Source organism: Mesorhizobium sp. Z1-4 (assembly GCF_004000235.1).
In the GTDB taxonomy this organism is placed as follows: domain Bacteria; phylum Pseudomonadota; class Alphaproteobacteria; order Rhizobiales; family Rhizobiaceae; genus RCIO01.
In genome coordinates this window covers 110,664-224,733 of the sequence record NZ_RCIO01000005.1, presented here as the reverse complement: position 1 = coordinate 224,733, position 114,070 = coordinate 110,664, and the positions used below count along the sequence as shown (strand labels likewise).

Below are 114,070 nucleotides of genomic sequence, written 5' to 3'. Positions count from 1 at the left end.
TGGTGGCCGCCGCTCACCCGCTCGCAGCACAGGCTGGCGTCGAAATCTTGCGTGCCGGCGGCAGCGCCGCGGATGCATTGGTGGCGGTGCAGACGGTACTTGGACTTGTCGAGCCGCAATCCTCCGGGCTTGGCGGCGGTGCGTTTCTCGTCTGGTATGACGCCGCATACGGCACCGTGACCACTATCGACGGGCGCGAAACGGCGCCTGCCGCGGCTACGCCGGAGCTTTTTCTGGGCGCGAATGGCGAACCACTGAAGTTCTTCGATGCCGTGGTCGGCGGACGCTCGGTCGGTACGCCTGGCGTGGTTGCACTGATGGCGAAGATACATGACAGCCACGGCAAGCTTGCATGGGCCGAGGTACTTCAACCGGCCATCGAACTTGCCCGCCGCGGTTTCGCCGTCACGCCGCGCCTCAATGCGCTGATCGCCGGCGACCGTGAGCGGATCGTCGGCCAGGCGGCAGCCCGCGACTATTTTCTCGATGACGCCGGCGCTCCGCCGGCCGTGGGCGCGATCCTGAGCAACCCGGACTATGCGGAGACGCTTGCCGCGCTGGCGAGCGGTGGAGCCAAAGCTTTTTACGAGGGGCCGATCGCCGACCAGATCGTGGCGGCGGTTGCGGCACACCCGGCGAACCCTGGACTGCTCGCAGCGCCCGACCTTTCAGCCTACGAAGCGAAGGAGCGCTCAGCCGTCTGTCCGCCATATCGCGGTTACGAAGTCTGCGGCATGGGACCGCCCTCCTCCGGTGCGCTCACAATCGGCCAGATACTCGGCATGGTGTCGCATTTCGACATCGCAACGCTTGGACCGGACGATCCGGAAAGCTGGCGCATCATCGCAGACGCGACCCGCCTCGCTTTTGCCGACCGTGGCCGCTACATGGCCGACAGCGATTTCGTCGATCTGCCTGAAGGACTTCTCGATCCGGCGTATCTGAAGGACCGCGCAGCGCTGGTGCGGCGCCCTGATGCCCTGCACGGCGACGCAGTCGGCGCCGGCGAACCGCCATGGAAGAAAGCGGAACTCAGGATCGACGGGTTCAGCTTCGAAATGCTGTCGACATCGCATTTCACGATCATGGACAGCGCCGGCAACATTGCGTCCATGACAAGCTCGATCGAAAACGCGTTCGGCTCGCGCCAGATGGCGGCGGGCTTCCTGCTCAACAACCAGCTCACCGACTTCTCGTTCCGCCCGCAGTCGGACGGTGCGGATGTCGCGAACCGCGTCGAGCCCGGCAAACGGCCACGCTCGTCCATGTCACCGACCATCGTCCTGAAAGACGGCAAGCCGATATTTGCACTGGGGTCGCCCGGCGGCAGCGCCATCATCCCCTATGTCGCCAGGACCATCATCGCGCTGATCGACTGGAACATGGATATGCAGCAGGCGATTTCGCTGCCGCATCTGGCCAACCGTTTCGGCCGCTACGACATCGAGGCGGGCACACCCGCCGAAGCACTGGCGCCCGAACTCGAAGCGCTTGGGTATGAAGTCAGCATTCGAGACATGAACTCGGGCCTGCACGGTATCGCTATCACCGCAGACGGACTCGAGGGCGGCGCGGACCCGCGCCGCGAAGGCGTGGTGCTCGGCGACTAAGCGCGAGGGACGCTTTCACGCCTCAAAAATCAGATCGCGCCGAGCCACATCGCCATGATGAGCACAAAACCGCCGATGGACAAAAGGGAAGCCGCGTCCTGGATAAAATCGTCCATAACATCCTCCAAATCCTGTTATGTACGTATTTTGTTCTATTATTGTTCACTCGTCAAGCCACAAGCCGCCAGCGCACCGCGGCACGGTTTCGTTGGTAAACCGGACATTAACAGGCATCGAGTGGGCGGCCAGAGTCCCGCTGGCGGCATCCCTTCGGCAGCGACCCGACCTAGTGCGGTCAGGCTGGTTTGATCTTGCCCTCGGCGATTGTCACGCGGCGGTCCATGCGGGCAGCAAGATCGTAATTGTGGGTGACGATCAAGGCGGAAAGACCCGACTGCTGAACCAGCGCTTCCAGCGCATCGAACACGTAACCGGCGGTCTGCGGATCGAGATTGCCGGTCGGTTCGTCGGCCAGAAGCAGCAGAGGCGCATTCGCCACCGCGCGCGCAATCGCCACACGCTGCTGTTCGCCGCCTGACAATTCCGGCGGCCGATGATCGGCGCGGTGGCCGATCTTCATATAGTCCAGAAGCTGCGTCGCGCGTTCGGTTGCTTCGGCCTCGGTGAGGCCGCGCACCAGCTGGGGGATCATGATGTTTTCGAGCGCGGAGAATTCCGGCAGCAGGTGATGGAACTGGTAGACGAATCCGATCTGGTTGCGGCGGATCGCCGTTCGCTCATCATCCGAAAGGCGGCCGCAGGCTGTACCGCCGACGAAAACATCGCCGCCGTCAGGCTGTTCGAGCAGACCGGCCAGATGCAGCAGCGTCGATTTACCGGCGCCTGAGGGCGCTACCAGCGCCACCATCTCGCCTGGTTCGATGGCCAGATTGGCGTCGTCGAGCACGGCGAGCGTGCGCGCCCCCTGATGATAGTGGCGCTTTACGTCGCGAAGCTCCAGCGCGTGATTGGCGCTCATTCGTACCTCAGCGCGTCGACCGGATCGAGTTTCGCTGCCCGCCATGCCGGAAAGACGGTCGCGGCGAATGAAAGAAGCAGGGCCATCAGGATGACCATGACGGTCTCCGTTGAGTCCATTTTCGCCGGCAGCTGCGACAGGAAATAGAGCTCGGGGTTGAACAGCGTAGTGTCCGACAGCCAGGACAGAAACTGGCGGATGGATTCCACATTAAGGCACACAACCACACCAAGGATCACGCCGGCGATCGTGCCGGTGACACCGATCGCCGCCCCGGTCATCAGGAAAATGCGCAGAACCGAGCCGCTTGTGGCACCCATGGTGCGCAGGATCGCGATGTCGCGGCCCTTGTCCTTCACCAGCATGATCATGCCCGAAATGATGTTGAGCGCGGCCACCAGAACGATCAGCGTCAGGATCATGAACATCACATTGCGTTCCACCTGGAGCGCGGAGAAGAAGGTCTGGTTGCGCTGGCGCCAGTCAATTGAGAAGAGCTGACGCTGCGCGGCATCCGTGATCGTCGGTTGCAGGTCGGCGATGTCGTCAGGGTCGTCCACGAAAACCTCGATCGACTGCGCCACGCCCTCCTGATTGAAATAGAGCTGGGCCTCCTCAAACGGCATAAAGACGACCGAGCTGTCATATTCCGACATACCGATCTCGAAGATAGCGGTGACGGGATAAGACTTGACGCGCGGCGTGGTGCCGAATGGGGTTATGTCGCCGTCGGGCGTTACGATTGTGAGCGGGTCGCCAACGGTTAGGCCGAGATTGTCCGCCATGCGGGTGCCGATCGCCACACCCCCGCCCGCCGCGAAACCGACGAGTTCGCCGTGACGCACATTGTTCCAGACGAGCGTGATCTTTTCCAGGTCCTCCGCACGCACACCGCGCACCAGCGCACCGGTGCCGGGCCCTGTGCGCCCGGAAGCAAGCGCCTGACCTTCGATCAGCGGGATCGCGTAGCTCACGCCCTCGACCCCTTCGATACGTTTCGCGACCTCGGCATAGTCGTCCAGCGGCCGGTCGATCGGCTGCAGGATGAGATGGCCGTTGATGCCCAGGATGCGGGTCAGAAGTTCGGTCCGGAAACCGTTCATCACCGCCATGACGATGATCAGCGTTGCGACGCCGAGCATGATGCCGACAAAGGAGATCGAGGCGATAACCGAAATCACCGCCTCCTTGCGGCGCGAGCGCAGATAGCGCCAGGCCATCATGCGCTCGAAAGCCGAAAACGGCCCGGCGCCGGCTGCGGTTGCGGTTTCGCTCATCCGGCGTTCAGCCTTGCCACGACATTGGCGGCGGGCACGGTATCGCGCTCGCCGGTCGCCCGGTTCTTGATCTCGACCTCACCGGCCGCGGCACTGCGCGGCCCGACGATCACCTGCCACGGCAGGCCGATCAGGTCGGCGGTGGCAAATTTGCCGCCAGCGCGCTGGTCGGTGTCGTCGTAGAGCACGTCCATGCCCACGGCCTGAAGCGCGGCTTCCACCTCACCCGCAACGCGGTCGCAATCCGCGTCGCCCGGTTTCATATTGATGAGCGCCACGTCGAATGGGGCCACAGATGCCGGCCAGATAATGCCGTTGTCGTCATGGCTCGCCTCGATGATCGCAGCCACGAGCCGGCTCGGGCCGATGCCGTAGGAGCCCATGGAAACGAAATGTTCCTTGCCGTCGGGGCCGGTCACGCTCGCCTTCATCGGCTTGGAGTATTTGTCGCCGAAGTGAAAGATGTGGCCAACCTCGATGCCGCGCGCGGCGAGCCTGTCGCCGTCGGCGACTTTCGACCAGGCTTCCTCGTCATGCATTTCATCGGTGGCCGCATAGGGCGCGGTCCAGTCGCTGACGATCTTCGCAATCGTCGCGTCATCGCCGAAATTCACGTCCGCGCCCGGCACAGCGATATCCAGATAGTCGCGATGGCAGAAGACGGCGCTTTCGCCGGTGTCGGCAAGGATGATGAACTCGTGGCTGAGATCGCCGCCGATCGGGCCGGTCTCCGCACGCATCGGAATGGCTTTCATGCCGACGCGTTCGAAAGTGCGCAGATAGGCCACGAACATGCGGTTGTAGGCCGCCCTTGCGCCCTCGTAGTCGAGGTCGAAAGAATAGGCGTCCTTCATCAGGAATTCGCGGCTGCGCATGACGCCGAAGCGGGGGCGCACCTCGTCGCGGAACTTCCACTGGATGTGGTAGAGGTTGAGCGGCAAGTCGCGATACGATTTTACATAGGCACGGAAGATATCCGTCACCATCTCCTCGTTGGTCGGACCGTACAGCATATCGCGCTCGTGGCGGTCGGTGATGCGCAGCATCTCCTTGCCGTAGTCGTCGTAGCGATCGCTCTCGCGCCAAAGGTCGGCGGACTGGATCGTCGGCATCAGGATTTCCTGAGCGCCCGAACGGTCCTGCTCCTCGCGAATGATGCGGCACACCTTGTCGAGCACGCGCTTTCCAAGCGGCAGCCAGGAAAATGAACCTGCTGCCTGCTGGCGGATCATGCCGGCGCGCAGCATCAGCCGATGCGAAACGATTTCGGCCTCACGCGGAGTTTCTTTCAGGATGGGCAGGAAGTAGCGCGACAGTCGCATCGAATGTCCATGTGTGTGAAATTTCAGGCTCGAGAATCGCAGCAGGCGCGATCCAGGTGCATGCGCTTCATAGCTATTTCATGGCAGCATGGGAACCCGAACCCTTGCACGCACGAAGTGCCCGAACAGGAAGCAGAGATTGGAGAATAATTGTGCATTGCAGCACAGAAAGCTCATTCTGAAAGCAACATTTTTCGTGACTTTAGAAACGCTGTTGGTCTAGTGTTCCGCGCATAACGAGAGGGCGGAAAATCAATTCCGTTCCCATACGCGGTCAAAGTCTTGGGAGGATGCGATCCAGGCGCGATAACTCGCAGCCGCCATAAATGGAGAAGGATCGGACGCGTTTAACTGCAAGGCTTTATGCCTTGCATTTTTTTTGTGCAGTTGAAAGTTCGGTCCTGCAGCGCTCAGCGGGTCGGCGCGATACGCGGCAGGCTATCCAGCCCAAAATCGAATACGACGACCGCGACATAAAACAGCGCAAAAATCAGAGCCGAAACGATGGTGGTTCTGAGCAGAGCACGGGCGACATGCGGGCCGCGCGGTGCGCTCGGCACAGTCCCCAACGTGACGTCATGATCCTCGTCCTGCGTTTGCAAGCCGAAGGGCAGCGCCACGAAGAGCACCACCCACCAGATGATGAAATAGATGGCCACAGCCGAAATCCAGCTCATATCTGTTCAAGCTCCACCAGCGTGCCCTGAAAATCCTTCGGGTGCAGAAACAGAACCGGCTTGCCATGCGCACCGGTCTTCGGCTCGCCGTCGCCCAGCACACGGGCGCCTCCGGCCCTGAGCTGGTCGCGCGCCGCGATAATGTCATCCACTTCGTAGCAGATGTGGTGCATGCCGCCGGCAGAGTTGCGCTCCAGGAACGCAGCTATCGGCGAGCCCTCGCCCAGAGGCTCCAGCAGTTCGACCTTGGTGTTGGCGAGTTCCACGAACACCACCGTCACGCCATGTTCGGGCAAGGCCTGCGGGGCCGATACCGCTGCGCCAAGCCGATCGCGGTACGAGGCGACGGCAGCTTCGAGATCGGGGACGGCGATAGCGACGTGGTTGAGGCGTCCAAGCATGGTTGCTCCGGTTGAGCAGTGAGTGGTCAACAGTGAATGGTGAGCAGCAAGTCACCGAAGGCCCGACCGGCGGCCCCCGCGTCGTTTATGGCGCTATGCAGTGCACTGAACATCCATTCACAATTCACCGCGTAACAAAAACGGTTGCAATCGGCTTTTTGCCCCAGGCGTCATCGGAGGCATTGCGCACCGCGCGGCGAACCGCTTCGGCCACAAGATCGAGGTCCTTGCGCCTCGCACGCGGTATGCTGTTCACCGCGCTTTCCGCCGCTTCGATCATGATATCTTCAAGGTCGACCCCCGCCTCATCCGCCTTGGCGACGCCGATTGCCACGAGATCCGGTTCGTCGGCGAGTTCATAACGGTCGTCGAGAATGACATTCACCGATACATGACCTGCGAACGAAAGCTTGCGCCTTTCGCGCACGCCCATCGCCTCTTCCGATCCGATCAGGTCGCCGTCCTTGTAAATGCGGCCGAATGGGACCTGGTCGATGATCTCGGGCGCGCCCGGCGCCAGCCGCAGCATATCTCCGTTGCGCACCTGCGCGACATTGGGGACACCGCTGGTCGCAGCCAGCGAACCCTGTGCGACCAGATGGGCCGCCTCGCCATGCACGGGGACGACGATATCCGGCCGCGTCCATTCATACATACGTTTGAGTTCATTCCGGCGCGGATGGCCGGACACATGCACCAGCGCATCGTCATCCTCGATAACGCGGATGCCCATCTCGATCAGCCCGTTCTTGACCGCCAGGATCGCCTTTTCGTTTCCCGGGATCACACGCGATGAATAGATCACCGTGTCGCCCGCGGTCAGCGCCAGATCGCGCATCTCCTCACGTGCGAGCTTGGCGAGGGCGGCGCGCGACTCGCCCTGGCTGCCCGTGCAAATGATCGTCATCTCATCGCGCGGGATGTAACCGTAATCCTCCTCCGACACGAATGGCGGCAGACCATCGAGGTAACCCAGTTCGCCGGCGACATCGATGACACGTTTCATCGAACGGCCCAGAACCAGCACCTTGCGGCCGGCATCGCGCGCAGCTTCCGCGATTGAACGAATGCGACCGACATTGGAAGAGAAAGTGGTGATCGCAACGCGACCCTCGGCTTCCTCAATCAGCTTGCGCAAGGAACGGCCGACTGCTTCTTCCGAGGGCGATTCACCGTCGCGCATGGCGTTGGTGGAATCGCACATCAGCGCCAGCACGCCCGCATCGCCGAGCTGCTTGAAGCGATGCTCGTCGATAAGCGGACCTATCTCGGGCTCCGGATCGATCTTCCAGTCGCCAGTATGGATCACCGTGCCCAGCGGCGAGGTGATGGCCAGCGAAACCGGTTCGGGGATGGAATGCGTAACCGCGACCGCTTCGACCTGGAACGGACCGACCTGGAAGGTTTCGCCCGCATTGTAGATCTTCACCGGAATATCGGGCGCGCCGCGCTCACCCTGGCGTTTGGCCTCCAGCAGGCCGGCCGTGAAGGGCGTCATCCAGGTTTCGACCTTGAGGCGCGGCCAAAGCGCCAGCAGCGCGCCGTAATGATCTTCATGCGCGTGCGTGATCACCATGCCGCGCAGATTCTCCAGCTCTTCCTCGATGAAGCGGATGTCGGGAAGCACCAGATCGACGCCCGGCAGCGTGGCATCGGGAAACGTCACACCGCAATCGACGATGATCCATTCGCGCTTGTTTGGCGGGCCGAATCCATAAAGGGCGAAGTTCATGCCGATTTCGCCGACGCCGCCGAGCGGACAAAAGACCAGTTCTGCTTCTTTGTTCTTGCCTGCCATGATCCCGCTTTAACCTGCCGCGCCTGCCGAAGCCACCGCGCCGAAATGAACATCGCCTGCCGCAATGCGGTGGGTCCGCCCTGCCCGGTCGCGCACAACGAGCCGGCACTCATTGTCGATAGTCTCGAATGTGCCGCGAAGTATGTCGCCATGCAATCGCACCGCGACTTCCGAGCCTACACCTGCCGCCCTTTTCAGCCAGCGATCCCGGATCACCTGCAGGCCGCGGCCCGAATTCCAGCCGCGCATATTGTCGACCCAGGCATCCGACAAAGCCAGAAAAAGCTCTGCGGCGGTGCTGCGTCCGCCCAGTTCCGAAATCGAGGTCGCCGGATATGGTGTGTCGGAGGGATGGCCCACCACATTGACACCTATACCGATCGCGAGAGCGTAGCGGCCATCGGACAACCGGCCGGATTCCAGCAGGATACCCGCCATCTTGGCGCCTTTTGCCAACACGTCGTTGGGCCATTTCAGCTCGAAGCGCGGGCTGCGTGCACCTCCCGTGCCGCCGGCCCCGTCAATACCTATGGCAACATCGGCTTCGGGCGCGACCGCGTCCAGCGCATCGCCCAATGCCAGGCCGGCCACAAAACCCAGTGTGGAAGACATACTCAGATCTTCGATACCGGTGAGAAGCAGCGTTGCGGCGAGATTGCCCTTGGGCGTCGCCCAGGCCCGGCCGCGCCTGCCGCGACCGCTCTCCTGACAGTCGGATACTAGCCAGAGTTTGCCAGCGTCGCCTTCTGCGGCGCGTTCCAGCGCAAGCGCATTGGTTGAGCCGACCGTTTCAAAAGCCTCCAGGCGGTAGCCCTCAGCTTCGGCGGTTGGCGCGAGCCTGAAATCCATCAGCTAGAAATAGGTCGCCGCGGCAGCTTCCGCCATCTGCGCGATCGGTGCACCGATGAAGACGTAGAACAGGACGAAGGCACCGGAAGCCGCCAGCACCAGGCGCAGTTCGCCCGCCATCGGCACAAAGCCACCCACCGGCTCGTCGAACCACATCAGCTTGATGATGCGCAGGTAGTAGAACGCCCCCACGACCGAAGCCAGAACGCCGATGACGGCAAGCGCATAAAGGCCGGAGTCGATGGCAGCCAGGAAGACGTACCATTTCGCCCAGAATCCGGCGAGCGGCGGAATGCCGGCCAGCGAAAACATCAGCACCGTCAGCACCGTCGCCATCACCGGATTGGTGCTCGATAGGCCTGCCAGATCTTCGATATCCTCGACCATGCCTTCCTTGCGGCGCATGGCGAGGATGAAGGCAAAGGTGCCGAGCGTCATGATCATGTAGATCAGCATGTAGATGACGACGCCGCGCACGCCTGCCTCGGAATTGGCGGCAAGGCCGACCAGCGCGAAGCCCATGTGGCCGATCGAGGAGTAGGCCATCAGCCGCTTGATGTTACGCTGGCCGATGGCCGCAAATGCGCCCAGCAGCATCGAGGCGATCGAAACGAATACGATGATCTGCTGCCAGTCGGCGGAAATAGGCTCGAACGCGCCCATGACAACGCGCACCAGCAGCGCCATCGCGGCCATTTTGGGCGCGGCTGCGAAGAAGGCCGTCACAGGCGTCGGCGCGCCTTCGTAAACATCCGGCGTCCACATATGGAACGGCACGGCCGAAATCTTGAAGGCAAGTCCGGCCAGTACGAAGACGAGGCCGAAGACCAGACCGAGCTGGCGCTCGCCGCCTGCGAGCTGCCCCGCTATCGCATCGAACCCGGTCGCTCCGGTGTAGCCGTAGACCAAGGAAACGCCGTAGAGCAGCATGCCCGACGACAACGCGCCCAGAACAAAGTACTTCAGCCCGGCTTCGGTAGAGCGGACATTGTCCCGGTTGATCGCCGCCACGACATAGAGGGCCAGAGACTGCAGCTCGAGGCCGAGATAAAGCGCGATCATGTCGTTGGCCGAAATCATCAGCATCATGCCCAGCGTCGCCAGCATGATCAGGATCGGGTACTCGAAACGGTCGAACTTTTCCTCGCGTGCGAACCCGACCGACATGGCAAGCGTGACCAGCGAGCCGATCAGCGTGACGATCTTCATGAACCGCGCGAAGGGATCGTTCACGAACGCACCGCCGAATGCCTCGCCATCGGCGGGGAAAAACAGCATCCAGGCACCGATCGCGGCTAGAAGTGCGACGGTAAGACCTGTCACCGTGTTGTTGGCGCGCTCACCGGAAAAAACGCCGATCATAAGCAGCGCCATGGCGCCGACGGCCAGAATGAGCTCCGGCGTTGCGAGTGTGAGGCTGGCGGAAAGTTCGGGCGTCATAACCGTTGTGAGCCTTCCTAATGGCCGGCTGGCGCCGCCGCATCAGCGACGTCGAGCGACAATGTGAGACTGTTGACCAGCGCGTCCACGGAAGCCGCGGTCGCGTCGAGGATCGGCGCGGGATAAACGCCGAAGAAGATGACCAGTACGACCAGCGGGTAGATCACGGCACGCTCGCGCGGGTTGAGGTCGAGCAGGTTCTTCAGGCTGTCCTTGGTGAGTGCGCCGAAGACCACGCGCCGGTAAAGCCAAAGCGCATAGGCGGCGGACAATATGACGCCGGTGGTTGCAAACAGCGCGACCCAGGTGTTGACCTTGAACACCGCCAGCAGCGTCAGGAACTCACCGACGAAGCCGCTCGTGCCCGGCAAGCCGACATTGGCCATCGTGAAGATCAGGAACACGACGGCGTATTTCGGCATGTTGTTGACGAGCCCGCCATAGGCCGCGATCTCGCGGGTGTGCATACGGTCGTAGATAACTCCGACACACAGGAACAGGGCGCCGGAAACCAGCCCGTGCGACAGCATCTGGTAGATGCCGCCCTGGATGCCTTCGATGTTCATCGCGAAGATGCCCATCGTTACGTAGCCCATATGGGCGACAGAGGAATAGGCGATCAGCTTCTTGATGTCTTCCTGCATCAGCGCCACCAGCGAGGTGTAGATGATGGCGATAATGGAAAGCGCGAACACCAGCGGCTGGAAATAAAGCGAGGCGTCCGGGAACATCGGCAGCGAGAACCGCAGGAAGCCGTAACCACCCATCTTCAGCAGGATGCCGGCCAGGATGACCGAGCCCGCCGTCGGCGCCTCGACATGCGCGTCCGGCAGCCAGGTGTGAACCGGCCACATAGGCATCTTCACCGCAAACGAGGCGAAGAAGGCAAGCCAGAGCCATTGCTGCATGCCGGCCGGGAAGTCGTGTCCCAGAAGTGTCGGGATATCCATCGTGCCGGCCTGCCAGTACATCGCCATGATGGCGAGCAGCATCAGGACCGAGCCGAGCAGCGTGTAGAGGAAGAACTTGAAGCTGGCATAAATGCGCCGCTTGCCGCCCCAGACACCGATGATGAGGAACATCGGGATCAGCCCGGCTTCGAAGAAGACGTAGAACAGCACCAGGTCGAGCGCGCAGAACACGCCGATCATCAGCGTTTCCAGGATCAGAAACGCAATCATGTATTCCTTGACGCGTTTCTCCACCGATTCCCACGACGCCAGGATGCAGAGCGGCATCAGGAAGGTCGTGAGGATGACGAACAGCATGGAAATGCCGTCGACGCCCATATGGTAGGAGATGCCGCTGTCGAGCCATTCCACCCGTTCCACAAACTGGAAACCGGGGTCGGAATTGTCGAAACCGATCCAGATGAAGAGCGACAGAACGAAGGTGAAGACCGTCGTGAGCAGCGCGACGTTGCGAATGTTGCGCCGCGCCGACCGGCCGTCGTCCCGGATCAGAAGGATCAGGAACGCACCGACAAGCGGCAGAAAGGTGACAGTGGAAAGGAAGGGCCAGCCGGACATTAGTTGGCGCCTCCAAGCATCATCCAGGTCACGAGGGCTGCCACACCGATCAGCATGGCGAATGCGTAATGATAAAGATATCCGCTCTGCAGCTTCACGACGCGCTGGGTGACGTCGATCACGCGGGAGGAAACCCCGTCAGGGCCGAAGCCGTCGATCAGCCAGCCATCGCCCTTCTTCCATAGGAAGTGGCCAAGGCGTTTCGCGGGCCGCACAAACAGGAAGTCGTAGAGCTCGTCGAAATACCACTTGTTGAGCAAGAAGAGGTAAAGGCCGCGGTGACGCTCTGCCAGTGCCTTGGGCGTGTTGGGCGAGCGGATGTAGAAATGCCAGGCTGTGAAGAAGCCGAGCAGCATCGCAACAAGCGGCGACAGCTTCACCCACATCGGTACTTCATGGAACTCGTGCAGGATATGATTGTCGGGCAACGTGAACAGCGCGCCTTTCCAGAAGTGGTCGTATTCGTGGCCGATGAACCAGTCGTGGAACAGGAAACCGGCAGCCAGCGCACCAACGGCGAGCACGAACAGCGGCACCAGCATCACCGGAGGCGATTCATGCACGTGGTGCATCACGTCCGCGGTGGCACGCGGCTTGCCGTGGAAGGTCATGAAGATCAGGCGCCAGGAGTAGAAGCTGGTGAACACCGCAGCTATCACCAGCGCCGCGAAGGCAAAGCCCGCCAGTGCATTGTGACCCACGAACGCCCCCTCGATGATCGCGTCCTTGGAGAAAAAGCCGGCGGTGCCGATCACGGTTGCGGGGATACCCACCCCGGTCAGTGCGATCGTGCCTATGACCATCATCCAGTAGGTGGTCGGGATGAGCTTGCGCAGCCCACCCATCTTGCGCATGTCCTGCTCGTCGGAGACGGCATGGATCACCGAACCCGAACCGAGGAACAGCAGCGCCTTGAAGAAGGCATGCGTGAACAGATGGAAGATCGCGGCGGAATAGAAGCCGAGGCCGATCGCCACGAACATGTAACCCAGCTGCGAGCAGGTCGAATAGGCGATCACGCGCTTGATGTCGTTCTGAACCAAACCGACGGTCGCGGCGAAAAATGCCGTCAGCGCGCCGATGAATGTCACCACCAGAAGTGCCACATGCGCCAGCTCGAACAGCGGCGAAAGACGCGCCAGCATGAACACGCCGGCGGTCACCATCGTCGCGGCGTGGATCAGGGCAGAGACCGGTGTCGGGCCTTCCATCGCGTCCGGCAGCCAGGTGTGCAGCGGCACCTGTGCCGACTTGCCCATCGCCCCCATGAAGAGCAGCAGGCACACGATGTTGAGCGCCGCATGCGGGTCGAGCGCGTAGCCGAGGAAGTTGAGGGCGACATCGCCGTGGTCGGCACCCTCGACCGGCAGGAATGTCGCCGCATTGGCGAACACCGTATCGAGGTTGATCGAGCCGAACAGCACGAAGACACCGAAAATGCCGAGCGCGAAACCGAAATCGCCGACCCGGTTGACCACGAAGGCCTTGATCGCCGCCGCGTTGGCCGAAGGTTTCTTGTACCAGAAACCGATCAGCAGATAGGAGGCGAGGCCGACGCCCTCCCAGCCGAAGAACATCTGGACCAAATTGTTCGACGTCACCAGCATCAGCATGGCGAAGGTGAACAACGACAGATAGGCGAAGAAGCGCGGCCGGTGCGGGTCGTGGTGCATGTAGCCGATAGAATAGACGTGGACCAGCGCCGAAACGGTGTTGACGACGACGAGCATAACGACCGTCAGCGTGTCGATCCTGAGCGACCAGTCGGACTGGAGCGCGCCGGATTCGATGAAGCGCAGCATCGGGACCGTGAAGGCTTCGCCATCGCCCATCGCGACCGCAAAAAAGGCGATCCAGGACAATACCGCCGAGACGATCAGCAGGCCGGTGGTGACATATTCCGACGCCTTTGCGCCGATCGAGCGGCCGAACAGGCCGGCAATCAGAAAGCCGACAAGCGGCAGGAAGACGATGGCTTGATACATAAGGTCCGCCCGCTCAGCCCTTCATCATGTTGACGTCTTCGACCGCGATCGAGCCGCGGTTGCGGAAGAACACGACCAGAATGGCCAGGCCGATTGCTGCTTCGGCCGCCGCAACGGTAAGCACGAACAGCGCAAAGACCTGCCCTACCAGATCGCCCAGCACGGCCGAGAAGGCCACGAAGTTTATGTTGACCGCGAGCAGGATCAGCTCGATCGACATCAGGATGACGATGACGTTTTTCCGGTTCAGGAAGATGCCGAACACGCCCAGCGTGAACAGCACGGCTGACAGCGTGAGATAGTGGCCGATGCCGACTTCCATCGTCATATCCCCTTGTCCGATTCGACCTTGCGGATCTCGATCGCAGTGGCCGGTGTGCGCGCCACCTGCGCCGGGATCGACTGGCGCTTGACGCCTTCCTTGTGGCGCAGCGTCAGCACGATGGCGCCAATCATGGCCACCAGCAGCACCAGGCCCGCGATCTGGAAGAAGTAAATGTATTCCGTATAGAGAATGTCGCCCAGCGCTGCCGTGTTGTGCCTGTCGGCCAGATCCGGCGTCGGTTGCGCGATAACGGTGCCGAGTTCAGGCGAAAACACATAGCCGCCGGCAACGATGATCAGCTCCGCAGCAAGCACGATGCCGACCAAAGCGCCAATCGGCGCATAGTGCAGCGCGCCGCTTTTCAGCTCGGCGAAATCGACATCCAGCATCATCACGACGAACAGGAACAGCACCGCGACCGCGCCGACATAGACAACGAGCATGATCATCGCCAGGAACTCGGCGCCCGTCAGCAGGAACAGCGCAGCAGCGTTGAAGAAGGTCAGGATGAGATAAAGCACCGAATGCACGGGATTGCGCGCGGCAATCACCATGAATGCCGACGCCACCGCCACAAAGGCGAACAGGTAGAAGAAGATCGCTTCCAGTCCTGTCAGCATGGGTACCCCGTTCTCCTTTGAAGGGTCTCTGCCCCTCAGGCTGCCTGAAGCCGCGTGTCTCTTAGACGAGCGACTTTTGCCCGTCCACTTTCAATTCGTCCCCGTCCCCGCCTTAGCGGTACGGCGCGTCGAGCGCGATGTTGCGCGCCAGTTCGCGCTCCCAGCGATCGCCGTTCGCCAAGAGCTTGTCCTTGTCGTAATAGAGTTCTTCGCGGGTCTCCGCGGCGAACTCGAAATTCGGGCCTTCGACGATCGCGTCGACCGGACAGGCTTCCTGGCAGAAGCCGCAATAAATGCACTTCACCATGTCGATGTCGTAGCGCACCGTGCGGCGCGTGCCGTCATTGCGCCGCGGCCCGGCCTCGATGGTGATCGACTGGGCGGGGCAGATCGCCTCGCACAGCTTGCAGGCGATGCAGCGCTCCTCGCCGTTGGGATAACGGCGCAGCGCATGCTCGCCGCGAAAGCGCGGGCTCACCGGCCCCTTCTCGAAGGGATAGTTCACGGTATGCTTGGGCGCGAAAAACTGGCGCATCGAGAGGAAGAACGCGCCAACGAACTCCTTCAGGATGAGCGATTTTGCAGCTTGGGCGATAGCAGACATCGTTCAGCCTCCAAAATCCTGATTTACGGTCCAGCGCATCATGCGGCTCCCACAAGCTTGAGCACGGCTGCCGTCGCGACGACCATGAACAGCGAGAGCGGCAGGAAAACCTTCCAGCCAAGGCGCATCAGCTGGTCATAGCGGTAGCGCGGCACAAACGCCTTCACCATGGAGATCATGAAGAAGACGGCGGTCACTTTGAGCACGAACCAGACGACGCCCGGCACCCAGTTCAGGAACCAGACATCCACCGGCGGCAGCCAGCCGCCAAGGAACAGGATCGTCGTCAGCGCACACATCAGCAGAATCGCGATGTATTCGCCCAGCATGTAGAGCATGTAAGGCGTGGACGAATACTCGATCATATGGCCGGCGACGAGTTCGGACTCCGCCTCCACAAGATCGAAGGGCGGGCGGTTGGTCTCGGCAAGCGCGGATATGAAGAACACCACGAACATCGGGAACAGCGCCAGCCAATGCCAGTCGAGGAACGAGTTCGGCAGGCCCATCATGGTGCCCAGGCCATCGCCCTGCGCGAGCACGATGTCGGTCAGGTTGAGCGAACCGACCGCAAGCAGAACAGTCACGATAACGAAGCCGATTGACACCTCGTAGGAGACCATCTGCGCAGCCGAGCGCAGCGCGCCCAGGAACGGGTATTTCGAGTTGGAGGCCCAGCCGCCCATGATGACGCCGTAGACCTCAAGCGAGGCGATGGCGAAGATGAACAGGATGCCGACATTGATGTCGGCAATCGCCCAGCCCTCGGCGACCGGAATCACGGCCCAGGTTGCCAGCGCCAGCAGCGCCGAAACCATCGGAGCAAGCAGGAACACGCCCTTGTTGGCGCCGGATGGTATGACCGGCTCCTTGAAGACGAATTTGAGCAGGTCGGCGAAGGACTGCAGCAACCCCCAGGGACCGACAACATTGGGCCCGCGGCGCAGTTGCACCGCCGCCCAGACCTTGCGGTCGGCATAGAGAATGAACGCCGTGAAAACGAGCAGCACGACCAGCAGCAGCAACGACTGCCCAACGACGATGATGAGCGGCAGCAGATAGGTGGTGAAGAAGTCCATCGTCCGGTCCTATTCCGCCGCTTGCTTGAACCCGCCGCGCGCCAGTGCGGAGCACTCCGCCATTACGGCGGAAGCGCGTGCGATCGGGTTTGTCATGTAGAAGTCCGTCACCGCCGAAACGAATGGCGCCTTGTTGAGCCGGCCGCCCTGTTTCGCCAACGCGGAAATCGCGCTTGCATCGCCCGGTTCGATCTCGTCGAGCCGCGCAAGATGCGGGTACTCGCCATAAAGTGCGGCCCGCAATTGCTGCAGCGAATCGAATGGCAGCTTATGGCCGAGAACATCGGACAGCGCCCTGAGGATCGCCCAGTCTTCCTTGCCCTCGCCCGGCGCGAAACCGGCGCGATTGGTCATCTGCACGCGGCCTTCCGTATTGACGTAAGTGCCTGACTTTTCGGTGTAAGTCGCGCCCGGCAGGATTACGTCTGCACGGTGTGCTCCGGCATCGCCATGGCTGCCGACATAGACGGTGAATGCGTCGCCGATCTTGCCCATGTCGAATTCGTCTGCACCGAGCAGGAAGAGCACGTCGAGCGCACCCATCATGGCCGAAGCATCCTTGCCGCCGGCGCCGGGAACAAAGCCGATGTCGAGGCCGCCAACGCGCGCTGCCGCCGTATGCAGAACGCCAAAGCCGTTCCAGTCGCCCTTTACCGTGCCTGTTGCTTCCGCCAGCTTCGCGGCGAGGCCGAGAATCGCGGCACCGTCGGTGCGGGCCAGCGCCCCCTGCCCGACGATGATCATCGGGCGCTTGGCGCGCTTCAGAACGGAGGCGAATTTGTGCTTGCCGTCGGCAAGTTCCTTCAGCGTTTCCGTGCCGGCGCCCAACACTTCATGGTCGTAGCGCAGGTCGCCCATGTCGCCGATCACGCCGACCGGGAAATCGCCCATGCGCCAGCGCTTGCGGATGCGGGCATTCAGCACGGACGCTTCGAAGCGCGGATTTGCGCCCACGATCAGCAGCGCATCGGCATCTTCGATGCCGTCGATCGTCGGGTTGAAGATGTAACTTGCCCGCCCGGCCGACGGATCAAGTGCCGCGCCATCCTGGCGGCAGTCGATATTGGCCGACCCAAGCGACTCCATCAGCTGCTTGAGCGCGAACATCTCCTCGACGGTCGCCATGTCGCCAGCGATAGCGCCAATCTTGTCGCCGCTGGTCTTGGCAACCGCGTCCCTGATCGCGGCAAAGGCTTCAGGCCAGCTAGCAGGCACCAGCTTGCCGCGGCGGCGGATATAAGGCCGGTCGAGGCGCTGCGTGCGCAGGCCATCCCAGATGAAACGCGTCTTGTCGGAGATCCACTCCTCGTTCACCTGCTCGTTGATACGCGGCAGAATGCGCATCACTTCGCGGCCGCGCGTGTCGACGCGGATCGAGGAGCCGACAGCGTCCATCACGTCGATCGATTCGGTCTTCGACAGCTCCCACGGGCGTGCCTGGAAGGCATAAGGACGCGAGGTCAGCGCGCCGACCGGGCAAAGGTCGATGACATTGCCCTGCAGCTCCGAGGTCATCGCCTGTTCGAGATAGGTGGTGATCTCGGCGTCCTCGCCGCGGCCGATCAGGCCGAGTTCGGAAATGCCGGCAACTTCGGTGGTGAAGCGGACGCAGCGGGTGCAGTGGATGCAGCGCGTCATGATCGTCTTGACCAGCGGACCGATATATTTGTCTTCCACCGCGCGCTTGTTTTCCTGGTAGCGTGAGGCATCGACGCCGAAGGCCATTGCCTGGTCCTGGAGATCGCACTCGCCGCCCTGATCGCAGATCGGGCAATCCAGCGGATGGTTGATCAGCAGGAACTCCATCACGCCTTCGCGGGCCTTCTTGACCATCGGCGTGTTGGTGAAAACCTCCGGCGGCTCGCCATTGGGTCCGGGGCGCAGATCGCGCACGCCCATGGCGCAGGAGGCCGCAGGCTTGGGCGGGCCGCCCTTCACTTCGACCAGACACATGCGGCAGTTGCCGGCGATCGACAGCCGCTCGTGGAAACAGAAACGCGGCACCTCCGCGCCCGCCTCCTCCGCCGCCTGCAGCAGCGTGTAGTGGTCGGGTACTTCGATCTCTTTGCCGTCGACCTTGAGCTTAGCCATTCCTGCTTATCCCCGTGCGCCGTGCGATGTCTCGCGCAGCGCGCCTATCAAATAATTCCCGGTCATGACGCATCCGAACCGCCGGTGAACTTCGCGGCCTGGCCCAGCCAGTCGTCGCGCGTGATGCGGCCCTTGAACGACAGATAGTCCTCGATCCAGTCGATCTCGGCTGAAGAAAGGTCCGCGACGCGCCGATAGGTCCAGATTCCGAGGCTGTTCAGAACCTGCTCGAGCTTGGGGCCCACGCCGGTGATCAGCTTCAAATCGTCGGGTTTGTCCGGCCGCGCTTCGGCTTTCGGTTGAGCCGATACCGCGTCGCCGACCTTCTCGGCCACCGCCGGCCTGGCATTTTCAGCCGTGACATTCCGCGCGGGCTGTCTGGCCGCCGGGCGCGATACTTCTTCCGCCAGCGACTTCGCATCGGCAATGAGCGTCTCGGTCGCCTCGCGCACGCGCTTGGCGGCTTCGTTGTCCAGCTTGTCGTTGCCAGCCAGCGGCGCGGAGGCCAGGCGATGCCAGTTTTCCGCTGCGCCCGCCCATGCGCCGAGCCACAGCCCGGTTGCCTGGCTCGTAGCGCCGAGACCGAGCGCGGCAGAGGCACTCATCATCGCAGCCGGATGCGCCAACAGATTGAACGCACCGACCATCTCCTGCGGCATGATGGCGGCAAGGCTTTTGCCCGCGCGCACCCACTGCTGCTCGGCCGCCTGCATGTGCCGGATCATCTCTTCGGTATGGCGTAAGTCTGCCATCGCGCTACTCCGCCGCCACCAGAGCGGGTTCGGCCCGGTGCGCATTGCGAGTGAATTCGTCGATGCGGCGCTCGATCTCGGGACGGAAATGCCGAATCAGCCCCTGGATCGGCCATGCAGCTGCATCGCCCAACGCACAGATCGTGTGGCCTTCGACCTGCTTGGTCACGTCGAGCAGCATATCGATCTCGTGCTTGTGTGCCTCGCCGCGCACCAGACGCTCCATCACGCGCCACATCCAGCCGGTGCCTTCACGGCACGGCGTGCACTGGCCGCAGCTTTCGTGCTTGTAGAAATAGGAGAGCCGCGCGATCGCCTTCACGATGTCGGTGGACTTGTCCATGACGATTACGGCGGCGGTGCCAAGACCGGATTTCAGGTCGCGCAGGCCGTCGAAGTCCATCGGCGCATCGATGATCTCATGCGCGGGCACCAGCGGCACTGACGCGCCGCCCGGAATAACGGCCAGAAGATTGTCCCAGCCGCCGCGAATGCCGCCGCAATGCGTCTCGATCAGCTCACGGAAGGAGATCGACATCGCCTCCTCCACCGTGCACGGCGTTTCGACATGGCCGGAAATACAGAAGAGCTTGGTGCCCTTGTTGTTGTCGCGGCCGAACGAGGCAAACCAGCCCGCACCACGACGCAAAATGGTCGGCGCGACGGCGATCGATTCGACATTGTTCACGGTCGTCGGGCAGCCATAGAGGCCAACATTGGCCGGGAATGGCGGTTTCAGGCGCGGCTGGCCCTTCTTGCCCTCCAGGCTTTCCAGAAGTGCCGTTTCCTCGCCGCAGATATAGGCGCCGGCTCCGTGGTGGACGATGATCTCGAAGTCGTAGCCGTTCTTGTTGTTCTTGCCGATCAGCTTGGCTTCATAGGCCTCGTCGACAGCGCGCTGCAGCGCCTCGCGCTCGCGGATGAACTCGCCGCGCACATAGATGTAAGCGGCTTCCGCGCCCATTGCGAAACCGGCGACAAGGCAGCCTTCGACCAGCGTGTGCGGGTCGTGGCGCATGATGTCGCGGTCCTTGCAGGTGCCTGGCTCGGACTCGTCCGCATTGACGACCAGATAACAAGGGCGGTCGGCCTGCTTGGGCATGAACGACCATTTGAGACCGGTCGGGAAGCCGGCGCCGCCACGGCCACGCAGGCCCGACGCCTTCATCTCGTTGATGATCCAGTCGCGGCCCTTGCCGAGCAGCGCTTTGGTGTTGTCCCAGTGGCCGCGCTTCATCGCGCCGGCCAGCGAGCGGTCGAACTGGCCGTAGATATTGTTGAAGATGCGGTCCTTGTCCTGAAGCATCCCCACCTCCTATCGCGGCTTCTTGCCGAAGACGCGGACATATTCGGCCTCACCGCCCTTGGCGAGCGCCTTGGCCTGTTTGACCCAGTCATCGCGTTCGATGCGGCCATGGAATTTCAGATAGCCGTCCACCCATTCGCGCTCGGCTTTCTTCCATTTCGCAACTTGCGCGAAGGTGTAGATGCCGAGTTCGTGCAGAATGCCCTCGATCTTGGGACCGACACCCGAGATCAGCTTTAGATCGTCAGGCTTCGCGGGTTTCTTGATGCCGGCCGGGCGGTTCTTGTCCTCAAGTGCCGCAGCTTTCGCCGGTGCGGCGGCTTTCGTTGACGGAGCGGCCTTGCCGGCGCTCGCCTTCCTGGCCGCAGGCGACTTGATTGCCGGCGCCGTTTCGATCGCCGCCGTCTTCGGCTTGGCTGCGTTGGACGGCGGTACCTTGGCGGCTTTCGACTTCGCTGCGGCTGTCTTCTTGGGCGCGGCAGCGGCGCGCGCACGGCCGGCCTTGGTGAGCGCCTTTTCGTCGGTGAGCGAGGTCAGGCCGCCTTCAGGCGCCGAATAAATACGGTTGACCTGCGGTCCGGGCGTCACTTTGGCGCCTTTGCCGGCCTCGAACGCATCGATGATCTCCTCGAGGCGTTCGGGCGTCAGATCCTCGTAAGTGTCCTTGAACACCATCACCATCGGCGCGTTCACACAGGCACCGAGACACTCGACCTCTTCCCATGACAGCGTGCCGGCCTCGTTGGTATGGAACTGCTCGGGATGGATCTTGCTGCGGCACACATCCATCAGCGCTTCGGAGCCACGCAACATGCACGGCGTCGTGCCGCAGACCTGAATATGCGCCTTCGTTCCGACCGGGTTCAGCTGGTACTGGGTGTAGAAAGTCGCGACTTCCAGCACCCGGATGAGCGGCATCTCAAGCATATCGGCGACATGCTCTATTGCGGCCTGGGTAACCCAGCCGTCCTGCTCCTGCGCCCGCATCAGAAGCGGGATCACAGCCGATTGCTGGCGACCCTTGGGGTACTTGTTGATCGTCTTTTTGGCCCAGGCCGCGTTCGCCCTGGAAAAGGCGAAACTGGCTGGCTGAAGGGCTGGCTCTGCGAGGCGGCGTACTGACATGGTCTAACGATCTACCTCACCGAAGACGATATCCAGGGATCCGAGGATGGCGGTCACGTCCGCCAGCATGTGCTTGCGGCACAGGAAGTCCATCGCCTGCAGATGCGCGAAACCGGGCGCGCGTAGCTTGCAGCGATAGGGTTTGTTGGTACCGTCGGAAACGAGATAGACGCCGAATTCGCCTTTCGGCGCTTCGACGGCGGCATAAACCTCGCCTTCGGGAACATGATAGCCCTCGGTATAGAGCTTGAAGTGGTGGATGAGCGCTTCCATGGAGCGTTTCATCTCGCCGCGCTTGGGCGGCACAACCTTGCCGTCGGCGTTGGAGACCGGGCCCGTCCGCTCCTTGCCGAGCAGACGCTCCACGCACTGGCGCATGATCGAGGCCGACTGTCGCATCTCTTCCATGCGTATGAGATAACGGTCGTAACAATCGCCGTTCTTGCCGATCGGAATATCGAATTCCATCTCGCGGTAGCACTCGTAGGGCTGCGACTTGCGCAGGTCCCAGGCAGCACCCGAACCGCGCACCATGACGCCCGAAAAGCCCCAGGCCCAGGCATCGTCCAGCGACACGACACCGATATCGGCGTTGCGCTGCTTGAAGATGCGGTTGCCGGTGAGAAGATTGTCGAGGTCTTCTACGGTCTGAAGGAACGGGTCGATCCAGTTGCCGATGTCTTCGACGAGTTGGTCCGGCAGATCCTGATGCACTCCGCCCGGCCGGAAATAGGCCGCATGCATGCGTGCGCCGCAGGCCCGCTCGTAAAACACCATCAGCTTTTCGCGCTCCTCGAAACCCCACAGCGGCGGGGTGAGCGCGCCGACGTCGAGCGCCTGCGTGGTGATGTTGAGCAGATGGTTCAGGATGCGGCCGATTTCGGAATAAAGTACCCGGATCAGCTGGCCGCGGATCGGCACGTCGATGCCGAGCAAACGCTCGACGGCGAGAGCGAAAGCATGCTCCTGATTCATCGGTGCGACATAGTCGAGCCGATCGAAATAGGGCACCGCCTGCAGATAGGTCTTGGCCTCGATCAGCTTTTCGGTACCGCGGTGAAGCAGCCCGATATGCGGATCGACACGCTCGACAACTTCGCCGTCCAGCTCCAGAACCAGGCGCAACACGCCATGCGCCGCAGGATGTTGCGGCCCGAAATTGATATTGAAGTTGCGGACGTTGTGTTCGGTCACTGCTTCGCCTTCTCGTCGCCCGGAAGTACGTAATCCGTGCCCTCCCAGGGGGAGAGGAAATCGAAATTGCGGAACTCCTGCTTCAGTTCCACCGGCTCGTAGACAACGCGCTTCAGCTCGTCGTCGTAGCGAACCTCGACAAAACCGGTGAGCGGGAAATCCTTGCGCAGCGGATGCCCCTCGAAGCCGTAGTCGGTCAGAATACGGCGCAGGTCAGGGTGGCCGGTGAACAGAATGCCGTACATGTCGTAAGCCTCGCGCTCGAACCAATCGGCGCCGGGAAACACACCCGTTGCTGACGGCACGGGCGTATCCTCGTCCGTCATCACCCGCACGCGGATGCGCTGGTTCTGGCGTGGCGACAACAGGTGATAGACGACATCGAAGCGGCGCGCGCGGGACGGGTAATCCGCACCCGACAGGTCAACGAACGAAATGAACTGGCACTGCACGTCGTCGCGCAGGAAGCCAAGAACCTCGATGATATCGCCGCTTTCCACTTCGAGCGTGAGCTCGCCATAGGCGATCGCCGTGTCCTGAACCTTGGAGTCCAGTTTTTCGCCGATGTAAGAGGCCAGGTCTTTGAGTGCTTCGTCAGACATGCGCACCTACCGCTCGATCGTGCCGGTACGGCGTATTTTCTTCTGCAAAAGCAGCACGCCATAAAGCAACGCTTCGGCAGTCGGCGGGCAGCCAGGCACGTAAATGTCCACCGGCACAACGCGGTCGCAGCCGCGTACCACCGAATAGGAATAGTGGTAGTAGCCGCCGCCGTTAGCGCAGGAGCCCATCGAGATAACGTAACGCGGCTCCGGCATCTGGTCGTAGACCTTGCGCAAAGCCGGCGCCATCTTGTTGGTCAGCGTGCCGGCAACGATCATCACATCCGACTGGCGCGGCGAAGCGCGCGGCGCGAAGCCGAAACGTTCGGCGTCGTAGCGCGGCATCGACATGTGCATCATCTCAACGGCGCAGCACGCAAGGCCGAATGTCATCCACATCAGCGAGCCGGTGCGCGCCCAGGTGACCAGCGCTTCCGAAGAGGTAACGATGAAACCCTTGTCGGAGAGCTCGTTGTTGAACTCCGCAAAGAAGACGTCGTCCTCACCCACGGGCCGCCCGGTGTTGGGGTCGATAATTCCCTTGGGCCGGGGCGCTACGAGCGTCGCAGAAGGATCGTTCAATCCCATTCCAGCGCTCCCTTCTTCCACTCATAAATAAAGCCGATCGTCAGCACGCCGAGAAACACCATCATGGACCAGAAGCCGAGCCAGCCGATATCGCCGAACGAGACGGCCCACGGGAACAGAAAGGCCACTTCCAGATCGAAGATGATGAACAGGATGGCAACGAGGTAAAAGCGGATGTCGAACTTCATGCGCGCATCGTCGAATGCGTTGAAGCCGCATTCGTAAGCCGACAGCTTTTCCGGATCGGGATTGCTGTAGGCGACGATGAAAGGCGCAATCACCAGCGCGGCAACGATGGCGAGCGCGACACCGATGAAGATCACAATCGGCAGATAAGACTGAAGAAGTTCACTCATGAATCGTCATTCCGGGGCTTTGGGCCGAACGGAAGCATAACATCACGAACCAGGCTCTTGCCGCGACTTAAATTTCCCGGCAAGCGCGCCCCGCCGAGGCCATGCTGCGTTGCGGCGAGGGTTAACGCAGCCGCCTGCGCGAAGCAAGTCAAACCTTGATGCGTCGACGCGCACCTCACAGCGCATGTCGCGATGCGACCACGGCGGGTGCACTGGCTGCGACAGACCACATCTGTGAGGAAAGAAATGGCGCGAGTGACGGGGCTCGAACCCGCGACCTCCGGCGTGACAGGCCGGCACTCTAACCGACTGAGCTACACCCGCGCATCAGGCGAAACCGGAAACCGGCCCGCTGAATGTCGCGGTGAATTAGGCGCTTCACCCGGCACTGTCAAGCGGCGCCTGCGCGCGAATTTCCGGTCTTTGGACAAGCACCCGCATATTGTGCCGCCTGCGACTGACTCGGAGCGTCAACACGTTTGCCGTGCGGAGTGATTTTCGCTTGCGGCAATGACGCGAAACGCCTAAACGGCTGGCTCACGGCGGGCGATTAGCTCAGTTGGTAGAGCGCTTCGTTTACACCGAAGATGTCGGCAGTTCGAGCCTGTCATCGCCCACCATTCCCCCGCCCGCGCAGTTCTTACCCGGCTGCCACCCCCGCAGATCCCGATCTGGCGCGAGACATCGCGCGCGGGACACGCTATTGCGCAACGGACGTTGCAGCATGCCGGCAGCCCGCCGGCGGGAGAGATCGAATCGATGACAGATTTTTCGGCCACGCGCTCGCTGTTCGAGATACCGGACGGCTTGGTCTACCTGGACGGCAATTCTCTCGGCCCCCTGCCCCGCAAAGCGACACAACGCGTGAGCCAGGCAATGGAGCGGGAATGGGGCTCGATGCTGATCACTGCGTGGAACAAGGCGCGTTGGATGGAAATGCCGTCGCGGCTGGGAGATCGAATTGCGCGGCTGATCGGCGCTTCCGCAGGTACGGTGGTGACAGGCGACACACTCTCAATCAAGGTTTATCAGGCGCTTGCGGCCGGCCTCGAACTCAATCCAGACCGCCGGGTCGTGCTTTCCGACACCGGGAACTTCCCGACCGACCTGTACATGGCGGAGGGACTGCTCAGGCAGCTGGGCGACGGCTACCGGCTGAAAACCGTCGAGCCCGATCAGGTCGCACACCACATCGATGACAGCGTTGCAGTTCTGATGCTGACCGAGGTCGATTATCGCACCGGCCGCAAGCATGACATGGCCGCACTGACCGCTGCGGCGCACACAAATGGCGTCATTGCGATGTGGGATCTCGCTCACAGCGCCGGCGCACTGCCGGTCGATCTCACTGGCGCAGATGCCGATTTCGCGGTCGGCTGCACTTACAAGTTCCTGAATGGCGGCCCGGGCGCGCCGGCATTCATCTATGTCGCGCCGAGATATGCGGACCGCGTACGCCCCGCGCTCTCCGGCTGGCTCGGACATGAGGCGCCCTTTGCGTTCGACCTCGACTACCGCCCGGGCGAAGGTATCGAGCGCATGCGTGTCGGCACACCGCCGATCCTGCAGATGGTCGCGCTCGATGCCGCACTGGACGCCTGGGATGGTGTCGATCTCGCCGACCTGAGGGCGTGCTCCATCGAACTCGGCCAGCGCTTTGTCGCAGGCGTGGAGGCGAATTGTCCGCAGCTGCGCCTGGTCAGTCCGCGCGATCCGCAGCAGCGCGGCTCACAGATTTCGTTTGCCTTCGAGCATGGCTATGCAGCTATGCAGGCACTTATCGCCGACGATGTCATCGGCGACTTCCGTGCTCCGGACATAATGAGGTTCGGCATAACACCACTCTATCTGAACGAAAGCGACATCGACGAGGCGGTGAGCCGCCTCACAAGGATCATGTCGCAGAAGCTCTGGGACCAGCCGGACTTCCATCGCCGCGCCGCGGTAACCTAGAGCCTTCCCGAACCCAAAAAAGAAGCCGGGCAATGCCCGGCTTCAAAAGGGTCTATGACCAAGGAAACCTTAGTTCACCGCGTCCTTGAGGCCCTTGCCGGCCGAGAACTTGGGGACCGTGCGGGCGGGAATGTTCACAGCCGCACCGGTCTGGGGGTTGCGGCCGACAGTTGCGGCGCGCTTGGAAACCGAGAAATTGCCGAAACCGACAAGGCGCACATCGCCGCCTTTTTTCAGCTGACCAGTAATAACGGAAAATACCGCGTCGACAGCGGACTGGGCGTCTGCCTTGGACAGATTGGCCTCGTCGGCGACGGCGGCTACGAGTTCGTTCTTGTTCATAAAGGAATCCTTCCCTGTGAAGATCGGGTTTTTTTACGACTCACCCAATAGGCGCGAACTCTATGGGATGGACGCTTGCCGACCAAGCACAAAACCTCGGGAAACCCACGTTTTCCGCCGTTTCTAAAGTTAGAATGGTAGAAATGATGAAGGCCGGGCTAACAACCCGGCCTTCGAACCAGCAAATCGGACGCTGCTAGTGCGCCAGCGGCGACTGAACTGATTCTTCAATCTTGTCCGACGACGCCGGCTGATTGTCCTTTTCGGTCCATTCGATGGCTTCCGGCATACGCGTCAGTGCGTGGCTCAGCACTTCGCCGACGCGGCTTACCGGGATGATTTCGAGACCGTTTTTCACGCTTTCGGGGATTTCAGCGAGGTCTTTCGCATTTTCCTCCGGAATCAACACCTTCTTGATACCGCCGCGCAGGGCCGCGAGCAGCTTTTCCTTCAGACCACCGATCGGCAGCACGCGTCCCCGCAGCGTGATCTCACCCGTCATCGCAACATCCTTGCGGACCGGAATGCCGGTGAGGACCGAAACGATCGCCGTCGCCATCGCGGTGCCGGCCGAAGGGCCGTCCTTGGGCGTTGCGCCTTCGGGCACGTGCACGTGGATGTCGCGCTTGTCGAACAGCGGCGGCTCGATGCCGAAATCGACGGCCCGGCTGCGCACGTAAGATGCCGCGGCGGAAATCGACTCCTTCATCACATCGCGCAGGTTGCCGGTGACGGTCATCTTGCCCTTGCCCGGCATCATCACGCCTTCGATGGTCAGCAACTCGCCGCCGACCTCGGTCCAGGCAAGCCCGGTCACGACGCCGACATTGTCTTCGCCTTCGACCTGGCCGTAGCGGAACCGCGGAACACCGAGATACTCGTCGATGTTCTTCGGCGTGATCTTCACCGATTTGGTCTTCGTGCGCACAATTTCGGTAACAGCCTTGCGGGCCAGCTTCATCAGCTCGCGCTCAAGGCTGCGCACGCCCGCCTCGCGGGTATAGACGCGGATGATCTCGCGGACAGCGTCGTCCGAGACCGAGAACTCCTTCGGCTGCAGGGCGTGCTCGCGCACGGCCTTGGGCAAAAGATGCCGCTTGGCGATCTCGACCTTCTCATCCTCGGTGTAACCGGCGATGCGAATGATCTCCATGCGGTCCATCAGAGCCGGCGGGATGTTCAGCGTGTTGGCCGTCGTCACGAACATCACGTTCGAGAGGTCGTACTCGACCTCGAGATAGTGGTCCATGAAGGTCGAGTTCTGCTCCGGATCGAGAACCTCAAGCAGTGCCGATGACGGGTCGCCGCGAAAGTCCATGCCCATCTTGTCGATCTCGTCGAGCAGGAAGAGCGGGTTCGACTTCTTGGCCTTCTTCATCGACTGCACGATCTTGCCGGGCATGGAGCCGATATAGGTCCGCCTGTGGCCGCGGATTTCGGCCTCGTCGCGCACGCCGCCGAGCGCCATGCGTACGAACTCGCGTCCGGTCGCACGCGCGATCGACTTGCCGAGCGAGGTCTTGCCAACACCGGGAGGTCCGACAAGGCACAGGATTGGGCCTTTCAGCTTCTTCTGTCGGCTCTGGACGGCAAGATACTCGACGATGCGATCCTTGACCTTGTCCAGGCCGTAATGGTCCGTGTCCAGCACGTCCTGCGCGAAGTGCAGGTCGTGGCGAACGCGCGAATTCTTGCCCCACGGGATGGAAAGCATCCAGTCGAGATAGTTGCGCACGACGGTCGATTCCGCCGACATCGGCGACATGTTGCGCAGCTTCTTCAGCTCCGCATTTGCCTTCTCGCGCGCTTCCTTGGTGAGCTTGGTCTTCTTGATCCGCTCTTCGAGCTCGGCCACCTCGTCGCGGCCGTCTTCACCCTCGCCGAGCTCCTTCTGGATCGCCTTCATCTGCTCGTTGAGGTAATATTCGCGCTGCGTCTTCTCCATCTGGCGCTTGACGCGCGAGCGGATGCGCTTTTCCACCTGCAGCACGGAAATCTCGGCTTCCATGAAGCCCATGGCCTTCTCCAGCCGCTCGCGCACGGGCAGCGTGGCCAACATTTCCTGCTTCTCGGGGATCTTGATCGCCAGATGCGAGGCGACCGTGTCGGCGAGCTTGGAATAGTCGTCGATCTGGCTCGTGGCGCCCACGACCTCAGGCGAGATCTTCTTGTTGAGCTTCACGTAGTTTTCGAAGTCGGCGACGACCGAGCGGGCCAGCGCCTCGACCTCGACCTCGTCTTCCTCGGGCTCACTCAGCACCTCGGCCGAGCCCTCGTGAAAGTCGGTGCGATCGGTAAAGCCGGTGATGCGCGCACGTGCGGTGCCTTCCACCAACACCTTGACAGTGCCGTCGGGCAGCTTCAGCAGCTGCAGCACGTTGGCGAGCGTACCGATGTCGTAAATCTCGTCGCTTGCCGGATCGTCGTCGGCAGCGTTTTTCTGCGTAGCAAGCAGTATCTGCTTGTCAGCGCCCATGACATCTTCCAGTGCCTTGATCGATTTTTCACGGCCGACGAAGAGCGGCACGATCATGTGCGGAAACACGACGATGTCGCGCAGCGGCAGCACTGGATGGATATCGCCCGATATGCGGGGGGAATTCGTCATTGCTCAGCCTTTCATGGCGCAGCCGCAAGCAGCCGGCTGCGAATCCTTATTGTAGCGATTGCAGGGCGATCCGCCTATGGCAGCAAAAGCCGCACGCAAGCACGTATCCCTGCCCGAGGGTTGTTACGGTTAGTTGGAGTGCCTCAATACAAAGATCAAGGGCAACGGACCCGCGCTTTTGGGTAGTCCCCGGAAACGGAAACGGCGCCCGAAGGCGCCGCATGTTTCGGTCTCCTGCCAAGGTCAGGCCGAGACGTTGCCCTTTTCCTTCTCGCGCTCGGCGTAGATGTAGAGCGGGCGCGCATTGCCCTGCACCACCTCGTCGGAAATAACCACTTCCTGCACGCCTTCCAGCGCGGGAAGTTCGAACATCGTGTCGAGCAGGATCGCTTCCATGATGGAGCGCAGGCCGCGCGCGCCGGTCTTGCGCTCGATCGCCTTCTTGGCAATCGCCGAAAGAGCGCCTTCGTGGAAGGTGAGTTCAACATTCTCCATCTCGAACAGCCGCTGGTACTGCTTGACCAGCGCGTTCTTCGGCGCGGTCAGGATCTGCACCAGCGCCTCTTCGCTCAAATCCTCGAGCGTGGCCAGCACCGGCAGACGGCCGACAAATTCGGGGATGAGGCCGAATTTGAGCAGGTCTTCGGGCTCGACGAGGCGGAAAAGATCGCCGGTACGGCGGTCTTCAGGCGAAGACACCGTGGCGCCGAAGCCGATCGAGGTCTTGCGGCCGCGATCGGAGATGATCTTGTCGAGGCCGGCGAAAGCGCCGCCGCATATGAAAAGGATATTGGCCGTGTCCACCTGCAGGAATTCCTGCTGCGGGTGCTTGCGCCCGCCCTGCGGCGGCACGGAAGCGACAGTGCCTTCCATGATCTTGAGCAGCGCCTGCTGGACGCCCTCGCCCGAAACGTCGCGGGTGATCGAAGGATTGTCCGACTTGCGGCTGATCTTGTCGATTTCGTCGATATAGACGATGCCGCGCTGCGCGCGCTCGACGTTGTAGTCGGCGGACTGCAGCAGCTTCAGAATGATGTTCTCGACGTCCTCGCCGACATAACCGGCTTCGGTCAGCGTCGTCGCATCGGCCATGGTGAACGGCACGTCGATGATGCGCGCCAGCGTCTGCGCCAGCAGCGTCTTGCCGCAGCCGGTCGGGCCGATCAGCAGGATGTTCGACTTCGCCAGCTCGACATCGTTGCCCTTGGTGGCGTGCGCAAGCCGCTTGTAGTGGTTGTGGACCGCAACGGAGAGCACCCGCTTGGCGTGCGACTGGCCGATCACATAATCGTCGAGGACTGCGAGAATTTCCTGCGGGGTCGGAACGCCTTCGCGCGACTTCACCATCGAGGATTTGTTTTCCTCGCGGATGATGTCCATGCAAAGCTCCACGCACTCATCGCAGATGAATACGGTCGGACCCGCGATCAGCTTGCGGACCTCGTGCTGGCTCTTGCCGCAGAACGAACAGTACAGCGTGTTCTTGGAGTCGCCACCACCGCTGTTACTGATTTTGCTCATAATTCCGTCCTCTCAGTACCAGACCCGCGCATCGCGGCTGCGCTTTTGCGGGATATTTCCCGACGGCTCCATCAAAGCGCATTCCCAACGAAACACAAATCGGAAGTCGCGGCAACGAGTCGGTTTCCCCAAACGAAGCTAAGCCGCCGAAAATCAATATAGGCTTAACGTGGCCGGGCGTCGTGCACAGCTAATTCAACGATTCGGGCCGTTTTGCAGCGGAAAGCTCATTTCCGCGCCAGCAGAGAAACCGGTTACTCCGACTTGCCGCTGCTGTCTGATTCGGTCGCTTCGCGTGACGTCAAGACCCGGTCGATGATGCCGAATTCCTTGGCCTCGTCCGCGGAAAGGAAATTGTCGCGCTCGAGCGCGGCCTCCACCTTCTCATAGTCCTGGCCGGTGTGGTGGACATAAATCTCGTTGAGGCGGCGCTTCAGCTTCTCGGTGAAGCGGGCATGGATCATGATGTCCGTCGCCTGGCCCTGATAGCCGCCGGACGGCTGGTGCACCATGATATTGGCGTTAGGCAAAGCAAAACGCGCATCCTTGGCGCCGGCGGCCAGGAGCAGCGAGCCCATCGACATCGCCTGGCCGGTACACAGCGTCGACACCGGCGGCCTGATGAACTGCATCGTGTCGTAGATCGCCAGACCCGACGTCACTACGCCGCCGGGGGAGTTGATGTAGAGCGAGATTTCCTTTTTCGGGTTCTCCGCTTCCAGGAACAGCAGCTGTGCGCAGACCAGCGACGCCATGCCGTCCTCGACGGGCCCGGTGATGAAGATGATGCGCTCCTTGAGCAGACGCGAAAAAATGTCGAATGCCCGCTCGCCGCGGTTGGTCTGCTCGACCACCATCGGCACGAGGTTCATGTAGGTCTCGACGGGATCTTTCATGGGAAGCGTCCTTGGATAGCGCGGCGGTCGTCACGAGAATCGCGTATTGTCAGCGCTAGATAGGATGGTCGCTCCGGCTTGCGCAAGGCTGGTGCGGCCAAGCTGGCCATAAGGGCAGGCATTAACCATCGGCCTTCACATTCGTTAACAAACCTTTGCTGCCGGGCACTTCCCGGCTAAGCTCCGGCTGTGCGGCATATGACAATGCGGGTTTGGAGTGAGTACCATGCGTAGGCAACTGACAAGCGCCCTTGTGGCCGGTGTCGCACTTTCGGCAATGATCACGCAGACGGCAGCCGGCGGATACGCGGCAGCCTGTTATGAACGCGTGCACCAGCCGCCGGTCTACAAGACCGTTTATGAAAAGGTCCTGGTTTCACCGGGCAAGAAATATGTCGAGCATGTGCCGGCCGTCTACGGAACGCAGCGGCGGCATGTTCAGGTCAGGCCTGCACAGGTGAGCTATTCGGTCATTCCGGCTCAGTATGGCTGGGAAAAACACAAGGTGCTCATCGAGCCCGCGCGCACGATCGCCCGGCAAATTCCCGCGGTCACCAAGACCGTGCATCGCAAGGTGCTCGTCCATGAAGGCGGCTACGCGTGGGAATGGCAGTGGATCAACGGACGCAAGGTGTTGTGCAAGGTAAAGCGTTCGGCGGTCTACAAGACCATCGCCGAAACGGTGGTGGTTCAGCACGCCAGAACCGTGCACGAGACAGTACCCGCCCGTTACGGCTATGAAAAGCGCCAGGTGCTGATCAGCGCTGCGCGGAAGCAGAAGCATGTGATCCCGGCGGAATACGGTTATGTCAGCGAACGCGTGCTCATCCAGCCCGCGCAAAAGCGCGTCCACCATTCAGCACCCGTCTACGAAACCGTCGCCCGACAGGTTCAGGTTAGCCAGGGACACAGCGGCTGGCGCAAGGTACGCGTCGGCGGCCACTGCGGCTAGCGCGGGTATTTCCTGCGCGCAGCCACATCTAGTCGTGTAGTAGGCTGCGCCGCCTACGCTGCTTCAGCGCGCAGCCAGCGCGCGAGGCGGTCGTTGTCTCCGCTCTCGACCGCATCGGCAACGCGGCGGCCGACCGCGGCGCCGAATTTGTAGCCATGGCCTGAACAGGCCGACACGATGAGTGCCTTGTTCGCCGGCCTGCAGTAGAACGTCTCGTCGGGTGTGAAGGTGTAGGCGCAAGTGACAACGTCCAGCACCCGGTATTCATCCAGACGCGTCATCGGCGGCGCGAAGAGGTCGCGAACCTGTTCGCCCTCGCCTGCCCGCGGGTTGCGTCCGGCATCGGCGTCCGGCCACTTTTCCTTGTGCAGGCCGGAGCCGAACTTCAGTCCGCCGGTCCCGGACGGAGGCAGGATGTACCCATCGATCTTGCCGCCGACATCGACGATAACCGGCGCGGCCTCCCAGGCCGCCTTCAGATCCCGGGGCGGCTCGAGATAAACCACAGCCGTGCGGTAGGTCGTGACGTCTTTCGTCAGTTCGGGAAACAGCCGCGCGACCCAGGCGCCCGCAGTGACGACAATACGGTCGGCAGCGATCTCTTCGCCGGTGTCGAGGCGCACCACAGCCGCCGCGGGGTCGACGGCGGCCACCCTGGTCTCCGTGAGCAGGTTCACCCCGCTGCCGCGCAGCCAGCCGGCCATGTCCGAAGCGATCAGTTTGCAATGCAGCGCACCGCCATCCTTGGAGCTGAAGCCAAAGCGCACGGATTGGGCTTCGAGAAAGGGGTACCGGCGCGCGGCCTCTGCGCCATCGAACATCTCGACCGGGTAGCCGCCGGCTTTCATGCCCTCCAGATAGGTCTCGGCTTCGTCGCCCTCCTCGCGCGAAACACAGAGAAAGCCGCGCGGATCGAGATGGCTGCGGCCGAGATCGTCCCAGAGCTCGTCCCAGGCGTCATAGGCCTCAGTGATCGTGTTGGCATAGCCGGTCGCCGCTCCATAGGCGCGGCGGATGATGCGGTGGTGATCGCCGGAGGCCGAGAGCGGATTGGGGATAGTCCCCTGCTCGATCAGCGTAACCTGATGGCCGCGCTTGGCCAGCGCCCAGGCGGAGGACAGGCCCGAAATGCCGGCGCCGACAACAACGATATGCATGCAACGAAACTCCAAGAAACGGCGGCACATTAAGGGCTGGCGCTTGAACCGCAAGTCACGCTAGGGAGCACTATGACAGTCGCCCAGCCCGCCTATCTTCAGTTCGATCCGCAAACGCGGACCGCCAGCATCAACCCGCGCGAGCCGGAATTCGTGCAGGACCCCTACCCCGCATACGCCTTCCTGCATGGAGCGTCGCCGGCCTTCTTCTGGAAGGAGTACGGGTTCTGGTGTTTTGCCGGGTATGACGATGTGAACCGGCTGTTGCGCGACCGGCGGCTCGGACGCGAAAACCGTTGGGGCCCGCCCGGCATTCGCGGCGAAAACCGCGCTCATCTGGACGCCTTCGACCGCGTCGAGGCAGCCTCGCTGCTGGAGCTCGAACCGCCTGCACACACGCGGCTTCGGGCTCTGGTGAACCGCGCCTTCGTCTCACGCCAGGTGGAGCGGCTGCGCCCACGGATCACGGAACTGGTGCATCAGCTTGTCGACCGCGTCGAGGCCGATCGGGGTGCCGATCTTCTGCCCGCCCTCGCCACGCCGGTGCCGATCACCGTCATCGCCGAGATGCTCGGCGTACCTGTCGAAATGGGTCCGCAGTTGCTCGACTGGTCGCACCGCATGGTCGAGATGTATATGCACCGCGCCACTCGCGAGACCGAGGACAGCGCCAACAGCGCAGCGCTCGAGTTTGGCGATTTCATTCGCCGCCACGCCGAGGAGCGCCGACGCAATCCCGGCGACGACCTTCTCAGCCTCCTGATCGCTGCACGCGAGGAAGGCCAGAAACTCTCGGAAGACGAGCTGGTTTCGTCCACTATCCTGCTTCTTAATGCCGGCCATGAAGCGACGGTTCACCAGACCGGAAACGCGGTCCGCTCAATTTTGATGCAAGGCGGAGACCCGCGCCGCTTCTTCGGCTCGCCCGAAACGACCGCTGCCACCGTCGAAGAGTGCCTGCGCTTCGACGCACCGCTGCACATGTTCACGCGCTTCGCCTATGAAGAACTTGAGCTTGCCGACGGCGTGGCGGTGAAGCCGGGCGAGCAGATCGGGCTTCTGCTGGGTGCGGCCAACCGCGACCCGGCCGCCTTCGGGAAGCCGGCGGAATTCGCGCCTGGCCGCGCAGATCAGAAAAATGTGTCGTTCGGCGCCGGCATCCATTTCTGCATCGGCGCGCCGCTGGCACGGATCGAACTGCAGGAAAGCCTGCGGGTTTTGTTCGAGCGCCTGCCAGACATCAAACTCGACGGCGCGCCCATCTATCGCGACAGCTACCACTTTCATGGGCTCGAGGCTTTACGGGCGCATTGGTGAGTGCGCTCCGCATCCTGCTGCCACCACAGTGGCAGCAGCCATCGGTTAGAAGTCAGCTCCCCTAAGACCTCTAGCCAAAAGGTGCCACATGCCGAACCGAGTGTTGGAACTTGTCAGTTTCCAGCTTGTCGCAAACGCCGACGAAGAAACGTTCCTGAAGGCCAGCCAAGCGGTGGACACCTTCTGCCGCACGCAGCCCGGCTTTATTTCCCGCCGCCTGGCAAAGAGCGAGGAAGGCGGATGGGTCGACTGTATCGAGTGGCTGGACATGGAGTGTGCGCAAAGCGCGGCGAAAGCGATGCCCAAGGCGGACGGCGTCGGGCCCGTATTGAGCGCAATAGACATGCCTACCGTCTCGTTGCGCCATCTTGACGTGATGACGTCGCACCAGGCGGACTGAAGAGCACACCGCCGGTTGGTTCGGTCAGTAACGGAACCCCCACGGCGCCTGCGTTTCGGCGCTACTGCCGCACCTGTTCTTGCCGGTCGTGGTCGACCGCGACCGGCAGTCTTCGGAATGCCGCCGGCTTTCGTTTCCATGGCTGGAGCCTCTGCCGGTGAAACGGTGAGGCCCGCATTCGGCGAAGACGCCGAAATGTGGTAGGATGTTGCCCTCACTGATTGAGGGAGGTTGCGATGATCAATCGCCCGTTGGCAGTGCTTTTCACAATTGTGCTTCTCGCCATAGGAACGCTTGCCCATGGCGGAGAGAGAGACGGCCCAGAGCCGGTCATGATGACGTTTGCCACGCCGCAGCTCGCACCCGAGATGTTCCAGGGCCGTGACAATGTAATACGAACCTCATCGTTTTGCGGGGCGTGCACCACAAGCGATGACTGCGGCAGCGGCTGGGTGTGCTGCTCGCATGGATGCTCTGACGATCTGAAAAAATGCTACAACGTCGTCAGCTGCGACAAGGTTGGTGACGAGACCGCGCCGTTGCGGTTTTTCGCGTCGAAGTAGCGGGGAATACCGCGCCAAAAACAAGGAAAGCACTGAGATCGCTCTCAGTGCCTCCCTGTCTGGTCCGGTTGCTTCACTCTGACTGCGGCCCGAAGGCGCAACCAAACTGAAACCCCGAACTCTGACGGTGCCGGTGGTTCGAATTCCGCTGCGTCGCGCCGCATTGGCATCCGCCCTTTCCAGGCAGTCCCGATCAACCCGAAAGCTCATCGGAACACCATCGAAGAACTTCCGGTTCTTCATGGCAGCATCGGCCATCACATCCGTTTCGAACCGTCGCGATGGTTCCGCGGGACTTCCCTTCACTGCACCTTGCAGCGGCTTGCACCCCTACCCGGCCGTTCCAGCGCGGTTCCAGCTTCGCCTTCCAGTTGATCCCGCTGTCCGGGCGGGCTTTTCGGCGTCTGGAATAAGCTGACCCTAGGGTACGGTTTGGCGTGGCGCAATGTCGCACCACCTGTGGAAATCAAGGAATACGGGGATTATAGGAGTGTTTTTTGCAACTCACCTCAACGAGACTGACCTGCCCATGAAAATCGTCGACGCAATGGCCGCCATGATGGCGATGGATGAGCGCACCTGGCGTCGCCACGCCAATCCGCTTTCGGTCTGGACGCGGCTCCCGATCATTGCCGTGCTTGTCGCCATCCTGTTTTACCGCGACCTGCTTGGGTGGTGGATGTGGCCTCTGCTGGCGGCCGCCATCGTGTGGACGTTCTTCAACCCTCGTGCCTTCCCAGAACCTGCCTCGACCGACAATTGGGCTTCAAAGGGGGTCATGGGCGAGCGGGTATGGCTGAACCGAAAAGCCGTCGCCATTCCACCGCATCATGCGGCATGGGCGCAGGGACTGGTGATTGCCAGCAGCGTCGGCATGATCCCGCTGATCTGGGGCCTCGTCGTGCAGGATTTCTGGCTGACCGCCTTCGGCACGCTCCTGGTTTTCGTCAGCAAGCTTTGGTTCGTCGATCGAATGGCCTGGCTCTTTGAAGACATGAGCCGCACCACCGGCGAATATGCACAATGGCTGCGCTAGGCTGAAGGCCCGCCGAAGCGGGCCCCTATTGCTCATTCAGACCCGTTCAGACCTGTGCCAGAGCCTGATCGAGGTCGGCGATGATGTCGTTCACATCCTCGATGCCGATCGAGAGCCGCACGACGTCCGGGCCGGCGCCGGCTGCTGTCTTCTGTTCGTCGGAGAGCTGGCGATGGGTGGTCGATGCCGGGTGGATGATCAGCGATTTGGTGTCGCCGATATTGGCCAGATGCGAGAAGAGCTCGACGCCTTCGACCACCTTGACGCCAGCCTCGTAGCCGCCCTTCAAACCAAAGGTGAACACAGCGCCAGCGCCCAGCGGCGAATATTTCTTCATCAGCGCATTGTTCGGATCCGCCGGCAGGCCCGGATACGACACCCAGTCCACCTTCGGGTGGCGTGTCAGCCAGGAGGCGACCGTCAGCGCATTTTCGCAGTGTTTGCCCATGCGCAGCGGCAGAGTTTCCAGACCGGTCAGGATCAAGAACGCGTTGAAAGGCGAAATCGACGGACCGAAATCGCGCAAGCCGAGCACGCGGCAGGCAATCGCAAAGGCGAAATTGCCGAAGGTTTCGTGCAGCACGATGCCGCCATATTCGGGCCGTGGCTCCGAAAGCATCGGGTAATTGCCGGACTTCGACCAATCGAAGGTGCCGCCGTCTACGATAACGCCGCCCATGGAATTGCCGTGACCGCCAATGAACTTCGTCAGCGAATGGACAACGATGTCGGCGCCGTGCTCGATCGGCCGCAACAGGTATGGCGAGGCCATCGTGTTGTCGACAATCAGCGGCAGGCCGTGCTTGCGGGCAATGTTGGCGATCTTCTCGATGTCGACGAAGATACCGCCCGGATTGGCAAGGCTCTCGATAAAGATGGCGCGCGTGTTTTCATCGATCTGGCGTTCGACCTCGTCGAAATCCGCCATGTCGGCCCAGCGTACTTCCCAACCGAAATTCTTGAAGGCATGGCCGAACTGGTTGATCGAACCGCCGTAAAGCTTGCGCGCAGCGACGAAGTTTTCGCCTGATTTCATGAGCGTGTGGAAAATCAGGAGCTGCGCGGCATGGCCCGACGCGGTTGCCAGAGCCGCAGTGCCGCCTTCAAGAGCCGCCAGCCGCTCCTCCAGAACCGCCTGCGTCGGGTTCATGATACGCGTGTATATGTTACCGAATGCCTTGAGGCCGAACAGCGATGCAGCGTGCTCCACGTCATCGAAAACGTAGGATGACGTCTGGTAGATGGGCGTTGCGCGTGCCCCCGTCGCGGGATCCGGTTTTGCACCGGCATGAACGGCTAGAGTGCTGAATCCGGGGGTACGCTGAACCATCTAACTTTCTCCGTGAACGAAAATGCGCGCCCTACATGGCAAAGGCCAAGGCAATTGGCAAAGCGGAAATTCGTTCCGGCGAGTTTCGGGCCCGCGATCACGCGACAGCGGGCCCGCTCCGGTCACTTCAGCGACCGCGGTTTCTCGGCGCTTTGGTAGAGCCCCAGGCCAAAGCCATCAGGGTCCAGAAAGTCGGCACTCCAGCCTCCGGGCGCCTCCTCAACCGGGGTGACGATGGTGACGCCCTTCTCGGCCAGGGCTGCCACGATATCGTCGATACCGCCTTCCGTCAGATCGAAGACAATTGCGGGCGTGCTGCCGCGCTCAGCCGGCATCTGGAAAAAGACGAGTTCGAGACCACCATCGAGGGTCGCCTGCAGCCAGAAGGGTTCGGCCCCTTCCTGGCGGCTGAGTTCCAGACCCAAGACATCCCCGTAGAAAGCTTCGGTGCGCGCAATGTCGGCGACATAATACACGATCGAGGCGCGATGCGGTTTCGGCAACATGTTGATTGTTCCTTATATTGGAGTGGATACGCCCTTCGTTGCCGCGGCTAGGTGGTTTGTGAGCTTCTGATGACAAAAAAGTGCCCGTCCGGATCATGGCTGGCGAAGGTGCCGCGCTGCTGCGCGAGATAAGGTCGAAGTCCCTGGCGAATGCGCCCGTATGGCACTTCCAGATTGAGGCCCGGCAGGCCTTCGGGAATGCCGCCTTCATGCCGCCGCAGCGCTTTCTTGAGCGCGGCAATACGCTGCCGGACCGCAGTGTCTTCAATGTTGAGCAGGCAGGCGATCTCGCGCCGGCTGTGGCCCGAGAATGCGAGCGCGGCGACAACCCGCAGCGACTTCGGCAATTCCGTCAGGATCGACGTATAGGCGTCACGATCGTCGGCCGCGGGTTCGCCTGCCGGCGGTTGCCAGCGCGTTTCCCGCCCCCGGCGTCTTACGGCGCTGCGCGCATCGAAGGCGGCGCGTTTGCGAATGGCTCCGGCAATCCACTGCCGGTTTTCGGGTTGCGACATGTCGAGACGGCCTGCCGCCACAGCCGCCAGAAGAACCTCCTGAACGATATCTTCTGCTTCGTCCTGACGTCGCGCACATCGTCGCGCGCTGCGCAGCAGCGATTTGTACTGACTGGCAAGCATCAATGCCGGTGCCTCGGTTGCGCGAACGAATTCGTCTCCGTCCACTGCGCCTGATACTGGCTATTTCCGAACAATTCCAAAACTCTGGTAGCCGCCACGCATTTTCGGCTTTTTCGACGAAATAACCCGGCTGTTGACGCCGTTCCAGCCGATCTCGCCCGAGAGCCGGGCGTATTCGATCTTCGGGCAACGATCCATGACAATCCTGATGCCGGCGGCCTCGGCCCGCGCCGCCGCCTCGTCATGGCGGACGGTGAGTTGCATCCACACCACTTTCGGCAGCGGATCAAGCGCCAGAACTTCGTCGATGATTGCCGGCACAGCAGCGCTGGCGCGGAAAATATCGACCATGTCGATCGCTTCAGGAACGTCGGCGAGCGAGGCATAGGTCATGCGGCCCAGTATCTGCTTGCCGGCCTGCCCCGGATTGACCGGAAAAACATCGTAGCCCTTGTCGATCAGATATTTGGCGACGAAGAAGCTTGGCCGCACGTCATTGGCCGAGGCACCGACGATGGCAACGGTTTTCACCTCGTTGAGGATGCCGGAAATATAGCCGTTTTCATAACTGTCGTGGTTCATGCGGCCTTCCCGGCGACCCCGCTGTTAAGCATATGATAACCATATTCTTGCGGCCGAACCGGCCCGGTAGTACCTTTTCCCGATCAGAAGCCGGATTTGTATTGAGATGTCAAAGCGACATTCGTACCGGCATATGCGCAGCGCGTCTGCTTTCGCTTTATCACTAGCAGGTGCTGCATTCGCCTTGGCCGTATCACTGGGCGATGCCGGAGCAGTCGAACGCTACAATGCCGACCGCATGACCTGCGCCAGCCTCAAGGCGGCGCTCGACGTGTCGGGCTCGGCAATCATACGCTACAGTTCGCGCGGCATCCTGAACCTGCCGCTGTTCGATCTTTTCGTGGACAGCCAGGCGCAATGCAAGCCGGGAGAGACAGTTCGCTCCAAGCGGATTACCGCGTCGGACGGGGCGTGCTCGCTGCTGGTCTGCGAACGGATCCAGGCGGAGTATGAGCCGCCGCCCGCGCCGGCACCCGCGCCGACGCCCACTCCACAACCCCAGTCTGAACCAGAACCAGAACCAGAACCCGAGCCCGAGCCCGAGCCGGAAGGCGAAGGGCCGCCGCCCTAGCCGTAGTCAGGAAACGGCTTGCCTGCCGATCAGGCACGGCGTGTTTCTATTCGCCGGTCCAGTTCGGATCGCGTTTTTCGATAAAGGCGCCGATCCCTTCCTCAGCGTCACGCGAGAGCATGTTTTCAACCATGACACGACTGGCGTAGTCATAGGCGTGCGAAAGGCTCATCTCGGCCTGCTCGTAAAATGCTTCCTTGCCAACCTTGAGCGTCAAAGGCGATTTGGAAGCAATGGTTTGGGTGTATTTGCCGACAATCTGATTCAGGTATTCGGGCGGGACAACGCGGTTCACCAATCCGAAATCGCGCGCCTGTGCCGCGTCGATCATCTCGCCGGTCAGCAACATTTCCATCGCATGCTTTCGCGACAGGTTGCGTGACAGCGCAACCATGGGTGTCGAGCAGAAGAGGCCGATGTTCACGCCGGGCGTTGCAAACGATGCCCTGTCCGATGCAATCGCCAGGTCACAGCTCGCAACAAGCTGGCAACCCGCTGCGGATGCGACGCCATCGACTTCGGCGATCACCGGTTTCGGATGGCGCACGATCGTCTGCATCAGCGTCGCGCATTCCTTCATCGTCGTCTCGTAGAAAGCCCTGCCCCGATCAGCATCCTTCCTGTGCGCCGTCATTTCCTTGAGGTCGTGGCCTGCGCAAAAGACTTTGCCGGGCGCCGCGGCCAGCACGATCACGCGCACGCCGGCATCATCCCGCGCGGCATCGAACGCGGCCTGCAACGCTGCGATCATAGCAAGCGACAGCGCGTTCGCCGGCGGATTTGCCAGCTCGATGCGGCGCACCCCATCCGTGTCCGAAACCAGAAGCAGATCGCGCCCCGTTACCATTGCCATCTCGTTCATTACGCGCCTCCGCATACCGAAATCGGAAACTATCACGGGAGTGCTTGAAGATCAGCCGCAATGTGGCCAATCTGCATCTCACCTTTACGTCCACGGAAGAAGGCGGAGAAGTAATGGCCAAGGTGCTTCTGGAGAAGGATGGCCGCATCGCGCGGATCATTCTCAACCGCCCCGACGTGATGAACGCGATCGACGACGACGTTCCCGCGGAACTCGAAGACGCGGTCGAGCGCGCCAATGCCGACCCTGGCATTCATGTCATCGTGCTATCGGGCGCAGGCAAGGCCTTCTGCGCCGGCTACGACCTCGCCCATTACGCGCAGGCATCCGGCGGCGCCGGACACGAAGCCACGCAGGAGATGCCCTGGGACCCGATGAAGGATTATGCCTTCATGATGCGCAACACGCAGCGCTTCATGTCTTTATGGCGTTCGCATCGGCCGGTAATCGCGAAAGTGCATGGCTTCGCCGTGGCCGGCGGGTCCGATATCGCGCTGTGCTGCGATCTCGTCGTGATGGCAGAGGATGCGCAGATCGGGTACATGCCCGCCCGCGTCTGGGGCTGCCCGACGACCGCGATGTGGGTTTACCGGCTCGGGGCGGAGAAGGCGAAACGCATGCTGTTCACCGGCGACAAGATTTCGGGCGCGGAGGCGGAGCGCATCGGCCTCGTGCACAAGGCGGCGCCCTCGGCTGCCCTCGATGACGAGGTGGAACGGCTGGCCGAACGTATCGCCACCGTACCCACCAACCAGTTGATGATGCAAAAGCTCGTCATCAATCAGGCGATCGAGGCGATGGGGCTTGCCCAGACCCAGATGTTCGCAACCGTCTTCGACGGCATCACCCGCCATTCGCCGGAGGGCATCAACTTCAAACATCGCGCCGAGGAGCGCGGCTGGAAAGAGGCAGTGCGCGAACGCGATCTTGGCACATTCGACTGGACCGCAAACCGGCCGGTCAACTCGCCTCGCGGCTGACTTCACGGATTAGGAAACCGCCAATGAACGCACGCCCTCTCGTACCGCAGATGGATGCCCAGCAGGTCAACGACCTGATGGGCAAGGTGTACCCGCAGCTCAACGAGGCGTTTCGAGCCTTCTATGCGACAGATGTTTTCCCCGGCGGCTGCGTCGTGCGGCTCGATGCCGACGAGCGGCACCTGCGCCCGGGCAATACGGTCTCGGGCCCGTCGCTTTTCACCCTCGCCGACATTGGCGGCTATGTGTGCGTCCTCACCCATGCGGGGCCGGATGCACTTTCGGTGACCACCAATCTCAACATCAACTTCATGCGAAAGGCCGAGGCCGGGCCCATCGACGGCCATTGTCGTATCCTCAAGCTCGGCAAATCGCTGATGGTTTTCGAAATCGACATGCGCGCCGGGCCGGACCAGCACACGGTGGCACACGCCACGGGCACCTACTCCATTCCGCCGACAAAATGAACTGGCCACATAGATTCTACGGTATTTTATTACCTCAAATCTAACATGTTGTTTTTGCAGACTTTTATGGAGAACGTACGCCAAATTCGTTATTGACGCAGCCCTCCGCCTCCCCTATAAGCCCGCATCAAGCAGCGGCCCTCACCGGCCGCCGTTTGTTTTTTGCGGTTATGCCGCAATCCAAGCAACAAGAAACGCCTTCCATTCGCTTGCGGATCGAAGGTCATGAACGGAAGACAAGTGATGAAAACCTTCTCGCAGAAGCCTGCGGAGGTGACGAAAAAGTGGGTACTGATCGACGCTGAAAATCTCGTCGTCGGGCGCCTCGCCACCATCGTCGCCAACCGCCTGCGCGGCAAACACAAGCCGACCTTCACCCCGCATGTCGATGACGGCGACAATGTCATTGTCATCAATGCCGACAAGGTGAAGTTCACCGGCAAGAAATACACCGACAAGATGTACTACTGGCACACCGGCCATCCCGGCGGCATCAAGGAGCGCACCGCGCGCCAGCTGCTCGAAGGCCGTTTCCCGGAGCGCGTCGTCGAAAAGGCAGTCGAGCGCATGATCCCGCGCGGCCCGCTTGGCCGTCGCCAGATGAAGAATCTGCGCGTCTATGCCGGTACCGAACATCCCCATGAGGCACAGCAGCCGGAACAGCTGGATGTAGCCGCCATGAACAAGAAAAACATAAAGGTCCAGAAATATGGCTGATCTCGAAGCCCTCGCCGAACTGGGCACCGCAGTGCAGGGATCCGACGCCGAGCAGGCACCGGTCCATGTTCAGAAGCTCGACCAGCAAGGCCGCGCCTACGCCACCGGCAAGCGCAAGGACGCTATCGCCCGTGTGTGGGTGAAGCCCGGCAGCGGACGCATTACGGTCAACAAAAAAGACTTCTCCGCATATTTCGCGCGTCCGGTTCTGCAGATGATCCTGCAGCAGCCTATCGTGGCGGCAAACCGCAACGGCCAGTACGACATCGTGGCCACCGTCGCTGGCGGCGGTCTCTCCGGCCAGGCGGGCGCTGTGCGTCATGGCATTTCCAAAGCCCTCACCTACTATGAGCCCGAGCTGCGCTCGGTGCTCAAGAAGGGCGGCTTCCTGACGCGCGACAGCCGCGTTGTGGAGCGAAAGAAATACGGCAAGGCGAAGGCCCGCCGGAGCTTCCAGTTCTCGAAGCGCTAAGCTTCGACGACAATCGGAACACCGGAAAAGCGGGCCTTCGGGCCCGCTTTTTTTATTGCCTATCGAATGCTGTAGTAGCTGAATGACAGCCACGGAGACCGCAATGCCCTCGAAATCGATCGATCACGCATTTACCGCCCGGCAAAGCCTGGGTGCGGCGAGTGACCCGACCCATGCGGGTGCGCTGTCTTTCATGCGCCGCAGGTTCACCAAGAAGGTCGCCGGGGCGGATGTCGTTGTGTGGGGCATTCCGTTCGATGCCGCCGTATCCAACCGGCCTGGCGCCCGCTTCGGCCCACAGGCGATCCGGCGCGCATCAGCGATCTTCGACAATGACCCGCAATATCCTTTCGGCGCGGATCTGTTCGAAAATCTGTCGGTGGTCGACTATGGCGACTGCCTGCTCGACTACGGCAATCACCAGAAAACGCCGGGTATCATCGAGCGGGAAGCCAAAAAGCTGCTCAAGTCAGACGCTTTCCTGCTGTCGCTCGGCGGCGATCATTTCGTGACCTGGCCGCTACTCAAGGCACATGCGGAGAAGCACGGCCCGCTGGCACTGGTGCAGTTCGACGCGCATCAGGACACCTGGCCCTACGAGAAAGGCCGCATCGACCATGGCGCGTTCGTCGGCCAGGCGGCCGATGAAGGCGTCATCGACGTCGCAAAGTCGATCCAGATCGGCATCCGCACCCATGCACCGCGCGACTGCGGCATCAGGATGCTTTTCGGCCACGAAGTGGAAGAGATGCGGGCGAGCGACATCGCCGCGGCGATCCTCGAACATACACAGGACGCCAAGGCCTACGTCACTTTCGACATTGACTGCCTCGACCCGGCATTTGCGCCCGGCACCGGCACGCCGGTCTCCGGAGGTCCATCGAGCGCCAAGATGCTTTCGGTACTGAGAGCGCTCGGGGCGCTCGATATTGTGGGCGCGGATGTGGTAGAAGTGTCGCCGTCATACGATCACGCGGACATTACGGCGATCGCCGGAGCAACCATAGCGATGTACTATCTCGGGCTTCTTTCGGAACGGCGCATGCGACGAGGCAGTTGATATTTCGATTCAATGGCTTGCCGGATTGAGTCCGGCATGCATTTCAACTCCTTGATTTCAAAACGAAAGACAGACCGATGAAACCGAAGATTTTCATTGACGGCGAACATGGCACGACAGGCCTGCAGATCAGGACGCGGCTTGCCGGCCGGACCGATCTCGACATTCTCTCCATTCCCGAAGCGGAACGGCGCAACAACACCATGCGGGCCGAAAGACTGCATGAGGCCGACCTTGCGATCCTCTGCCTGCCGGACGACGGAGCGAGACAGGCCCTGGAGTTGCTCGACGGATCCAATTCCACGCGGGTGATCGACACCTCGACCGCCAACCGGATCAACCCGGAATGGGCATACGGCTTCGCCGAGATGACCGCCGGGCAGGCCGACAGGATCGCCAGTGCGCGGCTTGTCGCCAATCCGGGCTGCTATCCGACGGGCGCCATCGCACTGATCAGACCGCTGGTCGAAGCGGGCATTTTGCCGAAGGACTATCCGGTCACCGTCAACGCCGTCTCAGGCTACACCGGCGGCGGCAAGGCGATGATTGCGCAGATGGAAAATCCGGGCGATCCGGACCCCATCAACGCGCCGCATTTCCTCTACGGTCTGACGCTCACGCATAAGCATGTGCCGGAGATGCAGCTGCACGGGCTTCTTGACCGCGCGCCGCTGTTCGCGCCCTCGGTCGGGCGGTTCGCGCAAGGCATGATCGTTCAGGTGCCGCTGCACCTTGCCGACCTGACCAAAGCGCCCTCGCCTGACGATATCCATTTCGCCCTTGCCGGGCATTTTGCCGGGCAGGACATCGTTGAGGTGGTTTCGTTGGCAGAAGGCGCAGAGCTGTCGCGCATTGACCCCACAGAATTGGTCGGCCAGGACACGATGAAGCTCTACGTGTTTGCCAATGCGAAGACCGGCCTCGTCAATCTGGTCGCCGTGCTCGACAATCTCGGCAAGGGTGCTTCGGGTGCCGCCGTTCAGAATATGGACCTGATGCTGGGCACACGGCACTAGCTCTGCCAGCAAAATGCGGAAGGTCAGGCGACGGCCTGCCTTCCCGCCAATGCGCGCTCACCGGGAAGCGGATAGCTTCCCTTCGCCGCCTGCCAATGCGCGGTTGCAAAGCCCAGCACGACGATTGCAAAGGCATGGTGGGCGAGCGCCCAGCCGAGCGGCACGACCAGAACCAGCGTCATGATGCCGATCACCGCCTGCATGACGACCAGCAGCACCAGGAGCGCAGCGCGGCGCGCATGCGTCGTTCCCGGCTCGGCGCGCCAGGTGTCCACGGCGTGCCAGACCGACAGAAGCAGCAGCACGTAAGCAGCCATCCGGTGCACGAACTGCACGGTCTTCGGGTTTTCGAAGAAATTGCGCCAGGCGGGCTCGATCGCAAGCAGGCCATCGGGCCAGAAGCGGCCGTCAATGCGCGGCCAGCTGTTGTAGCTCATACCGGCGTCGAGGCCGGCCACAAGCGCGCCCAGGAAAATCTGAAAGAGTACGAAGACGACCATCCAGCCGGCGAAACTGCGGGTTTCGCGTTTCGCGGGCCCGGCTGAGTACGGCGCCAGACTGCGCGCCAGGGCAAGCGTTGCGACAAAGATGATGCAGGCCATCACCAAATGCGTTGCCAGCCGGTACTGGCTCACGCTCACACGCTCCGACAGCCCGGACGCAACCATCCACCAGCCGATCGCGCCCTGCAGTGCGCCGAGCAGGAACAGCCCCACCAGCTTGGGTTTCATGTGACGCTCTAGTCGGCCTGTCACCCAGAAGAACACAAGCGGGATGACGACCAGAAAGCCGACGCCGCGAGCAATGAAGCGGTGCGCCCACTCCCACCAGAAGATGGTCTTGAACTCCGCTAGAGTCATATCAGCATTCAGTTGCTCGAATTGCGGGATCTGCTGATATTTGGCGAATTCTTCCTGCCACTCAGCTGCCGACAGCGGCGGGATGACACCGTGGATCGGCTTCCATTCGGTAATCGACAGGCCCGAGTCGGTAAGCCGCGTTGCGCCGCCGACGATGAAGAGCGCGAACAGGGTGAGCGCGACCGCATAAAGCCACCAGCGCACCTGCCCACGATGCCGCTCTTCCAGCGCCATGGTTGCGGTGTTCCCGCTCGGATCGAAGTCCTGATACATTGCGACCAGCAGCCCGTTTCGTTGCCGCGATAGGTGGCCCATCGCGGCTGCAGTGGCAACCCGCAAGCCCGCGCGACAAGGGGTCGCGCGCCGCTTGTGCGAGAGGTGCGAACACGCTACCTCAGCCGCCGAAAGGGACTTTCATGCCGCCTCGCCTGCGCAATTTCATCGGAACGCTGCTGCTGATAGCACTCGTTGTCATCTATGCGCTGGTGGCAACCACGGTCGCCGTCGCGCAGCTTCAGGAATCGAGCTGGCTTGTCCACCTCGGATTCTTCGCCCTGTCGGGGCTGCTGTGGATCATTCCGGCAATGTTCATCATCTCGTGGATGGCACGGGGCGGGAAAAAGCGCAGCGGCTGACGGCTGGCGCCCTATGTGGTCACCAGCGTCTTGCCGCGGTTCGCCAGCGGTGTTGTGATACCGGTGAGCATCGTGCGCATATGCGCCAGCCGCTGGTAGCGGCCATTGACCGAAATTCGCGGCAGTGCCTGCATGTGTGCGGCGTGCTCCGGCAGCAGAACGCCGTGACGTGTCGTAACGGCCGTCCTGAAGCCCGCGGCAGCGGCAAGCGCGACCTCCCGATCGCCGACCGCGCGTTCATACCCGTAGGGGTAAGCCATGTGCTGCGGTTTGACGCCCGTTTCCACCTCTATGATGCGCCCGGCATCGACAATTTCCTGCCACGCGTTCTGATCGCTCAGGCGCCGCAAATTGTAGTGGCAGGTGGTGTGTGCCCCGATGGTGACCAGAGGATGTGCGCCCGCCTGTCTGACCTCATCCCAGGTCATCAGCGTTTCGCGGCCGGGCTGGCTGTGGTCGACACCGGCGAGGCGCGCCATGTCCCGCAGCAGAGGCTGGCGGTCCTCCTCGCGGATTTCTTCGGTCAGATAGTTGTGAAGCGTGCGGTTGGCCTCGTCCTTGCGCGCAGCCGTGGAACAATCGACATACATGCGCCCCTGTGCGGTGGTGAGGTAAATCTCGTCCCGCGCCGTCACCACATCCTCAAGGACGTCCCACCACAGGTCGACGTCGCCGCTGGTCAGCCCCGGCGAGACGTAGATGGTGATGGGTGCCTCATGCTTCTCAAGGACCGGCAGCGCCTCGATGAGATTGTCGCGGTAGGCGTCGTCCGCCGTTAACGAGATGAAGCGCTCGCCGCACTTGCCGGCGACGATGCGGTCCGCTGTTTCGTCCATGCTGACGAAACGGTAGCCCATCGACCGCAGGTCGGTGAGCAATGCGTCCAGGAATTCGGGTGTAATCGCGAGGTGGCGGTTGATGCCCAGCCGTTTGCGTGGAGCGGCTGTCACCCGGTGCAGCATCAGGATCGCACCGATGCCGCCATATCGCGAACGCAGCAACGGAGCGAGGCCGGTGTACCGGGCGCCGTTCAGAACCAGCCTGCGGACCACCTCGCCCCAGTCGATCATTCATTCACCTTTTATCGCTACCTTCGCCCCACTGGCCGCAAGGTCATCGCCATCAAGTAGGGCACAAGGATTGAGTTATGGTTGACGCGGCAGAGATTTTCGACGCCCGAGCCACAGACAGTACTGCTCGGTTGCCGGTGACCGGTCGCGTTTTACCTTTTGACGCCGAAACACGCGGCGCCTATTCGCGATTTTGCAGCGATAAGCTCCACTCGACGCCCCAGAAACCGGCTTTCGTGGAAGCATGGGCGGATGATGGCGGCTCGGAGTTGATTGTCGTCGAACTCGTACGAAGCGGCGATCCGCTAATGATGCTCGTGCTGGAGGTCGTGAAGGAGGGCGTGACGACGATTGCCCGGTTCCCCGGCGGCAGACACGCCAATGGCAGCTTTGTACCCTCCCATGAAGAAAGCGCGGGCATCGGCGACATCCTGCGCGAGACGATCACGCAGGCACGTCCGGACATCGATCTGGTGCTGCTGGAGCGCAACGAACCCGCACGCCGCGGCCTGGCCAATCCGCTGCGCACCGAATCCTGCCAGCAAAGCCCCAATGTCGCGCTTGCCGTCGATCTGGCGGGCGGCTTCGATGCGGTTCTGGAACGCAACAGCGGCAAACGGAAGCGCAAGAAGTACCGGTCCCAGACACGGAAGTTCGAGGCCGCCGGCGGCCACCGCCGCTTCGCAGCATCGACACCTCAGGACGTCGACCGCCTGCTTTCGGCATTTTACGAGATGAAGGCGGCGCGCTTCCGGCAAATGGGCGTGACCGATGTTTTCGCGCCGGACACGGTGAAGCGCTCGTTCCGGCACATGTTTGCCGGTGCGCTGGGATCGGCAAAGCCTGAGTTCGTGCTGCACGGGCTGGAAGTCGGCGGCGTGCTGCGCGCGATTACCGGATCCAGCATTTCAGGTGACCGGCTGACCTGCGAATTCTCTGCCTTCGCGGACGACGAATTGTCGGGCGCGAGCCCAGGCGACTTCCTGTTTTTCGAGAATATCCGCGAGGCCTGCGAGATGGGTCTCGATATCTACGATTTCGGCGTCGGAGACGAACTTTACAAGCGACAGTGGTGCGACATCGAAACGAAGCACTTCGATTTCCATCTGCCGCTCACGTCGCGTGGTTATGCCGTTTCGGCGATCGGCAGGATGTCCGGTGCCGTCAAACGCACAATCAAGGAAAACCAGCTTGTGTGGTCGCTTCTGAAGCGCGCGCGGCGGTCGCGCTCAGGCGGGTCAGCCGCAGACGATAGCTCCGGCTGACCTCACGCCGCTCAAGCGGCCGAACGCCCCGGACGGACATCGCCGATCCGTGCCGGCCTGACGATCATCGGTTCACCGAGACCGGCCTCGGCGAGATGTTCGGCCAATTCGCCGACGTCGTCATTCGGCCACAGACAGGATACGACGGCGCGTGTGTCTTCGCCCATCAGCCTGCCGACCGATTCGGCGCTGCCCGGCCCGCCGTCGATGATCACTATGTCATAGGCGGTATTGAGCGAATCCAGCACAATCGGCAAGCGATCGACCGCGCGCATGGCGCGGGGCAGATTGGCGGTACCGATCGGCATCACATGCAGCGGCGAGAAATGATCTGGGTGGATCACATCCGCGAACTGCGCCTCGCCGACAAGCAGGTCTGTCACGCCGCGCATGAACCGGCTCTCCACCGTCGCGCGCGACGCCGCGCCTGATGCAGTCAGGTCGAGCAGCAGCGTGCGAAGCCCCGACTCCGCGATTTCCCGTGCGACCAGCACGGCGGCCGCAGCACCGTCGTCGACGCCCACCGACACGAACACCGCGCGTGCCGTGCCTTCGGAGATGAGCTGGGCGGCTGCTTCGTCGACATCGATTTCGCCGAACCGGTTCTCGGGCTCCTGCGGCGGCATCTCCTGCCGTGCACGCAAGCGCCGGACCGGAGCAGCCGGCATTTCGGCTTCGTCTTCGACATCCGGCTCCGTTTCGGCAACTTCGTGGGTTCGCGCGGCAGCGCGCGCGGCCTCGGCCGGCGTAAGCGCCGATGTCGCACGGCGCGGCGGCATCTCCACATCTTCCACTTCAGGTATGTCGGCACGTGCCGCCGGACGCATCGCGCGGCCGCTGAAGAGTTCGCGCAGCAAGGTCGCGATCACCATAAGAAGCAATGTCGCGGCGAAAGCAGCACCGATAATCGGCACCTTCTTCGGGAAATAGGGTTCGGCCGGAACCACGGCGCGGGAGAAGATGCGCGCGTCCGCCGGCAGATAGTTGCGTTCGCCGCGCGACGAGGCTTCGCGGTAGCGGGTCAGATAGGACTCCAGCAATTCACGCTGAGCCGCAGCTTCGCGCTCCAGCGCCCGCAGTTCGACGCCCTCTTCATCGGCGCGTGCGGATTCGGCTTTCAGACGATTGACGTCGGCCAGCAGCGCCTCCTCGCGCGCTCGCGCCGTCCGCGCCTCGTTCTGCAGACCCGTCAGCACCTTTCGTGCTTCCGAACGTATCTGCAGCTGCAGGTCGTTGACCTGCGAATTGAGCGCCTTGATGCGGGGATGATTGGACAGGAGGGTCGTCGACAGCTCGGCGATCTGCGCACGCAGCTCCAGTTCGTTTTCGCGCAGCCGCTGGATGAGCGGCGATGCGAGAACGTCGGGCACCGTATCCAGCGACACGCCTCCCTCAAGCGCGGCCTGCATGGTGGACACCTTGGCTTCGGCGGCGGACCGATTGGCCCGCACGCGCGAAAGCTCGGTGCTGAGCTGCGACAGCTGCTGGGTGGCGAGTACGGAGTTGTTTTCGCCGATGAACAGGTCGGATTTGCCGCGGAACTCAGCAACCCGCTGCTCCGCTTCCTTCACCTTCTCGCGCAGCTCGGCGATCTCAGGCTCCAGCCACTGCGTCGCGTCGGCGTTCGATTCCAGCTTCGCCGCCCGCTGAACCGCGATGTAGGCATCGGCCATCGCATTCGGAATTGCAGCCGCCAGCTTGGGGTCTTCGGACGAAAATTCGACCACGATGACGCGGGAATTCTCGACCCGGTAAACTTCCAGCTTCTCGCGAAACGCCTTGAGCACCCTCTCCTCGGGCGCGAGATTGTTGCCGTCGGTGGCCAGCCCGGCCATCGCCAGAAGGTTTGCCAATCCCGAAGGCTTGGCGTCAAACTCGTCGACATTGGCGAGATCGAGCTGAGCGGCAACCTTCTTGATGATGTCGGTGGAGGCGATCACCTCGACCTGGCTGGCCACGCCCTCTTCGTCGAGAATCGGCGCGGAGCGCACCGAATTGGTGTCGACGCGCGTGAATTCGGATTCACGCGTTTCGATCAGGATGCGCGTCTCGCCCTTGTATTTGGGTGTCAGCACAGAAGCGAGCGCGAATGCGGCTGCGGTCACGACAAGGGCTATGACGAGAATCCTGCGCCAGTCCCGCGCTATGCTGGCGAACAGCGTGCCCAGATCCACATCGACATCATTTGCACTGTTGTGGTTCGACGCCATGAGAGCGACTCCGCTTGCAATTGCGAACCGAACCTAAACAGGCATGGTAACTGCGAGGTTAAGAAATCGCCCACCCGCAGCCAACCGCCGAAACGCGGCTTTACCGGGCATTAACCCTAACGGACCGATAACAGCATCGAGATTACGGGTGCGCCCTCTTGGCGAACCACAAAAGGTGCCTGTGCCGTGAAGATAAGATTAGTCGCGTCCGCCATCTGCATTCTGACAATACTGTCGGGCTGCTCGGGATATCGTCCTGCGCCGTCGGCGTTCCACGAAGCCGTCATGCGCCCTTACCTGCTGGATTCGGGCGACAGGCTGAGGGTCACGGTATTCGAGCAGGAAGGACTGACGAACGTCTACAGCGTCGACCAGGCAGGCTATATTTCATTTCCGCTTGTCGGCGCGGTGCCGGCGCGAGGCCATACGACCGGGCAACTGGAAGGCGCGATCGCAGAGCGCTTGCGGGCCGGTTATCTGCGCGACCCTGACGTTTCCGTCGAAGTGGAACGCTACCGGCCGATCTTCATCATGGGCGAAGTGGGTAGCGCCGGACAGTATACCTATGTACCCGGCATGACCGTTCACAAGGCAATCGCCTCGGCCGGCGGGTTTTCCCCGCGCGCGCAGCAGGCGGATGTCGACGTGACCCGTGTCATCAACGGCAAGGTCATGACCGGACGCGTCCTCACATCCGATCCGCTGCTGCCGGGCGACACAATCTACGTTCGCGAACGACTTTTCTAACTTGATCGACCACGCGGCCGGCAACAGCGCGGACCCACCTCAGGCAGGTACCCTTTGAGCAGAAAGCTGCGCATAGTTCACTGCTTCCGCTCGCCGGTGGGTGGACTGTTCCGCCATGTGCGAGACCTGGCCCATGCCCAGCTCGCGGCCGGACATGATGTCGGCATCGTCTGCGATTCCACGACTGGCGGCGCCTATGAGGACAAACTCTTCGCGGACATCGAAAAAATACTGACGCTGGGTGTGAAGCGCACGCCCATGCAGCGCCATGTCGGGCCCGGCGACCTCGCCGCCGCCTGGCGCACCTATCGCATCATTTCAGAATTGAAACCGGACATCCTGCATGGCCACGGCGCCAAAGGCGGCGCCTATGCCAGGCTGTTCGGTTCACTGTCTCGGGCATCCAGGTCTCGCGTAGCCCGAATCTACACGCCGCATGGCGGCAGCCTGCATTATGACGTCGACACGTTGACCGGTAAGGCCTTTTTTGCGGCCGAACGGTTGCTGGGCCGGGCTACCGACCAGTTTCTCTTCGTGTCCGATTATGAGCGCAGAACCTACGAAACGAAGGTCGGCGTGCCGCGGGCACCTTATCGCCTTGTCTATAACGGACTGCGGGCTGAGGAGTTCGCCGCCGTGCGCGACAGCAAAAGCGCAACCGACCTGCTCTATGTCGGCATGATGCGCGACCTCAAAGGCCCTGACCTTCTGCTTGAGGCTGCCGCAGACGCGGCCGGCACAATCGGCCGGCGGCTGACGATGACGATGGTCGGCGACGGCGACGACAAACCCCGCTACCAAAGCCGGGCGGAAGCCTTACGCGACCGGCTCGACGTCCAGCTCCTTCCCGCCATGCCTGCCCGAGACGCCTTCAAGCTCGGCCGCGTCATGGTGGTGCCTTCGCGTGCGGAAGCCATGCCTTACATCGTTCTTGAGGCGCTGGCGGCGCGAAAACCGATGATAGCCAGCGCTGTCGGCGGTATTCCGGAAATATTCGGCAGCGGCTCTGCGGCCCTCGTTCAGCCGGAGGTCGACGACCTTGCCGGAAAGATCACCACGGCATTGTCGGACGAAAAGACGTATCGGGCGCTGATGCCGGCACAGGCCGAGCTCAGGAAGCGCTTCAGCGCCGACGAAATGGCGCGCCAGATCGAAGCCGCCTACATGGCGACACTCGAGCGGCTGGCCTAGTACCGGCGCGGCTCTTCCGCGCTACCCGGCATTTTCTCACCCCGGGCAAGGGTTTCTTAGTGTGTCGGCGCTAGCATTTGGCGCTGTGTGACCATTGTCTTTGTTCGGTCGAGTGTGAGTAAGGTGAGTACGTCGCATCCATTTACCCTGGAGTCCGTCCGGAATTTCAACGACGGCCCCACCGATCACCGCCAGGCGGAGCTGAATGCTGTCGCGTCGCAGGTCGCCGCGCAGTATCGCGCCGACGCGATGTCGCCAGTGCTCGTCAGCGGCTATCTGCGGTTCGCCGAATTTGCGCTGCTGGCCCTTTCCGGCGTGGTTATCTACGCCCTCTATGTGGGTTTCGGCACGCATCTGGTGTGGGAGTATCCGGCGGCGGTGCTGACCGGGTCGCTTGTTGCGGTCATCCTGTTCGAGATCACCGATCTCTACCAGATATCGGCTCTGCGCCGGCCATGGTCGCATCTGAAGAACATTCTGATCGTCTGGTCGGGTGTCTTCGCGCTGATGGCGCTTGCCGGCTTTATCTTCAAGGTCTCGGAAGAATTTTCGCGTGTCTGGTTCGGCAGCTGGTTCGTCGTCGGGCTTGCGCTTCTGCTGACGGCGCGTCTCGCTCTTGCACGGCTTGTGCGGCGCTGGGCGCGCAACGGCAGAATGGAACGGCGCGCGGTCATCGTCGGCGGCGGTGGAGGTGCGGAAACGCTGATCCGCTCGATCGAAAAGCAGCCGCATAACGACATACGCATTTGCGGGATCTTCGACGACCGCGACAACCGGCGCTCGCCGCCCATCGTGGCCGGATACCCGAAACTCGGCACCATTGACGAACTGATCAGCTTCGCCCGCATCGCGCATATCGACATGCTTATCGTATCGCTGCCGATCACTGCCGAAAAGCGTGTGCTCTCGATGCTCAAGAAGCTTTGGGTGCTGCCCGTGGATGTACGGCTTTCCGCACATTCCCACGAGCTGAAGTTCAGGCCGCGCTCCTATTCCTTCATCGGCTCGGTGCCGATGCTCGATGTTTTCGACAAACCCATCAACGACTGGGACTCGGTCGCCAAGCGGGCATTCGACATCGTCTTTTCGCTGGCCGGCATTATTGCGTTTTCGCCGGTGATGATCGCCACCGCCATAGCGATAAAACTCGACAGCAAAGGGCCGGTCTTCTTCAAGCAGAAGCGCCATGGCTTCAACAATGAAGAAATCGACGTCTACAAATTCCGGTCGATGTATACCGACCAGTGCGATCCGAGCGCCGTCAAGGCTGTTACCAAGAACGATCCGCGCGTCACCCGGGTCGGCCGCTTCATCCGCAAGACCTCGATCGACGAACTGCCGCAGTTCTTCAATGCCCTGTTCGGCTCACTTTCGCTGGTCGGACCGCGTCCGCACGCCGTTGCCGCAAAAACGCACAGCGTGCTCTATACGGAAGTCGTCGATGGCTATTTCGCCCGCCACAGGGTCAAACCCGGCGTTACCGGCTGGGCCCAGATCAACGGCTGGCGCGGCGAGGTCGATTCCGACGAGAAGATCCGCAAGCGCACTGAATTCGATCTCTATTACATCGAGAACTGGTCGCTGCTGTTCGACCTCAAAATCCTGTTTCTGACGCCGATCCGGCTGCTCAGCTCAGAGAACGCGTATTGAGTGCGGGGGCCGCATCTGCCGCGCTGCCGCGTGAGGCGGTCAACGCCAAGCTGATTGCGCTCATTGTCTCGGCCTCGATCGCGTTCGGCATATTCCTGACCGGCTTCGTCGTACGCGAACCGGCGCCTTATGAGTTGTTCATGGCACTGGTCATGCCGATCTGGGCCCTGTTCGGGCTGAGGATATCGCGCACCGTTGCTCCGATGGCGCTGCTTCTGGTGCTGTTCGTGATCGGCGGCATGATCTCAATGAACCAGATGGACGATGTCGGCGAGATCCCGCTCTATCTGTCCGTGTCGCTGTTTCTGGCGCTGACAGCCGTCTTTTTCGCCGCCGTGCTGGAAAACCGCCCCGATCTCTACAAGCTGATCTTCTGGTCCTGGACAGCGGCGGCGGTCGCGACGTCGGCTCTCGGCATGATGGGCTATTTCGGCCTTACGCCCGGCGAGATGTTCACGCTCTACGGGCGCGCAGCCGGTGCATTCAAAGACCCCAACGTGTTCGGCCCGTTCCTGGTGCTGCCGGCGGTATTCATGCTGCAGCTGATCCTGACAGGCCGGGCGACTTCTCTGCCGCTCCATGCCGTAATCCTGGTTTTCCTGACGGCCGGCATATTCCTGTCGTTCTCACGCGGTGCCTGGGGTCTGTTTCTGTTTTCGGCCATGATGTTGACCGGCAGTCTTTACCTGCGCAGCAACAGCAATCTCTTTCGCCTGCGCATCCTCCTGATGGGCTTTTTCGCTTTCGTGCTTCTGGCTGTCGCGCTGATCGTGGCGCTGCAGATCCCGGCTGTCGCCGACATTTTTTCGGAGCGGGCGCAACTTGCACAATCCTACGATACGGGCCGGCTCGGACGCTTCGCCCGGTTTGTCATCGGTTTTCAGATGGCGATGGAACATCCACTCGGGATCGGACCGCTGGAGTTTGGCCTGACGCTTGGCGAAGACACGCACAACATCTGGCTGAAGACACTGCTAGATTATTCGTGGCTCGGTTTTGCAGCCTATCTCACGCTGATCGTATGGACGCTTGCCGGCGGCTTTCGCATCTTGTTCAGGGACCGTCCCTGGCAGCCGTATCTGCTCACCGCCTACGTGGTCTTCGTCGGCCATGTGTTGCTGGGCACGGTCATCGACACCAACCACTGGCGCCATTTCTACCTGCTGCTGGGGATGGTCTGGGCCGCGATGGCGCTGGAAGCACGCTGGCAGATGCGATTGCGCGCAAATGAGAGCGGCCGAACGGCGGCCATGCTTCAGCCAGCCTGATCCCGCGCGCGCAGCTGTAGTTCACGTCGCTTTACCGAATGCGCCGACACCTAGGCGCCGGACACCGGCTCGTGGACGGTGCGCCGGCTTCGCGGGGCGAACTTTGTCTGTGCCCAGGGCTCACCTGCGGGCCTTTTTCACTTGCGCACAGGGCGTTGTTTCTCTAGGGCTGCCTGCGGTTCGGAGCGTAGCGCAGCCCGGTAGCGCACTTGACTGGGGGTCAAGGGGTCGTGGGTTCGAATCCCGCCGCTCCGACCATTTTTCCTATCCCTGAGAATGACCGGATTTGTGACTGCGCGGAAACCGTTGGACGCTCTCCAACGATCGCTAACCCACAACGCTTTGCCCGCGCGCCTCAGCCGCCGTCGACGATGAAGACGGTGCTTTTCGCGTTGGCGTGGCGGATCTTGGCCACTTCGGTGTATTCGGGCGAATGCGCGAATGCCTTGGCGCTTGCCATATCCGGAAACTCGATGATGACGACACGGGTCGGCGACCAGAGCTCGGTGTCGATGACATCGAGGGCGCCGCCGCGGGCGCGGTATTGGCCGCCATAGGTCTCGGCGATCGCCTTGGCCTGCTTCTTGTAGTCCTCGTAGACGTCTGCGTTTTCGATTTTCGTATCGGCAATGATGAAGGCGGCCATCGCACTTCCTTTCGAGCTATTGGCGAACCTGGTCGAGCAGTCGCTTGCATTCCAGGAGGTCGAAAAGCGCCTCCTGCAAAAGCGCGCGGTTGTCGCGGGTGAGCTTGCCCTCGCCCGGCTGCACAGGGCCATCCTCCTCGCCCTTGCCCATGCCGAAGAAACGGCGGCTGGGTTTCGCCTTGGGCTCGCCGACCAGCATGCCGTCATCCGGTCTGGCGCCGGCCATTTTCAGCGCCGCCTCGGTTTCGGCCTGCTTGCGCTGGGCGATCGCCTCAACCGCGGCCAGGTCGCCCGCGCCGATAGCGATTACGAACTGGATACCGTTGTCCTTGAGCAGCTTTTGAACACCCTTGATGGTGTATCCCTGATCGTAGAGCATGAAGCGGATGCCCTTGATCAGCTCGACGTCCTGCGGACGGTAGTAGCGGCGGCCCCCACCCCGCTTCATCGGCTTGATCTGCGAAAAACGCGTTTCCCAGAACCTCAGAACATGCTGCGGCAAATCCAGATCGTCTGCCACTTCACTGATGGTGCGGAAAGCATCCGGGGACTTATCCATGAGCACTCCTCAACGAGACGCTACGAATCGTCGGCGATTGCAACTGCTGGCGCCAGGAAATTCAAGTACTGTCTTAAGAAAGTTGCGCAAACGGCTCGCAAATCATGCGTCTTCCCGCTTGCCCTTCTTGTCCTTGTGCAGCCTGAGGATGCGATTTTTCAGGACGTTGGACGCTTTGAAGGTCATGACCCGGCGTGGCAGGATCGGCACTTCCTCGCCGGTCTTCGGATTGCGGCCGATGCGCTCGTTTTTCGAGCGGACGTGAAAAGTAGCAAAGGAGGAGAGCTTCACGGACTCGCCGCGAACAATGGCATTGCAGACTTCCTCAAGCACCATCTCGACGAGTTGTGAGGATTCGGTACGCGATAGACCGACCTTCCGATACACCGCTTCAGCGAGATCGGCGCGCGTGATTGTCTTCCCCCCCATCGCCGCTCTGTTCGTTCCCGGTAATTGTTTTTTTAGATATACAGAAACGTTAGGGAATTGCCTCCGGCAGGTCAAGAACTGTTCACTGCTTCATGGCAAATCGATCGTTACCAGCGCACCAGCGCGGCACCCCATGTGAAGCCGCCGCCCATTGCTTCCAGCAGCACCAGGTCGCCTTTTTTGATGCGCCCGTCAGCTACGGCGGTTGCCAAAGCGAGCGGCACCGAGGCGGCGGAAGTATTGCCATGGCGATCGACCGTTATGACGACCTTTTCCTCCGCAATACCAAGTTTGCGCGCCGAAGCATCGATGATGCGTTTGTTCGCCTGATGGGGCACGAACCAGTCGATATCCTCGGCCGTCACACCGGCATCGCCGAGTGCCGCCTCCACGACGTCGGTAATCATGCCGACCGCGTGTTTGAAAACTTCGCGGCCTTCCATACGTAACTTGCCGACCGTACCGGAGGTGGAGGGCCCGCCGTCGACGTAGAGTTTTTCCTTGTGCGCCCCATCGGAGCGCAGGCTGGCGGTCAGGATGCCCCGGTCGGAAACACCGCCCTCGCCTTCCTGCGCCTCAAGCACCAGCGCGCCGGCACCATCGCCGAACAGCACGCATGTGGTGCGGTCCGTCCAGTCGAGAATGCGCGAGAAGGTTTCCGCGCCGATCACCAGGACGCGTTTGGCGCTGCCGCCGCGAATGTAGAGATCCGCCGTTGTGAGTGCGTAGAGGAAACCGGAGCACACGGCCTGCAAGTCGAACGCAAATCCGTGCTGCATGCCCAGCCGTTGCTGGATCTCAACCGCCGTCGCCGGGAAGGTGTTGTTCGGCGTCGATGTCGCCAGAACGATGAGGTCGATATCGGCCGGCGTGAGCCCGGACGCAGCCAGCGCCTTGCGCGCTGCCGCCTCGCCCAGCGACGCCGTGGTTTCGTCATCGGAAGCGATGTGCCGCTGACGAATGCCTGTGCGCTGTGTGATCCATTCATCCGAGGTATCGACCAGGCCGGCGAAGTCGTCATTGCTCATTATGCGGCGAGGCGTCTCGGCGCCCACTCCCCGAACAACGGATCGGATCATTCAGGATTTTCCTTCGTCAGGTCGCGACACCGTCAGCGGCAGCCGCTTCGGGCTTCGGCTGACGGTCGTGAAAATGTTCCAGCTGTTCGCGAATCGTGTCGATCAGCCGGCGGCGCGCCATGTCGTAGCCGAGATCGACCGCTGCGGCGAAGCCTTCTTCGTCGGCGCCGCCGTGGCTTTTTACGACAATGCCGTTGAGGCCAAGAAACACGCCGCCGTTTATCTTGCGCACATCCAGCTTCTCGCGGAGGCGGCGGAACGCGCTCCTGGCGAAAACATAACCGATGCGCGCGAGTAACGTCCGGCTCATCGCCTCACGCAGATACTCGCCGATCTGGCGCGCGGTGCCTTCGGCGGTCTTAAGCGCGATATTGCCGGAAAAACCTTCGGTGACGACAACGTCGACCGTGCCTTTCGCGATATCGTCGCCCTCCACGAAACCGCGATAATCCATCGACGGAAGGGCCGCTTCGCGCAGCATGCGCCCGGCCTCCCTGACGTCCTCCTGGCCCTTGATCTCCTCGACGCCAACATTGAGGAGACCGACCGCGGGGCGGTCGAGCTGGAAGATCGAATGGGCCATCGCAGCGCCCAGAATGGCATGGTCGACAAGTTGCTGCGGGTCCGCGCCGATATTGGCCCCAACGTCGAGGACAACGCATTCGGAACGCATCGTCGGCCATATCGCCGCGATCGCGGGCCGCTCTATGTTCGCCATCGGACGCAGGCAGAATTTCGACATTGCCATCAGCGCGCCGGTGTTGCCGGCGGATATGCAAACATCGGCGTCGCCGTTCTTCACCGCCTCGATCGCGCGCCACATTGACGACTTCCAGCGCCCGTGGCGCAGCGCCTGGCTCGGTTTGTCGTCCATCCGCACCGAGACTTCGCAATGATGGAACTCGCTCAGCGCCGCCAGCCGCGGCAGCTTGGCCAGAACCGGCTCTACCTCCTCGGCGAGGCCGAACAGAAGAAAGGTCACATCAGGCCGGCGTTCGATCACCTTCATCAGACCTGGCAGCACGACTGCCGGTCCGTGATCTCCCCCCATGGCGTCAATGGATATTCTTATCAAGCGACAGCGTTCTCATCATTCCCCGGGGCACACACGGGGAGTGGGCCAAAGTGGGGCGAAAATAGCGGTTTTGCTCGGCGGCACAACCTCAATTCGCCCCGGCAAAGCCGGATTTCATGACTTGCGCACAAGCGAACCGAGCTTCGCAAAAGGCGCCTCAGCCCGCGCTTCGGCATCGATTTGCGGCGCTGTTTCAGGCAGTTCTGCGTGGTCAGCGCGTGGATATGGATCGATTGCCAGCTCGAAAAACTCTTCCGCCAGAGCACCGACATCTATGCGGCTGTGCGCGAAGGTTTCAGGCGCATCGTCGCCTTCGGAATCGAGCAACAATTCGCCGCCTTCGATGTCCATTCGGGCAAGACGCGACGATTCGGGAACGAAAACCGCGGAAATCTCTTCCCTGATGTGCACCTGAAGCGGTTCGAGCGTAACAACACACAGCTGGGTAATGTCGGCATTGACCTCACCGGCAACGCGCGCGCCTTCCCGCTTCCAAGGGTCGACCTTCGCCGTGAACCGGAAGTCGGCTACCTTCTCAAGGCCATGCACTGCCGCAAGAGCCTGCCGCTGGCGCTCATCGGCCTCGAATTTCACAGTCACACCTTTCGCCGGCAGACGCGTTACGTCGACCGTCATGGATACCGGGCTGGTTTCGTCCTTCATGCGGCTTCTCCTGCACGTGGGGCGGCATCGGGAAAGGCTATGACGCCCCTGGTCAGTGCGTCCAGCGGCTGCGACGCCAGCGATTGCGCAATCTCGGCGGCGTAACTCGCCAGCTGCTGCGCCTGCGGCCATTCGGCTTCAGCCGGACGCACGTTGCGCCTCAGTGCATCGGCAAGTGCTTCTTCGTCGCCCTCGTCGAGCGCGGATCCATAGGAGGCGGTGCGGCCGTAGAACATGCGCGCGAGTTTCTTCATTCGCTTCGGCACACCGGCATCGCCGATTCCGAGTTCGCGTATCGAATGCTCGACTTCCTTGAAGAAGGTATCGACTAGGTCTTGTCCGATGGCCTTGGCCGGCCCTGCCTCGCCTCTCAGGCGGCGCAGCACCAGAAAGAGTGTCATCGAGATCATCTCGAAGCGGCCGAGCGGCGTGTCCGGGACGTGCCAGTCGGCATAGAGCGCCGGCTGCCGCGCTGCCGCCACGATTTGTTCATAGAGCTCATCCACCACGTTCCGGTTCGGATTCGGCTCAATTCCGAGCAACCGTTTGAACATTAAGGAAATACTCCAAATGGGGCGATATGGTGGGGGTCAGGTTGCATCGCCGGCGAAGCTGGTTTACCGCTTTTCGCCGCCGCCGCAAACGGCAGCGCGATGCGGCATTTGCCGCAGCTAGGATGAGGTAGAGCAGTTGTCTCGGGCAGTCGATTTCAAATTTCAGCCTTCGAAGCGCGCCTTCGGCATTGCCGGTGCGGTCGTCCTCTGCGCTGCCCTCGCCGGCTGCAACGCCACCGAAACGCTGCAGGCTTCCCAGACCATCAACAAGGGCTATGTCATCGATCAGGAATCGCTGGCACTGGTACCGGTCGGCTCCAGCCGCGAGCAAGTGGTGCTCACGCTGGGAACACCGTCAACGTCGGCTACGTTCGACAACGAGGTTTTCTACTACATCTCGCAGAAGCGCGTGCGCAACGCGGCCTTCATGAAGGCCAAGGTCGTCGACCAGCGCGTTCTGGCAGTCTATTTCGGCGACGACGGGCGGGTGAGCAACATCGCCAATTACGGCCTGCAGGACGGCAAGCTGTTCGACTTCATCTCGCGCACCACGCCGACGGCCGGCAAGGATCAGAACTTCCTGATGCAGCTGATTTCGGGCCTTGCGGGCGGAGGTGGCGGCGGTTCGCGCTTCCCCGGCCTCTAGCGTACGGGCGCAGGCCCGCCTGGCTGCTGCAACCCGGCCTAACAGCCGATCGGGCGCCTCCATTCCGGCAGACCAGCACAGTCGGAATTTCGTTCATCGTGGACGGCCTCTGCGCACGTTGCCTTGAGTTCTTTCGGCAGGCTGTCGAGCTGACCGGAATTTTGCGACCGGAAAATCCCTGAACTCTGCCAGCCATCGCACCGAAATCAGGGTCGGGATGGCGCAGCGGCTCGGGCCGGCAAGCCCGGCAAAGACCGCGTCCCAATTCAGATCATCCTTGGCCAAAAAGAAAGACCCGCGGGCGTCACCGCCCGCGGGTCCGTATTTTCGCTTCTCTGCCGCCGTTTAGTGCGCGAGCACGGCCAGCAGCAAGAGCGCCATGATGTTGGTGATCTTGATGGCCGGGTTCACGGCCGGGCCAGCTGTATCCTTGTAAGGATCGCCGACTGTATCACCCGTTACGGAGGCCTTGTGCGCCTCGGAGCCCTTCTCGTGCTTCACACCGTCCTTGTCGGTGAAGCCGTCCTCGAAGCTCTTCTTGGCGTTGTCCCAGGCGCCACCGCCCGAGGTCATGGAGATCGCGACGAACAGGCCGTTCACGATCACGCCAAGAAGCGAAGCGCCGAGAGCCGCGAAGGCCGAAGCCTTCGAGCCGGAGATCAGCAGCACGCCAAAATAGACGACGAGCGGCGCCAGAACCGGCAGCAGCGACGGGATAATCATTTCCCGGATCGCGGCCTTGGTCAGCAGATCCACTGCACGGGCGTAGTCCGGCTTGTCCTTGCCTTCCATGATGCCCGGCTTCTCGCGGAACTGCTTGCGCACTTCCTCCACGATCGAGCCAGCGGCGCGGCCGACCGCCGTCATGGCGATACCACCGAAGAGGTATGGGATCAGGCCGCCGAAGATCAGGCCCGCAACCACATAAGGGTTGGAGAGCGAGAAGGAGACGCTGCCCATATCGGCGAAGTACGGGAACTGGTCGCTGTTGGCGGCGAAATACTCCAGATCGTAGGAGTAAGCGGCAAACAGAACCAGTGCGCCGAGACCGGCCGAACCGATGGCGTAGCCCTTGGTGACGGCCTTCGTGGTGTTGCCCACGGCGTCGAGCGCGTCGGTCGACTGGCGCACTTCCGGCGGAAGACCCGACATTTCGGCGATGCCGCCGGCATTGTCGGTCACGGGGCCGAAGGCGTCGAGCGCCACGATCATGCCGGCCAGGCCGAGCATGGTGGTGACCGCGATCGCGGTGCCGAACAGACCAGCGAGCTGGAAGGTGGCGATGATGCCCGCCACGATGACGATTGCCGGCATCGCGGTGGCTTCGAGCGAAACTGCCAGACCCTGGATCACGTTGGTGCCGTGGCCGGTCACCGATGCCTGGGCAATCGAGTTCACCGGACGCTTGTCGGTGCCGGTATAATACTCGGTGATCACCACGATCAGACCCGTCACGACGAGACCGATGAGGCCGCAGATGAACAGGTTGGTGCCGGTGATTTCCATGCCGGCAACGGTGCCGATCGCTTCCCAGCCGATGGTCAGCGAGGTCGCGCCGCCGACGCCGATGATGGTCAGCAGGCCGGTGACGATGAGGCCCTTGTAGAGGGCGCCCATGATCGAGCCGTTGGAACCGAGGCGCACGAAGAAGGTGCCGATGATGGAGGTGATGATGCAGGCGCCGCAAAGCGCGAGCGGGTAGAGCATCACCTGACCGAGAATTTCAGAACCGGCGAAGAAGATCGCGCCCAGAACCATGGTCGCGACAACGGTCACGGCATAGGTCTCGAACAGGTCGGCGGCCATGCCGGCGCAGTCGCCGACATTGTCGCCGACATTGTCGGCGATGGTTGCGGGATTGCGCGGATCATCCTCCGGGATACCGGCTTCCACCTTGCCGACCAGGTCACCACCCACGTCGGCGCCCTTGGTGAAGATGCCGCCGCCGAGACGGGCGAAGATCGAGATCAGCGAAGCGCCGAAACCAAGCGACACCAGAGCGTCGATCACCGCGCGGTCAGCCGCGCCATAACCCATCGGGCCGATCAGGACCCAGTAATAAACAGCAACGCCAAGCAGTGCGAGACCCGCCACCAGCATGCCGGTGATGGCGCCCGACTTGAATGCAATGTCGAGGCCCGCGGCCAGGCTGTTGGATGCGGCCTGTGCGGTGCGCACATTGGCGCGTACCGAGACGTGCATGCCGATGAAGCCCGCGACGCCCGAAAGCACGGCACCGATCAGGAAGCCGACCGCCGCCGTAACGGACAGCAGCCACCAGGCGAGCAGAAACACCACCACGCCGACGATGGCGATGGTTGTGTACTGGCGGGAAAGGTAGGCCTGCGCACCCTCGCGGATGGCGCCGGCGATTTCCTGCATGCGTGCGTTGCCCTGGTCGGCCGCGAGGACCGACTGCGTCGCCCAGATGGCGTAAAGGACAGAAAGCAGGCCGCAGGCGATGACGACGTAAAGCATGGTCATTGCCAGAATTTTCCTTTGGGTTTGGCCCGCAAGAAACCCCTCCCCGGGCCGTTGACGGCGTCAAGGCGCAAAAAACGCCTGACCCTTCAGCGCGCGCTTATGCGCAAGCGACCGCTCAACGTCAAGCTATTGACCGGTTTTTGCCCCGAAATCGCCGCTTCAAGCGCGGTCAGAACCGTATCGCCGACAGTCGAGCAGATCAGGCAGGCTGCGGTTTTCTGGAGATAGCAGCCAGCGCGCCCAGCGCCACCAGGCACAGCACAGTGACCGGGAATATGATCCAGTTCAGCATGTCCCAGCCCCAGACATTGTAGACCTGTCCCGACATCAGCGAAGCGAAGGCGACCGACGAAAAGAGAACGAAGTCGTGGAAACCCTGCACTTTGTTCTTCTCTGCGGGTGAATATGTTTCGGCCACCATCGCAGTCGAGCCGATGAAGCCGAAATTCCATCCCAGCCCAAGCAGGATCAGCGCCGTCCAGAACTGCCACAGCTGAATGCCCGAAAGCGCGACGATGCCGCAGCCAATCAGTAGAATGAGGCCAGCCGCGACGACCTTCTCCTTGCCGAACCGGGCAATGAGGCGGCCGGTGAAGAAACTCGGGCCGAACATGGCAAGCACATGCCACGAGATGCCGAGTGTCGCCTCGTCGGTACTGAAACCGCAACCGACCATCGCCAGCGGTGCGCCTGTCATGACAAAGCTCATCAGGGCATAGCTGCCGACCGCGCAAAAGAGCGCGACGGCAAAACGCGGGCTGGCGACGATTTCTTTCAATGGCCGCGCCGGCCCCGCATCCACGCCATCGTCGACCGGCTGGTCCTTGCGCAGACGCAGGAACGACAGGATGACCAGACCGGCAAGCGCCAATCCGATCACCGATACGAACGAGCCGGCAAACATGACCGGCGCCAGCGTCTCGCGGGTGAAAATCACGATCTGCGGGCCGAGGATTGCGGTAATGACGCCGCCTGCAAGCACCCATGAGATTGCGCGCGCCTTGAACTCGGGCGGCGCGTTGTCGGCAGCGGCAAAACGGAACTGCTGAACAAAGGCACCGCCGGCTCCGATCACCAGCAGTCCGGCAACGAAGAGCCAGAAACTCGACTGGAACAGTGCCAGCGCGGCAACTGCGCCACCCAGGCCGGTGATCAGCGAGCCGGTCATGAAACCGCCGCGCTGACCGAGAGCACGGATGGCAAAAGCAGCAGGTATGGCGCCTGCGGCGACCCCGACCGTAAATGCGGTTACAGGTGCCGTTGCCAGTGACTTGTCGGGCCCCAGCAGGTAGTCCCCCGCAAGGCCGCCCAGGGAAATCGAGATTGGCGCGGCCGATCCGATGATTGCCTGCGAGGCCGCAAGAATGAGCGTCGTGCGCGTTGCGTCCCGCGCCATCTGCGGGCCGCTCACGCTTTCGCTCCTCCGCGGCCCTCGCCCCGCTTCTCACGCGCCACGCGGTCCAGAACCGCGTTTACAAGCCGCGGCTCCTCTTCCTCGTAGAACGCGTTGGCGATGTCGACATATTCGGACACGATAACCGCTACCGGCACGTCCCGGCGTTCGATCAGCTCATAGGTGCCGGCGCGCAGTATCGCACGCAGGGTGGAATCCAGCCGCGAAAGCGGCCAGTCGTCGGTCAACGCGGCACGAATGACCGGGTCGATCGTCTTCTGGCCTTCGACGACGCCGGACAAGATGGCGCGAAACCACTGCGGATCGGCCTCGCGGTAGACCGAACCGTCGACTTCCTTGCCGAGACGGTAGGCCTCGTATTCGGCCGCCGTCTCCAGCACGCCGCTGCCTGCGACATCCATCTGATAAAGCGCCTGCACCGCCGCCAGGCGGGCCGCACCGCGCTTGTTGGCCGGCCTCGCGCCCTGTCCCTCCGGCGATGACTTGGCAACGCTCACGATTCGAACCCCGCCTTCACCGAGATCATGGACAGTGCCGCATTGGCCGCGAAACCGCCCTTGTCGCCCTCGTTCTGGCGCGCACGGGCCCAGGCCTGCGCCTCGTTCTCGACGGTCAGGATGCCGTTGCCGATCGGCGCGCCGGCGACCGACAGGTTCATCAGGGCGCGGCTCGATTCATTGGCGACAATATCGAAGTGATAGGTCTCGCCGCGGATCACGCACCCCAATGCCACGTAGCCGTCATACTTTTTTGCGCCCGCATTGATGGCAAAGGAGATTGCCGCCGGCACCTCAAGCGCCCCGGGAACGGTAACCACGTCATATGTCGCGCCGGCGCGCTTAAGCGCCGTCTTCGCGCCCGAAAGAAGGGCGTCCGAAAGCTCTTCGTAATATCGCGCTTCGACGATGAGGATATGCGGCATGCGTCTGTGATCTTTCAGGCTCGAGGGGTTGCCGGTCACTTAGGCCTAACGGCAAGCGACGGCAAGCGCTTCGTGCCGTGCTCCTCCAATGATCGGCTGTACCAGTGCCGTCAGCGCGGTGCTTCCGCCAGCCGCGCGGCATAACGCGCCATGGTGTCGACTTCGAGGTTTACGCGGTCGCCGACCGCGCGGTCCGCCCAGGTTGTCACCGCCAGGGAATGGTGGATCAGAAGCACATCGAAACGCACGCCGTCGACGCCGTTCACCGTCAGAGACGTGCCGTCGAGCGCGACGGAACCCTTGGGCGCAATGAAGCGCGCCATTTCCAGCGGCGCCTCAAGTGTAAACCGGACGGCATCGCCCTCATCCTCGCGTGCAACAATCTGCGCCGTGCCGTCGACATGGCCGGACACGATATGGCCGCCGAGTTCGTCGCCCACCTTCAGCGCACGCTCCAGATTGATGCGCGTGCCCGTGTCCCAATCGGAGGCCGTGGTCAGCCGCAGTGCCTCTTCCCACGCCTCCACCTCGAACCAGCGCGCGTTTGAGCCTGACTCAGGCAATGCAACGACGGTCAGGCACACACCCGAGCAGGAAATAGACGCGCCGATATCGATCGTGGCCGGATCGTAGGCTGTCTCGATCCGCAGGCGCCGGCCTTCGGCGAGCGGCGAAACGGCGGCAACCTTGCCGATATCGGTGACAATTCCCGTGAACATCAGCCTGTCCTCATCCATTCCGCAAATCTGTCGCCGCCAAACTTGCCGTCGCGGACGAGCCTGAACCCGGACGGTACGGTGTCCGGCGTGACAGGCGAAACAATACCGCCCGGCCCGACGTCGCCCTCACCGGAAAACAAAACAAGACGGTCGACCAGGCGTTCGCGCAGGAACTGTTCGGCCACCGCGGCGCCGCCTTCGACCATCAAGGTCGAGACCCCGCGGCCCGCAAGATCTTCCAGCATCTCGGGCAGCGCAATGCGGCCGTCGGCGATATCGGCGCCGAGAAACTGCACACCCAGTGCCGCGAGCTCCGCCTTGCGCGCGGAATCGGCCTCGGGTGCGGCTGCGACGATGACCGGCGTCTCGCGCGCGCTCGCCGCAAGGCGAGACGCGGCCGGCAGCCGCGCGTCGCAATCGAGCACGATGCGGATGGGCGAGCGCTGCACCAGCCCCGGCAAACGGCAGGTAAGTTCGGGATCGTCCGCGATCGCGGTGCCGATGCCGACGAGAATCGCGTCGGCCTCGGCGCGCATCGCATGCACCTGCGCCCGGGCAAGATCACCGGTAATGGCGACCTGACCTTCGCCTTTTCGGCCGATCATCCCGTCGGCGGAAACAGCAAGTTTCAGAATTACTTCCGGCCGCTTGCTGACTGATCGAATCAGGTAACCCGCCATCAGCTCGGCGGCATCGTCGGCCAACACTGCCTCCACCACCTCGATACCCGCATCGCGCAATATCGCGTAGCCGCGACCGGACACACGCGGGTCCGGGTCGCTCGCCGCTCCCACCACGCGCACGATGCCAGCCGTCACCAGCGTCTCCGCGCAGGGCGGCGTGCGGCCATGGTGCGCACAAGGCTCCAGCGTGACATAGGCGGTGGCACCGCGGGCCAGTTCGCCGGCTTCGTCCAGCGCCTGCGGCTCGGCATGGGGCCTGCCCCCGATCGCCGTGACGCCACGCCCGACGATGCGCGGGCTTCCGCCATCGTTGCGCACGATCAGCGTGCCGACAGACGGGTTGGTGCCGGTTAATCCAAGGTGATGCCGCGACATGCGGATCGCGGCCGCCATGAAGCGGCGATCGGTTTCGCTCGGCGTGGCGGATGAGGGCGAGCTGCCAGCCATCGCCTACTCCGCCTCGTCCCCGTCCTTCAGCTGGCCGAGAATTTCCTGGAAGTCGCGCGCCTCGCGGAAATTGCGGTAAACCGAAGCGAACCGCACATAAGCGACATCGTCGAGCGACTTGAGGGCTTCCATCACCAGTTCGCCGATGCTGTCAGATGAGATTTCCGTTTCGCCGGAACTTTCCAGCTGACGGACAATACCCGATACGGCACGTTCGATACGCTCAGGTTCGACATTGCGTTTTCTGAGCGCGATATCGAAGGAGCGCATCAGCTTGTCGCGGTCGAAGGGCACCTTGCGGCCCGATTTCTTGGCTACCACAAGGTCGCGCAGCTGCACGCGCTCGAAAGTGGTGAAGCGGCCGCCGCAATCGGGGCAGACGCGTCGGCGGCGGATGGCGTTGCCGTCTTCCGCCGGGCGGGAGTCTTTCACCTGGGTGTCGAGCGACTGGCAGTATGGGCAGCGCATGGCGGGTCCGTGACGCGTTGAGTCGGATGCGCCGAAGGAGTTAGAGCTTTTCGGCTCCGATTCAAAGCCCGCCGGCCCGGCGCATCCTGGCCGGGCCAAAGCGGATCAGGCGTCAGCCAAGAAACTCGTAGAGCGGGAAGCGGTTGCACAGCGCCACCACCTTTTCTTTCACCGCTGCCTCTACGGCGGCATTTCCCTCATCCGAATTCGCGGTCTTGAGCCCGTCGAGCACCTCGGCAATCAGGGTGCCGATTTCGCGGAACTCGGCCTGACCGAAACCGCGTGTGGTGCCAGCCGGCGTTCCGAGCCGGATGCCGGAGGTGACAAACGGCTTTTCGGGATCGAACGGGATGCCGTTCTTGTTGCAGGTGATGTTGGCGCGGCCGAGTGCTGCCTCGGCACGTTTGCCTGTGGCGTTCTTGGGCCGCAGATCCACCAGCATCAGGTGGTTGTCGGTACCGCCTGACACGATGTCGAGCCCGGTTTCCTGAAGGCTCGCGGCGAGCGCCTTGGCATTTGTCGCCACATCCTGCGCATAGGCCTTGAAGGATGGCCGCAGCGCCTCACCAAGAGCAACTGCCTTCGCGGCAATCACGTGCATCAGCGGGCCGCCCTGAAGGCCCGGAAACACCGCGGAATTGAACTTCTTCGCCAGCGCCTCGTCATTGCACAGGATCATGCCGCCGCGCGGGCCGCGCAGCGATTTGTGGGTCGTGGTGGTCACGACATGCGCATGAGGCAGCGGCGACGGGTGAACACCGCCAGCGACCAGACCGGCAATATGCGCCATGTCGACCATCAGCCAGGCGCCGATTTCATCGGCGATGTCGCGGAAAGCCTTCCAGTCCCAGATGCGCGAATAGGCCGTGCCGCCGGCCAGGATCAGCTTCGGCTTGTGTTCATGCGCAAGGCGGCGCACCTCATCCATGTCGAGCAGGTGGTCGTCCTCGCGCACCCCGTAGGAGACCACGTTGAACCACTTGCCGGACATGTTGACGGGCGAACCGTGGGTCAGATGGCCGCCGGAATTCAGATCCAGGCCCATGAAGGTGTCGCCCGGCTGCAAAAGCGCCAGGAAAATCGCCTGGTTCATCTGGCTGCCGGAATTCGGCTGCACATTCGCGAACTCGCAGCCGAACAGCTTCTTGGCGCGCTCGATCGCCAGTTCCTCGACGATATCGACATACTGGCAGCCGCCATAATAGCGCTTGCCGGGGTAGCCTTCGGCATATTTGTTGGTCAGCACCGTGCCTTGCGCCTCCATCACGGCGCGGCTGACGATGTTTTCGGACGCGATCAGCTCGATCTCATGGCGCTGACGGCCCAGTTCGGAGCGAATCGACCGGAAAATCTCCGGATCCACCTCCTCGAGCGGAGCCGTGAAAAAATCTTCGGCCTGCGCCGAGTGAGCAGTCGCTGTTGCCATTGCGAATGACCTTCAGTTCGATTTGACGTGGATGCGCGCCGGGCGCTTAACACGAAACCGGCAGGTCTTCCACTCGTGCGAAACGAACTTCGCCGTTCCGTTCGCGACAGCCAAGAAAAAGGCCGCCCGCGGCGGCCCTCTTCGGTAGAATAATGCTGCCGGTTAGAGCGAACTGGTGAGCTGCAGTTCCTCGATGCCGTCCTGACCGTAGATATCGTCGCGGAAATGAACCACGGCATCGCTTGTCGACCATGCCGACACATAGGTGAAATAGACCGGCACCGCCGCCCGCAGCGCGACAGGCGTGCTTTCGCCCGTCTTGATGGCCTGCTCGAAGCGACGGCGGTCCCAGCCGTCAGTATCGCGCAGCAGCCAGGTGACGAGATCGCGCACATTCTGCACGCGCACGCAGCCGGACGAGAAGAACCGGTCGATATCGTTGAACAGGCTCTGCTGCGGCGTGTCGTGCATATAAACGGCATGCGGGTTCGGGAAGTTGATCTTCACCGAGGCCATCGCGTTGATCTTGCCCGGATCCTGGCGGAAGCGCAGCTTCGCGGCCTCGTCGGTCGACCAGTCCACCGTCATCGGATCAACCTCGTCGCCGCTCGAGTTGATCAGACGAATGTTGTTGTCCGTCAGATAGTTGGGGTCATTACGCATAAGCGGAATGATATCCTTGCGGATGATCGATTCGGGCGCATTCCAGAACGGATTGATGATCACTTCGTTGATCTTGGAATTCAGGATCGGCGTCTGGCGGTCCACCTTTCCCACGATTGCGGTGTGGCGCAGGATTACACGGCCGTTCTCGACTGCCTCGATCTGAGCGGCAGGAATGTTGACCATGACGAAACGCTGCCCGAGCTCGCCGGACATCGACCGCAGGCGTTCCAGATTGGTCTTCAGCTGAGCCAGCCTGATCGGCGCCGAAACATTCATGGCCGCGTAGCTGTGCGGCCCCATGACGCCGTCGCTCGGCAGACCGTGGCGCGCCTGGAAGCGCTTCACAGCTGCATCGACATAAGTGTCGAAGGACTGGCTCATGCCGGCGCCGGTCGACAGGTCGCCCGAGATCATCAGGCGGCGGCGCAGCATTTCGACTTCCGGCTCGATTACGCCGAGTTTCAGGCGCTTCGTTGCCGGAACCGTGTTCCAGCCGCCGTTCTGCACCAGCATTTCATAGTGAGCGATCGCCTGCTCGACATAAAACACCGTCTCGGCACTGAAAATCGGAAGGTTCGAGGCAACTTTCTCGCCAGCGCCTGCGCCGGTATCGAAACGGTCGTTCCAGCCGCCGCGGCGCGGCGTTTTCAAAATCTCATCAATCACCGACTGGGCGAACGCGCCGGATGTCAGCGCCGTGGCCGTCATCGCGCCAATTCCACCTAGAAACGTTCGGCGTTTGAGGGACATTGAGGCCTCCGGTCTTATGCTGAATTGGGAGCCGGATACTCGGCTCGGCTTAAAATGTCGTCAAGGCATGGGCCTGCCCATGACAAACCGCTCGTACAGAAGCGCTTAGCATACGCCAAGCCACCGGAATATGGCCGCAGCGTGGCCAAGTCCACACAAGCGCGTGAAACAAGAAAAACCGGCGCCCTGGGGCGCCGGCTCCGCACATTTGCCATTTCCCGCCAGGTCCCACTCGCGGGACGGCAGCGGAGAGAAAAAGGAATTACATGCGATATGCGATGGTATCGTTCCAGAACCGGTCGAGGCGCTGCAGCGAACGGTTCATCTGCTGGAATTCATCGCTGTTGATGCCGCCCACCTGCTCGATCGAACCGATGTGGCGGTCATAAAGCCTGGCGACGACCTCGGCCACGTCCTGGCCCTTGTCGGTGAGGCTGATGCGAACCGAGCGGCGGTCGACACGCGAACGCTGGTGATTGATGAAGCCGAGTTCGACGAGCTTCTTCAGATTGTAGGAAACGTTGGATCCCAGATAATAACCGCGGGTACGCAGTTCGCCTGCCGTCAGTTCCGAATTGCCGATATTGAACAGCAGCAGCGCCTGGATGGCGTTGATGTCGCTGCGGCCATTGCGGTCGAATTCGTCCTTGATCACATCGAGCAGGCGGCGATGCAGCCGCTCAACGAGCTGAAGGGATTCAAGATAGAGCGAGCGGATGTGCTCGCGCGGGTCGTTGTTTTCGGTTTCGGCATGCGCTGCCGGCTGACGCGAAGTCATCATTGTTCTGCCTCTCGTTTGACGCCTGGTGAATTGTTTTTTGTTCTTCACCTTGGCCGCCACCATAACGAAGGCGTCTAAAATTCGACTTAAACCGCAAGCTTAATGGGAGGTTAGGATCAACCTCCGGCAAAGTTGCTGAATCCTTTGTAAATTCAATCGGTAAGCTTGGATCGATTCAGGCGCTGGATGCACGTTTGTAGTGCTCCCAGGCGAGCAGGACGCGCCACACCGCGAACACTGCCAAAGCCGCGATGTGGAAGGCGACAAGCGCCGGGCGCGCACCGAACAGCTCCGGGAACCCCGCATACATGACAATCTCGCCAACAGCCGCGATCACCCAGATGACGGGCCCCCACGAAACGGTCATCCACAATCCGGTCGCGGCGATGGGAAACAGGACCGACAGTACCGTACAGGCGACCTGCCAATGCAGCGGCATCAGGTCGAAACGCCATAACGCTCCGTCATAAATGCCGATCAACCTGACCCAGTACGCAAGGCCGATGGCCATGCAGGTCAGCGCCAGCGCGCGGCACAGCCAGTCGTAACCAAGCTCGGTCGCGCTGATGCGCGGCAGTCTGACCCTCGAGTTGCGCGTTGCCTCGCTCACAGGCCGAGTTCCTTTTCGCCAAGCGGTGCGAAATAGGCGTTCACGGCTTCGTCCGAAACCTCTTCCAGCATCGAAGGCTGCCAGACCGGCGCGTTGTCCTTGTCTATGACAGCCGCGCGAATGCCTTCATAGAAATCGCGGCCGGCGAGCATCCGGTTGAGGATGCGGAATTCCATGTTCATGCAGTCACGCATGGAAAGCGCCCTGCCCTCTGTGATTTCGCGGAACGCGACCTTGACCGAGGTTGGCGAGCGCTTGGCGATCGTTGCGGCAAGTCCCGCTTCAAATTCCGCATCGGCCTCTGCGAGGCTTTGCATAACGCCACCGAGCGTTGGCTGGGCGAAATGCCGGTCGATCGCCTCCCAGTGATCCGCAGGCGTCTCAGATGCCGCCGTTTGAGCGAACATCGCCAGCGTTGCCTCGATGTCGCCGCCAGCCGTGAGCTGCCGTGTGAGTTCGTCGAGGGCTTCGGCCTTCACCGCATGTGTGGCAAAACCGGACTGCAGCTGATCGCCCCAGCGGGCGCGATTTCCGGTCAGGCCGAAATACATGCCCGCCGCGCCCCTGAGCCGCGGCAGGAAATGCGAGCCGCCGACATCGGGGAAAAAGCCGATGCCAACCTCCGGCATGGCGAAAACCGCATTTTCGGTCACCACGCGATGCGAACCATGCGCGGAGATGCCGACACCGCCGCCCATGACGATGCCGTCGATCAGCGCAACATAAGGTTTCGGGTAAGCCTCGATCGCCGCGTTGAGGCGGTACTCGTCGGCAAAGAAGTCGACCAGCAGCCTGCCCTCAAGGCCGGCTTTGTAAACATCGACGATATCGCCGCCGGCGCAAAACGCCCTGCCTTCGGCGCGTACGATCACCAGCTCGACGGCCGGGTCTTTGCGCCAGGCTTCAAGTGCGGCTGCCAGCGCATTGACCATACGTTGCGTCAGCGCGTTCAGCGCCTTCGGCCGTGTCAGCGTGACCACGCCGGCCCGGCCCTGCCGATCAAACCCTATCTCGTCGGCGCCGCCGAAATCCCCACTCACGCCAGCCGTCTCCCTGTGTCCCCCCTGCGTGCTTAGGAAGCGATGCGCGGTGCGTCAATGAGGCATCGGAGTAAAGACGCGCCGCATAGCGAATAGCGGTTTTGCGTGATAGAAGGCGCGCCAAGGAGCGCTGCCATGAAAACATCGGTTGAAAAGCTTGTCGCGGGCGGCCGCGACGTCGACGAAATCACCGGCAGCAGACGCCAGCGGCGCATGCGCAAGGCCGACTGGTCGCGCCGGCTGGTGCAGGAAAACCGGCTCACCGTGGACGACCTGATCTGGCCCGTCTTCATTATCGACGGCGAAAACCGCCGCGAAGACATTCCGGCGATGCCCGGCGTGCAGCGCATGACCGTCGACCTTCTCGTCCGCGAGGCCGAGCGCGCGGCGAAACTCGGCATTCCGGCAATCGCGACTTTTCCGAATGTCGACCTCTCGCTGCGCGACGAAACCGGCTCCGCCGTGCTCGACCCCGACAATCTGATCAACCGCGCCACGCGCGCGCTGAAGGCCGAAGTGCCTGAGATCGGCGTCATCACCGATGTCGCGCTCGACCCGTTCACCAGCCACGGCCATGACGGCATTTTGCGCGACGGCATCATCGTCAATGACGAGACAGTGGAGCAGATCGCTGCTGCCGCGGTGTACCAGGCTGCCGCCGGCGCCGACATCATCGCGCCGTCGGACATGATGGATGGCCGTATCGGCGCCATTCGCGACGCGCTCGACGCAAACGGCTTCTCCGATGTCGCCATCATGTCCTATGCGACGAAATTCGCCTCGGCCTTCTATGGCCCCTACCGCGAGGCAATCGGCACGCAGGGCCTGCTCAAGGGCGACAAGAAGACCTATTACATCGATCCTGCCAACACAGAAGAAGCGCTGCGGGAGACCGAGCAGGACATCGCCGAAGGCGCCGACATGGTGATGGTGAAACCCGGCCTGCCCTATCTCGATATCGTGTGGCGGCTGAAGGATACCTTCCAGCTGCCGACATTCGCCTACCAGGTGTCGGGCGAATATTCGATGATCAGGGCGGCAGCCGCAAATGGCTGGATCGACGGCGAACGCGCGATGATGGAATCTCTGCTCGCATTCAAGCGCGCCGGCTGCGACGGCATCCTTACCTATTTCGCGCCGGAAGTCGCCGAGCGCCTGCAGGGCTGAGCGTCTTTACATAACTTTACGTTCGCGCTGTAGGGGCGAAACGTTGGCTCACTACCTTCAACTCATCGCAGCAATGAAGCTGCCGAGCTGAAGGAGCCCAGGACAATGACCACCGAGAACAACACCCCCGAAACCGAAGCAACGCCAGAAACCAAGCCCGCCGCAGCAAATGGCTGGGGCAAGTGGGTCGCAGTCGGTGCGGTCGCGGCCATGCTGGTCGGCGGCGCAGGCGTCGCCAGCGCAATCAGCGACGACAGCGGCCGCAACTTCAAGCGCCTCGGCTTCGAGCACAGCGAAAGCATGGGCGGACGCGACGGCGGCATGATGCAGGCCCGCTGGGGCGGCGGCGGCGACCACGGCCGCGGAATGGGCCGTGTTCTTCAGCAGCTCGACCTCACTGACGAGCAGGAAGACAAGATCTTTGAAATCATGGATGGCGTGCGTGGCGAAGTGCGTCCCCTGATGCGGGAGTTCCGCGATACGCGCGAAAACCTCGTCGAAATCCTGTCGGCCGAGACAATCGACCGGCAAGCGATTGAGACGCTGCGCACCGAACGGCTGGCGTCGGTCGACGAAGCCTCGAAGACGATGAGCGAAGCGCTCCTGAACGCGGCGGAAGTCCTCACGCCCGAACAGCGCGCCGAACTCGCCAAACTTATCGAGGATCACGGGATGGGCGGAAGGCACGGTCGCTGGTAAGACCGGCTGAAGCGCATCGAACGGAGCGTAGCAGACCATGGCGGATACGGTACTGATCGTCGACGACGATACGCGCCTCTCCGCCATGGTCAGCGACTATCTGGCCGAGAACGGGTTCAAGGTCGCCACAGCACCGACAGCTACCGAAGGGCTAAAGGCTCTCAATAGCCGCGCACCCGACGCCGTCATCCTCGACATCATGCTGCCCGACATAGACGGCTTCGAAACCTGCCGGCGCATCCGCGCCGTTTCCGACGTTCCAGTGCTGATGCTGACCGCTAAGGGCGACGAGATGGACCGCATCGTCGGGCTGGAGATCGGCGCCGACGACTATCTGCCCAAACCATTCAACCCACGCGAACTGCTGGCCAGGCTGAAAGCCATACTGCGGCGGCGCAGCGGCAATGCCGCAAGTGCTGAGCGCGTGCTTCGCTTTGGAAGGCTCGAAATCGAGCCCTCGTCGCGCATCGCGCGTCTCGACGGGAACAACTGCACCCTCACCAGCTATCAATTCGATCTTCTGGTCGCTCTTGCCGAAAACGCCGGACGCACGCTTTCGCGCGAGCAGCTCATGGACAAGGTCAAGGGCGCCGAGCTCGAGGCCTTCGACCGGTCGATCGATGTTCATATCTCTCGCATTCGCGCTGCGATCGAGGACGACCCGAAACATCCGAAGCGAATCGTGACCGTGCGCGGCGCGGGCTATGTTTTCGCGCGCTATCAGGATCGGGAAAGCTGAGCGATGTTGAAACGCCTGCGCAGCAGCCTGTTTTTCAAGATCTACGTCACGCTCCTCGCCTGTCTGGCGGCAGTGGCGATCATGAGTGCCGTGTTCGTGCGCGCCGGCCAGGACCAGGAAGACCGAAGCTGGCAGGGCCGCCTCGACGCGTTCCTGACCGCGACGCTGCCCGAAACGGCGAGCCGCGACGATCTGCAGGCGCGCCTCGACTGGCTTTCCGACGCATTCGACACCGACATCGGCCTTTACGCCCAAAATGGCAGACCGATCGCGTCTGCCGGCAACCCGCCGCTGCCGGAACACACACCCTTCTGGCGTAATCGCCGCAACGATGACGACCGGCGCGGTTTTGCCTTCCGGCTTGAGGACGGGCGTATCGTTACGGCCAACATCGCCGGGCACCTGAGACCTGGCGTGCGCAGTCCCCTTCTTTATATGGCGCTGATCGCGGCGGTGATCGGCCTTGCCTCATATCCTGTGGTGCGCCACCTCACCCGCCGGCTGGAGCGCCTGCGCCAGGGCGTGGAAACATGGGGCGACGGCGCCAAACTTGCGCGTGTCGAGCTGCCGGGCACCGACGAAGTGGCTGCGGTCGCGATCAGCTTCAATGCAGCAGCCGACCGCATCGAAGCGCTGATTGCCTCACACCGCGCGCTGCTGGCCAATGCCAGCCATGAACTGCGTTCGCCGCTGGCACGATTGCGCATGGCGATCGACATTTACGAAAGCGCGCCAAGCGAGGCGGTGAAGCGCGAGATCGTGCAGAACCTTGCCGAGCTCGACGATCTGGTGGGCGAAATATTGCTGGCAAGCCGGCTTGATCATGTCGAGGATCTCGACAGTCGCGAGGAGTTCGATCTTCTGGCGCTGACGAGCGAGGAAGCGGCACGGCATGACATCAAAGTCGACGGCGAGGCGGCGGCGGTGAATGGCGACCCGAAGCTTTTGACGCGGCTCATCCGCAATCTGATCCTGAACGCCAAACGGCATGGCTCGGAGCCAGTGACGGTGAGCCTGTCGATACACGGCCCTATGGCGGTACTCGCGGTCACGGACAGCGGCACAGGCATTGCCGAGACAGACCGGGCACGCATCTTCGAACCATTCTACCGTCCGCGCGGCTATGGCGAACAGGCCGGCGGCTGGGGGCTCGGCCTGTCGCTGGTGCGGCAGATCGCAGAACATCATGGCGGCAGCGTTCGATACGACGCACCGGCCGGCGGCGGGTCCAGATTCACGGTTCTTCTTCCGCTTTCGGGCGGCGTAAAGCCACAAATGGCTTGAAAACGCAGGAGAAATCCCCATCTCCAAGACGACCGATCAAAAGGAAAGAAATATGACCGCCAAGGTTCTCGACGGTGAGATCATTTCCGACAAGTTGGATGACGCGCGTTTTTATGACGGCGTGCGTACCAGGCGCATCTTCGCCTTCCTGCTCGATTACGTGCTGGTCGCGCTTTTGATGATCCCATTTGGTGCGATCGTTGCGCTGCTCGGCGTGGTGACACTCGGCCTCGGCTGGCTTTTGTTCGGCATTCTGTTTCCGCTGGTCGCGCTCATCTATATCTGGATGACGCTTGGCGGGCCGGAACAGGCTACGGTGGGCATGCGCATGATGGGCATTCGCCTCGAGCGCCTCGACGGGCGGCCTGTCGACGGCATGCTGGCAGTGGTTCATTCGGTGCTTTTCTGGGCCGCGAATGCAATTCTGACGCCGCTGGTACTGCTCGTCACGCTGTTCACCGACCGCAAGCGCACCCTGCACGATCTGCTGCTCGGCACGGTTGTTGCGCGCTCCGAGCGGGTGCGCTGACCAGCCCCTCAAAAGCATGATCCAGAATTTTTGATCGTTGGCGCCCTTCGCGGCGCCATTCGGCGGTTGACGTTTTCCTCAGTGCGGCCAAGCTATGGTAAGCTGAGTTTCCGTTGAATCCGGCCAGATGACGCAACATACGACCCAAACACCGCAGTTCTTCCTGACCGCGCCGTCGCCCTGCCCCTATATCGAGGGACAGCTGGAGCGGAAGGTGTTTACGCATCTGGTCGGCAACCGCGCCCCGGAACTCAACGACCTTCTGACCCAGGGCGGTTTCCGCCGCTCGCAGAACATTGCCTACCGGCCGGCCTGCGAAACCTGCCGCGCCTGTGTGTCGGTGCGTATCCTGGCGCAGGAGTTCGAGCCGACGAAGAACATGCGCCGCGTTGCGCAGCGCAATGACGACCTGATCGGCCACCAGCACGACGCCGAACCAACCACCGAGCAGTATTCGCTTTTCCGCACCTATCTCGATTCGCGCCACCGCAAGGGCGGCATGTCGGACATGACGGTGCTCGACTATGCGATGATGGTGGAAGACAGCCATGTCGACACCAAGGTGATCGAATACCGCAAGCGCGGGCCGGACAGCTTCATCACCGGCAGGGGCGAAGGGCCGCTGGCGGCGGTCGCCCTGACCGACCGCATGGCCGACGGGCTGTCGATGGTCTACTCCTTTTTCGACCCCGACCTTGCCGACCGCTCGCTCGGCACCTTCATGATCCTCGACCATATCGAACGGGCCCGCGCGCTCGGGCTGCCGCATGTCTATCTCGGCTACTGGGTGCACGGCTCGCGCAAGATGGCCTACAAGGTACGCTTCCAGCCGCAGGAACATCTCGGACCCAAGGGCTGGGAACGCAGCAGCCCCTAGGCCGGCACGGCAACCGCGGCAGGCAATCAGCGCGGGGCGAGTTGTCCGATCAGATCGTTTGCGAACGCGGCGATTGCCCCCGACGCGGCGAAATCGAACTTGTTGATCGCCACGAAGACCCCGACGCCGCGCGCAGGCGCGAATGCATGATAGACGAACATGCCCTGCAGGCCGCCTGCCTTCTGCATGATCAGGGGGCGATCTCCGTCTGGCTGCATGATGACCCAGCCGAGGCCCATGGCGTCCATATGACCGGATTCGTCGAGCGCATAGACGGGATCGAGGCCGTCGCGCTGCAGATAGGCCGCGTGGTTCACCAGCCGCATCTCATCGTCCCGGGAGGGACTGCGGTCGAGATGCCATTGCAGCCATTTCAGCATGTCGTTGGCGCTCGAATAGAGGCCGCTCGCACCGCCCATGGCCGGCGTGTTGGGCACATCCGGCAGCGGGGTGCCCTCGAAGCCGTGGCCCTGCATCAGGCGAGCGCGGTCCGCCGGTGCGACCGAGAGGCCGGTGTCGTTGAGCCCCATCGGTTCGAGCACACGCTCCGACAGAAGCGCCTCATAAGACTTGCCGGCGGCATCGGCGAGGCCGAGCGCAAGCATGTCGAAGCCGAAATTGGAATAGAGTGCGCCGCTACCGGCGGCAAAGAACTGCGGGTCGCCGGCAAGCGCCGCGCGGTAGGCGTCCACCGTCAGCGTGGCGAAGGGATTGTCGTCGGGGCCGGGCTCGCGATCGAGCTCGCGCGGCAGGCCGGAGGAATGGGTCGCCATGTCGATCAGGCGGATCGGCCGTCCGCCGGCCTGCGGCAGCTGCCAGTCGATATGTTTCGACAGCGTATCGCTGAGCTTGACCGTGCCGTCGGCAGCCATGCCGGCCAGAACAGCGCCGGTGAAGACCTTGCTGACGGAACCGACGCGCATCAGCGTATCGCCGTCCGGCGCCTGGCCCGAACCCGGCTGGAACTCGCCGAACCCGGAAACGGCGGTTTCGCCGTCACGCACCGCGCCGATGACTAGACCAGGCACGCCGGTTTCCAGAAACAGCACCGCACCGGTGAATTCCACCGTGTCGGCCAGCAGCCCCTCCTCGGCGGCGATGGCACGGCCGGCAAAGCCCGTCATGGCGATCATGGCGGCGGCGGCAAAGATGGCGTGGCGGCGGCGTGGTCCGATCATCGGCAATTCTCCTCGTATGGCATTCGAAGCGGACGGCGAAGCACCCGCTCACCGCTCTTGCCAAAGAAGACGCCTGGCCGAAAGCCCGGTCCGGAGAAAAACGCCCGGTGCGCCGGAAGGCCGCGCCAACCCCGCCCCGGACAACAAAAAAAGGGCCGGCGTCCCGACCCTTTTCCATCAGCGCAAAGTCCGTGCCAGTACATCCGTGGTCACGGACAGTGGCGGCCGGACCGCCGCGCGCCTCGAAGGCGCGTCATGGCGATCCTTTCGCGAGCCCCGGCCCGAAGACCGGGCGCCGCTTACACCGCCTGCAGGTTCTCTGCCGCGCTCTTGCCCGAACGCTGGTCGCGAACGACTTCGTAGGAGATCTTCTGACCTTCCACGATGCTGCTCATGCCGGAGCGCTCGACGGCGGAAATGTGGACGAAAACGTCCTGGCCGCCATCATCGGGCTGAATGAAACCAAAACCCTTGGTTGCGTTGAACCACTTAACGGTACCTGTGCTCATGACGATATCCTTCTTCGGTCGTCGTTGGATGCCCGCCCGGCAAGAACCTGCCGGCGATGCCCGATCGATTTGAAGAGGAAGATCGTAGAGTGCGCCTGCCAAAGCGCGGGTAACAAAGTTCAACAGCAGATCGATGGACGTCATGTACGCCCTCATTGGGGTTTATTCAAGGCGTTCAATTTCGCTCACGCGCTATTCGCCGCTATGCGACGGCGCTCCGCGGGGCGGGCCATAAGGCCCGAACATTTCCCTTTTGCGTGCTCAGCTTCGCTGCGCATCGCGGCGCTTCGTCCCTGCGACCTGCGGTCGACCGCGCCGACACCGAAGGGCGGGTCAGTGCGCGGACGCGCGATCGCGCGTCCATTTGTAGAAGAACACCAGCATGTCGACGGCGCTCGCTTCGGCGCGGGCGGAGAGCCGGCCGGTGCAATCGGGATTGCCGGAACGGTCCTGCACGGCGTGGCAGCGGCCGGTGCGGCGGCAGGCCTTGCGTGTGCAGCGCGCGGGCGCGCCGTCGGTCTTCGCGGCGATGCGCATCGCCGTGGTCAGGGCGGTGAGGACAAGCGGCGGGAGGGTGATGGGGGTGGGCATGGGAGTTCCTTTCTGACGGGGAGTTGGGCGGCGGTGGCCGGGTTCCGGAATGGGTCCCGGATCAAGTCCGGGATGACGCAGCGGAGGTGGCGGTGCATGGTGCCAAACGCTGGCTCGGTTGCGCCGTTCAGGCATGGATCCCGCATACGCATTTCAGAAGGCACACCTCATCGTTCCCGCGCCGCGATGGCCGGGGTGTGAAACGCGCCGTTCCGCGACGATCACTACGTGATCGCGCTGGGCGCTCTCGCGACGATCGCTGTGCGATCGCGCGGTGGGAAGCGGACGCATGACAGACGTCTCTGGCTTCTATTTTTGTGACGCCTGTCACGNACAGACGTCTCTGGCTTCTATTTTTGTGACGCCTGTCACGCGCCCGTCCGGTGTTCTTGCCCCGAGTACCTCCGAAGAGGTCACCCGGCATTCGCGCCGGGATATTGCCATTCAGTGCGCCTTCGATCTTGTTGAAGACGCCGGGCTCGCCACGCGATCAAGAGGCGAAGACACAGCTACCCGTGGGCCCGGAGCTGGGGGCTCATCGCCCAGCAGCGCCACCGTAGCGCTGCCGATCCGGCACCGTCCCTGCCACGCTCATCCGGTTCATGACCCGTGTTCCCGCGCAGGAGATGGACCAAGGGTAAGGGAGGACTGGGCGGCGTGGATAAGTTCGAGCCGGATTGGCGGAAAGCAAAGAGTTCGGCCTCAATTTATCCACGGCCATGCCAAAGGGTTGTTTGCCTGTGGGCCCGGGCCCTCCGCTATGGCTCCGGGCGTTCGTTCACTCGCAAAGCCAAATCGTTGGCTTTGCGTTCGCTTCGCGAACCGTTCCTCACGGAGGCTCATCGCCCAGCGGCGTTCTCGAGACGCCACCGATCCGGCACCGACCGCTGCCGCTCCCCGCTCGGAGTGCACACCCGTTTCCCGCGCAGCGGTATTTGCACGGAGGATGGTAAGGGAGGTGGAGAAGGCGGGGATAGATTTTGGGGAGATGGCAGCAGACGATTCGCGGATTTCAGCCCTTCCCGTGTGCGCCGCGCGCCAGAACATCCACGCGGAGTCGAGCCTCAATCCGCAGTGACGCCGCCTACCGTGCCCCTTACGAACTCATAGGCCGCAAGCGCGCCGGCGATGAGAACCGCCGCGAAGGCGAATGCGCTCCACTTCACCTCGCCGGGTGAACTGTATGGCGATCAGTGGCAGCAGAACATGCAACCGCCAACACCCCAGCGCTGCACCTGCGAGCCCGTGGTCGTGTGATTGGACCTCTTATGGCCAAGCGTGTGATGGGGGAAACCGGGAGGGAATGGGGCATTTGCGGGGGCCACGCAGGAGGGCCGATGCGGGTAGCCCACGACGGGTCGAAGTCTTCTCGGGAGCATATTTGTGAAGAGGGTCCGATGAGGTCTCAACAACAGCTCGGTGGCTATTTCCTGTTCATTAATCCGATTGCACATTGCGGAAGAGGAGGAACAGAACAGATCATCGAGCTACGTCAAGACAAGTCAAAAGCAGCTGCGCTATGGGCGACATCTATCAAAAGGTAATTCGCGTCTTTATTGCGTCTCCCGGGGGGCTAGGCGATGAACGCGAGGCCGTCAGAGTCGCGATTGATGATGTTAATCGACAGAACAGCGCTTACTGGGGAATCCGGTTCGAAGCCGTTGGATGGGAAGAGACAATCGGGGGGAACCGGCGCGCGCAATCCCTTATCAACAAAGACTTGGAGTCGTGCGACTACTTCTTTGGGATCTTGTATGACAGATGGGGCTCTCCACCTCAGGGCGACGGCGAGGGCACCGAATTCACATCTGGATTCGATGAGGAATATCATATTGCTGAATCGCTACATAAGAAAGGAGAAATGAATGATTTATTCCTCTTCTTTAAGGCTATTCCCGAAGAACGTCTCCGTGATCCTGGGGAAGAGCTGAAGCGTGTATTAGAGTTTCGCAAGCAGCGCACCGAGGCTCGTAGACCTCTATACTTCGAATTTCCAGATAGAGAACAGTTCAAGACAAAAATTCGCGACTACCTTGCAAACATTGGATGGAGCCTTTTTACCGAACACTCCGAGGGCGACGGCGAGCAGCGGAGGCCCGACGTACAAGCTCCACCGGCCCAGGAAGCAAAGAAGGAAGGCAGGACAAGAGCGACATCGCTTTTTGGGGGCGACACCGAAGCATTTCTCCGCAGACTGCTGGCGATGGAATACAAGTACGACGCTGTAAACCCGCTTGACGTGGCGCGGCTACGATTGATTGCAGCAAGCCTCCATCGCTCCAGCAACGATATTGTTCAGATAGGCGCACATGACGCGAACTTGCTTTTTCGTGCTCGAAATGAAATCTCTCCTTCCAATCGAGAGGTTGAAGCGCTTGTCAACGCTGGCTTGGCAAGTCTTGGAGCTGAGAATATCCCCCTTTGGTTCTGGGTGAACGCTGGGGCCAAAGCGATCGAACCTCTAGCCCCGATACAGGATAGGATGTTTTTCGGTCGTGACCCTGGACGGCGCTATACGCTCAGATTGGCACGATATCTTGGCTTAGCGCCGCCAACGTTTGACGATTTCATCACTCGGGCGAGGGTTATTGAGAGCTGGTTTGACGAAGAAGCTTCCCCGGACACCCGTTCGGAGGCGATGACATATTTGCGGGAGATGGGTCTGGATGAGGACTGCGTCACTCTCGACTCGATAAAAACGACGTATCCAAAAATCGATTCGGCAGAACTCGACGAAACAATCATCGCAATTCGCATGCGCGAGTCGTTGAACGTCGGTTTGGATGAACTCGCGGTTCGCGATCCGGAAAAAGTCTCTGAACCGATCCGAATGCTGATCACCGGATCGTTGGTCAACATTGAGACGGCGCGCCTAACCTCAATGCTGAAACTGAAGGCCTCCGACATCCGACTCCTAGCCGCTGAAGAACTCCGACGACGAGGCGGTCTCGATGCTGACCTCGCAGAGGAACTGAGTGGGGATAGTTCGGCAGCAATACGTTATGAAGCGATCATCGCACTGGTCGATCACGGGAAATCGATTTCGACCGAGCGAGCTCGATCTGCTTTGGAAAGCAAGCAGCCACGAAGGAGTTTACTTTCGTTCAATCGCAACAACAAAGAAGATACACTTTTCGCACAATTTCAGAGGTATGTTCTAAGAAGTTATAATCTAAAGAAACTTTTAGAACTCGCGGAAGATGAATCGCCACATTCGGCCGACGTTTTCTTTACGGCGTGTGAGAAATACCCACGACAAATGCTCACCGAGCTCAGAACCGAACTGCGTTCTGGCTTCCGGCGATTGTTCGACACCAAAGTTGAGAAACTTAAGCAACAGTTCGGCTCAACTTCTCCTGAGTTAATATCTAAGACAGTTGAGCTTGCTCCATTTTCCTGCCTCCAGCATCTGAATGAAGGCATCGGAACACTAGCCCTCCGAATGAACCGAGCCGACATAGGGCTCATGCGACTTGTGCTAGATAGTTGGGAGATCACAGCAAATAAGCCTCTACTTAAATACATGGGTCGATTCGGAGGCTGGGAGGACGTGGGGCGCATCAAAAAACTGAAATTGGCTGGCTACTTTTCGCGTCCAAGTGTTCACGAGGACCGCAATGCAAACATTGATGATGTTGGGCGCACCTTACGTGCACTGGCGCGTCGGCGGTTTACAGACCTCCTTGCCGAGATTACGGACCCCTCCGTCAAGGCAGCAGTATATTGCAGCGCATCAATACAGGAGATCGCGCAGCGCAGCGATGAACACCTATTGGAAGATCTAAATAGCGAATCCGAAAAGCTAAGAAAGACGGTAGCTTTACGATGCGTCCAATCCATTAGTAAGTCTCGCGTAGCAAAGCTGTTGAAAAAGTACATTGATCACGAGTCTTACCGATATTACAATGTAATACATTGGCTTGACCTCGGCGAATCTATGCCTACTGAGGTAAGCAAAGCACTTGTATCTAAAGAGCTAGAGACTTGAAATCCCATAGGGTGGGAAATGCGGCAAGCTCTCTACCCGAACTTCCCCGTCCTTGGAAATCCCTTGGGCACCATGCGGCCCGCACTTGCCCGTGCGCCCTTCCACTCCGTCAGTTCTTCCGCCGGTTTGACGAAGGTGCGGTCGGCCGAGTCCACCCATGACAGGCCAGAGGCCAGCGTGAAGGTCTTGGCGTCCTTGACGCCGCCATCCTTGTATTTCTGCAGGCGCACGCCCTTGCCGCGGGTCATTTCGGGAATGTCGGCCAGCGGGAAGACCAGAAGTTTCCTGTTTTCGCCGACAATGGCGACCTGATCGGCGCCCTCTTCCACGCGCATGCAAAGGGCTGCCTCGTCCGGCGCCTTCACGTTCATCACCTGCCTGCCCTTGCGCGTGTTGGCGACCATCTCGGCCTCAGGCGCCACGAAACCGTTGCCGGCATGGCTGACCAGAAGCAGCTTCTTCGCCGGGTCATGCGCGAAGGCGGTGACGATCGCCTGGTCGTTGTCCATGTCGACCATGATGCGGATCGGCTCGCCATGGCCGCGGCCGCCGGGCAGCCGGTCGACGCCGATGGTGAAGAACTTGCCGCCCGTGGTGAAAACCAGCACCTTGTCGGTGGTCTGGGCGTGGAAGGCGAGCTTGAGGGCGTCGCCCTCCTTGAAGGTGAGCGCGGCGAAATCGGCCAGATGGCCCTTCATGGCGCGCAGCCAGCCCTTTTCCGACACGACGACGGTGACCGGCTCCTTTTCCACCATCGCCTGGTGGATGTCGGTGAGGTCATGCTCGGGCGCGACCGAGAAGGTGGTGCGCCGGGCGCCAAGCTCGGTGTCCTTGGCGTATTTGCGGGCCACCTCGCCCACCTGCCAGCGCACGGTGGCCCATTGTTTGGTCTCCGACGCCAGCAGCGCCTCGATGCCGGCTTTCTCCTCGCTGAGACCGTCGAATTCCTTCTTGATCTCGAACTCTTCGAGCTTGCGCAAGGCGCGCAGCCGCATGTTGAGGATGGCCTCGGCCTGGGTGTCGGTGAGCTCGAAGCGGGCCATCATGACCTTTTTCGGCTCATCCTCCTCGCGGATGATGCGGATGACCTCGTCGATGTTGAGATAGGCGATGAGGTAGCCCGAGAGGATCTCCAGCCGGCGCTCGATTTCGCCGAGGCGGTGGCGCGAGCGGCGCAGAAGCACGTCGCGCCGGTGGGCGAGCCATTCGGCAAGAACCTGCCTGAGCGACAGCACGCCCGGCACCTTGCCTCTGCTGAGCACGTTCATGTTGAGCGGAAAGCGCGATTCCAGGTCGGTCAGGCGGAAGAGCGATTCCATCATCAGAGCGGGGTCGACCGCGCGGGACTTCGGCACCAGCACGAGGCGGATATCCTCCGCGCTTTCGTCGCGCACGTCTTCCAGCAGCGGCAGTTTGCGGGCGATGACGAGCTCGGCGATCTTTTCGATCAGCCGCGACTTCTGTACGCCATAGGGGATCTCGGTGACGATCGCCGTCCAGGTGCCCCTGCCCTGATCCTCGGTCTCCCAGCGGGCGCGCACACGGAAGGAGCCGCGGCCGGTCTCGTAGGCTTCGGCGATCGCGGCGCGGTCGTCGACGATGATGCCGCCAGTCGGGAAATCCGGGCCCTCGACATGACGCATCAGGTCGGCGACGGAGGCGGCCGGGTTGTCGATCAGGTCAATCGCCGCGGCGCACAGCTCGGCGGCGTTGTGCGGCGGGATGGAGGTCGCCATGCCGACGGCAATGCCGCTGGAACCGTTGGCGAGCAGGTTCGGGAAGGCGCCCGGCAGAACGACGGGCTCCTCGTCCTCCTCGTTGTAGGTCAGGCGGAAATCGACGGCGTCCTCGTTGATGCCTTCGAGGATCTCGGCGGCGGCCTCGGTCATGCGCGCTTCGGTGTAGCGCATGGCGGCGGCGCCATCGCCGTCGATATTGCCGAAATTGCCCTGGCCGTCGACCAGCGGGTAACGCATGGAGAAGGACTGCGCGAGGCGCACCAGCGCGTCGTAGATCGACTGGTCGCCATGCGGGTGGAACTTGCCCATCACGTCGCCGACGATGGCCGCGCACTTCGAGAACCGCGTGCCGGGCTCGAGCCGCGCGAGCCGCATGGCATGCAGGATGCGGCGGTGAACGGGCTTCAGGCCGTCGCGCAGGTCGGGCAGCGCGCGGTGCATGATGGTCGACAGCGCATAAGCGAGGTAACGCTCCTCGAGCGCCTTTTTCAGGTCGACCGGTTCGATATTGTCGCCGCCGTCGCTGCCGGGCGGCAAAAGGCTCTTTCCCATCAGTTGCGGTTAGCGGAGGGGATGATTCGGGGCAAGGGGCGCTGGGCGCCGGCAACGCCGCGTTCACCAGCTTTGGCGGGCGTTTCTTGCCAGGCGAGGCGAAAAACAGGCATTGTGGCGCGCCGCCGTCATGCTGACGTTTTCGGCGGCCAGATTAGCGGCACACAACAGGCAACTCAGGGAACGCGCAATGATCAGACACGGCTTGGCAATGACGGCGGCACTTGGCGCGCTGCTGGTATTCTCGGCTCCGGCTTCGGCACTCGACACCGACGCGTTTCTGGACCGGCTGCAGGCGGTGATGGCCGAACAGGGCACCAATGTCGGCTGGGCCGAGGTCGACCAGTACGACAACGATGCCGGCCAGCCCGTGATCGGGCTCGTCAACGTCAATGTCGAAGTGAACGGCGAAGGCGCGACGCTGCCGCTGGTGGAGCTGATCGACGTGACCGAACAGGGCGGCGGCTGGCGCATCGGCACGCTTTATGTGCCCGAATACAGCAAGCAGGACGGCGCCGACGCGGTTTATCTGAGCGAGATGGCGGTCGACGGCATGACGCTGGAGCCGCAAGGCCAGGAAAACGCCTATGGCGGGGCGATGTTCTACGAAGCTGTGAGCCTCGGCGAACTGGCGGTGACGGTGAAGGGCGAAGACGTCTTCACCATGTCGGACATGGCGATCGAGGTCGGGCTGCCGCAGGGCACGGAGCCCATGACCTTCACCGGCGCCGCGGCAGCCTTCACCGCGAAACCAGGTGCGGCGGAAGACCCGAAGACGCGGGCCGCGGCGGCAGCGCTCGGTTACTCCGACATCTCCGGCAGCTTCGTCATCGACGGCGACTGGGACCCGGCCAGCGGGCTCTTGAGGATGACGCGATACGACATCACCGTGGACGACGCCGGCACAATCGGCATCAGCCTGGAAATCGGCGGTTATACGCCGGACTTCATCAAATCGCTGCGCGAGACGCAGGCTTCGATGCTGGCTAATCCGGGCGACAATTCGGCCTCCGGCATGGCGATGCTGGGGCTGATGCAGCAGCTCACCTTCCACTCCGCGCGCATCCATTTCTCCGACGACACGCTGACCGGCAAGGTGCTGGAGTTCGCAGCGCAGCAGCAGGGCGGGCGGGCGCGCGACGTCGCCAACCAGGCCAAGGCGATGGTGCCGTTCATGATGATGCAGATCGGCGACCAGCAGCTGACCGCGCAGGCGACGACCGCCGTGTCGGCGTTTCTCGACAATCCGGGCAATCTGGTGGTGAGCGCCAAGCCGCCGGCACCTGTGCCCTTCGCGTTGCTGATGGCAGGCGCCATGGGCGCACCGCAGACCCTGCCGCAGACGCTGGGCGTGACGATTACGGCGAACGAATAGGCGGATGGACGAAGCGTGGCGGCTATCGCGCCGCCGCGCGCACCGACCGCCAATCCCCGGCGCAGGTTTCCGCAATCAACCGCGCGCCGGCGACGAGATCCTCGAGGCTCATTGCATTTTCAGGGGCACCCTCGCCCGTCAGCGGCGGCACATGCACGAAGCCGCTGACCGGCGGCATGTAGGCGCCGAAATGCGGGCTGCGCGACAGATAGAAAATGTAGTTGCAGAGATAACCGCCGGCATTGTCCGACCATGAATGCGGCAGGCCGGCGCGGGACAGTGCCGCCGCGATCTCTTCCAGCGGCAGCGTGGAAGGATGATCCTCACCGTTTTCGACAATGCAGGCGGCCTGAGGCTGCGCACCCGAATTGTCCGGCCGGCCGGCGGCGATCTCGTTGCGGGCAAGCCGTTCCAGCGTGAAACCCTCAGCACGGGCCGACAGCCCGAAATGGATTGCGATGTCTGGCGCGAACCCGGCCGCGATGCCGGCAAGGCGCTCCGGCACCTTGTCATATTCAACGGCCAGAATTTCGGTGCGTATTTCACCCAAGCCATCCAGCGCCGCAGGGTCGGCTGCCAGCGCCTCCATCATCGCGGCAGTCGGGTTCACCGGCGCGCCCGGAAACGGACCGAAGCCGGTGATCAGGATGCGGGGGCCGGCCGCCATCAGCCCTGACGCGACACCAGCGGGCGGGCCATTGTGGTGGCGAAACTGAAGCCGAACAGACGGCTGAACGGCCCCGTGCTGTGGCGGCCGCCGGCAATGAAGCCCTTGCGCTCATAAAGCGATTTCGCACGCCGATTGCTGTCGATCACGTCGAGCCGAACCTCTTTCATGCCGCGTTTTTCGGCCTCATCGACGATCGCGTCAAGCAGTGCGCTGCCGATGCCCATGCCGCGCGCCTCGCTCGTCACAGCGATGCCGTCCATCAGCAGTTGCCCCTCGGCAAGGTCGCGTTCCAGAACCGAAAGCAACAACCCGCGCCAGATGGCACCCACCCAGCCATAAACCGCCGCCATGTCGCGCAACGTCCCGCCGACCATGGCGCCGTCGACGGTCTTGAAACCGGCGATGCCGAGAAGCCGGGTTTCGTCTGCGCTGACGGCACAAATGGCGAAACGCGGGTCGATGACGCCCTCCACGAAGCGCAGGCCGCGCCCGTCACGCCCGAGGATGCCACCAATCTTGCCTTCGAAAGCCTGGAAATAGATTTCGGCCGCCTGCCGGCGCAAAGCCACCGGAAAACCGCCGCGTATGATGAAGCCGGGTTTGCTCATGATGCGCATATGGGGACACCCGCGAACGACGCCAAGAGTGTGGCCAACGGTTACCTCGGTCGGAAGGCAAGCCCGTATCTGCAGTGGCAGCAGATCCTCGGGACAAGCCCGAGGGTGACGGCCTACTCCGCCTTCTTCGACGGCGCCAGACGCAGATTGAGCTCGCGCAGCTGCTGCGGGGTCGCATCCGACGGGGCGCCCATCAGCAGATCCTGCGCCTGCTGGTTCATCGGGAACATGGTGATCTCACGCAGGTTCACCGCGCCCAGAAGCAGCATCACGATGCGGTCGATGCCGGCCGCCATGCCGCCATGCGGCGGTGCGCCATACTGGAAGGCACGGTAGAGGCCGCCGAAGCGCTCTTCCACAGTCTTGCGGTCGAGACCGGCGATCTCGAACGCCTTGACCATCGTCTCCGGCAGATGGTTGCGGATGCCGCCAGAGGCAATCTCGAAACCGTTGCAGACCATGTCGTACTGGAATGCCTTGATCGACAGCGGCTCGGCCTTTTCCAGCGCTTCCATGCCACCCTGCGGCATGGAAAACGGGTTGTGGCCGAACTCGACCTTCTTCTCGTCCTCATCCCACTCGTAGAACGGGAAATCGACGATCCAGCAGAGCTCGAAACGGTCGCGGTCGACGAGGTCGAGTTCCTCACCGGCGCGCGTGCGGGCATTACCGGCAAAGCCTGCGAATTTCCTCGGATCACCGGCGGCAAAGAAACAGGCGTCGCCGTCCTCCAACCCAAGCTGGGTGCGGATCGCTTCGGTGCGCTCCTCGCCGATGTTCTTGGCAATCGGTCCGGCGCCTTCGAGCTTGTCGCCCTCCTTACGCCAGAAGATGTAGCCGAGGCCCGGCTGGCCCTCGCCCTGCGCCCATGAATTCATGCGGTCGCAGAAGGCTCTGGAGCCGCCGGTCTTTGCCGGGATCGCCCAGACCTCGGCCTTTTCATCATTGGCCAGAATGTTGGCGAAGACCTTGAAGCCGGAACCGCGGAAATGCTCCGACACGTCTTCCATGACGATCGGGTTGCGCAGGTCCGGCTTGTCGGAGCCGTATTTGCGGATCGCCTCATCATAAGGGATACGGCGGAATTCCTGCGTCACCGGCTTGCCGTCCGCGAAGGTCTCGAACACGGAGCGCAGCACCGGCTCCATGGTGGCCAGAACGTCTTCCTGCTCGACAAAGCTCATTTCGAGATCGAGCTGGTAGAACTCGCCCGGCAGCCGGTCGGCGCGCGGATCCTCGTCGCGGAAACAGGGCGCAATCTGGAAATAGCGGTCGAAGCCCGACACCATGATGAGCTGCTTGTAGACCTGCGGAGCCTGCGGCAGCGCGTAGAATTTGCCTTCGTGAATGCGGCTCGGCACCAGAAAGTCGCGCGCGCCTTCCGGCGACGAGGCCGTGAGGATGGGCGTCGAATATTCGGTGAAGCCGGCCCCGGCCATGCGGGCGCGCATTTCCGCGATGATCTTGGTGCGCATCACGATGTTCTTGTGCAGCGTGTCGCGGCGCAGATCGAGAAACCGGTATTTGAGGCGGATATCCTCCGGGTACTCCGGCTCGCCGAAGACCGGCAGCGGCAGCTCCTTCGCGGCCGACAGCACTTCCATGTCGCGCGCGAACACTTCCACTGCGCCTGTAGGCAGGTTGGCGTTTACAGTCTCGGCCGAACGCGCCTTAACCTCGCCATCGACACGAATAACCCATTCGCCGCGCACGGTCTCGGCCGTCTTGAAGCAGGGCGAATCCGGATCGGCCACGATCTGGGTGATGCCGTAATGATCGCGCAGGTCGATGAAGAGCAGGCCGCCATGGTCGCGCACGCGGTGAACCCAGCCCGACAGGCGGACGGTGGCGCCGACATCGGCTTCTCTCAGTTGAACGCAGGAATGGCTGCGGTAGCGGTGCATGTGGTCTGTTCCGGATCAAGAAAGGTTGTTGCGGCGCCAGCACGAAGCGGTGCCCGAAAATCGGCGCGAAAAGCGCATGGAGGGGCCGGTTTGTCAAGGCAAGCCGCACAGGCCCGGACGACAGCTTGCCGGGACCGGGCGGCATGGTGCAGCCTGAGTGCCAAACGGGGCGGCGACCGGGAGAGTTCCGCTATGCCACAAACCGAACGGCAGAAGATGGCTGCGGGCGACTGGTATTCCTGCATCGACCCCGAACTGGAGGCGCTGCGAAACGCCGCGCGCACGGCGGTTCACCAGCACAACACGCTGCCGCCGGCGGAGCGCGGCGCGATGGCGCCGGCGCTCCGGGCGCTGTTTGCCGGCGTCGGTCAGGATGTGCTGATCGAAGCGCCGTTCCACTGCGCTTACGGCATGAACATTCGGCTGGGCGACGGCGTTTATTTCAACTCCGGCTGCACGATCCTGGATACGGCGCCTGTGACGGTCGGCGCGCGCGCAATGCTCGGTCCCGGCGTGCATATCTACTGCGCGGAACATCACAAGGACCCGGCTCTGCGATCGCGAGGGCTGGAGATCGCCAGGCCGGTGACGATCGGCGCCGATGTGTGGATCGGCGGCGGCGCAATCATCCTTGCCGGTGTCTCTATCGGCGACCGGGCGATCGTGGGCGCCGGCGCAGTGGTGACGCGGGACGTTGTGCCCGATACGGTCGTGACCGGCAATCCCGCACGGGCGCGCTAATTCCGCCGATACCTATCCCACCGTGCAGGTGCCCATGCACCAATTTCGCGGTATAAGACGGACCGAACAAAAGAAGGGGAAACAGAGTGCGCCAGTTAGGTATTGCTGCGATTGTTGCTGTTCTGGGTTCGACCGCTGCTTTGGCGGCCGACCATTCCGTCGAGATCAAGGGCATGAAATTCAGCCCGGCATCGCTTTCCGTGGCGCCGGGAGACACGGTCACCTTCACCAATATGGACGGCGCACCGCATACGGCCACCGCCGATGACAGCAGCTTCGACACCGGAAGGCTGAACAAGGGTCAGAGCGCGACGGTGACCGTGGAGGCCGGCGAACACACGTACAAATGCGTGTTTCACCCCTCCATGAAGGGCAGCGTGAGCGCCGAGTAAGTACCAGACACAAGTAAAACCAAGACGCCGGCGGAAACCTCCGTCGGCGTGTTTGCCGTTGTACGCCTGCAAGGCTGCCTGCCGGGACGTTTTGCGACCAACCCCACCCGATCGGGTAGTGGCAGGCATAGCCCGGCCACGCGAAGTTCCGTGACGTAAGACCACATACGCCGAGCCGAATACGGACGGTGTTGTTCGGGGAGATGTCATGCGTATTCGGGGGCTGCCGGCGACGGTGCAGATGCTGTTTGCCGGCCTTTTTCTAGTTCTGAGTTCAGTCGTTTTCAGCGTTGCACCGGCGCATGCAATCTCGGCAAGCTGTACCGCGCTGAAGGGCATGACCTTCAGCTATACGGGTGGGACTCCGCTCACCAATCCGTTCGATATGAACCTGAACGGTGGTGCGGTCTATACGCTCAATGCCGGTGAGAAGATCAGCTTCAACGTGACCGTTCCCGCCGGTTCGATCGTGACAATCAGCTTTGCAGGCGAAAGCGTTACGGTGGACAACACCGCGGGGGGCACGCCGCTCAATCAAACGGTGACGATCACCGTGCCTAACACCGGCCCGACCGCTTCCGGAACCATCCGCTTCCAGGGCCATGTTACGGGCACCAATACGCTCAGCGTATCGATCGACTGTACTGACGCTGCGGCAGCGTCTTCCTCGAACGTCAACGCGCAGCAGAAAGCCGGCGTGGTCGACAATGCGATCCGCGGTGTGGTGCCGGGCGCAAACCTGCTCGACGATTTCGGCGTGCCGGATTTCGGGTTCAACCCGCTCGGCATTCCGAACGTTCCCTGCGGGCTGCTGATTGCATCGCTGAACGAAGACCTGAGGCGGGCGCTCGCCGAAATCGCCGCTCTCGATGGCGACTTTAGGACGGCTCAAACAGGCCGCGATGACCACAACCGAATGATCCGCCTCGGCAGGAGCATGAAGGAAGTTGTTTCCGATCTCGCCGACTGCCTTGTACGATTCGGCAACGGGAATGCTGTTGGAGCGGCGCTCGGCGGCGGCACCAGCTGCGCGGCTGAACAAGCGGCCGTGCTGCGGGCGCAAATGGGGCTCGCGCGCGACATGGCGGATCATCTGATCGCAGTCACCAAGCTGCAGATCGCCGTGCGGCTGGCAGAGTCCGCCCGCTTCGGGGCACTGCTGGCCGACGACCGGTTCGGCGATGCCAAGCGCGCCGCCAGATCGGCGGACAGGGACGACGCCATTTTCCGCATCGCGACTAGGAATTTCTCGAGGACGAACCCCATCGATCGCGCCTTTCTGGAGAAGCTGGCCGCGGAGGCGGAGAGCGATGCAGCGGAAGCTGCGATCGAGCCGGCCGCAGCTGAGGTGACGCGCACACAGGCCCGAGTAAACGCCTCGCAGGCTCTCCTAAACCGGGCCGAAGCGGCGCTGGCCGCATGCCAGGCGCAAAACGGCGCGGGCTTTTTCCCGGTTCACAACAGCACTGTGCCGCCCGCCGTTGCTGCGACTGCACGGCTCGCAGCCGCCCATGCGCCAGCTCAGGCGCCGGGAATGCCGGGCGCACTCGGCTACCAACCTGGCCTGCCGGTCGCAATGGCCGCCTCAGACAACAGCTTTTCCTTCGCCTACGACCTGGCGTCGATGCGGCTCAAGATGCAGCGCGCATATGGCGCTGCAGGCGCGCCCGACGGCATTCTGGGCGATCCGCGTTTCAATATGTGGGTGAATGGCAGCGTGACCTTCCACATCGACCCGACCGGACTTGCCCAGCGCGGAACGACCGCCGCGGTGGCGGCCGGCGCGAGCTACCGCCTCACGCCATGGATCAACGCCGGCGTGGCGGCACGTTATGCGCACTCGAACCGCTTCGGCACGACCGGAAACGCGACCGCCTCGGCATGGTCGGTGGCCGCATTCGCGCAGGCGCGGATTGCAGGTCAGCTGCTGCTTGAGACCATCGTCGCCTATTCGGGCGCGACGGCGAATGCCACGTTCGCCTCCGGCGCGACCGGCACTGCGGTCGGCCGCTCGCTGGCGGGACAGGCGAAACTCTCGCGCAGCTTTGCGCTCGGCGGGTGGACCGCCACCCCTGCCCTCGGCATCTCGGTGGTGAACGTGCAGCGCGACGCCTTCACCGCTTCAGACGGCACCGTGGTCGCGGCATCGAACACGACCCAAACCACGCTGACCTTCGGCCCGAGCTTCCAGCCGTCGCGCGGTTTCGCGGTTGGGAACAGCGGCGCCACCGTGACGCCAAGCTTCGGGCTCGACTTCTTCGCCAATCTCGGACGGTTCGACCCGATCATCGGCGCCGGCGGAACCACCGTTGCCTCGTCGGACAGTTTCGGCGTCGCGGCACGCGCCGGGCTGGCAGTAGCCTTCGCAGGCGGCGCCAGTGCGTCGGTCAACACCAGCTATGCCGGGATCGGCGGCACCAGCCAGTCGATTTCAATCGCCGGCAATCTGCGCATTCCGATCGGCGGACGCTGAGGCTTGGGTGGACTGAACCCGTCGAGCGGTTAATGTATTGCCCATGCAGAATGTGGATCGGCTGATCGAGGGACTAGCAGCGTGTACAACAGCGGCTGAAATCGTCGAGCTGTTTTCAGGGACGATAAAAGCCATCGGCTATCACGGATTCGATGCCTATTCGTTTGCTGTCGAAACCATCAACAATGTCGACCAGAACGGCAATTTCGTGGTGTGCGATTACGACATGAAATTGATCGGCGACTATGTCCGCGACGGCTGGATGCAAATGTGCCCCACGATCGACGAAACCGCCGCGGGAAAGGTGCCGTTCGACTATGTGGCCTTTCTGCACCGGTGTCCGCAAAACGCCTCGGTGCGCTGGCAGAAATTCATGCTCAAGGCATTCGACGTGCGGCATGCCTGGCTGGTGCCCTTGAGCACGGTATCGGTGAACAAGGGTGTTACGGTCTATCTGCGCGGCAGAGGCGCGAAGACGGCAGAGTTCTTCGCCTCGACCCGGCACGAAATCCATTTGCTTGCTTCGTATCTGATGCAAGCCCTTGATGGCGCGCACGGCATTTCAGGCGGCAACGGACATGAACGGCAACTACGCCCGGACATCAGTTCCCGCGAGATCGACTGCCTTCACTGGGCGGCAAGGGGCAAGAGCAACCGGGAAATCGGCGACATTCTCGGCGTGTCCGAGAACACGGTCCGTTTTCACCTCAAGAACGCCTTCCGCAAGCTGGACGTAACGAGCCGGTCGCAGGCAGTGAGCGAAGCCCTTCGCGCGGGGCTGATCAGCGGCTGACACCTCGACGGCGGGCGTCAGCTTCTGGTCTAGGCCGGGCGGACAATTGGGGCATGACATTGCCGCCTCGTTCGCGCATAGAAGCAGCAGGTTCCACGGTAGATCCGATGTCATCGCTGCGCCCGCTCATCCCGCTACTCATCGCGGCAGCCATCCTTTTGGGCGGCAACGGGGTGCAAGGCACCCTGATCGCACTGCGCGGGGCGCAGGAGGGTTTCACTCCGGCCTCGATCGGCCTGATGGGAACGGCCTATTTCGCCGGATTTCTGATCGGCTGCGTGTTTGTGGTGCGCATATTGCACGCCGTCGGCCATATCCGCGCCTTTGCCGCGCTCGCCGCGATGGCGGCCTCGGGAACATTGCTTCTGGCGGTGCTGATCGACCCTTGGAGCTGGACTGCGATCCGTTTCGTTTCAGGTTTCTGTTTTTCGGGACTGTTCACGGTCATAGAGAGCTGGATCAATTCAGGCGTCGAAAACCGCGACAGGGCGCGCGTGCTTGCGATCTACCGCATACTCGATCTCGGCGCCGTGACCGGTTCGCAATTTCTCATTCCGGCTGTCGGCGCCGGCGGCTTCGCGATTTTCGCCGTCATGACGATCATGATCACGCTGTCGCTGGTGCCCGTCTCGCTGGGCGACCGCTCCAACCCCAAGCCGCCGGACAATGTGAAATTCGACCTCGGCCGCGCCTGGATGATCTCCCCGCTCGGCGCCATCGGCTGTATTTCGGTCGGCGTCACCAACAGCGCATTCCGTATGCTGAGCCCGATCTACGCCCAGCAGATCGGGCTTTCGGTCGCCGACGTTGCCGCATTCGTTTCGGTATCGATCGTCGGCGGCGCACTGATCCAGTATCCGCTCGGATACATTTCCGACAAATGGGACCGCCGCAAGGTGCTGATCGCCACCTCGATTGCGGCACTGGCGTCGGCTCTGGCGCTGGCTCTTTTCGCCGGTTCAAGCCGGCCGGCCAACTTCGCAGTCGTTTTCGTGTTCGGCGCGTTCGCGATGCCGCTTTATTCGCTTTCCGCAGCGCATGCCAACGACCGCGCCCGACCTGACGAATACGTCATGCTCAATGCCGGTCTGATGCTGTTCTATTCGATCGGCGCCATATTCGGACCCTTCACCGCGTCCTTCGTCATGGTGGCGTTCGGACCGCATGCGCTGTTTCTTTTCATCTCAGCGATCTATGCAATCTTCATCCTCATCATCCTTTACCGGATGGGGGTTCGCTCGTCGGTGCCGGCGGAACAACGCGGCCGGTTTGCGGCGCTACTGAGGACCTCGCTCGTCTTCGGGCGCCTTGCCGGGCGGGTACAACGGCGTGGGAAAACCGACTGAGCGCTTCAATCGCCCGAGAAATCACACTAAACAGAGCGCATGAACGTCATCACCACACAGGCCGAGCTCGAGACGGCCATCGAAACGCTCCGCAAATCCGACTTCGTCACGGTCGACACCGAGTTCATTCGCGAGACGACTTTCTGGCCAGAGCTGTGCCTTATCCAGATGGCCTCGCCGGATGCCGCCTATCTGATCGACCCGCTGGCCCCCGGCATCGACCTTGCTCCGTTCTTCGCGCTGATGGCGGACGAGGCGGTGCTGAAGATCTTCCACGCCGCGCGCCAGGACATCGAGATCATCTTCCATCTCGGAGACCTCATCCCGCACCCGGTGTTCGATACGCAGGTGGCGGCCATGGTGTGCGGCTTCGGCGACAGCGTCTCCTACGACCAGCTGGTCAACAAAATCACCGGTGAGCGCATCGACAAGAGCTCACGCTTCACCGACTGGCGGCGGCGGCCGCTTTCGGACAAGCAGCTGGAATACGCGCTGGCCGACGTGACCCACCTCATCGACGTCTACCGTCATCTCGCCGCCGAGCTGGAGCGCGAAAACCGGGCGCACTGGCTGAACGAGGAAATGGAGGTGCTGACGGCGCGCCAGACCTACGATCCAAACCCGGACGACGCCTGGAAGCGGCTGAAACTGCGCAACGCCAAACCGCAGCAGCTGGCGATAGCGATATCGATCGCGGCCTGGCGCGAGCGCGAGGCGCGTGAACGAAACGTGCCGCGCGGGCGCATCCTCAAGGACGATGCGCTGGTGGAGATTTCCCAGCAGATGCCGGCAACGACGGAAGCGCTGGGACGGCTGCGCGCCGTGCCGCGCGGCTGGGAACGCTCGAGCGCCGCCGCCGGACTGATGGAAGCGATCACCGCCGCGCTGGCGATCCCGAAAGACGACCTGCCGAAACCGCAGCGCCACCGGCCCAACCCCGAAGGCGCCAATGCCGCAGCCGAGCTGCTGAAGGTGCTGCTGAAACTGGTGGCCGAACGGGAAGGCGTGGCACCCAAGGTGCTCGCCTCCAGCGACGATATCGACCGGATCGCCGCCAGCGGCGAAGAGGCCGAGGTGGCCGCGCTTTCGGGCTGGCGACGCGAGGTTTTCGGCGACCGGGCATTGCAGCTCGTACGGGGCGAAATCGCGATCAGGTTCCAGGATCGCAGGATCGAGGTATTCGATCTGCCTGCGGCGGCGGAGTGAGCGGGGGCCAGGCAGCGATGAAAAGACCTGTCGTCGGCGTGATCGGAAATCGCTACATCGTCGAAAACCGCTTCGCGGTGCAGATGACGGGCGAACGCAACCTCGCCTCGATCGCTTCCGTCACCGGTGCGCTGCCGCTGATTTTCGCGGGCGAACCCAACATCACCGGCATCGGCGACCTGCTCGATGCGGTCGACGGCATCGTGCTCACGGGCGCGCGGGCCAATGTGCATCCGAGCCGTTTCAACACCGAACCTGACACGAAACACGAACCCTACGATCAGGACCGCGATTCGGTTGCGCTGCCGCTGGTGGAGGCCTGCGTGGCGCAGGGTGTGCCGATCTTCGGCATCTGCCGCGGCTTTCAGGAAATGAACGTTGCTTATGGCGGCACGCTGCATCCGGAGATACGGGAAATCCCTGGGCGGATGAACCACCGCATGCCACGGCTGGAAAACGGCGAAATTCATCCCGATCCGGAGGTTGTGTTCGCCGACCGGCACGATGTGCGGCTGACACCGGGCGGCACATTCGCAGGACTTTTCGGCCGCGAGACGATCCGTGTGAACTCGCTGCACGGCCAGGGTATTCTCGAAACCGGCACACGCGTTGTGGTGGAAGGCATTGCTGAAGACGAGACGATCGAGGCAATCAAGATAGACGGTGCGAAGGGCTTTGCGCTGGGCGTGCAGTGGCACGCGGAATACGACCCCGAGACCAACCCGGTGAACCGGGCGCTGTTCCAAGCCTTCGGCCTGGCAGTGCGTGACTACGCGAGGGGACGGGGGAGCTAGTCCGCCAGTCCGAGCTTCAGGTCGAGGCCGCTGACCTTGGCGAGATGCGACAGCCGGGCCTCCGGCCGCTCGCCCATCAGGGCCGCGTGCTCGCGCGGCACCGTCAAGGTCAGGCCGCCGTCGTCGCGTTTCACCCATCTGAGCTTCGGCATGATGCCCGGCATGGCAGCCGAAAGCAGATAGACCACGCGCATCATGGCGCCGAGCAAGCGCGCGCGTTCGACAAACCGGGAACCCGCCAAGCCGCGCAATTCGGGGCTCACCATGTCTTCGTAGATGCCTTCGTAGCGATACATGATGGTGAGCGCGATCAGCGCCCTGCCCGGATGGTCGATACCGATGAAGGACGCGTGCGAAATGATGTTGAGCGACTGGGTGCCGCGATATTCGGGATGCGCGCGCCAGCCGATGTCGGCCATCAGGCATGCGGCCTTGCGGTAGCGCTCCTCGGCCGGCTCTTCCCCGATGCCGAAAGCGGCAAGCGTTTCCCCGGTCCATTGCGCCAGCTCGCGCGCATGGGTAACGGAGCGCGCGCGCAAGACGGCCAGCTCCTCGGCCGCCGAAATCAGGGGGTCGGCGGCGCGCTGCTTTTCGTCCAGCAGCGAAAACAGATAGCCCTCGCGCACGCCGAGCGCCGAAACGACGATCTTCGAGGGCTTCATCGACTTGATGATCTCCTGCAGCACCGCCGCGCCATAAGGCAGCAGCGCGCGGCGCATTTTGGAGATGCGGTTGATTCCCTTGATCTTGTCGATATCGCCGCGGGCGACACGGGCCAGAAAAGCGGCCGACTTCTGAATGTCGAACTCGTAATTGTGCATCACATGCAGCGGGTAGCCCGTCGCCAGCATGTGCAGGCGGGCGAGATTTCGCCAGGTGCCGCCGACCGCATAAAAGACACGCCCCTCGCCGCCCTTCAGCAGCTCCGCCCGCTTGAGTTCCCTGCGTGCGATACGCGCGGCCTCCGTCGGCGAACCGCCTGCCGAATCCTGCAGGCGCAGGCCACCCAGCGGCAAAGTGATGCCGTCGCCGATTTCGTCGCCTTTCACGTCGACCAGTTCGAGGCTGCCGCCGCCAAGGTCGCCGGCAATGCCATCGGCATTGTGAAAACCGCAGATGACGCCGAGTGCGGAATAACGCGCTTCCTCTCGGCCGGTGAGCACCTGGATCTCGGTGCCGAGAATTTCCTCCACGCGCTCGATGAAGTCGTGGCCGTTTTCGGCCTCGCGCGCAGCGGCCGTTGCGATGACGTGAATGCCGTCGGAGCCGGCCTGCTCGGACAGGGCGCGAAAGCGGCGGAACTCGTTGATCGCACGGGCCACGCCGTCGGCATCGAGCTTGCCGGTGGTGACAATGTTGCGGCCAAGGCCGGCCAGCATCTTTTCGTTGAAAAGGACGGTGGGCGAGCGCGCCACGCCTTCATAAACGACAAGGCGGATCGAGTTTGATCCGATATCGATCACAGACAGCGGATTGCGGTCCTGCAGCCTGCCCTGGTTGAACGAATTCATGGACGGCGGGCCACGCCGGCTTTCTTCTCGCGCCGGTAGCGCGCGATGCGCTTCGGCGCGTGGGATTTGAGCGCATCGCCCCTGCCGGAAAGGCTCGGATTGGTCATGAAATATTCCTGAGCATTGAACGGCTCTTCACCCTCGTCCGGCGCCATGCGCCGCGACGTGCCATCGGGCAATACTTCGAAACTCTGACGGTTGTCCATGATGTTGCCGAGCATGATCTGCCCCAGCACCTGCTCATGCACAGTTGCATTGGTGATCGGCACCAGCGTCTCGACCCGGTGGTCGAGATTGCGCGGCATCAGATCGGCGGACGAGAAATAAACGATCGCCTCGTCGGAGGGCAGACCCGCGCCGTTGCCGAAACAATAGATGCGGCTGTGCTCGAGGAAACGTCCGACGATGGACTTTACGCGGATGTTGTCGGAAAGACCCGGCACCTGCGGGCGCAGGCAGCAGATGCCGCGCACCACTAGATCGACGCTCACCCCTGCCCGGCTGGCATTATACAGCGCGTCGATGATCGCAGGATCGACGAGCGAGTTCATCTTCATCCAGATCTGTGCCGGGCGCCCGGCCACGGCGTGAGCGATCTCGTCCTCGATATGGCCGACAATGCGCTGGCGGAGCGAAAACGGCGAAATGGCGATCTTCATCTCGTCGGCAGGCTCCGCATAACCAGTTATGTAGTTGAACACCTGCGCCACGTCGCGGGCGATTTCGGGACTGGTGGTGAAGTAGGACAGGTCGGTGTAGATGCGCGCGGTGATGGGATGATAATTGCCGGTGCCCAGATGCACATAGTTGCGCAGCCGGCCGTCTTCCCGGCGCACGACAAGCGACATCTTGGCGTGGGTCTTCAACTCCAGGAACCCGAATACGACCTGAACGCCGGCCCGCTCCAGGTCGCGCGCCCAGCGGATATTGGCCTCCTCGTCGAAACGCGCCTTGAGTTCGACGAGAGCGGTGACCGACTTGCCGGCCTCGGCGGCGTCGATGAGCGCCCGGACAATGGGACTGTCGTTTGAGGTGCGGTAGAGCGTCTGCTTGATGGCGACGACATCCGGGTCCATCGCCGCCTGGCGCAGGAACTGAACCACGACGTCGAAGGATTCATACGGGTGGTGGACGACGATGTCCTTCTCGCGGATGGCGGCAAAGCAGTCGCCGCCATGGTCGCGGATGCGCTCGGGAAACCGCGGATTGTAGGGCGCGAATTTGAGGTCATCGCGCGGCAGCGAGACAATGTCCGACAGCTGGTTGATGGCCAGCGGTCCGTTCAAGGTGGAAATGCGGCTGGGCGCGACGCCGAGCTGCCCGGAGACGAAATCCCGCAGCATCTCGGGCATTTCGCCGGAGAATTCGATGCGGATGACCTGCCCCCGGCGCCGGCGCTTCAGCGCCGATTCGAACAGGCGCACAAGATCTTCCGCCTCCTCCTCGACCTCGATGTCGCTGTCGCGGATGATGCGGAACGTGCCGAGGCCGCCGACATCGTAGCCCGGGAACAGCCGGTGGATGTGCATAGAGATGACGTCTTCGAGCGCCACGAAGCGGACCGTGCTCTCCTGGTCGGGCAGGCGCACATAACGCGCAAGCGAGACCGGCACGCGCAGCAGCGCCGTCATTTCGTCACCGGAGCGCCGCTGCGTCAGCCGGAGCGCCAGCGAGAAACCGAGATTGGGAATGAACGGAAACGGATGCGCCGGATCGATCGACAGCGGCGTCATCACCGGGAAGATCGCTTCCTCAAAATGCCGCGCAAGCCACTCGCGGTCCGCCTCGGTCAGCTGTTCGGGGCGGACGATGAGAATGCCCTCGGCTGCCAGCATCGACGCCAGATTGGCCAGGGATTTGTGCTGTGCGGCCTGCAACTGCTCGACCTCAAGCAGGATGTTGTCGAGCTGCTCCTGCGGGGTCCGGCCATCGTCGCTGCGAGTGGCAATGCCCTCACGCACCTGGCCGGCAAGGCCGGCGACCCGCACCATAAAGAACTCGTCGAGATTGGCGGCGGAGATGGTCAGGAAACGCAGGCGCTCCAGCAGCGGGTGGTTGGGGTTCTGCGATTCGGCCAGGACACGCTGGTTGAATTGCAGCCAGGAAAACTCCCGGTTGACGAAACGATCCGGGCTGGGATCGGTTCCGCCGGGCAGGCCTTTCGAACCGTCCGCGAATTCGGCCTTGAGCGGCCTCAACTCGTTCATCGCACTCTCCAACTGCCGGCGCACCCCTCGCCTGCCCCAACATCTTAGTTCGATCGGCCCGCCGGCGCATCACAAGTGCCGACAGATTCTCCACAGCTCGCTTGCATTGAATTGCCAGATGTTTCAAACCGATTGCAATCGGCGCCGCAGGCGCGGCCGGTCCGTTTTCCGGGGAGTACATCATGGCAGGCCACCATATTCCGCATTTCCAGAACGATGCGGGCCACCACAAGGTGGAAATCGGCGTCAAGGAATTCAAATGCGTCGGCGCAAACCCGCCATTCGACCATCCGCATGTGTTCCTCGACATGGGTGACGAGAACGAGATCGTATGCCCCTACTGCTCCACGCTCTTTGCCTATAACGCCAAGCTGCATGGCGAAGAAACGAAGCCCGAGGGCTGCGCCTATACAAGCAAGGCCGCCTGACGGCGCGGGCGCGGCAGCCTCATGGATACCCGGCGCTCACGGCAGATCGTCATTGCCGGCGCCGGCATTGCCGGCCTGACGGCGGCTATCGCGTTTGCGAAAAACGGCTTTTCCGTCCAGCTGTTCGAACAGGCGCCGCAACTCGAAGACGCCGGCTCCGGCATCCAGCTTTCGCCCAACGCTACTCGGGTTCTGGCGCATCTCGGCGTTCTTGAACATCTGATCCCGAGCGCCGTGGAGCCGCGGGCGGTGGTTGTGCGCGAGGCGCGCAAATTGCGGCGGCTAGCGGAAGTGCCGCTCGGCAGCCGTGCGGAAGACCGCTGGGGCGCGCCTTACCTTGTCGCGCACCGGGCCGACCTGCAGACCGCACTTCTGGCCCGCGCGAAACGCGAACCCGACATAAGGCTGGTGACCGGCGCCCGGCTGGCGGATGCGGCGTTTCATCCGCGTGGCGTGACCGTTTCAATCGACGTTGCCGGCGACGTGAAAGAAGCCGCCTGCCTGCTTCTGGTCGGGGCCGACGGCGTCGGCTCCACGGTGCGCAATCTCGGCACGCGCGATGCCGCCCCCAACTACAGCGGCTTTTCGGCCTGGCGCAGCACCGTGCGCGCCAACGGGCCGCTCGGCCAGTCGCTGCTGGAAGCGATGCCCGCCGACTGCGTGACGGTCTACGCGCACAAGCGTTTCCACCTTGTTGCCTATCCGATCCGCGGCGGTACGGCCGTCAATCTCGTCGTGATCGTGGATGCCAAACACGCGGCCGCGCGCCCCGGCGAAACCGGCGATACGGAGGTTCTGGCCAGGCTGATGCGCGGAACGGCGGCACCGCTGGCGACACTGGCGCGCGAGGCAGCCCCCTGGAGCCTGTGGCCGATCCGCGAAGTGCCGCCGGACCACCCATGGACCGGCGGGGCGAGCGTGGCGCTGATCGGCGACGCGGCGCACGCGCTGACGCCCTTTGCGGCGCAGGGCGCGGCTATGGCGATGGAAGACGCGATCATGCTTGCCAATCTGGTGGCGGCGACGCCCGACGATATCGCCGGTGCGCTTGCCCGCTATGAAGCTGTCAGGCGGCCGCGCATCAAACGCGTCGAAGCGCGCGGGCGCTTCAACCATTTCGCCTGGCACGCGTCAGGGCCGATCGCGCTGGCCCGCAATCTCATCCTGCGGGGACGCTCCGGCAGGCAGCTCGCGGCGGAGCTCGACTGGCTTTACGGCTTCGATGCCTGCCAGCCGCCGAAGAGCGAAACCAAGGCGGCACCGCCCGCCTGATACCGCGCCGCCCGGACAACAAAAAACCGGCGCCGAAGCGCCGGTCCGAGATGTCGAGTTGTCGTGCCCGCGGGCCGCCCGGTCAGTGCAGGATCTGGCTGAGGAAGAGCTTGGTGCGCTCGTGCTGCGGGTTGTCGAAGAATTCGGCCGGCGTGTTCTGCTCCACGATCTGGCCCTGATCCATGAAGATCACGCGGTTGGCGACCTGGCGCGCGAAGCCCATCTCGTGGGTGACGCAGATCATGGTCATGCCCTCTTCGGCGAGGCCGACCATGGTTTCCAGCACTTCCTTGATCATTTCGGGATCGAGCGCCGAGGTCGGTTCGTCGAACAGCATGATGCGCGGGTTCATGCAAAGCGAACGGGCAATCGCCACGCGCTGTTGCTGACCGCCGGAAAGCTGGCCCGGATATTTGTTGGCCTGCTCGGGGATCTTGACCCTTTCCAGGAAGTGCATCGCCGTCGCCTCGGCTTCCTTCTTCGGCGTCTTGCGGACCCAGATCGGCGCCAGGGTGCAGTTTTCCAGAATGGTCAAATGGGGGAACAGGTTGAAGTGCTGGAACACCATGCCGACCTCGCGGCGCACCTCGTCGATCTTCTTCAGATCGTTGGTGAGCTCGATACCGTCGACGACGATGGAACCTTTCTGGTGTTCCTCAAGCCGGTTGATGCAGCGGATCATGGTGGATTTACCCGAACCGGACGGGCCGCAAACGACAATGCGTTCGCCGCGCATGACCTTGAGGTTGATGTCCTTCAGGACATGAAAGTCACCATACCATTTGTGCATGTCGGTGATTTCGATTGCGACGTCCGTGTCGGATATCTGCATTCGCGAACGGTCGACAGAGATGTCGTCGGCACGAACTGCGTTTTCACTCGTCATTTGGCGGTTCCCCTATCTGATCCGCTTGGCCTTTGAGGCCGTTGTTATCTATGGCCGGTATCGAGTCGGCGCTCCATGAATATCGAATATCGCGACATGCCGAAGCAGAACACGAAATAGACGAACGCCGCGAAAAGATACGCCGAAAGCGCCTGAACCGGCGAGGCCCAGGTCGGGTCGGTGAAGGATGACTGAATCTGGCCAAGGAAGTCGAACAGGCCGATGATCAGCACCAGCGTGGTGTCCTTGAACAGGCCAATGAAGGTGTTGACGATGCCCGGGATGACCAGTTTCAGCGCCTGCGGCATGATGATCATGCGCATCATCTGGTTATAGTTGAGGCCGAGCGCCATCGCGCCTTCGAACTGGCCTTTCGGAATGGCCTGAAGGCCGCCACGCACAACCTCGGCCATATAGGCGGAGGCAAACATCGCCACGCCCACCAGCGCCCGCAGCAGCTTGTCGAACGTCACACCCTCGGGCAGGAAAAGCGGCAGCATGACCGACGACATGAAGAGCACCGTGATCAGCGGCACACCGCGCCAGAACTCGATGAAGACCACCGAGAAGAAACGCACGATCGGCATATGCGAACGCCGCCCGAGCGCCAGAACGATGCCGATGGGCAGCGAAACGGCGATGCCGGTAACGGCGATCACCATTGTGACCAGCAGGCCGCCCCAGCGGTCGGTCGGCACATGCTCAAGACCGAAATCCACCGCGAAGATGGCCATGATGACCGCGATGCCGGCCATAAAGATGCCCGCGCCGCGCATGCCGGGCACCGGATCCGTATCGGAAGCCCGGGCAATGGCGTATGCGATACCCACAACGATTGCCGAAAGTAGCAGGAAGTCGACCCAGAACTTCAGCATGCCGGGCTCGAACAGGAAGCCGGTCGGCAGGAAGCCGTTGAGTTCGAAGTGCCCGCCGGTCAGAAGCACGAGCGCGACGACCGGGAACACGATGCTGATGAAGATGATGTTCTCGCGCTTGAACGGCGCGGAGGGAATGAGCAGCGGTATCAGGCCGCCGAAAAACAGCACGGCCACGAGATTGACGCGCCAGTGCTCGGCGTCCGGATAACGGCCGTATATGAACTGCTCGCCATAAGCGCCGACATAGGCCCAGCAGGCGCCGAACCAGCCGTTGGGCTGAATGCCGCCCTGCTGCTCCGTGGCGCATACCGCTCGGTCGGTGCCCGACCACACTGCATCGACGAACGCGAACTGCAGCAGCGGCGGCACGATCACATAGATCACATAGATCGCAAAAAGCGTGAGCACCGTGTTCGGTATGCTGGAGAACAGGTTCTGGCGCACCCAGGCGACGGGGCCGGAGGCCATGGCCGGCGGCGCTTCCGAACTCACCATCTCAGTGCGCACATAGGCGACATTTCCGCCATGCGGCACGGGAGCGAGTGCATCTGCGGTGTGCGGATAAGCGACCGGCGTGCCCTCGGGCGCGGCAACATCGGCTGCCTTGCCCTTGACGCCGGGCACGGATTTCGTGGTTTTGGGATCCTCGGCCATATCAGCGCTCCACCAGCGCCATTTTGGCGTTGTACCAGTTCATGAATGCCGAGATCAGCAGCGACAGAACCAGATATGTCAGCATTGTCATCATCAAGATCTCAACTGCCTGGCCGGTCTGATTGAGCGCAGTGCCGGCGAAGACCGAAACAAGGTCCGGATAGGCAATGGCGACCGCCAGCGACGAGTTTTTCGTCAGATTGAGATACTGGCTCGTCAGCGGCGGGATGATGATCCGCAGCGCCTGCGGAACGATCACCAGCCGCAGCGTGGGCCCGTTGCGGAGCCCCAGCGCGTGCGAAGCCTCGGTCTGGCCCTTGTTGACGCCGAGAATGCCTGCCCGAACGATCTCGGCGATGAAGGCGCCGGTATAAAAGGACAGCGCCAGCAGCAGGCCGATGAACTCGGGATAGATGCGCGCGCCGCCGCGCGGACCGAAATTGCCCTGCTCCGGATATTCGAAGGAAAGCGGCATACCGGCGATGAAATAGGCGATCAGCGGAAGGCCAACGAACAGGCCGACCGACGTCCAGAAGACAGGGAATGTCTCACCCGTCTGCTCCTGGCGCTTTCTGGCCCACCGGGAAATGAAGAATATGGCAACGATCGCGATTACCAGCGCGCCGAGCACGAGGTTGATGCCGTCGCCGTAGACGGGCTTGGGCGCATACCAGCCGGATATGTTGAGCTGACCGAGAAAGCCCATGTCGAGCGAATCGCGGCGGCCGGGAAGCAGCCGCAGAACAGCAAAGTACCAAACGAAAATCTGCAGCAGTAGCGGGATGTTGCGTAGCGTCTCAATGTAGACCGTGGCGATCCTCGACACGACCCAGTTTTGCGACAGCCGGGCAATGCCGACAACAAATCCAAGGATCGTCGCAATCACGATCCCGACGGCCGAAACCAGCAGCGTGTTGATCAGCCCGACAAAAAACACCCGGCCGAAAGTCGATGTGGCCTGGTCGTATTCGAGCAGCGACTGGCTGATTGCGAAGCCCGCGTTGCGGTTCAGGAAGCCGAAACCGGACGCGATGTTGGCGGCCTGCAGGTTTGCGAACATGTTCTGGATGCCGACATATGTCAGCCACACCAGAACGACCAGCAGCAGAATCTGAACGATCCACGCGCGTATCTTCGGGTCGTTGAGCAACGCAACCCTTGGCGCCGATTCCCCGGCGGTAGTGACGGCCATTTGTGTTCCCCTCGTTCGCGCCGATTGATTTTGTTGTGCGACCGGTGACCGGCCGCCGATATTGGGCGCGACGTATTCCCTGGTGCGGGCTGCCCGGTTTCCCGGACAGCCCTTTTTCTAGCTAACCCTTAGCGGATCGGCGGAGCGTACTGCAGGCCGCCATTGGACCACAGTGCGTTCTGGCCGCGGGCGATCTTCAGCGGCGTGTCGGGGCCGACGTTGCGTGCAAACGCTTCGCCGTAATTGCCGACATGCTTGATGATGCGGTAGCCCCAGTCGTTTTCGAGGCCGATCGCGGTGCCGAACTCACCTTCGGTGCCGAGCAGACGCTTGATATTCGGGTTGTCGGAACCCTTCATCTCTTCGGCATTGCCCTGGGTGACGCCTGATTCCTCGGCCTCGACCATGGCGAAGTGCACCCACTTGACGATGTTCAGCCACTGATCGTCGCCCTGGCGGACTGCCGGGCCAAGCGGCTCCTTGGAGATGACTTCCGGAAGCACCTTGTGCTCGTCGGGGTTGGTCAGCTTCAGGCGCTGCGCATAGATGCCCGACTGGTCGGTCGTGTAGACGTCGCAACGGCCGGCATCGTAAGCGGCGACAACCTCGTCAGCCTTCTCGAAGGCGACCAGCTCGTAGTCCATGTTGTTGGCACGGAAATAGTCCGCCACGTTGAGCTCGGTGGTGGTGCCGGTGTTGGTGCAGATCGCGGCGCCGGAAAGCTGCAATGCGGACGAGATGCCCATGGACGAACGGACCATGAAGCCCTGACCGTCATAATAGTTGACGACCGAGAAGTTCAGGCCGAGCTGCGTGTCGCGGCTCATGGTCCAGGTCGTGTTGCGCGAAAGCAGATCCACTTCGCCCGACTGCAGCGCGGTGAAACGCTCCTTGGCCGAAAGCGGCACGTATTCGACCTTCGAGGCATCGTCGAAGATGGCAGCGGCAACCGCCTTGCACAGATCAACGTCGAGGCCGGACCAATTGCCGTCCGAATCCGGATTGGAGAAGCCCGGGAGACCCTGACTCACACCACATTTGAGCGCGTCGCGGCTCTTCACGTCGTCCAGCGTGGCCGCCGAAGCAGCGCCCGCCGACAGAGCGAGAACCGATACGCCCACAAGACCCTTCAAAATACTCTTCATAGCCCAAGCACCTTTTCTGATTTTCTCTAAGGGCATTAACCCCTCTTTACGCAGGGAGGCCGATACAACCTCGCTGTGCGATCTGCGCACAGCAAAACCTTGTCTCGCAACCTCCCAATACGGATGGCCATCGAATGCGATAAATATTCGTGGGTCAAGTGGTGTCGGGAAATTGGCACTCGTCACCGCCGCCGAAATGCAAAACGAATCCTCTATTTGCCGAAAAGCGGATCGTTTTGGCCGAATGCGGCTCCACGCGGGCTCTCGAAGCGACGTATCCGAGTGCCCGGCTGGACAAGCCGACCGACGCCTGCTGGCGGTTGCACTTGGCCAGTGGCGGGCATAATGGTCCGCTACCTACATCTAGCAGGAAGCATTCATGTCAGACAGCACGCAGCACAAGCGCGGCGTACATACGCGGCTGGCCCATTCGGGGTACGACCCGCATGATTTTCACGGCTTCGTCAACCCGCCCGTCGTCCACGCATCCACCGTGTTGTTTCCCGATGCGCACACCATGGCGACCCGGAACCAGAAATACCTCTACGGAACCCGGGGTACGCCGACGACCGATGCGCTGAACCAGGCCATGACTGAGCTGGAGGGCGCGGCAGGCACACTGACGGTTCCGACAGGGCTTGCCGCCGTCACCGTTCCGCTGCTGGCTTTCCTTTCCTCCGGCGACCATCTGCTGGTGACGGACGCGGTCTATTTCCCGACGCGGAGTTTCTGCGACAACATGCTGTCGCGCATGGGCGTGAAGGTCGAATATTACGACCCGCTGATCGGAGCCGGCATTTCGCGGCTGATGAAGCCGAACACGAAGGCGGTTTTCACCGAATCGCCTGGCTCCAACACGTTCGAGATGCAGGACATACCGGCGATTGCCAACGCGGCGCACGCAGCCGGCGCGATCGTGATGATGGACAACAGCTGGGCCACGCCGCTTTATTTCCGCGCCCTCGATTTCGGTGTCGACGTCTCGATCCATGCGGCGACCAAATACATAGCCGGGCATTCCGACATTCTGGCGGGCACGATTTCGGCCAATGAGGCGGCCTGGGAGAGACTGCACGAGGCTTACCTGCAGCTCGGATGCTGCCCTGGACCCGACGACGTCTACAACACGCTGCGCGGGCTGCGCACACTCGGGGTACGGCTGGAACAACATCGCAGGAACGCGCTCGAAATCGCGCAGTGGCTGGAAGGTCAGCCGGGCGTTGCGCAGGTGCTGCATCCCGCGCTTGAAAGCTCCGCCGGCCACGACATCTGGAAGCGGGATTTCTCGGGCTCCAGCGGCCTGTTCTCGATCGTGCTTGCCGGTGGCGGCAAGGAAAAAGCCCATGCCTTCCTCGACGCGCTCGAAATCGTCGGAATGGGCTATTCCTGGGGCGGATATGACAGCCTTGCCGTTCACGTGCATCTGGACGACAGGGTTGCCTCGCGCACCGATTACGCCGGGCCTGTCATGCGGCTGCAGATCGGACTGGAAGATGTCGACGACCTGAGGGCGGACATCGAGCGGGGGCTTGCGGCTGCCGCAAGGATCTAGACGCCGGCTGGTCGGAGCGGCAGGATTCGAACCTGCGACCCTCTGGTCCCAAACCAGATGCGCTACCAGACTGCGCTACGCTCCGTTCCGGTGCGGCGCCTGCCTAGTGCCTCGCGCCCGCCGGTGCAAGCAAAAACTCCCGCGCCCGGCGCCGAATTCATCGCCACCGCTTTGCAAAGCGGGATTTTTGGACTAGGCAGCGCATGAAACAAACCGCGTTCCAGGGACATCTCATGTCTGCACGAATTTTCAGCCCCGCCCGCACCGCCATGCAATCCGGCAAGGCCAAGACCGGCCGTTGGGTGCTGGAGTTCGAACCGGAGAGCCCGCGCAGAATAGACCCGCTGATGGGTTACACCACATCCTCGGACATGAAGAGCCAGATCAAGCTCGTCTTCGAGACACGCGAGGAAGCCCAGGCCTATGCCGAGGCAAACGGCATCGCGGCGCGCGTTGAAGAGCCGAAGGAGCCGCGCCGGCGGCAGATTTCATACGCGGAAAATTTCCGCTATGACCGCAAGACGCCCTGGACGCACTGATCCCCGGCGCATGCCGGTTTTCACGCCCGAAAGGGCGCGACGGTCCCGTAGCTCAGCTGGATAGAGCACCGGCCTTCTAAGCCGATGGTCACAGGTTCGAATCCTGTCGGGATCGCCACCATAAGCGCCCCCATTTCCGGCTCGATCATCTGTAGATTGCGGAACGCCCGAGGACATGAACCTGTCTGGGATCAGCTTCCGTTCGCTGACGGCGGCGAAGCTCCGCCGCAT

At 62.2% G+C, this 114,070-nt stretch carries 107 protein-coding genes and 5 tRNA genes (1 of these 112 running past the window's edge); 43 read left to right on the top strand and 69 right to left on the bottom strand.

Going from position 1 to position 114,070, the window contains the following annotated elements:
* Positions 1–1,610 carry the 3' portion of a gamma-glutamyltransferase gene (ggt, locus tag EP165_RS16955; protein ID WP_127524007.1) on the top strand. The gene continues 145 nt to the left of window position 1, outside the view, so 1,610 of the gene's 1,755 nt are visible here — the last part of the coding sequence; its start codon lies beyond the left edge, outside the window; the stop codon is at positions 1,608–1,610.
* A gap of 295 nt (positions 1,611–1,905) precedes the next feature.
* Here ggt and EP165_RS16950 read toward each other — a convergent pair whose 3' ends face one another.
* The 23 genes from EP165_RS16950 to EP165_RS16840 form a co-directional block, all read right to left on the bottom strand.
* Positions 1,906–2,589 (bottom strand): ABC transporter ATP-binding protein, encoded by a 684-nt coding sequence (locus EP165_RS16950; RefSeq protein ID WP_127524006.1) that lies wholly within the window; start codon positions 2,587–2,589, stop codon positions 1,906–1,908.
* A complete protein-coding gene (locus tag EP165_RS16945; protein ID WP_127524005.1) occupies positions 2,586–3,866 on the bottom strand; it encodes a lipoprotein-releasing ABC transporter permease subunit in 1,281 nt (426 codons plus the stop codon). Before EP165_RS16945 ends, EP165_RS16950 begins: the two co-directional genes overlap by 4 nt.
* A complete protein-coding gene (gene proS, locus EP165_RS16940) occupies positions 3,863–5,188 on the bottom strand; it encodes a proline--tRNA ligase (protein ID WP_127524004.1) in 1,326 nt (441 codons plus the stop codon). Before proS ends, EP165_RS16945 begins: the two co-directional genes overlap by 4 nt.
* Positions 5,189–5,598: 410 nt before the next feature.
* Entirely contained in the window at positions 5,599–5,865 is a 267-nt protein-coding gene (locus EP165_RS16935; RefSeq protein ID WP_127524003.1) for a DUF1467 family protein, read from the bottom strand.
* The gene (gene mce / locus EP165_RS16930) at positions 5,862–6,266 is read right to left on the bottom strand and encodes a methylmalonyl-CoA epimerase (RefSeq protein WP_127524002.1); all 405 of its coding nucleotides are present in this window, start codon (positions 6,264–6,266) and stop codon (positions 5,862–5,864) included. Before mce ends, EP165_RS16935 begins: the two co-directional genes overlap by 4 nt.
* 124 nt (positions 6,267–6,390) lie before the next feature.
* Positions 6,391–8,064 carry a ribonuclease J gene (locus EP165_RS16925; protein WP_127524001.1) on the bottom strand — a complete coding sequence of 558 codons (1,674 nt, stop codon included), beginning with the start codon at positions 8,062–8,064 and terminating at the stop codon, positions 6,391–6,393.
* Positions 8,065–8,073: 9 nt separating this feature from the next.
* Positions 8,074–8,913 carry a biotin--[acetyl-CoA-carboxylase] ligase gene (locus EP165_RS16920; protein WP_127524000.1) on the bottom strand — a complete coding sequence of 280 codons (840 nt, stop codon included), beginning with the start codon at positions 8,911–8,913 and terminating at the stop codon, positions 8,074–8,076.
* 3 nt (positions 8,914–8,916) lie between these two features.
* Positions 8,917–10,353 carry an NADH-quinone oxidoreductase subunit NuoN gene (gene nuoN, locus EP165_RS16915; RefSeq protein ID WP_127523999.1) on the bottom strand — a complete coding sequence of 479 codons (1,437 nt, stop codon included), beginning with the start codon at positions 10,351–10,353 and terminating at the stop codon, positions 8,917–8,919.
* Positions 10,354–10,370: 17 nt separating this feature from the next.
* A complete protein-coding gene (locus EP165_RS16910; RefSeq protein WP_127523998.1) occupies positions 10,371–11,882 on the bottom strand; it encodes an NADH-quinone oxidoreductase subunit M in 1,512 nt (503 codons plus the stop codon).
* Positions 11,882–13,867, bottom strand: coding sequence for an NADH-quinone oxidoreductase subunit L (gene nuoL / locus EP165_RS16905; protein WP_127523997.1), 1,986 nt, complete (start codon positions 13,865–13,867; stop codon positions 11,882–11,884). Before nuoL ends, EP165_RS16910 begins: the two co-directional genes overlap by 1 nt.
* Before the next feature lie 13 nt (positions 13,868–13,880).
* Complete coding sequence (nuoK, locus tag EP165_RS16900; RefSeq protein WP_127524048.1) at positions 13,881–14,189, bottom strand: NADH-quinone oxidoreductase subunit NuoK; 309 nt, start codon at positions 14,187–14,189, stop codon at positions 13,881–13,883.
* Between the two features lie 2 nt (positions 14,190–14,191).
* Positions 14,192–14,812, bottom strand: a complete 621-nt coding sequence (locus EP165_RS16895) for an NADH-quinone oxidoreductase subunit J (RefSeq protein ID WP_127523996.1) — start codon at positions 14,810–14,812, stop codon at positions 14,192–14,194.
* Between the two features lie 112 nt (positions 14,813–14,924).
* A complete protein-coding gene (nuoI, locus tag EP165_RS16890) occupies positions 14,925–15,416 on the bottom strand; it encodes an NADH-quinone oxidoreductase subunit NuoI (RefSeq protein WP_127523995.1) in 492 nt (163 codons plus the stop codon).
* Positions 15,417–15,454: 38 nt separating this feature from the next.
* Positions 15,455–16,495, bottom strand: coding sequence for an NADH-quinone oxidoreductase subunit NuoH (gene nuoH / locus EP165_RS16885; RefSeq protein WP_127523994.1), 1,041 nt, complete (start codon positions 16,493–16,495; stop codon positions 15,455–15,457).
* A 9-nt stretch (positions 16,496–16,504) separates the two neighbouring features.
* Positions 16,505–18,586 carry an NADH-quinone oxidoreductase subunit NuoG gene (gene nuoG / locus EP165_RS16880; RefSeq protein ID WP_127523993.1) on the bottom strand — a complete coding sequence of 694 codons (2,082 nt, stop codon included), beginning with the start codon at positions 18,584–18,586 and terminating at the stop codon, positions 16,505–16,507.
* 62 nt (positions 18,587–18,648) lie between these two features.
* A complete protein-coding gene (locus EP165_RS16875; RefSeq protein WP_245440194.1) occupies positions 18,649–19,338 on the bottom strand; it encodes a helix-hairpin-helix domain-containing protein in 690 nt (229 codons plus the stop codon).
* A 4-nt stretch (positions 19,339–19,342) separates the two neighbouring features.
* Positions 19,343–20,644: an NADH-quinone oxidoreductase subunit NuoF gene (nuoF, locus tag EP165_RS16870; protein WP_127523992.1), complete on the bottom strand. Its 1,302-nt coding sequence runs from the start codon at positions 20,642–20,644 to the stop codon at positions 19,343–19,345.
* Between the two features lie 9 nt (positions 20,645–20,653).
* Positions 20,654–21,769: an NADH-quinone oxidoreductase subunit E gene (locus EP165_RS16865; protein ID WP_127523991.1), complete on the bottom strand. Its 1,116-nt coding sequence runs from the start codon at positions 21,767–21,769 to the stop codon at positions 20,654–20,656.
* A gap of 3 nt (positions 21,770–21,772) precedes the next feature.
* Entirely contained in the window at positions 21,773–22,963 is a 1,191-nt protein-coding gene (locus EP165_RS16860) for an NADH-quinone oxidoreductase subunit D (RefSeq protein ID WP_127523990.1), read from the bottom strand.
* A complete protein-coding gene (locus EP165_RS16855; protein WP_127523989.1) occupies positions 22,960–23,565 on the bottom strand; it encodes an NADH-quinone oxidoreductase subunit C in 606 nt (201 codons plus the stop codon). Before EP165_RS16855 ends, EP165_RS16860 begins: the two co-directional genes overlap by 4 nt.
* A 6-nt stretch (positions 23,566–23,571) precedes the next feature.
* Positions 23,572–24,153, bottom strand: coding sequence for a NuoB/complex I 20 kDa subunit family protein (locus EP165_RS16850; RefSeq protein ID WP_127523988.1), 582 nt, complete (start codon positions 24,151–24,153; stop codon positions 23,572–23,574).
* On the bottom strand, positions 24,144–24,509 hold the full coding sequence (locus EP165_RS16845; protein ID WP_127523987.1) for an NADH-quinone oxidoreductase subunit A: 366 nt from the start codon (positions 24,507–24,509) through the stop codon (positions 24,144–24,146). The genes EP165_RS16850 and EP165_RS16845 overlap by 10 nt, the downstream gene beginning before the upstream one ends.
* Before the next feature lie 247 nt (positions 24,510–24,756).
* A tRNA-Asp gene (locus tag EP165_RS16840) sits at positions 24,757–24,833 on the bottom strand.
* 220 nt (positions 24,834–25,053) lie between these two features.
* Between EP165_RS16840 and EP165_RS16835 the strand changes: the two genes are divergently transcribed.
* Positions 25,054–25,129: transfer RNA gene (locus tag EP165_RS16835), tRNA-Val, on the top strand.
* A gap of 139 nt (positions 25,130–25,268) precedes the next feature.
* Positions 25,269–26,462 carry a kynureninase gene (gene kynU, locus EP165_RS16830; protein ID WP_127523986.1) on the top strand — a complete coding sequence of 398 codons (1,194 nt, stop codon included), beginning with the start codon at positions 25,269–25,271 and terminating at the stop codon, positions 26,460–26,462.
* 69 nt (positions 26,463–26,531) lie between these two features.
* Here the strand turns inward: kynU and hupB are convergent, their stop codons facing one another.
* The 4 genes from hupB to EP165_RS16810 all read right to left on the bottom strand — a co-directional run bounded on the left by hupB (position 26,532) and on the right by EP165_RS16810 (position 31,829).
* A complete protein-coding gene (gene hupB, locus EP165_RS16825; protein WP_127523985.1) occupies positions 26,532–26,804 on the bottom strand; it encodes a DNA-binding protein HupB in 273 nt (90 codons plus the stop codon).
* Positions 26,805–27,000: 196 nt separating this feature from the next.
* The gene (gene lon, locus EP165_RS16820; RefSeq protein ID WP_127523984.1) at positions 27,001–29,412 is read right to left on the bottom strand and encodes an endopeptidase La; all 2,412 of its coding nucleotides are present in this window, start codon (positions 29,410–29,412) and stop codon (positions 27,001–27,003) included.
* A 243-nt stretch (positions 29,413–29,655) separates the two neighbouring features.
* Positions 29,656–30,933: an ATP-dependent Clp protease ATP-binding subunit ClpX gene (gene clpX, locus EP165_RS16815; protein ID WP_127523983.1), complete on the bottom strand. Its 1,278-nt coding sequence runs from the start codon at positions 30,931–30,933 to the stop codon at positions 29,656–29,658.
* Between the two features lie 254 nt (positions 30,934–31,187).
* Positions 31,188–31,829 carry an ATP-dependent Clp protease proteolytic subunit gene (locus EP165_RS16810; protein WP_127523982.1) on the bottom strand — a complete coding sequence of 214 codons (642 nt, stop codon included), beginning with the start codon at positions 31,827–31,829 and terminating at the stop codon, positions 31,188–31,190.
* A gap of 226 nt (positions 31,830–32,055) precedes the next feature.
* Here EP165_RS16810 and EP165_RS16805 point away from each other — a divergent pair, with 226 nt between their 5' ends.
* The gene (locus EP165_RS16805) at positions 32,056–32,781 is read left to right on the top strand and encodes a hypothetical protein (RefSeq protein ID WP_127523981.1); all 726 of its coding nucleotides are present in this window, start codon (positions 32,056–32,058) and stop codon (positions 32,779–32,781) included.
* A gap of 53 nt (positions 32,782–32,834) precedes the next feature.
* Here EP165_RS16805 and EP165_RS16800 read toward each other — a convergent pair whose 3' ends face one another.
* Entirely contained in the window at positions 32,835–33,938 is a 1,104-nt protein-coding gene (locus EP165_RS16800; protein ID WP_127523980.1) for an NAD(P)/FAD-dependent oxidoreductase, read from the bottom strand.
* A 72-nt stretch (positions 33,939–34,010) separates the two neighbouring features.
* Between EP165_RS16800 and EP165_RS16795 the strand changes: the two genes are divergently transcribed.
* From EP165_RS16795 to EP165_RS16780, 4 genes are all read left to right on the top strand, one after another.
* Positions 34,011–35,255, top strand: a complete 1,245-nt coding sequence (locus EP165_RS16795) for a cytochrome P450 (RefSeq protein WP_127523979.1) — start codon at positions 34,011–34,013, stop codon at positions 35,253–35,255.
* Between the two features lie 103 nt (positions 35,256–35,358).
* Positions 35,359–35,655: a hypothetical protein gene (locus tag EP165_RS16790; RefSeq protein WP_127523978.1), complete on the top strand. Its 297-nt coding sequence runs from the start codon at positions 35,359–35,361 to the stop codon at positions 35,653–35,655.
* 236 nt (positions 35,656–35,891) lie between these two features.
* Entirely contained in the window at positions 35,892–36,218 is a 327-nt protein-coding gene (locus EP165_RS16785) for a hypothetical protein (protein ID WP_127523977.1), read from the top strand.
* 490 nt (positions 36,219–36,708) lie between these two features.
* A complete protein-coding gene (locus EP165_RS16780; RefSeq protein ID WP_245440193.1) occupies positions 36,709–37,254 on the top strand; it encodes a DUF6653 family protein in 546 nt (181 codons plus the stop codon).
* A gap of 46 nt (positions 37,255–37,300) precedes the next feature.
* Here EP165_RS16780 and EP165_RS16775 read toward each other — a convergent pair whose 3' ends face one another.
* From EP165_RS16775 to EP165_RS16760, 4 genes are all read right to left on the bottom strand, one after another.
* Positions 37,301–38,584: an O-acetylhomoserine aminocarboxypropyltransferase gene (locus EP165_RS16775; protein WP_127523976.1), complete on the bottom strand. Its 1,284-nt coding sequence runs from the start codon at positions 38,582–38,584 to the stop codon at positions 37,301–37,303.
* 122 nt (positions 38,585–38,706) lie between these two features.
* Positions 38,707–39,090 (bottom strand): VOC family protein, encoded by a 384-nt coding sequence (locus tag EP165_RS16770; RefSeq protein ID WP_127523975.1) that lies wholly within the window; start codon positions 39,088–39,090, stop codon positions 38,707–38,709.
* A 47-nt stretch (positions 39,091–39,137) separates the two neighbouring features.
* Entirely contained in the window at positions 39,138–39,773 is a 636-nt protein-coding gene (locus EP165_RS16765; RefSeq protein WP_245440192.1) for an RNA polymerase sigma factor, read from the bottom strand.
* Positions 39,774–39,788: 15 nt separating this feature from the next.
* Positions 39,789–40,310, bottom strand: coding sequence for a CoA-binding protein (locus EP165_RS16760; protein WP_127523974.1), 522 nt, complete (start codon positions 40,308–40,310; stop codon positions 39,789–39,791).
* Between the two features lie 184 nt (positions 40,311–40,494).
* Between EP165_RS16760 and EP165_RS20445 the strand changes: the two genes are divergently transcribed.
* Positions 40,495–40,881, top strand: coding sequence for a hypothetical protein (locus EP165_RS20445; protein WP_164743072.1), 387 nt, complete (start codon positions 40,495–40,497; stop codon positions 40,879–40,881).
* A 46-nt stretch (positions 40,882–40,927) separates the two neighbouring features.
* Here the strand turns inward: EP165_RS20445 and EP165_RS16750 are convergent, their stop codons facing one another.
* Positions 40,928–41,743, bottom strand: a complete 816-nt coding sequence (locus EP165_RS16750; RefSeq protein WP_127523973.1) for an enoyl-CoA hydratase — start codon at positions 41,741–41,743, stop codon at positions 40,928–40,930.
* 44 nt (positions 41,744–41,787) lie between these two features.
* Between EP165_RS16750 and EP165_RS16745 the strand changes: the two genes are divergently transcribed.
* The 6 genes from EP165_RS16745 (at position 41,788) to argC (ending at position 46,455) form a co-directional block, all read left to right on the top strand.
* Positions 41,788–42,723: a crotonase/enoyl-CoA hydratase family protein gene (locus tag EP165_RS16745; RefSeq protein WP_245440191.1), complete on the top strand. Its 936-nt coding sequence runs from the start codon at positions 41,788–41,790 to the stop codon at positions 42,721–42,723.
* A gap of 23 nt (positions 42,724–42,746) precedes the next feature.
* Positions 42,747–43,190: a PaaI family thioesterase gene (locus EP165_RS16740; protein WP_127523972.1), complete on the top strand. Its 444-nt coding sequence runs from the start codon at positions 42,747–42,749 to the stop codon at positions 43,188–43,190.
* A 243-nt stretch (positions 43,191–43,433) separates the two neighbouring features.
* Positions 43,434–43,907, top strand: coding sequence for a 50S ribosomal protein L13 (gene rplM, locus EP165_RS16735; RefSeq protein WP_127524043.1), 474 nt, complete (start codon positions 43,434–43,436; stop codon positions 43,905–43,907).
* Positions 43,900–44,379: a 30S ribosomal protein S9 gene (gene rpsI / locus EP165_RS16730; protein WP_127523971.1), complete on the top strand. Its 480-nt coding sequence runs from the start codon at positions 43,900–43,902 to the stop codon at positions 44,377–44,379. The genes rplM and rpsI overlap by 8 nt, the downstream gene beginning before the upstream one ends.
* A gap of 103 nt (positions 44,380–44,482) precedes the next feature.
* A complete protein-coding gene (gene speB, locus EP165_RS16725) occupies positions 44,483–45,439 on the top strand; it encodes an agmatinase (protein ID WP_127523970.1) in 957 nt (318 codons plus the stop codon).
* A gap of 77 nt (positions 45,440–45,516) precedes the next feature.
* Positions 45,517–46,455, top strand: coding sequence for an N-acetyl-gamma-glutamyl-phosphate reductase (gene argC, locus EP165_RS16720; protein ID WP_127523969.1), 939 nt, complete (start codon positions 45,517–45,519; stop codon positions 46,453–46,455).
* A 23-nt stretch (positions 46,456–46,478) separates the two neighbouring features.
* Here the strand turns inward: argC and EP165_RS16715 are convergent, their stop codons facing one another.
* Positions 46,479–47,588, bottom strand: coding sequence for a COX15/CtaA family protein (locus tag EP165_RS16715; RefSeq protein ID WP_245440200.1), 1,110 nt, complete (start codon positions 47,586–47,588; stop codon positions 46,479–46,481).
* Positions 47,589–47,731: 143 nt separating this feature from the next.
* On the opposite strand from EP165_RS16715, the gene EP165_RS16710 reads away from it, so the two are divergent.
* Entirely contained in the window at positions 47,732–47,950 is a 219-nt protein-coding gene (locus tag EP165_RS16710) for a DUF2842 domain-containing protein (protein ID WP_127523967.1), read from the top strand.
* Positions 47,951–47,961: 11 nt separating this feature from the next.
* On the opposite strand, the gene EP165_RS16705 is transcribed toward EP165_RS16710, so the two are convergent.
* Complete coding sequence (locus EP165_RS16705; protein ID WP_127523966.1) at positions 47,962–49,020, bottom strand: polysaccharide deacetylase family protein; 1,059 nt, start codon at positions 49,018–49,020, stop codon at positions 47,962–47,964.
* A gap of 77 nt (positions 49,021–49,097) precedes the next feature.
* Between EP165_RS16705 and EP165_RS16700 the strand changes: the two genes are divergently transcribed.
* A complete protein-coding gene (locus EP165_RS16700; RefSeq protein WP_127523965.1) occupies positions 49,098–50,285 on the top strand; it encodes a GNAT family N-acetyltransferase in 1,188 nt (395 codons plus the stop codon).
* Positions 50,286–50,296: 11 nt separating this feature from the next.
* On the opposite strand, the gene EP165_RS16695 is transcribed toward EP165_RS16700, so the two are convergent.
* Positions 50,297–52,495 carry a GumC family protein gene (locus EP165_RS16695; protein WP_127523964.1) on the bottom strand — a complete coding sequence of 733 codons (2,199 nt, stop codon included), beginning with the start codon at positions 52,493–52,495 and terminating at the stop codon, positions 50,297–50,299.
* 186 nt (positions 52,496–52,681) lie between these two features.
* Here EP165_RS16695 and EP165_RS16690 point away from each other — a divergent pair, with 186 nt between their 5' ends.
* The 5 genes from EP165_RS16690 to EP165_RS16670 all read left to right on the top strand — a co-directional run bounded on the left by EP165_RS16690 (position 52,682) and on the right by EP165_RS16670 (position 57,609).
* Positions 52,682–53,242: a polysaccharide biosynthesis/export family protein gene (locus tag EP165_RS16690; RefSeq protein WP_245440190.1), complete on the top strand. Its 561-nt coding sequence runs from the start codon at positions 52,682–52,684 to the stop codon at positions 53,240–53,242.
* A 54-nt stretch (positions 53,243–53,296) separates the two neighbouring features.
* A complete protein-coding gene (locus EP165_RS16685) occupies positions 53,297–54,433 on the top strand; it encodes a glycosyltransferase family 4 protein (protein WP_127523963.1) in 1,137 nt (378 codons plus the stop codon).
* Positions 54,434–54,547: 114 nt separating this feature from the next.
* Positions 54,548–56,083 (top strand): undecaprenyl-phosphate glucose phosphotransferase, encoded by a 1,536-nt coding sequence (locus EP165_RS16680; RefSeq protein ID WP_127523962.1) that lies wholly within the window; start codon positions 54,548–54,550, stop codon positions 56,081–56,083.
* Complete coding sequence (locus EP165_RS16675) at positions 56,080–57,351, top strand: O-antigen ligase family protein (RefSeq protein ID WP_245440189.1); 1,272 nt, start codon at positions 56,080–56,082, stop codon at positions 57,349–57,351. The genes EP165_RS16680 and EP165_RS16675 overlap by 4 nt, the downstream gene beginning before the upstream one ends.
* 181 nt (positions 57,352–57,532) lie before the next feature.
* A tRNA-Pro gene (locus EP165_RS16670) sits at positions 57,533–57,609 on the top strand.
* Positions 57,610–57,706: 97 nt separating this feature from the next.
* Here EP165_RS16670 and EP165_RS16665 read toward each other — a convergent pair.
* From EP165_RS16665 to EP165_RS16635, 7 genes are all read right to left on the bottom strand, one after another.
* On the bottom strand, positions 57,707–57,997 hold the full coding sequence (locus EP165_RS16665; protein WP_127523961.1) for a DUF1330 domain-containing protein: 291 nt from the start codon (positions 57,995–57,997) through the stop codon (positions 57,707–57,709).
* 16 nt (positions 57,998–58,013) lie between these two features.
* Positions 58,014–58,556 carry a MerR family transcriptional regulator gene (locus EP165_RS16660; protein ID WP_127523960.1) on the bottom strand — a complete coding sequence of 181 codons (543 nt, stop codon included), beginning with the start codon at positions 58,554–58,556 and terminating at the stop codon, positions 58,014–58,016.
* A gap of 102 nt (positions 58,557–58,658) precedes the next feature.
* Positions 58,659–58,985, bottom strand: coding sequence for an integration host factor subunit alpha (locus EP165_RS16655; protein ID WP_127523959.1), 327 nt, complete (start codon positions 58,983–58,985; stop codon positions 58,659–58,661).
* Between the two features lie 107 nt (positions 58,986–59,092).
* Complete coding sequence (locus tag EP165_RS16650) at positions 59,093–60,064, bottom strand: beta-ketoacyl-ACP synthase III (RefSeq protein WP_127523958.1); 972 nt, start codon at positions 60,062–60,064, stop codon at positions 59,093–59,095.
* 16 nt (positions 60,065–60,080) lie between these two features.
* On the bottom strand, positions 60,081–61,139 hold the full coding sequence (gene plsX / locus EP165_RS16645; protein WP_127523957.1) for a phosphate acyltransferase PlsX: 1,059 nt from the start codon (positions 61,137–61,139) through the stop codon (positions 60,081–60,083).
* Positions 61,140–61,253: 114 nt separating this feature from the next.
* Entirely contained in the window at positions 61,254–61,802 is a 549-nt protein-coding gene (locus tag EP165_RS16640) for a YceD family protein (protein WP_127523956.1), read from the bottom strand.
* Positions 61,799–62,356 carry a ubiquinol-cytochrome C chaperone family protein gene (locus EP165_RS16635; RefSeq protein ID WP_127523955.1) on the bottom strand — a complete coding sequence of 186 codons (558 nt, stop codon included), beginning with the start codon at positions 62,354–62,356 and terminating at the stop codon, positions 61,799–61,801. The genes EP165_RS16640 and EP165_RS16635 overlap by 4 nt, the downstream gene beginning before the upstream one ends.
* A gap of 136 nt (positions 62,357–62,492) precedes the next feature.
* On the opposite strand from EP165_RS16635, the gene EP165_RS16630 reads away from it, so the two are divergent.
* On the top strand, positions 62,493–63,002 hold the full coding sequence (locus EP165_RS16630) for an outer membrane protein assembly factor BamE (protein WP_127523954.1): 510 nt from the start codon (positions 62,493–62,495) through the stop codon (positions 63,000–63,002).
* Between the two features lie 345 nt (positions 63,003–63,347).
* Here EP165_RS16630 and EP165_RS16625 read toward each other — a convergent pair whose 3' ends face one another.
* The 12 genes from EP165_RS16625 to EP165_RS16570 all read right to left on the bottom strand — a co-directional run bounded on the left by EP165_RS16625 (position 63,348) and on the right by EP165_RS16570 (position 75,412).
* Complete coding sequence (locus EP165_RS16625; protein ID WP_127523953.1) at positions 63,348–65,486, bottom strand: sodium-translocating pyrophosphatase; 2,139 nt, start codon at positions 65,484–65,486, stop codon at positions 63,348–63,350.
* Between the two features lie 199 nt (positions 65,487–65,685).
* A complete protein-coding gene (locus EP165_RS16620; RefSeq protein ID WP_127524040.1) occupies positions 65,686–66,882 on the bottom strand; it encodes an MFS transporter in 1,197 nt (398 codons plus the stop codon).
* Positions 66,883–66,893: 11 nt separating this feature from the next.
* Positions 66,894–67,397, bottom strand: a complete 504-nt coding sequence (nusB, locus tag EP165_RS16615; protein WP_127523952.1) for a transcription antitermination factor NusB — start codon at positions 67,395–67,397, stop codon at positions 66,894–66,896.
* Positions 67,394–67,822 carry a 6,7-dimethyl-8-ribityllumazine synthase gene (locus EP165_RS16610; protein WP_127523951.1) on the bottom strand — a complete coding sequence of 143 codons (429 nt, stop codon included), beginning with the start codon at positions 67,820–67,822 and terminating at the stop codon, positions 67,394–67,396. The genes nusB and EP165_RS16610 overlap by 4 nt, the downstream gene beginning before the upstream one ends.
* A gap of 110 nt (positions 67,823–67,932) precedes the next feature.
* Positions 67,933–68,541 carry a riboflavin synthase gene (locus EP165_RS16605; protein WP_127523950.1) on the bottom strand — a complete coding sequence of 203 codons (609 nt, stop codon included), beginning with the start codon at positions 68,539–68,541 and terminating at the stop codon, positions 67,933–67,935.
* Positions 68,541–69,671 carry a bifunctional diaminohydroxyphosphoribosylaminopyrimidine deaminase/5-amino-6-(5-phosphoribosylamino)uracil reductase RibD gene (ribD, locus tag EP165_RS16600; RefSeq protein WP_127523949.1) on the bottom strand — a complete coding sequence of 377 codons (1,131 nt, stop codon included), beginning with the start codon at positions 69,669–69,671 and terminating at the stop codon, positions 68,541–68,543. Before ribD ends, EP165_RS16605 begins: the two co-directional genes overlap by 1 nt.
* Before the next feature lie 3 nt (positions 69,672–69,674).
* Positions 69,675–70,139 (bottom strand): transcriptional regulator NrdR, encoded by a 465-nt coding sequence (gene nrdR / locus EP165_RS16595; protein WP_127523948.1) that lies wholly within the window; start codon positions 70,137–70,139, stop codon positions 69,675–69,677.
* Positions 70,140–70,251: 112 nt separating this feature from the next.
* Positions 70,252–71,565 carry a serine hydroxymethyltransferase gene (glyA, locus tag EP165_RS16590; RefSeq protein ID WP_127523947.1) on the bottom strand — a complete coding sequence of 438 codons (1,314 nt, stop codon included), beginning with the start codon at positions 71,563–71,565 and terminating at the stop codon, positions 70,252–70,254.
* 162 nt (positions 71,566–71,727) lie between these two features.
* The gene (locus EP165_RS16585) at positions 71,728–72,981 is read right to left on the bottom strand and encodes a L,D-transpeptidase family protein (RefSeq protein WP_127523946.1); all 1,254 of its coding nucleotides are present in this window, start codon (positions 72,979–72,981) and stop codon (positions 71,728–71,730) included.
* 262 nt (positions 72,982–73,243) lie between these two features.
* The gene (ldtR, locus tag EP165_RS16580; RefSeq protein ID WP_127524039.1) at positions 73,244–73,759 is read right to left on the bottom strand and encodes a transcriptional regulator LdtR; all 516 of its coding nucleotides are present in this window, start codon (positions 73,757–73,759) and stop codon (positions 73,244–73,246) included.
* Positions 73,760–73,937: 178 nt separating this feature from the next.
* A complete protein-coding gene (locus EP165_RS16575) occupies positions 73,938–74,372 on the bottom strand; it encodes a DUF6163 family protein (protein WP_245440188.1) in 435 nt (144 codons plus the stop codon).
* The gene (locus tag EP165_RS16570; RefSeq protein ID WP_127523945.1) at positions 74,369–75,412 is read right to left on the bottom strand and encodes an enoyl-CoA hydratase/isomerase family protein; all 1,044 of its coding nucleotides are present in this window, start codon (positions 75,410–75,412) and stop codon (positions 74,369–74,371) included. Before EP165_RS16570 ends, EP165_RS16575 begins: the two co-directional genes overlap by 4 nt.
* A 135-nt stretch (positions 75,413–75,547) precedes the next feature.
* Here EP165_RS16570 and hemB point away from each other — a divergent pair, with 135 nt between their 5' ends.
* The 6 genes from hemB to EP165_RS16540 all read left to right on the top strand — a co-directional run bounded on the left by hemB (position 75,548) and on the right by EP165_RS16540 (position 80,707).
* Positions 75,548–76,579, top strand: a complete 1,032-nt coding sequence (gene hemB, locus EP165_RS16565; RefSeq protein WP_127523944.1) for a porphobilinogen synthase — start codon at positions 75,548–75,550, stop codon at positions 76,577–76,579.
* Positions 76,580–76,684: 105 nt separating this feature from the next.
* Entirely contained in the window at positions 76,685–77,278 is a 594-nt protein-coding gene (locus EP165_RS16560) for a Spy/CpxP family protein refolding chaperone (protein ID WP_127523943.1), read from the top strand.
* A 37-nt stretch (positions 77,279–77,315) separates the two neighbouring features.
* Positions 77,316–78,017 (top strand): response regulator, encoded by a 702-nt coding sequence (locus EP165_RS16555; protein ID WP_127523942.1) that lies wholly within the window; start codon positions 77,316–77,318, stop codon positions 78,015–78,017.
* A 3-nt stretch (positions 78,018–78,020) separates the two neighbouring features.
* On the top strand, positions 78,021–79,301 hold the full coding sequence (locus EP165_RS16550; RefSeq protein WP_245440187.1) for a sensor histidine kinase: 1,281 nt from the start codon (positions 78,021–78,023) through the stop codon (positions 79,299–79,301).
* Between the two features lie 52 nt (positions 79,302–79,353).
* On the top strand, positions 79,354–79,830 hold the full coding sequence (locus EP165_RS16545) for an RDD family protein (protein ID WP_127523941.1): 477 nt from the start codon (positions 79,354–79,356) through the stop codon (positions 79,828–79,830).
* Between the two features lie 127 nt (positions 79,831–79,957).
* Positions 79,958–80,707 (top strand): arginyltransferase, encoded by a 750-nt coding sequence (locus EP165_RS16540; RefSeq protein ID WP_127523940.1) that lies wholly within the window; start codon positions 79,958–79,960, stop codon positions 80,705–80,707.
* Between the two features lie 26 nt (positions 80,708–80,733).
* On the opposite strand, the gene ampH is transcribed toward EP165_RS16540, so the two are convergent.
* The 3 genes from ampH to EP165_RS16525 all read right to left on the bottom strand — a co-directional run bounded on the left by ampH (position 80,734) and on the right by EP165_RS16525 (position 82,985).
* Positions 80,734–81,885 carry a D-alanyl-D-alanine-carboxypeptidase/endopeptidase AmpH gene (gene ampH / locus EP165_RS16535; protein WP_127523939.1) on the bottom strand — a complete coding sequence of 384 codons (1,152 nt, stop codon included), beginning with the start codon at positions 81,883–81,885 and terminating at the stop codon, positions 80,734–80,736.
* Positions 81,886–82,184: 299 nt separating this feature from the next.
* Positions 82,185–82,394, bottom strand: coding sequence for a cold-shock protein (locus EP165_RS16530; RefSeq protein ID WP_127524036.1), 210 nt, complete (start codon positions 82,392–82,394; stop codon positions 82,185–82,187).
* Positions 82,395–82,727: 333 nt separating this feature from the next.
* Positions 82,728–82,985, bottom strand: a complete 258-nt coding sequence (locus EP165_RS16525; protein WP_127523938.1) for a hypothetical protein — start codon at positions 82,983–82,985, stop codon at positions 82,728–82,730.
* 1,519 nt (positions 82,986–84,504) lie between these two features.
* Here EP165_RS16525 and EP165_RS16520 point away from each other — a divergent pair.
* Complete coding sequence (locus EP165_RS16520) at positions 84,505–86,973, top strand: DUF4062 domain-containing protein (RefSeq protein ID WP_127523937.1); 2,469 nt, start codon at positions 84,505–84,507, stop codon at positions 86,971–86,973.
* Between the two features lie 32 nt (positions 86,974–87,005).
* Here EP165_RS16520 and parC read toward each other — a convergent pair whose 3' ends face one another.
* Positions 87,006–89,264 (bottom strand): DNA topoisomerase IV subunit A, encoded by a 2,259-nt coding sequence (gene parC, locus EP165_RS16515; RefSeq protein ID WP_127523936.1) that lies wholly within the window; start codon positions 89,262–89,264, stop codon positions 87,006–87,008.
* A 190-nt stretch (positions 89,265–89,454) separates the two neighbouring features.
* Between parC and EP165_RS16510 the strand changes: the two genes are divergently transcribed.
* A complete protein-coding gene (locus EP165_RS16510) occupies positions 89,455–90,639 on the top strand; it encodes an aq_1923 C-terminal domain (protein ID WP_127523935.1) in 1,185 nt (394 codons plus the stop codon).
* 22 nt (positions 90,640–90,661) lie between these two features.
* On the opposite strand, the gene EP165_RS16505 is transcribed toward EP165_RS16510, so the two are convergent.
* The 3 genes from EP165_RS16505 to aspS form a co-directional block, all read right to left on the bottom strand.
* Positions 90,662–91,306, bottom strand: a complete 645-nt coding sequence (locus EP165_RS16505; RefSeq protein WP_127523934.1) for a pyroglutamyl-peptidase I — start codon at positions 91,304–91,306, stop codon at positions 90,662–90,664.
* Positions 91,306–91,926, bottom strand: a complete 621-nt coding sequence (locus EP165_RS16500) for a GNAT family N-acetyltransferase (protein ID WP_206075933.1) — start codon at positions 91,924–91,926, stop codon at positions 91,306–91,308. Before EP165_RS16500 ends, EP165_RS16505 begins: the two co-directional genes overlap by 1 nt.
* Positions 91,927–92,039: 113 nt before the next feature.
* Entirely contained in the window at positions 92,040–93,830 is a 1,791-nt protein-coding gene (aspS, locus tag EP165_RS16495; RefSeq protein ID WP_127523933.1) for an aspartate--tRNA ligase, read from the bottom strand.
* Positions 93,831–94,022: 192 nt separating this feature from the next.
* Between aspS and EP165_RS16490 the strand changes: the two genes are divergently transcribed.
* From EP165_RS16490 to EP165_RS16460, 7 genes are all read left to right on the top strand, one after another.
* Positions 94,023–94,571 (top strand): sugar O-acetyltransferase, encoded by a 549-nt coding sequence (locus EP165_RS16490; RefSeq protein WP_127523932.1) that lies wholly within the window; start codon positions 94,023–94,025, stop codon positions 94,569–94,571.
* Positions 94,572–94,657: 86 nt separating this feature from the next.
* Positions 94,658–94,963, top strand: coding sequence for a cupredoxin domain-containing protein (locus EP165_RS16485; RefSeq protein ID WP_127523931.1), 306 nt, complete (start codon positions 94,658–94,660; stop codon positions 94,961–94,963).
* A gap of 208 nt (positions 94,964–95,171) precedes the next feature.
* Positions 95,172–97,436 (top strand): autotransporter outer membrane beta-barrel domain-containing protein, encoded by a 2,265-nt coding sequence (locus EP165_RS16480; protein WP_127523930.1) that lies wholly within the window; start codon positions 95,172–95,174, stop codon positions 97,434–97,436.
* Positions 97,437–97,479: 43 nt separating this feature from the next.
* The gene (locus tag EP165_RS16475; RefSeq protein WP_127523929.1) at positions 97,480–98,229 is read left to right on the top strand and encodes a response regulator transcription factor; all 750 of its coding nucleotides are present in this window, start codon (positions 97,480–97,482) and stop codon (positions 98,227–98,229) included.
* A 107-nt stretch (positions 98,230–98,336) separates the two neighbouring features.
* Positions 98,337–99,575 carry an MFS transporter gene (locus tag EP165_RS16470; RefSeq protein ID WP_127524034.1) on the top strand — a complete coding sequence of 413 codons (1,239 nt, stop codon included), beginning with the start codon at positions 98,337–98,339 and terminating at the stop codon, positions 99,573–99,575.
* 39 nt (positions 99,576–99,614) lie between these two features.
* Entirely contained in the window at positions 99,615–100,781 is a 1,167-nt protein-coding gene (rnd, locus tag EP165_RS16465; protein WP_127523928.1) for a ribonuclease D, read from the top strand.
* 17 nt (positions 100,782–100,798) lie between these two features.
* A complete protein-coding gene (locus EP165_RS16460) occupies positions 100,799–101,575 on the top strand; it encodes a gamma-glutamyl-gamma-aminobutyrate hydrolase family protein (protein WP_127523927.1) in 777 nt (258 codons plus the stop codon).
* On the opposite strand, the gene ppx is transcribed toward EP165_RS16460, so the two are convergent.
* Together ppx and EP165_RS16450 are read right to left on the bottom strand one after the other, a co-directional pair.
* On the bottom strand, positions 101,572–103,086 hold the full coding sequence (ppx, locus tag EP165_RS16455) for an exopolyphosphatase (RefSeq protein ID WP_127523926.1): 1,515 nt from the start codon (positions 103,084–103,086) through the stop codon (positions 101,572–101,574). The two genes, EP165_RS16460 and ppx, sit on opposite strands and share 4 nt — an antisense overlap.
* Positions 103,083–105,293, bottom strand: coding sequence for an RNA degradosome polyphosphate kinase (locus EP165_RS16450; protein WP_127523925.1), 2,211 nt, complete (start codon positions 105,291–105,293; stop codon positions 103,083–103,085). Before EP165_RS16450 ends, ppx begins: the two co-directional genes overlap by 4 nt.
* A gap of 182 nt (positions 105,294–105,475) precedes the next feature.
* On the opposite strand from EP165_RS16450, the gene EP165_RS16445 reads away from it, so the two are divergent.
* Entirely contained in the window at positions 105,476–105,721 is a 246-nt protein-coding gene (locus EP165_RS16445; RefSeq protein ID WP_127523924.1) for a zinc-finger domain-containing protein, read from the top strand.
* 21 nt (positions 105,722–105,742) lie between these two features.
* Entirely contained in the window at positions 105,743–106,993 is a 1,251-nt protein-coding gene (locus EP165_RS16440; protein WP_127523923.1) for an FAD-dependent monooxygenase, read from the top strand.
* 82 nt (positions 106,994–107,075) lie between these two features.
* On the opposite strand, the gene EP165_RS16435 is transcribed toward EP165_RS16440, so the two are convergent.
* From EP165_RS16435 to EP165_RS16420, 4 genes are all read right to left on the bottom strand, one after another.
* The gene (locus EP165_RS16435) at positions 107,076–107,879 is read right to left on the bottom strand and encodes an amino acid ABC transporter ATP-binding protein (RefSeq protein WP_127523922.1); all 804 of its coding nucleotides are present in this window, start codon (positions 107,877–107,879) and stop codon (positions 107,076–107,078) included.
* Positions 107,880–107,923: 44 nt separating this feature from the next.
* Positions 107,924–109,411 carry an amino acid ABC transporter permease gene (locus EP165_RS16430; protein WP_348629565.1) on the bottom strand — a complete coding sequence of 496 codons (1,488 nt, stop codon included), beginning with the start codon at positions 109,409–109,411 and terminating at the stop codon, positions 107,924–107,926.
* A gap of 1 nt (position 109,412) precedes the next feature.
* A complete protein-coding gene (locus EP165_RS16425) occupies positions 109,413–110,603 on the bottom strand; it encodes an amino acid ABC transporter permease (protein ID WP_127523921.1) in 1,191 nt (396 codons plus the stop codon).
* Positions 110,604–110,731: 128 nt separating this feature from the next.
* Positions 110,732–111,748, bottom strand: a complete 1,017-nt coding sequence (locus EP165_RS16420) for an amino acid ABC transporter substrate-binding protein (RefSeq protein ID WP_127523920.1) — start codon at positions 111,746–111,748, stop codon at positions 110,732–110,734.
* Positions 111,749–112,127: 379 nt separating this feature from the next.
* Here EP165_RS16420 and EP165_RS16415 point away from each other — a divergent pair, with 379 nt between their 5' ends.
* Positions 112,128–113,300 (top strand): cystathionine beta-lyase, encoded by a 1,173-nt coding sequence (locus tag EP165_RS16415; RefSeq protein ID WP_127523919.1) that lies wholly within the window; start codon positions 112,128–112,130, stop codon positions 113,298–113,300.
* An 8-nt stretch (positions 113,301–113,308) separates the two neighbouring features.
* On the opposite strand, the gene EP165_RS16410 is transcribed toward EP165_RS16415, so the two are convergent.
* A tRNA-Pro gene (locus tag EP165_RS16410) sits at positions 113,309–113,385 on the bottom strand.
* 148 nt (positions 113,386–113,533) lie between these two features.
* Between EP165_RS16410 and EP165_RS16405 the strand changes: the two genes are divergently transcribed.
* Positions 113,534–113,839, top strand: coding sequence for an ETC complex I subunit (locus tag EP165_RS16405; RefSeq protein WP_127523918.1), 306 nt, complete (start codon positions 113,534–113,536; stop codon positions 113,837–113,839).
* Between the two features lie 41 nt (positions 113,840–113,880).
* Positions 113,881–113,957: transfer RNA gene (locus tag EP165_RS16400), tRNA-Arg, on the top strand.
* Positions 113,958–114,070: the final 113 nt, after the last annotated feature.

What these genes read in the sequence shown, in the direction of transcription:
- EP165_RS16950 (WP_127524006.1), bottom strand. Translation starts at nt 2,589, where the DNA reads ATGAGCGCCAATCACGCGCTGGAGCTTCGCGACGTAAAGCGCCACTAT.
- EP165_RS16945 (WP_127524005.1), bottom strand. Translation starts at nt 3,866, where the DNA reads ATGAGCGAAACCGCAACCGCAGCCGGCGCCGGGCCGTTTTCGGCTTTC.
- proS (WP_127524004.1), bottom strand. Translation starts at nt 5,188, where the DNA reads ATGCGACTGTCGCGCTACTTCCTGCCCATCCTGAAAGAAACTCCGCGT.
- EP165_RS16935 (WP_127524003.1), bottom strand. Translation starts at nt 5,865, where the DNA reads ATGAGCTGGATTTCGGCTGTGGCCATCTATTTCATCATCTGGTGGGTG.
- mce (WP_127524002.1), bottom strand. Translation starts at nt 6,266, where the DNA reads ATGCTTGGACGCCTCAACCACGTCGCTATCGCCGTCCCCGATCTCGAA.
- EP165_RS16925 (WP_127524001.1), bottom strand. Translation starts at nt 8,064, where the DNA reads ATGGCAGGCAAGAACAAAGAAGCAGAACTGGTCTTTTGTCCGCTCGGC.
- EP165_RS16920 (WP_127524000.1), bottom strand. Translation starts at nt 8,913, where the DNA reads ATGGATTTCAGGCTCGCGCCAACCGCCGAAGCTGAGGGCTACCGCCTG.
- nuoN (WP_127523999.1), bottom strand. Translation starts at nt 10,353, where the DNA reads ATGACGCCCGAACTTTCCGCCAGCCTCACACTCGCAACGCCGGAGCTC.
- EP165_RS16910 (WP_127523998.1), bottom strand. Translation starts at nt 11,882, where the DNA reads ATGTCCGGCTGGCCCTTCCTTTCCACTGTCACCTTTCTGCCGCTTGTC.
- nuoL (WP_127523997.1), bottom strand. Translation starts at nt 13,867, where the DNA reads ATGTATCAAGCCATCGTCTTCCTGCCGCTTGTCGGCTTTCTGATTGCC.
- nuoK (WP_127524048.1), bottom strand. Translation starts at nt 14,189, where the DNA reads ATGGAAGTCGGCATCGGCCACTATCTCACGCTGTCAGCCGTGCTGTTC.
- EP165_RS16895 (WP_127523996.1), bottom strand. Translation starts at nt 14,812, where the DNA reads ATGCTGACAGGACTGGAAGCGATCTTCTTCTACCTGTTCGCCTTTGTG.
- nuoI (WP_127523995.1), bottom strand. Translation starts at nt 15,416, where the DNA reads ATGTCTGCTATCGCCCAAGCTGCAAAATCGCTCATCCTGAAGGAGTTC.
- nuoH (WP_127523994.1), bottom strand. Translation starts at nt 16,495, where the DNA reads ATGGACTTCTTCACCACCTATCTGCTGCCGCTCATCATCGTCGTTGGG.
- nuoG (WP_127523993.1), bottom strand. Translation starts at nt 18,586, where the DNA reads ATGGCTAAGCTCAAGGTCGACGGCAAAGAGATCGAAGTACCCGACCAC.
- EP165_RS16875 (WP_245440194.1), bottom strand. Translation starts at nt 19,338, where the DNA reads ATGGCAGACTTACGCCATACCGAAGAGATGATCCGGCACATGCAGGCG.
- nuoF (WP_127523992.1), bottom strand. Translation starts at nt 20,644, where the DNA reads ATGCTTCAGGACAAGGACCGCATCTTCAACAATATCTACGGCCAGTTC.
- EP165_RS16865 (WP_127523991.1), bottom strand. Translation starts at nt 21,769, where the DNA reads ATGTCAGTACGCCGCCTCGCAGAGCCAGCCCTTCAGCCAGCCAGTTTC.
- EP165_RS16855 (WP_127523989.1), bottom strand. Translation starts at nt 23,565, where the DNA reads ATGTCTGACGAAGCACTCAAAGACCTGGCCTCTTACATCGGCGAAAAA.
- EP165_RS16850 (WP_127523988.1), bottom strand. Translation starts at nt 24,153, where the DNA reads ATGGGATTGAACGATCCTTCTGCGACGCTCGTAGCGCCCCGGCCCAAG.
- EP165_RS16845 (WP_127523987.1), bottom strand. Translation starts at nt 24,509, where the DNA reads ATGAGTGAACTTCTTCAGTCTTATCTGCCGATTGTGATCTTCATCGGT.
- kynU (WP_127523986.1), top strand. Translation starts at nt 25,269, where the DNA reads ATGACAGATTTTTCGGCCACGCGCTCGCTGTTCGAGATACCGGACGGC.
- hupB (WP_127523985.1), bottom strand. Translation starts at nt 26,804, where the DNA reads ATGAACAAGAACGAACTCGTAGCCGCCGTCGCCGACGAGGCCAATCTG.
- lon (WP_127523984.1), bottom strand. Translation starts at nt 29,412, where the DNA reads ATGACGAATTCCCCCCGCATATCGGGCGATATCCATCCAGTGCTGCCG.
- clpX (WP_127523983.1), bottom strand. Translation starts at nt 30,933, where the DNA reads ATGAGCAAAATCAGTAACAGCGGTGGTGGCGACTCCAAGAACACGCTG.
- EP165_RS16810 (WP_127523982.1), bottom strand. Translation starts at nt 31,829, where the DNA reads ATGAAAGATCCCGTCGAGACCTACATGAACCTCGTGCCGATGGTGGTC.
- EP165_RS16805 (WP_127523981.1), top strand. Translation starts at nt 32,056, where the DNA reads ATGCGTAGGCAACTGACAAGCGCCCTTGTGGCCGGTGTCGCACTTTCG.
- EP165_RS16800 (WP_127523980.1), bottom strand. Translation starts at nt 33,938, where the DNA reads ATGCATATCGTTGTTGTCGGCGCCGGCATTTCGGGCCTGTCCTCCGCC.
- EP165_RS16795 (WP_127523979.1), top strand. Translation starts at nt 34,011, where the DNA reads ATGACAGTCGCCCAGCCCGCCTATCTTCAGTTCGATCCGCAAACGCGG.
- EP165_RS16785 (WP_127523977.1), top strand. Translation starts at nt 35,892, where the DNA reads ATGATCAATCGCCCGTTGGCAGTGCTTTTCACAATTGTGCTTCTCGCC.
- EP165_RS16775 (WP_127523976.1), bottom strand. Translation starts at nt 38,584, where the DNA reads ATGGTTCAGCGTACCCCCGGATTCAGCACTCTAGCCGTTCATGCCGGT.
- EP165_RS16770 (WP_127523975.1), bottom strand. Translation starts at nt 39,090, where the DNA reads ATGTTGCCGAAACCGCATCGCGCCTCGATCGTGTATTATGTCGCCGAC.
- EP165_RS16760 (WP_127523974.1), bottom strand. Translation starts at nt 40,310, where the DNA reads ATGAACCACGACAGTTATGAAAACGGCTATATTTCCGGCATCCTCAAC.
- EP165_RS16750 (WP_127523973.1), bottom strand. Translation starts at nt 41,743, where the DNA reads ATGAACGAGATGGCAATGGTAACGGGGCGCGATCTGCTTCTGGTTTCG.
- EP165_RS16740 (WP_127523972.1), top strand. Translation starts at nt 42,747, where the DNA reads ATGAACGCACGCCCTCTCGTACCGCAGATGGATGCCCAGCAGGTCAAC.
- rplM (WP_127524043.1), top strand. Translation starts at nt 43,434, where the DNA reads ATGAAAACCTTCTCGCAGAAGCCTGCGGAGGTGACGAAAAAGTGGGTA.
- rpsI (WP_127523971.1), top strand. Translation starts at nt 43,900, where the DNA reads ATGGCTGATCTCGAAGCCCTCGCCGAACTGGGCACCGCAGTGCAGGGA.
- speB (WP_127523970.1), top strand. Translation starts at nt 44,483, where the DNA reads ATGCCCTCGAAATCGATCGATCACGCATTTACCGCCCGGCAAAGCCTG.
- argC (WP_127523969.1), top strand. Translation starts at nt 45,517, where the DNA reads ATGAAACCGAAGATTTTCATTGACGGCGAACATGGCACGACAGGCCTG.
- EP165_RS16715 (WP_245440200.1), bottom strand. Translation starts at nt 47,588, where the DNA reads ATGTATCAGGACTTCGATCCGAGCGGGAACACCGCAACCATGGCGCTG.
- EP165_RS16710 (WP_127523967.1), top strand. Translation starts at nt 47,732, where the DNA reads ATGCCGCCTCGCCTGCGCAATTTCATCGGAACGCTGCTGCTGATAGCA.
- EP165_RS16705 (WP_127523966.1), bottom strand. Translation starts at nt 49,020, where the DNA reads ATGATCGACTGGGGCGAGGTGGTCCGCAGGCTGGTTCTGAACGGCGCC.
- EP165_RS16700 (WP_127523965.1), top strand. Translation starts at nt 49,098, where the DNA reads ATGGTTGACGCGGCAGAGATTTTCGACGCCCGAGCCACAGACAGTACT.
- EP165_RS16695 (WP_127523964.1), bottom strand. Translation starts at nt 52,495, where the DNA reads ATGGCGTCGAACCACAACAGTGCAAATGATGTCGATGTGGATCTGGGC.
- EP165_RS16665 (WP_127523961.1), bottom strand. Translation starts at nt 57,997, where the DNA reads ATGGCCGCCTTCATCATTGCCGATACGAAAATCGAAAACGCAGACGTC.
- EP165_RS16660 (WP_127523960.1), bottom strand. Translation starts at nt 58,556, where the DNA reads ATGGATAAGTCCCCGGATGCTTTCCGCACCATCAGTGAAGTGGCAGAC.
- EP165_RS16655 (WP_127523959.1), bottom strand. Translation starts at nt 58,985, where the DNA reads ATGGGGGGGAAGACAATCACGCGCGCCGATCTCGCTGAAGCGGTGTAT.
- EP165_RS16650 (WP_127523958.1), bottom strand. Translation starts at nt 60,064, where the DNA reads ATGATCCGATCCGTTGTTCGGGGAGTGGGCGCCGAGACGCCTCGCCGC.
- EP165_RS16640 (WP_127523956.1), bottom strand. Translation starts at nt 61,802, where the DNA reads ATGAAGGACGAAACCAGCCCGGTATCCATGACGGTCGACGTAACGCGT.
- EP165_RS16635 (WP_127523955.1), bottom strand. Translation starts at nt 62,356, where the DNA reads ATGTTCAAACGGTTGCTCGGAATTGAGCCGAATCCGAACCGGAACGTG.
- EP165_RS16625 (WP_127523953.1), bottom strand. Translation starts at nt 65,486, where the DNA reads ATGACCATGCTTTACGTCGTCATCGCCTGCGGCCTGCTTTCTGTCCTT.
- EP165_RS16620 (WP_127524040.1), bottom strand. Translation starts at nt 66,882, where the DNA reads ATGGCGCGGGACGCAACGCGCACGACGCTCATTCTTGCGGCCTCGCAG.
- EP165_RS16610 (WP_127523951.1), bottom strand. Translation starts at nt 67,822, where the DNA reads ATGCCGCATATCCTCATCGTCGAAGCGCGATATTACGAAGAGCTTTCG.
- EP165_RS16605 (WP_127523950.1), bottom strand. Translation starts at nt 68,541, where the DNA reads ATGTTCACGGGAATTGTCACCGATATCGGCAAGGTTGCCGCCGTTTCG.
- ribD (WP_127523949.1), bottom strand. Translation starts at nt 69,671, where the DNA reads ATGGCTGGCAGCTCGCCCTCATCCGCCACGCCGAGCGAAACCGATCGC.
- nrdR (WP_127523948.1), bottom strand. Translation starts at nt 70,139, where the DNA reads ATGCGCTGCCCATACTGCCAGTCGCTCGACACCCAGGTGAAAGACTCC.
- glyA (WP_127523947.1), bottom strand. Translation starts at nt 71,565, where the DNA reads ATGGCAACAGCGACTGCTCACTCGGCGCAGGCCGAAGATTTTTTCACG.
- EP165_RS16585 (WP_127523946.1), bottom strand. Translation starts at nt 72,981, where the DNA reads ATGTCCCTCAAACGCCGAACGTTTCTAGGTGGAATTGGCGCGATGACG.
- ldtR (WP_127524039.1), bottom strand. Translation starts at nt 73,759, where the DNA reads ATGACTTCGCGTCAGCCGGCAGCGCATGCCGAAACCGAAAACAACGAC.
- hemB (WP_127523944.1), top strand. Translation starts at nt 75,548, where the DNA reads ATGAAAACATCGGTTGAAAAGCTTGTCGCGGGCGGCCGCGACGTCGAC.
- EP165_RS16560 (WP_127523943.1), top strand. Translation starts at nt 76,685, where the DNA reads ATGACCACCGAGAACAACACCCCCGAAACCGAAGCAACGCCAGAAACC.
- EP165_RS16555 (WP_127523942.1), top strand. Translation starts at nt 77,316, where the DNA reads ATGGCGGATACGGTACTGATCGTCGACGACGATACGCGCCTCTCCGCC.
- EP165_RS16550 (WP_245440187.1), top strand. Translation starts at nt 78,021, where the DNA reads ATGTTGAAACGCCTGCGCAGCAGCCTGTTTTTCAAGATCTACGTCACG.
- EP165_RS16545 (WP_127523941.1), top strand. Translation starts at nt 79,354, where the DNA reads ATGACCGCCAAGGTTCTCGACGGTGAGATCATTTCCGACAAGTTGGAT.
- EP165_RS16540 (WP_127523940.1), top strand. Translation starts at nt 79,958, where the DNA reads ATGACGCAACATACGACCCAAACACCGCAGTTCTTCCTGACCGCGCCG.
- ampH (WP_127523939.1), bottom strand. Translation starts at nt 81,885, where the DNA reads ATGATCGGACCACGCCGCCGCCACGCCATCTTTGCCGCCGCCGCCATG.
- EP165_RS16530 (WP_127524036.1), bottom strand. Translation starts at nt 82,394, where the DNA reads ATGAGCACAGGTACCGTTAAGTGGTTCAACGCAACCAAGGGTTTTGGT.
- EP165_RS16525 (WP_127523938.1), bottom strand. Translation starts at nt 82,985, where the DNA reads ATGCCCACCCCCATCACCCTCCCGCCGCTTGTCCTCACCGCCCTGACC.
- EP165_RS16520 (WP_127523937.1), top strand. Translation starts at nt 84,505, where the DNA reads ATGGGCGACATCTATCAAAAGGTAATTCGCGTCTTTATTGCGTCTCCC.
- parC (WP_127523936.1), bottom strand. Translation starts at nt 89,264, where the DNA reads ATGGGAAAGAGCCTTTTGCCGCCCGGCAGCGACGGCGGCGACAATATC.
- EP165_RS16510 (WP_127523935.1), top strand. Translation starts at nt 89,455, where the DNA reads ATGATCAGACACGGCTTGGCAATGACGGCGGCACTTGGCGCGCTGCTG.
- EP165_RS16505 (WP_127523934.1), bottom strand. Translation starts at nt 91,306, where the DNA reads ATGGCGGCCGGCCCCCGCATCCTGATCACCGGCTTCGGTCCGTTTCCG.
- EP165_RS16500 (WP_206075933.1), bottom strand. Translation starts at nt 91,926, where the DNA reads ATGCGCATCATGAGCAAACCCGGCTTCATCATACGCGGCGGTTTTCCG.
- aspS (WP_127523933.1), bottom strand. Translation starts at nt 93,830, where the DNA reads ATGCACCGCTACCGCAGCCATTCCTGCGTTCAACTGAGAGAAGCCGAT.
- EP165_RS16490 (WP_127523932.1), top strand. Translation starts at nt 94,023, where the DNA reads ATGCCACAAACCGAACGGCAGAAGATGGCTGCGGGCGACTGGTATTCC.
- EP165_RS16480 (WP_127523930.1), top strand. Translation starts at nt 95,172, where the DNA reads ATGCGTATTCGGGGGCTGCCGGCGACGGTGCAGATGCTGTTTGCCGGC.
- EP165_RS16475 (WP_127523929.1), top strand. Translation starts at nt 97,480, where the DNA reads ATGCAGAATGTGGATCGGCTGATCGAGGGACTAGCAGCGTGTACAACA.
- EP165_RS16470 (WP_127524034.1), top strand. Translation starts at nt 98,337, where the DNA reads ATGTCATCGCTGCGCCCGCTCATCCCGCTACTCATCGCGGCAGCCATC.
- rnd (WP_127523928.1), top strand. Translation starts at nt 99,615, where the DNA reads ATGAACGTCATCACCACACAGGCCGAGCTCGAGACGGCCATCGAAACG.
- EP165_RS16460 (WP_127523927.1), top strand. Translation starts at nt 100,799, where the DNA reads ATGAAAAGACCTGTCGTCGGCGTGATCGGAAATCGCTACATCGTCGAA.
- ppx (WP_127523926.1), bottom strand. Translation starts at nt 103,086, where the DNA reads ATGAATTCGTTCAACCAGGGCAGGCTGCAGGACCGCAATCCGCTGTCT.
- EP165_RS16450 (WP_127523925.1), bottom strand. Translation starts at nt 105,293, where the DNA reads ATGAACGAGTTGAGGCCGCTCAAGGCCGAATTCGCGGACGGTTCGAAA.
- EP165_RS16445 (WP_127523924.1), top strand. Translation starts at nt 105,476, where the DNA reads ATGGCAGGCCACCATATTCCGCATTTCCAGAACGATGCGGGCCACCAC.
- EP165_RS16440 (WP_127523923.1), top strand. Translation starts at nt 105,743, where the DNA reads ATGGATACCCGGCGCTCACGGCAGATCGTCATTGCCGGCGCCGGCATT.
- EP165_RS16435 (WP_127523922.1), bottom strand. Translation starts at nt 107,879, where the DNA reads ATGACGAGTGAAAACGCAGTTCGTGCCGACGACATCTCTGTCGACCGT.
- EP165_RS16430 (WP_348629565.1), bottom strand. Translation starts at nt 109,411, where the DNA reads ATGGCCGAGGATCCCAAAACCACGAAATCCGTGCCCGGCGTCAAGGGC.
- EP165_RS16425 (WP_127523921.1), bottom strand. Translation starts at nt 110,603, where the DNA reads ATGGCCGTCACTACCGCCGGGGAATCGGCGCCAAGGGTTGCGTTGCTC.
- EP165_RS16420 (WP_127523920.1), bottom strand. Translation starts at nt 111,748, where the DNA reads ATGAAGAGTATTTTGAAGGGTCTTGTGGGCGTATCGGTTCTCGCTCTG.
- EP165_RS16415 (WP_127523919.1), top strand. Translation starts at nt 112,128, where the DNA reads ATGTCAGACAGCACGCAGCACAAGCGCGGCGTACATACGCGGCTGGCC.
- EP165_RS16405 (WP_127523918.1), top strand. Translation starts at nt 113,534, where the DNA reads ATGTCTGCACGAATTTTCAGCCCCGCCCGCACCGCCATGCAATCCGGC.